This is a genomic window from Thalassococcus halodurans (genome assembly GCF_900108225.1).
Taxonomy (GTDB): domain Bacteria; phylum Pseudomonadota; class Alphaproteobacteria; order Rhodobacterales; family Rhodobacteraceae; genus Thalassococcus; species Thalassococcus halodurans.
On sequence record NZ_FNUZ01000003.1, the window covers coordinates 283100 to 398442 of the forward strand.

Here is a 115343-nt window from a genome sequence, read left to right on the forward strand (position 1 = left end):
CACATGATCGCGCCTTCGACAGCCGCGTCGATATCGGCGTCGTCAAACACGATGAACGGCGCGTTGCCGCCAAGCTCCATCGAACATTTCATGACCTGATCCGCGGCCTGTGCCAACAGGATGCGGCCAACGCCGGTCGATCCGGTAAAGGTCAGCTTGCGCACGATCGGGTTTTCGCAGAATTCCTTGCCCACCTCGGACGCGGAATTCGACGGCACAACGTTGAAGACGCCCGCTGGGATTCCTGCGCGTTCCGCCAGAACTGCCAGCGCCAAGGCCGAAAGTGGCGTTTCCGACGCAGGGCGCGCGACGAAGGCACAGCCAGCCGCCAGTGCAGGGCCCGCCTTGCGCGTGATCATCGCGTTGGGGAAATTCCACGGCGTGATGGATGCCGCAACGCCGATGGGCTGCTTCATCACCATGATCCGCTTATCGCGCTGATGGCCGGGAATGGTTTCGCCGTAAATCCGTTTCGCCTGTTCACCAAAGAATTCGACAAAGCTGGCGCCATAAGCAATCTCACCTTTGGATTCAGCCAGCGGCTTGCCCTGTTCGGCGGTCATGATCGTGGCAAGGTCATCCTGGTTCGCCATCATCAGGTCGAACCATTTGCGCATCACATTTGCACGCTCCTTACCCGTCCATTTCGCCCATTCCTTTTGCGCGATTTGCGCCTGCGCGATGGCATCTGCCACCTGCAGGCGCGACACATCCGCAACCTTGGCGATCACGTCGCCGCGCGCGGGGTTGTCGACGTCAAAGGTTCCGTCATCACCATCAACCCACTGGCCACCGATGTAGGCCTGAGTTTGTAGCAGGCTGGGGTCTTTCAGAAGCGAAGTTAGGTTTGTGGTCTCGTCAAGCATGAAGGTCTCCAGCATAGTAGGTCCGCAGGGCGCACCGATTTTTGATCACAGATAAAGCCGCCCGCCAAGGAGGAAAGCGATGGATTGGGACGACGCCTATTCAAATCACACACACATTCCCGATGCAGACAGCTATCCACCCCGTTGGGCGGCCAAAGCACAGGCATTGCGTGACATGCTGTCGATCGAAGGCCGCGCCGAACTGGGTATTTCGTATGGGGACACAACGCGACAGGCCTACGATCTGTTCCTGCCAGAAGCGGACACAAAGGAATTGGTGATCTTTGTCCACGGCGGGTACTGGCGGCGGTTCGGGCGCGAAGACTGGTCGCATCTGGCACAAGGCGCATTGGATCGCGGCTGCGCCGTGGCGATGCCGTCTTATGACCTGTGTCCGACGGTGCACGTCGCAGACATCACGCGCCAGATTTCCGTGGCCATTACAGCCATCGCCGACCGCATCCCCGCGATCCCTATCCGCCTGATGGGCCATTCTGCGGGCGGTCATCTTGTGTCGCGTATGCTGGCACCGGGCGTGTTGCCGGACGCTGTCATGGCGCGCATCCGAATTGTCATGCCAATCTCGCCGGTCAGCGATCTGCGCCCGCTTTTGCTGACGCAGATGAACGCAGACTTCCGGCTGAGTGAAACAGAAGCCCATGACGAAAGCCCGATCTTTCAAGCCAAACCAGATATCCCCGTGACCGTCTGGGTCGGCGCGGATGAACGCCCTGTTTTTCTGGATCAGGCGCGCTGGCTGGCCGAGGCATGGGGCGCGGCCCACATTATCGACAGTGGCAAACACCATTTTGATGTTGTTGACGGACTGGAACAGGCCGACAGCCCGATCACAGAGGCGCTGTTTTCGGACTGATCTGCGCAAAACCCTGCCCAATGCTGCGGCACAACCGCAATGACGGAACGCCACACGCATTGGGCGCTTTGCCTTTATGCGCCAATCCATTATGTGATCAGACAACGTCAGGTGGGATGCACAAATGTCTTATGTAAAGTGGATTGCGATTATCTTGTTCTGGGGCTTTGTGGCCCTGTTTCTGCTTTACACGCTACCGCAGAACGACATCGCGCGCGTCACCGACACCTATGAAAAGCGCATGGATCTGGGGAATAATTCGATGTTCTGGGCCCGTCCCGAGGCCGGGTCGTCCAGTTCAACCAGCCGCGATGTGTTCTTTATCCAGACGCGGCTCGCCAATGGCGATGTGATGGTCTACCGCAACGAAGACACCGGCTGGGGCTGGCCGCCGTATTTCAAGTTCGACAGTTCGAACCTGCAGGCCGAAGCGGTTGATTTCAAATCCACCGCCGCCGAACCGCAGTGGGTGGCGATCACCCACTATGGCGCACGGTTCGAATTTCTGACGATCTTCCCCAATGCCCTGTCGATCCGCCCTGTCGAAGGGCCCGATGTCCGCATCATCCCGTGGAAAGCGATCATCATTCTGATCATTCTGGCCGCGATTTTTTGGGCGCTTTACGTGCGCTGGCGTCGGTTCCGCCACAACCGCATCGATCCCGTGATTGACGAAATCGCAGACGGTATTGACGACGCGGGCCATTCGCTTGCTGAAAAACGCCGCAGTCTGAAGGACTGGTTCCGCGGGTCAAAGTAAGAAAGCCGCATTTTCTTCCTAATTTGCGCATTTTCCGTGGCTATACTGCGGAGAATGAGCAATCGGCACGAAATGACAGGCCCCAAAGCGTAACGGAACCCAGACCAGAGGATGCCCAATCCACTCGCCTACCTGATGTTGGCCGCATGGCCTTTCATCACCGTCGTGTTGTTCCGACGGTATGAGCCGTCGCGCGCCCTGATCATTTCGCTTTTGGGCGGTTATCTGTTCCTGCCAGAACCACCCGCCGCCTTTGACCTTCCGCTGTTTCCGCCTTTCACCAAACATTCTCTGCCTGCGATGACGGCGTTCTTTATCCTGCTGTTCAGTAAGGATCAGGAATTCCGCATTCTGCCAGAGAACCGCATCGCCAAAGGCCTGGTGCTGGTGTTCATCTTCTCGCCGATCTTAACCGTTCTGAACAATGGTGAATCGATCACTTGGGGGCTGACGTATATTCCCGCGCTCGGCATCAAAGACGCTATAGCACTGCCCATGCAACAGTTTCTGTTTCTGCTGCCGTTCCTTCTTGCGCGGCAGCTTCTGTCGACGCGCGACACGCAGCAAGAGCTTCTGACCGCGATTGTGATCGGCGGGCTGATCTATTCCGTTCTGATGCTGATCGAGGTGCGCCTGTCACCCCAGTTGAACAACTGGATTTACGGCTATTACCAGCACTTCTTTGGCCAATCGATCCGCTTTGGCGGGTTCCGCCCTGTTGTCTTCCTGTACCACGGTTTGTGGGTCGCTTTCTTTGCCATGACAGCCGCCGTGTCCGCCTTTGCCCTATGGCGCATGTCCGAGGGTACGAGCAGGTCAAAATATCTGTTCATCGGTCTTTATTTGTCCGCCGTCGTAGTGCTGGCGAAATCCTTTGGCGCGCTGCTGTTCCTGATGGCATTGGTCCCTTGCGTGGTTCTTCTAAGCCGGATGATGCAAATCAAACTTGCTATCGCTTTGGCGGCATTGGCCTTGGCCTATCCGAACCTGAAAGCTGTCGATCTGGTGCCGCAGGATGCGATCCTTGCCCAGTTCGACAAGATTGACGAAGACCGCGGCAATTCCCTGCGCTTCCGGTTCATGAACGAAGACGCACTGCTGGAACGCGCGATGGATAAGCCTGCCTTCGGTTGGGGCAGTTGGGGCCGCAACCAGATTTACGATCAGGTCACCGGCGAACTGGTGACAGTGTCTGACGGCCGCTGGATCATCGTGTTCGGGGTCTACGGCTGGATCGGGTTTCTAGCCGAGTTCGGCCTGCTGACCTTGCCCATCTTCCTGCTCTGGCAACAGGCGCGGCGACTGTCCGAAACGCAGATCACCCCTCTGATCGCACCTATGTCGCTGATCTTGGCGTTCAACGTGTTCGATATGTTGCCCAACGCTACCCTGACCCCGCTGACGTGGCTGATGGCCGGTGCGCTGACGGGCTATGCGGAACGGCTGCGCCACCGTAAAACCGAACAACGAAAACGTACCTATGAAATGAAGTGGCGACCGATCCTGTGACGTTCCCGAGTGACCGCAAACTGCGCGTACTGGCCATCGCCGAGGCCGCTAACCCCGAATGGGTCAGCGTGCCTTTGGTCGGTTGGTCCTTGGCCAGCGCGCTGCGGGAACACGCCGACGTGCACATCGTCACCCAGATCCGCAATCGCGATGCGTTTCTGCGGGCTGGCCTGAAAGAAGGCACCGATTTCACCGCCATCGATTCCGAGGCATTTGCCAAGCCCGCATGGAAGCTGGCCGAGAAACTGCGCATGGGCGAAGGCAAGGGCTGGACCATGGTGCAGGCGATCAATGCACTCAGCTATCCATGGTTCGAACGGCTGGTCTGGCGGGCGTTCGGTGACAGCATCAAAGCGGGCGATTGGGACATCGTGCACCGCATCACACCCCTGTCGCCCACCATCGCATCGCCCATCGCGGCCAAGGTTGCCAAGACAAACGTTCCCTTTGTGATCGGCCCCCTGAACGGTGGCGTCCCGTGGCCGAAAGGGTTCGAGGCAGAGCGCAGAGGCGAAAAGGAATGGCTCAGCTACGTGCGTTCGGCCTACAAACTGCTGCCGAACAGAACCGCCACTTTGAAACACGCCTCGGTCATCCTTGCGGGGTCACGCCACACGGCGTCAGAGGTGCCGGAACAGTTCCAAAACAAGACACTGTTCCTGCCGGAAAACGGGATCGACCCGTCGCGCTTTAACCTGACGGCCAGCCCCTCCACAGACACGCCATTGCGAGGTGTCTTTGTCGGACGATTGGTGCCGTACAAGGGCGCGAGCATGCTGCTGAATGCAGCGCGTGATCTGCTGATTTCCGGCAAAATGGTTCTGGATATCGTGGGCGACGGCCCGCAACGCGCGGAACTAGAGGCGCTCGCAGCCCCGATGGGCGACGCGGTGACGTTTCACGGCTGGAAGGCCCACCAAGAGGTGCAGGACATCATGGCCAAGGCCGATTGTCTGACCTTCCCGTCCATCCGCGAATTCGGCGGCGGCGTGGTGCTTGAGGCGATGGCCTTGGGCCTGCCGCCCATCGTCGTGGACTACGCCGGTCCGGGCGAGTTGGTCAGCGATGCGTGGGGATACAAAATCCCCTGCGGATCAAAGACCGAGATCGAACGCGATCTAGCCTCCCTGCTGACCGATCTTGTCGCCGATCCTGCGCCTTTGGCCACCAAAGGAAAGGCCGCCAAGGCACGTGTCGACAGCACCTTCACATGGGATCAAAAGGCCCGCCAGATCCTGCGGGCCTACGACTGGGCCTTGGACCCGACCGGCCCAACGCCCAGTTTGATCACCGGCTGATTACGCCGTGGCGTGATGATGGACGAGGGTAAAGCCTTCGTCCTCGCTCGGTTCTTGGAAATAGGCTGACATCGCCTCGTATTGTTCATCCGTCACCGAAAACGGATGATCGCCTTGTGCATTACGGGCGTTGAAACGCGCGCGGCGCGCATCTTCGGGCAAGTTCAGCACATGCAATTGGTTATCTGCCTGCGTCTGCTCCAACAGCCCCCGCATCCACGCGCGGTTGTCGACGCGGTTGGCGGGGAAATCCAGAACCACCGACAGGCCCGCGTTCAACAGATGCACAACATGCGGCCCCATCACCTGCCGCAGCTTTGCCGAACAGCGCAAATAGTCGGGGATGGTCTTCATCTGATCCCCGAACAGCGTCGAAAGCCAGTCATCTTCGGACAGCAAAACAGTATCGGGCTCAGAAGCCAATTCAGCCGCAAGGGTCGATTTGCCCGCAGCTATTTTTCCGCACAGCATGTGCAGAACAGGAGTTTTCAGTGACATAATACGTGCCTTTGAAAGCGCATCACGCGCGTTTGAAATTCAGAACAGAAATAACCCGACCCGACCGCTCAGGCCGGGACGATAATTCGGGCGCAGCGCACGCTCATATTCTGAAGCAAAGACATCATGTCCGGCAATCTGCCTGATTCCGCCGGAAAGTCGAGGCTGGAATTACCGACCCAAGCCCATCCGTTGCATTGCCGCACGCAGCGCATGACCGGGTAGAATGCCAAAACATTTGGCATAGCGCGGCACCATACGAGCGGGTTGCCCCAGTGTGCGCCACAGCCATTCCATCGCGATCTTGCGTACCCAAGCAGGTGCCCGTTCTTGCGCGCCGGAAAAGAAATCCAAACCTGCGCCGATAGATGCAAAGCCGATCTCGGGCGTCACGTCGCGCCCTTTGGCGGCGAACTCTTCCTGCTTGGGTGCACCAAGCGCGATGAAGCACAGGCGAACGCCAGCGCTTTGCAGCTCTTTAAGGATCGCCTCGGCATCCGCGCCTTTGGGATCAAACCCGAACGGCGGTGCGATGGTCGAGACGACCTTCAGCCCCTCGACTTGGCGCTCAAGATACTCTGCCGCGGCCTTCAACGTGTCATCCGTGCTGCCCACCAGTCCGACAGGCGCACCCACCTGCGCGGCAATCCGGCACAGCGGAATGATCGCGTCCGATCCCGGGATCAGTTCGACAGGTTTACCGGCAATCTTGGACAGCCACACAATCGGATTGCCATCGGCCACAACAATATCCTGCGCGGCATAAGCCGCTTGGAATGGCTTCGATGTCCGTAGCTTCACCAGATGATCAAGGTTCAACGTCGCCATAGCAAAGCCCTGACCCGACGACAACCGCGCACGCACCTGATCGTGCAGGTCTTTCACTGTCGGGGTGTTCACCCGAACCTGATATGTGCCGACCTTGAAATCCAAACCACGTCCCCTGCGTTGGGTGCCAATCGTTATCTTCGTTTCATGCAAACTTCAGAAGCCCGCGTCCAGCGCCTGCATCGCATCCGCGCATCACAACAGGTTTTTTCGCAACAAACCCTGATCTTTCACGGTGGAATTGATAGAATTACCAAACTTCGCCGAATTCAGGCCATTTTCTTCTGAGTACAAAGTTTTTTAGCGCGTTACGGACGAAACAAGGCATCCGCAGAATGATCGACAGGATTGGACAGACGATACGCCCCCTGTCTTGGGCAAAGGGGCGGGATGGATCGTGATGCGTGATCAGGATAAATCCGTCGCGATCATCGGATGTGGCTTTGTCGCCGATCTGTACATGCGGTCGCTACAAACCTTTCCCGATATCCGCGTAACCGGCGTCTGGGATCACGACGCCGCGCGTCTGGCTGCGTTCTGCGCCCATTGGGGCCTGTCCGCCGCGCCGGACCAAACAGCGCTTCTGGACATGCTACCGAAAGACGGCGTTGTGCTGAACCTAACGAACCCAGGCGCGCATTTCGAGGTGAACAGCGCCTGCCTGAATGCGGGCCATCATGTGTACTGCGAAAAGCCGCTGGCCATGACGGTGGCCGAGGCAAAAACGCTAACCGATCTGGCGGCGTCCAAGGGCCTGCAACTGGCCAGTGCCCCCTGTTCGGTACTGGGTGAAGCGGCGCAAACACTGGGCCAAGCTATTCGCAATGGCACGGCGGGCACCCCCCGCGCGATCTATGCGGAACTGGATGACGGTTTCGTCCCACAAGCCCCCTTCCGCAAATGGATGACCGAAAGCGGCGCGCCGTGGCCTTTTGAGGATGAATTCCGTGTCGGCTGTACGCTAGAGCACGCGGGCTATTACCTAAGCTGGTTTCTGGCATGGTTTGGCGGCGTCCGGTCTGTCACCGCCGCCTCGGCCGAGGTGATCCCCGACAAGGCGGGCACAGGACCCTTCGCGCCTGATCTGTCCGTCGCCACCCTGTTTTTCGAAAACGGCCCCGTGACACGGCTGACCTGTTCTATTGTGGCCCCCCATGACCACGGCCTGAAAGTGATCGGCGACAATGGCGTTCTGACCTGCAACGCCGCATGGGATAACAGTGCCAAAATCCGCTATGCCCGCCGCATGACCGTGCGCCGGAAACTGCTGGAACACCCGTTCCCGAAACGCCTGCGCATCGCGGGCGAAACCCACCCGAAAACGGGGCGCTGGGGCGCAGCCAGCATGAACTTTGCCCTTGGCCCTGCCGAAATGCTGGACGCCATCGCAGAAGACCGCCCGTCCCGTTTGTCGGGCAACTATGCGTTGCATCTGACCGAGGTGACGCTTGCCATACAGAACGCAGGCGATGACACGGGCGCGCAGAAAATGACCACCACTTGCCAGCCGATGGAGCCGATGCCTTGGGCGACGTAAACCGTATTCTTGTTACCGGCGGCGCAGGGTATCTTGGCCGCGCTATTGTGTCTGAAGCCCGCAAAAACGGTATCGCCGTCACGGCCATCGTGCGCAGCAAATATCCCCTGTCGTGGAAAAATGATGACGGCATCCGCATCGTGAACGCCGATCTGGCGGAATTCGACGTACAGGAAACCTTGGCCGCTGCTGCCTCGGATGCCGACGTGATCGTGCATGCCGCCGGTCACATGGGCAACGAAAAGGCCCCGCACGACCGCGACACGCTGCGCGCCACCGATCATTTGCTGAAGGCCCTGGAAAACGCCCCCGCACGGCGTTTTGTTCTGGTCAGTTCGATGTCGGTCTATGACTATCTGACGGTCAAACCCGGCGGCACCGTGACCGAGGCGACCAAGGTTGAATCCCCCGACAAGGCGCGTGATGTCTACACGGCGTCCAAGTTGCGGCAGGAACATCTGTGTCAGGTGTTTTGCGAACAGGACGGACGCGGGTTGTGGATGCTGCGGATCGGTCTGGTCTATTCCAAGGATCAGTTATCAACCGCCCACACCGGTCAAAAATTCGGGCCTGTAATGGTGCAGGTCGGTAAAAAGGGCGAGGTCCCCGTCGTCCATGTTCACATGGCAGCCAAAGCGATCATTGCAGCGGTTCTGACCGATCCGGACGGCACAAAGGCGCTGAATATCCTTGATGATGACCGCCCCAGCCGCCTGCGCGTTATTGATGCCATCGGTGACAAAGGCGGGCCACGATTTGCGGTGCAGGTGTCCTTCCCCACGGCTTTGGTTCTGGCCAAACTGGCGCGGCCCTTTGCGCGCTACGTACCGGGACTTTTGAAAGAACGCATTCTGCGGGCGCGGATGATGGAGCTGAAGTACCCTAACGACGCCATGCACAAGGCGCTGAACGTCTCAAGCGACACGACCTTTGAAGAGCTGATGCAGATCCCTGCCGAGGATGCCGCATGAGCCTGCGCAAGATCGCATATCTGACGGGCGAATACCCCCGCGCCTCTGACACCTTCATCCAGCGAGAGGTCGCGTCCCTGCGCGATCTGGGGCACGAGGTTCAGACATGTTCGATCCGGCGCACAGGCGTTGAACATCTGGTCGGCCCCGAACAGCGCAGCGACCAGGCCCAGACATTCCACGTTCTGGAAGCCGTGAAATCGACCCTATTCTTGCGCGCATTGGGTCAAAACCTGCGCCAGCCTGCACGGTTTCTGTCCGCGCTAAAGCTTGCATGGTCCACGGCGCCCAAGGGCATCAAGGGCCGCCTGTACCAGATGATCTATCTGGCCGAGGCGATGGTGCTGGCGACCAAGCTGCAGGACGCGGGCGTTACCCATCTGCACAACCATATCGCCAAGGCATCCTGCACCGTGGCGATGCTGGCATCGCATCTGTCGGGCATCCCCTACAGCTTTACGATCCACGGCCCCGACATCTTTTTCGAACCGCATCACTGGCGGATTGATGAAAAGGCGGCGCGCGCCAAGTTTGTGGCCTGCATTTCCAACTTTGCCCGCTCGCAACTGATGTGTTTCGCCAAACCCGCCGATTGGGACCGTTTCCATATCGTCCATTGCGGTATCCAGCCTAACCGCTACACCCCGACTGACGTCACCGAGCCGCACCTTCTGTTCGTCGGTCGTCTGGCCGGTGTCAAAGGCGTACCAATCCTGTTGCAGTCGGTCGCCGATCTGGCCGCAGATATCCCCGCCCTCCGACTAACCCTGATCGGCGATGGACCAGATCGGGCCGAATTAGAGACGAAAGCACGTGATCTGGGCATCGCCGACCGCTGCGATTTCGTTGGGTACAAATCCCAGTCCGAAGTGGCCGAGGCACTGACCAAAGCATCTGTTTTCGTCCTGCCCAGCTTTGCCGAAGGCGTGCCCGTTGTTTTGATGGAGGCGATGGCGGCAGGCGTCCCCGTGTTGACCACCCGCATCGCTGGCATCCCAGAGCTGGTCGAAGATGGCGTATCGGGAAAACTCGTCGCGCCTGGCGATACGGACGCGCTGACAGGGGCACTGAAAGACCTGCTTTCCCCCTCGACAGACCGTCATACCATGGGTCAGGCAGGCCGCGACAAGGTCACACAAGACTTCAACATCGCCACAGAGGCCGCAAAACTGTCGGCCCTGTTCCAAGGGGATCTGCATGAGCGTGGTTGACGCCATTCTGATCGGCCGCAACGAAGGGGCCCGCATCGAAGCGTCGCTTGCCAGCCTGAAGGGCCAAGCGCGGCGGATCATCTTTGTGGACAGTGGATCAACAGATGACAGCGTCGCCAAGGCGCGCGCCGCAGGTGTCGAGGTCGTGGAACTGGACAACTCCATCCCCCACTCTGCCGCTCGCGCCCGTAACGCCGGTTTTGCAGCGGCCATGGCCCATGACACGCCCCCCGATTACGTGCAGTTCATTGATGGCGATTGCCAGACGATCGCCGGCTGGGTCGCCAAGGGCGCTGCCTTTCTGGATGCCAATCCGGGTCATTATCTGGTCACAGGCTGGACCCGCGAAATCAACCGCGATGCGTCGGTCTATAACCAGATGTGCGATGTCGAATGGCTTCGTCCTGCTGGCCCCATTCAGGCATGCAGCGGCAATATGATGGTCCGCGCCAGCGCCTTTGATCAGATCGGCGGCTTCAACATGGCCGTGATCGCGGCAGAGGATGACGACCTTTGCGTGCGGCTGGCCAAAGCTGGCGGCAAGCTGGAACGCATCCCCGAAGACATGACGCGCCACGATGCGGCGACCTACAAGTTCAGCCAGTGGTGGCGACGTGCCGAACGGACCGGCCATGGTTTTGGTCAGGTGGGCCATCTGCACCCCGATTATTTCGTGCGCGAACGGCAACGGATGCTGATCTACGCGCTGGCCGTGCCGCTCGCGACCTTGGTTCTGCTGGCCTTGATTGGCTGGCCTGCCTTGCTGCTGTTGTTGATCTATCCGCTGAACTGGTGGCGCACGGCCAAGGGGCTGATGGCAGAAGGACTGCCTGCATCCGAGGCGCGCCGTCACGCGGTCTTGCTGACCATTTCCAAATTTCCGAACCTGCAGGGATACCTTCGTTTCCATCTTCGCAGGCTCACCGGCGCGGACATGCGCCTGATCGAGTACAAGTAAGGGGCCAGATATGTCCGATCCGATACGCGTAGGTTTGATTGGCGCAGGCTATATCGCCACATGGCATGCCGAGGCGCTGCGCGACACCCGTGGTGTTACAGTCGCCGCCGTTGCCGACACATCCCGCGCCGCCGCCGAGGGGTTGGCCGCAGCGTTCGGCGCGCAGGCGTTCGGGTCGGTGGACGAGCTGATCGAAAGCGGCACATGCGATGCTGTGCACATCCTGACGCCGCCGCATATCCACAAAGACATCGCCATCCAGTGCCTGAACGCAGGCCTGCACGTGACCGTTGAAAAGCCTGTCGCCACAAGCGCCGATGACACCCGCGCCATGACAAAAGCGGCGGAAAAATCCGGCGCGCGGTTTCACCCTGGCCATAACTTCCTTGGCCTGCCGTCCTATGAACGGCTGAAGGACATGGTTACCGATGGCACATTGGGCCGTGTATCATCAGCAGAACTGACATGGGCATTGCCCTTGGCACCCTTGCGGTCCGGTCCCTATAACCTCTGGCTGCTACGCGAACCGCGCAATCTGCTGTTGGAACTAGGCCCGCACCTGATGGCCTTTGCTGTCGATCTGTTCGGGCCTGTCACGGTTGAGCACACGATCCTGTCCAAACCCGTGGACCTGCCCGGCGACGACACACGCCCCCAGATGTTCCGCATTCTGGCAAGGGCGGGCGATGTTGATCTGAACATTACGGTCAGCATGGTAGAAAGCGTCGATGACCGATCTGTCACGCTGCGCGGATCATCCGGCCGTGCCCGTCTGGATTTCGCGGCCGATACGCTTGTCGTGGACCGTGAAAACACATCGGATCTGATCGTGAACCCGCTGCGCCGCCAGCTGGATATGTCGGCCCAGCATCTGCGCGAAGGGATGCGCAATCTGTTTGTGCAGACCAAATCCCTGAACAAACAAAGCGCCTATGGTCAGAGCTTTCGCGGCATGAACCGCGCGATCTATGGCAATCTGGACAAACCCGCCGACCCGCGTTTCAGCGCAGAGGCTGCCGTTCAGGTGATGCAGGCGCTGGATGATGCTTTGGCTTTGGTCCCCGCAGACCAACTGGCCGTCGCAGCCCCCGCCGTCAAAACGCGCGATCCCAAACCGACGGCGATGGTTATCGGCGGCACAGGGTTCATTGGTCGTGCGCTGACCCGCGCATTGGTGGCCCAAGGCCGCGACGTGCGCGTGCTGTCCCGTGGCAAAACCGGCCCCTTCCCCGATCTGCCGGATCAGGTGGAAACCGTCGGTGTATCCCTGAAAGACCGCGAAGGGCTGACCGATGCGATGCGGGGCATGGACGTGGTGTTCAACCTTGCCCGCGCCATGGGGACGTCTTGGGAAGACTGTCTGATCAACGATGTGGGTGTGGCCGAAACGATTGCCGAGGCGGCGATGGGCGCGGGTGTCAAACGGCTGGTCTACACCGGCACCATCGCCAGCTACGACATGTCAGACCCCAACGTGAAAATTACCGAGGATCTGGGCTTCCCCGATGATATGACCGACCGGAACCTGTATGCGCGGTCCAAGGCGGAATGCGAACGCCGCCTGATGGCCATGCACAAGGATCGCGGCCTGCCGCTGACCATCGCACGGCCCGGTATTGTGATCGGCCCCGGCGGCCCGCTGCAACACTGGGGCATCGGCCGCTGGCACGGGGCCGGTGCGGTGCGCATCTGGGGGCATGGCAACAACATCCTGCCGTTTGTTCTGAATGACGACGTAGCAGATGGCCTGATCCGCATGGCCGAAGACGACGCCGCACTGGGCGAAGACTTCAACCTTGTGGGTGAGCCGATGATGTCGGGTCGCGATTACTTTGCCGCGATCCATCAGGTCTATGGCGCCAAGCTCCGCGTTTCGGGATCAAATCTGAACCTGCTGTTCGCGGCAGATGCAGTGAAACACGTGCTGAAAAAACACGCGCTGCGCCGGACCGGCCTGACGCGCCCGTCGTTGGCCGATTGGAAAAGCCGCGCGCATTTTTCGCCGTTTGTGAATGACAAACCCAAAACCATGTTAGGTTGGGCACCAGAAGCGGATCGCAGCGCCTTTGTCGAAAAAGGGATCAAAGAGGCCAACCTGTTTGGCTTCTGATCCAGATTGTTAACAATTCTCCCGATTTCTCCGTATTTTTGACAGATTGTTCTGATGAAAGAGACGCTGTTGAGTGCAGTAAATAATCGGGTACGGGGTAAGGATTGATGACAATCCGGCCAATCATCAGCCAGAAAATGACGCCCCATTTGCGGGCGCTAAAGGTGTTGCCATGACCCAACGCCCCAAATTCACACGCAAAAAACGCGCAGGCGCTCAATCCCTCCCCGAGATCGAGCCAGCCGTTCCTGCGCCGCAAATCGATGATACAGAACGTAAGCAAGCCGAGATCAGGGCACGCCAGGCCGAAGAGGCCGCCGCTGCCGCCAAAGCACGCGCCGCTGAGGAAGAGGCCGAGCGTCAACGTCTTGCCGAACAACTGCGCCGCGTCGAAGAAGAACGAAAAGCCGAGGCTCGGCGTCAGGCCGAAGCTGAACAAGCTGCAGCCGCTCAATCAGCCCAGCCCGAACCCGAATACGTTCCCGACGCCCCTACGCTGAGCGATTGGGACAGTTTGGGAACCGTTTCGCTGGATGCCGCGACGCTGGATCGCCACCGTATCATCACGGGCACGCGCAAAGACGGCGCGCACACGACATTCGACGTGCTGCGCACCCGTTTGCTTCAGGCGCTGTCGGAAAAGGGCTGGAAGCGCGTTGCCATCACCTCGCCCACGCAAGGTTGTGGCAAAACATTCACAGCGGCCAATCTGGCGCTGAGCCTGTCGCGTCAGGAAAATTGCCGAACGCTGCTGTTGGATTTTGACATGCGCCGCCCGTCGCTGGCCAAAGTGCTGGGCGTTCAGAACCCCGGATCCATCGGCGAGATGCTTCGAGGTACCAAAGACCCGCAGGACCACATCAAACGGTTGGGCCCGAACACGCTACATGCGGGTCAGAACATTGCGTTCGGATTGAACGATTCCGCCGAATCCTACGCCTCGGAACTGCTGCTTGATCCCCGCACAGGGGCCGCACTGGACGATCTTGAAGAACGGCTGAATCCGGACGTCATCCTGTTTGATCTGCCGCCCGCCCTGTTTTCAGACGACGTTCTGGCGCTGCAACCGCATCTGGATGGCGTTTTGCTGGTTGTGGGTGGCGGTGTCACCACACAGGCCGAAATCCAAGAGGTCGAAAGCCGTCTGGGCGAAGCGACGCCCCTATTGGGCATCGTCCTGAACAAGGCCGAAGGCGTGCACAGCGCGAATTACGAATACTTCTGACGGATCAGTTGCCCGCCCGCATCGGGAGGATTCGACCCAGCAAGCCTTCCGGCCCGAACACATAGACAATCGCTGCGCCCAACCCGAGCAGTAGCGCAAAGATGCGTCCAACCCATTTCCACCGATTGTTCCGATCATCGCGTTTTGTGGTGATCACCGGAATGGACACCACGGGTTTGACACCCAGTGCGCGTTCAAGTTGGGCCGCAGTGCGGATCGCGGGGTTCAGCAGCTCCAGAACAAAGGCCACACCCAGCGCCAGCATGCCGGACCCCAGAATACCGGCGACCATGATTTTCAGCGCGCTGGTGGAAATGGGTGCCTCGGGTACCATGGCGGCTTCTAGCACATCCATACGTGCGGACTGCTGCTGAGCTTCCAGCATCTGTTCCATCTGCGCATCCGAACGGCGCTGTGTGACGATGGTGTACTGTTCCTGCAATTGGGCAAGATCACGTTCCAATGCATCCAGACGGCGCTCGACCTCGGGGGAACGGGCCATCGCCTCTTCGATCTCGGAAATACGGGTTTCGACAACGTTGCGCTGCTGGATCAACAGTGCGACCTGCTGCTCAACGACACCTTCGCGCTGACGGCCGGTACTGTTTTGCAGCGTCACAATTTCCTGATCAAGTTCCAGCTTGGTGTCTTCCAGCGTCGCCAGTTGATCGCGCAGGGCGGTTTGGGCGGTGGGCAGTGCATCCGTATTGGCGGATTTAAACGCCGAAATTTCGGCTGCGGCCTTGTCGATATCTGTGCTGAGACGATCCTGTTCCGCATCAAAGAAGCTGAGCGCATCACGGGCCTGCGCCAGTCCCTGTTCACGGGCCTGTTCAATCACGGATGTCATCAGATCGTTGGCAACGGCAGCGGCCTTTTCAGGATCACCCAGCTGCACCGTAATGCGAAGACCCGACGGCGGGATATCTGTCTGCCATGGCTGCGCACCTGCGCGGATTTGTTCCACCAGAACGGACTGACGCATTTCGAATACGCGTTCGATCATCGACAGGCTGGGATCCATGAACAGATCATAGCGATCCATGATCTCGATCAGGTTATCGCGGGCCATCATCTGCTGTTCGATCAACCGCACCTGACGGGCGGGATCGCGTTGTTGGCGGACAGGCATGCCGATGCGCACCGGCTCTTCGATCCGTGCATCCTGAATCTGGATGACAGAGATAGCCTGATACAGCTTAGGCTGGGATTTCGCGAACATGGCAGCCGCAAGGCAGCCCAGCACGAAAATGGGAATAATCACCCAAGTACGACGGCGAATTGCCGCGAGGAATTCCCCGAGGCTTTGAAACTGGTTCATCCACTATGCTCCCGCAAAGTCGCCCCCATTGCGTTCGGAAGTTGCGAATCCCTATCTGAAGAGATTTCGCCATCTTCACGCCACAATCTATCGGAACGGCCCCTTAAAAGCCACAATCCAAACGGGCGGAATCGGAAACAGTGCATTTCCAAAACCTTCGTTTTCTCAGGACTTTACGTGTAAAAATGACGCGCTCAGCGCGCACAATGACAGCCACATATCACCGACATTCCACTGCAAGACAGGCAGGCAATCCCCCTTCTTGAAGGGCGGAACGGGGCGCGCGAAACGCAGGCATTTGCCACCATCCGTCAGTTCAAGTGCTCCAAAGCCGAAAACGGTACGGCTAAGGTTATACTGCGCCTTGTAAGCCGCTTCTTTCAATGAAAACAAACGGGTAGCTGCAATTCCGTGATCATCGGAAATCTGGTCCAGCTCTTTCTTGGTCCCGATTTCGCGCCGTAGGCTGATGTCCAGACTGCCCGCATCTTCCAGGTCGATACCCAGCCCTGCGTAATCCTCGGAATCGCCGGTGATCGCGATGCAGGCAGTGCCGGTGTGGCTGATGCTACCAACGGTGCCCGCAGGCCAGACCGGCGCGCGGTCTTCGGCCATCGGGATGGACACACCGGGCAGCCCCATTTGCGCCAAGGCCATACGTGCGGCGACTCGGCCAGCGGCAAATTCGGCGCGGCGACCGGACACGGCACGCAGAACAGCGGCCTCTTCCACAGGGTGCAACGGCGGGTGAACCGCCCCCGGATCAGCAACAGAGACCGTCAATCGACCCGGAAAGTCGATCAAGGACAGGTGCTGTTCCAGATCACAGATGGACATAACTTATACCTTCCGGCGCGCGCGCATTTCACGACGTCGCGCCATTGCATCCCGGCGCGATTGCGCACGATCATTTTCCGCAGGCGCATCCTGTGTAGCGGGCTCTGGCGCAGTTGTTGGCGACAGTTCTGCCACCCGCGCCGCAAGCGCAGACAGGGTGGGCGCGCGGAAGATGTCCGTAATCGCAAGCTTGGGTACCTTCAACCCGTCACGGATCGCGCGATGCGCCTGAACCGCCAGCAGTGAATGCCCGCCAAGGTCAAAGAAACTGTCGCGGGGGTCGATCTGATCCACGCCCAAGATCTCGCTCCAGATCGCGGCGATCTGTGCGGTGATACGGACGGTGTCGCCTTGCCCTTTGGCGGCAACAGGCGCAGGACGCGAGGCCGGTTTCGCCGGTGCCTTCCGCTTCTGTTCTGGTGCAGGCAGCGCACCGCGATCGACCTTTTTGTTAGGCGTCAGCGGAAAGGCCGACAGGTTCACAAACCGGCTGGGCACCATGAAGCTGGGCAGATCCTCGGACAGCTTGGCATTCAGCACGTTTTCCGCCTGTTCAGAGCCTGTGTAGTACCCCACCAGACGCAGATCACCTGGCTGGTCTTCGCGCGCCATGACAACCGCCTGACGCACGCCTTTCACGGCCTCAAGCCGCGCTTCAATCTCACCCAGTTCGATCCGGAAGCCGCGCAGCTTCACTTGGTGATCCACACGGCCGATAAATTCGATCCGGCCATCGCCACGACGGCGCACCAGATCGCCAGTGCGATACATCCGTCCACCGTGGAACGGGTTTTCGACGAACCGCTCGGCTGTCAGTTCCGCATGGTTCCAATAGCCACGCGTGACACCCGTACCGCCGATCCACAATTCGCCCTCGGCGCCGATACCGACAGGGGTCTGCGCGTCGTCCAAAACGTAAAGCTGGGTGTTGGCGATGGGCAGACCGACGTTGACCACGGCCTCGGTCCCGCCTGCCGCTTGGGTAGACGACCAGATCGTTGTTTCGGTCGGGCCGTACATGTTGGTGACTGTCGCATCCGTCGCCTTGGCCAGATCGGCAACCAACGCACCGGGCAGCGCCTCGCCCCCGAGGAACAGATGCTTGACCCGCGACAGGGCAAAGCGCGCCTCGTCGTTCATAGCAATCATCCGCATCATCGACGGCGTGCATTGCAGATGCGTCACGTCATGGCGCACAATCTGCGCCGCGAGCGAGAAGTCGTCTGCCGCAGGCCCACTGACCGTTTTGCTTTGCGCCACCACCTTGGCCAAGGGCCGCAAGCCCGCCAGAACCGTATCGGTCGGAATGCCGTAATCGATCAGGCAGGCGACTTCGGTCACGCCGATCTTTTGCAGGTCACGCACACGGTCCATCGCATCGTCCACCGTGCCGAACAGGCCCGAGTCGTTGAAGTAGCGCTCAAAGGCGAAATCCAGAATGCCCTCCAGCTCGTCCTGTTCCAGCGACCCCAGATCAAGGTCGAACGCATTCTTCGCCCCTTCGGGCTTTTTGAACGCAGGGAAGGCCCAAGCGTATTGCTTGATCAGACCCGCAGCCGAACGCAGGTAATCCTTCATCGGCTCGCGCGCGATCTCCTGCGCCTCTTCCCGCGTGTCGGCAAGGAAGGTGTGCAGCATCAGGGTGACCTTGTGATCCTTGGGATCGTGGCCCGCGTCTTTCAGCGCCTGATGGTAGAGTTTGATCTTGTCCGCGACCTCATCCACGCTTTGGCCCAGCAGGTGGGTCAGAACGTTTGCACCGATGGTGCCCGCTTCGCGCCATGTCTCGGGGTTACCCGCCGTTGTCACCCAAACCGGCAGCTTGGCCGACACAGGGCGCGGCTGAGTGACGACCTCGTGCATCGTGCCGTCCTTGCGCTGGAACGGCACAGGTTCGCCCGCCCAAAGCTTGCGCAATGTGTCGATGGTCTCGAACATCGCAGGCTTGTTGTTCGGCGGCGTGTTTTCGGGGCGCAGTACAAAGTCATCCGGCTGCCAGCCACTGGCAATGGCCAGACCGGCGCGCCCATCGGTCAGGTTGTCGATCACCGCCCATTCTTCGGCAATTCGCGCGGGGTGATGCAACGGCGCGACACAGCTACCAGCACGCACGCCGATATTCTTGGTCACCGCCGCTACAGCCGCCCCTGTGACCGAAGGGTTCGGATAGGGCCCGCCGAAGGCATGGAAATGGCGTTCAGGCGTCCAGACCGCGCAGAAGCCATGTTCATCGCCAAACTTAGCCCCTTCCAGCAACAGGTCGTATTTGTGATGGGTCCGCCCGTCGTCGTTGCCCCAATAGTACAGCGAAAACTCCATCCCGCCGTCATTGCCCAGCGCACCGCCGGAAATCATCGCGCGGTCTTCGTCGGACGCGATCACAACGCGGAAACCTCGGGCGGTCGTGTAGAACAGTTCAAGCACCGAGATGTCGAAGCTGAGCGATGTAACGGCCAGCCACGTGCCGCCGTGATCGGGCACCACCGCATCCATCCCGCAATAGAAGTTCGCGACATTGCGATGTTCGATCATCACGCCTTTGGGCAGGCCGGTCGAACCCGAGGTGTAGATCAGATAGGCCAGATCATCCGGACCGCTGGTGTCACCCAGATTGGTGCCGTCCTGCTGGGCTGCACGCGGATCAGTGTCGATCGCCAGAACCTCGGCATCGTGATCGGGCAGTTGCGCCAGAAGATCGGACTGGGTCAGCACGACCTTGGCACCACTGTCAGACACGAAGTGGCGCAGGCGGTCGGCGGGATAGGTCGGGTCCATCGGTAGATAGGCACCACCAGCCTTCAGGATCGCCAAAGCACCCACCATCAGGTCAAACGACCGGCGGCAACACAGGCCGACAACGGTGTCCGCCTCGACGCCCATATCAACCAGCACACGCGCCAAACGGTTCGCCGCCGCGTTCAGATCAGCGTAGGTCAGGCTCTGATCCTCGAACACCAGCGCGATGGCATCGGGTGTTTTGGCGACCTGTGCTTCAAACAGGCGATGCATCGGTTGATCGGTGAAATCCGTGGTCGTGTCGTTCCAGCCGTTCAGAACCAGATCGCGTTCAATTTCGGTCAGGGCATCATTATCGGCCTGAAGACGTGCGCCAATGGCGTTGGCGTAAAGCTCGGGGATGCGGCCGCTGTCATAGTGAAGAACGGTCTTGTCGCCGGACATTTCGATGGTCAGGGGAATACCCGCGACCGCACCCGCGTTATCCGACACCGCAATATCCGGAAGCCCCATGTCGGCCAGCGCAGGGTCGCGCAGCATCAGGTCCAAGGCAAAGGTTTTGCGCTGTAACAGAGCCTGTTTTCGATCATTGAAGTCGTCAGAGATCTGAACCGGAACCCATGGCGACAACAGGCCCTGACTATCTGGAACGTCACTGTGCTGGAACGCCAACAAACCGCCGCCCAGTGTCGCCACCAATCGACCGACCGCAGCCATTGGATCGTTCACATCATTCAGGATCAGGGTCTGGGTACGGCCTGTATCGGGTAGCAGTCCGGGGACGCGGGCAAAGGGCGCTTTGGCCAGGGCGCGACGCCAAGTGGCATCGTTTTTAGCGATATCCGGCAGGTCAATGTCTTCGAAGGCGTCCAGCATATCGCCAGCCTTGGCGATGCTTTCGGGCTGGATGGTTGCACCATCCAGACAGCGCAGGCCACTGATCCGCAGCGCATCCGTTCCGCAGGCCACGGTCAGCGTATCGGAGCAGGCGGACAGAACCTGACCAGCGTCACCTCTGCCATCAACAACGGCGACCGAACCGACCGCGTAGAACGTGCCGCCCATGCGCAATTTCGGCACACAGAGCGGATTCCAATAGTCGCCGTGATCCAAAGCACGCACCAAACGTTCCAACTCGGCCGCAGGGCGCGACAGGTCCAACCAACCGTTCGACGCCGGACGATCCGCTAACGCGTGATAGCTGCGCAGGGCGAGGTTCTGCTTCACCCGACGCGGCGCGTCCGAGGACAGTTCCTCCATCACCTCGTCAAAGCTTTCCATTGCTGCGGCAAAGCAGCTGGTGTTCAGGCTAAGCGCCGTATCGCTGGCGGACACGGCCACGTTGCGGGCGACGATGATGTCGCCTTCGTCAATACCACCTTCGATAAAATGCCACGTGATCCCGTGCTGCTTTTCGCCCTCGATCAACGCCCAGACAGGGGCGTTCAGACCGGCATGGCGCGGCAGTGGCCCGTCGTGGAAATTGACAGCCCCGCGCTTGGGAAGCGCCAGAAGGTCGTCAGGAATGATATCAAGGTTCGCAACGCTCAGAAGCCAGTCAAACGGCTGCCCCGCCAATTGCTGCGCCGCATCACGTGTGAGGGGTTGCACCGGCAGGCCATTGTCGCGCGCCCAATCCGCGACCCCATCAGCGCGCGTAAAGACGGCCACCACGTTATGCCCCGCCGCCAGCAGCTTGGCCCCGCAATGCTGGGTCAGCGTATCGTTACCGATCAGAATACAGGAAAACATGGTCTAAGACCTCACTGAGTCATTGGGGATGGCCGGCACCTTGGACGGGGGCAGCGGCGCAGCGATGTGCCAAAGGGCATGCCGCAGCAAATCGGACAAGAAACGGGGCGGGTCGATCTGGGATTTGCCCGTCAACATGCGGCGCAGACGCCAGATTAGGCCGCCCATAATATGGGCCACCGTCGCACCGATGGCATAGGCGCGCCCATGATGTTTCACGAAGTAATACCAGCGGCTGTCCAGCCAGTAGTCGGGGATGCGTTTCCAGCTACCCATGCCAGTGGATTGCGACCCGATATGCATCACCTTGCTTTCGGCGACATGGTCCACGCCCCAGCCTGCACCCTGCACACGGGCGCACAAATCGGTTTCTTCGAAATACAGAAAGTACGTCTCGTCAAACAGGCCGACCTGTTGCAAAACCTTGTCACGCATCATCAGGGAACAACCTGCGATCCATTCAACTGGCCCTGTCTTTTCCAACCCGAAAATAGGCACTGTATAGGCGGAAAGCAGACGCGAAATTGGACCGGTCCGCGCCGCACCTTCGAATTCCGAAAAGATGGTCGGAAAGCGGAAAGCGGTCAGTTGCCGATCCATTTCCGACCCGTGAATTTCCGATCCAGCAAATCCCACCTCGGGGTGGTTTTCCAGATGCCGAACAAGCGCACAGATCGCGCCCTTTTCGGGGAAGGCATCGGAATTCAGGATATAGACGTAATCGGGCCGCGACCCGTCACTTAGCCCTGCTTTGATGCCGACGTTGTTGCCAAAGCCGAACCCGCCATTGTGACCGGACTGGATGACGCGCACAGGGCAGATGTCTTTCCAATCGGCCTCGGCGATCCATTGCTTCAACTGCTCTTCGGACCCGTCACCTGAATCGTTGTCGACGATCAGAATCTCGCCCTTCAGATCTTCCATCGCATAGGCAGCCGCCATCGCCGCGCCCAGCGTCATCTGCGCACTGCGCCAGTTCAGGATGATGGTCAGAACAGTCGGCGTCGTCATGGCTGATCACTCCGCCGCCTGCGAGGCAAAGGGCAACACGGTGCCATGGCCTGCATCAGACGCTTCGGCCAGTTTGATCACTCTGCGCATTTCGGCCCCCAGAACGCGCACGTTAGGCTCAAGCACCATCGAGTCGTGATCGCCCGGAACTTCGCAGACCTCGATCTGTGGCGTGTACTGCCCCCAGTCATTGTCATGGAACAGATAAGCCCGTTCATCATCGACAAACCGCCCGTTGGACACAGACCATTTGCCGCGCAGTGGCGGACGGAACAGGACCATACGGCCATCGCGCGGCTTCATCTGGTAAGTCGCGACAGCGGAAAGGAACGATGCCTCGATCTCGGCATCGTGGAATGCGCCGGTTTCTTCGGTCGCCTCGAACTCACGCCGTTTACGGAGTTCCCATGCGATGCGGTTTTTGGCCCAGATAAACGGATAAGCGACGCCCTTTTTGCGCAGCTCTGCGATCTGGATCAGCATCCGGTCTTTCCATTCCAGCGGACGGCGCTGGGGTAGCGGTGTATCCAGCAGAACGACCAGCGCAACCTCGTCGCCCATCGCCTCAAGCTGGTGAGCCATTTCATAGGCGGTGATCCCGCCACCCGAGAAGCCGCCAAGCAAATAGGGCCCTTCTGGCTGTACTTGCTTCAGCTCTGCAATGTAATCCCGCGCGGCTTCGGTGATCGTTTTATGTGGCTCTTCATCGCCATAAAGCCCGCGCGCCTGAAGGCCGTAGAAGCGGCGTTCATTGCCAAGCAGGTGCGCCAGATGGCGCAGGTTCAGGACGTTGCCGAACATGCCAGCGACAAGGAAGAATGGCGTCTTTGGACCGCCTTCGCCATCGTGCATCGCCACCAGATGGCGGAAGCGGCGTTCGGGATGTTTGGTTTTCGGCTTATCCGACGCATCGCCCGCCTGCCCCGTGTCACCCACACGTTCGGCAATCAGCGCGGCGCAGGCGCGGATGGTCGGTGCCTCGAACAGGATCGAGATGGGGAATTCGGTGCGATAAGCTTTCTTGACCATCGCGAACAGACGCACCGCGATCAGGGAATGCCCGCCAAGGTCAAAGAACCCGTCGTCGATGCCCACGTTCCGTACGCCCAGCAGTTCCTCCCAGAAACCGGCAAGGGTCCGTTCGATATCCGTTTCCGGCGCGGCATAGTCGCCTTCCAGTTCGGGGCGATCAAAGCTCTGACTCGGGCCGCTGGACTCGACATGATCAGCCTGACGGGTCAGCGCATCCAGATCCATTGACGACACAACGATCTGCGGATCACCCAGCGCCAGAACCCGCGCAAAGGCGCTGACGCCTTCTTCGGGGCGAATGCCTTGGGACAGGTTGTGGTTCAGGCGTTCCTCGGCAGGGGACAGCGGGTGATGGCCCTGCTTCATATCAGTCTCTATTTCGGCCTCAGACAGCTTTTGCGGCGCACCAAGGCGCGTGGTGCTGTCCAGCTTGCGGATGTTGAAATTCTCGATCTCGACCAGCACGGTTCCGTCGGGATCGGTCAGCGTGATGTTAAAGCTCGCGCTTTCCCCACCTGCGCGGTTTTCACCGGCGTTGCGCATCCAACTGACGATCTGCGACGACAACGGCCCATAGACGCGAACACGGCCATAGGACACGGGCACCCACAGATTCTGGGGCGCATAGCCTTCTATCAGCTCCATGGCCCAGCCCGTGGCGATATCCAGCAACGCGGGATGCAGCAGATAGCCCGCATCGTCCTGCGCCGCGATAGGCAGCGACAGATCAGCTATCGCCTCGTCCCTACCAAAGGCCTTGGTGTCCAGCACCTGCCAGCGCGGGCCGAAATCCAGATGTTCGCCCTGCCCTGTGCCCAGCTTGCCCCCGTCTGAGGCCTGCTGAACCGCACCACACTGGGCACGGATCGCTTTCAGGTCCAGCGGTTGAACCGGCGGTAGGGGACGCAAGGCAATCTGACCTTGCGCACACAGCGCATGGCCGGATTTTTTGCCAACCTTGGCGTTGCCCAATACCTCGAACCCATAGCCCGCATCGTCACGCTTCAGGCGCAGTTTCATCTGGCGCGGGTCGCCTTCGGTCACGGTCAATGGCCGCAGGAAAGTCAGGTCACGCAGTTCGAAACTCTGTCCTTCGCCCTGCGCGGCCATCGCGTGGGCGGCAAGTGTCAGGTAGCCCGTACCAGGCAACAGCGCGTCGCCCGCACGGGTGCGGTGTTCATCAATGAACCAGTCATCCAGCGAATATTCCGCGGTGAAAATCCTGTTTCCGTCCTGATCGAATGTCGCCTTGTCCAGCATCGGCTGGGCAACATCCTCGACCGGCACCTCAACATCGGCGCCCAAGCGCGCAGCGACCGCATCGGCGGCCATACCGACCTCGGACCAGATGCCCCAGTTCAGCGCCTGAACCCGCGTCTGGCCCCCTCCGCGGGACTGGGCAAAGGCGTTCAGGTATTCGTTTGCGGCAACATAATCGACCTGACCTACGGGTGCTGTGACCGTCGACGAAGACGAGAACAGCACCATCCAGTCGCACGCCCCGTCAGGAAAGACCTGACCCAGCACGTCGGTGCCGTGCAGCTTGGCGGTGAAGACGTCTTCGATACTAGAGGATGTCTTGGTCACCAGCGGCGCATCCGCAATGACACCAGCGCCATGGATCACGCCTGTGATGCGCCCGAATTGTTTTTCGGCGGCGTCTTTGGCGCGTTGCATCGCGGCCTGATTACAAACGTCCGCCTCGGCCACCATGACGGTCGCGCCCAGACCCTCTAATTCCTCGACCGCACGGATGCGCTGTGCCACGCGGTCTTGCGGGGCGTGGCGGCGCAGGTATTGCGCCCATGTCTGACGGTCCGGCAGGCCTTCACGTGCGACCAGAACCAGATTGGCCCCCTTGGTCGCCAGATCACGCGCAAGGCTAAGACCGATACCGCCGAAGCCACCCGTAATCAGCACTGTTTCGGCAGTAATAGAGCCTGTTTTTGGCAGTTTGCGCGGTAGCATTGCCCGTTCAAAGCGCTTCGCCCCCCGCAACGCGGCGATGCGGTTAGACGGTGCAATCAGCAACTCTTCCAGCACACGTTCGACCAGCGCGCCTTTGGCGGTCTCAACCCGCGTGGCCTCGCCACCCGATTTCCAGAATGGCACATCTTCGGCAACCGGCAGCACGACATCAAAGGTGCTGACAGTCACGCCCTGCAATTCACGTGGAATCACGCGCGCGGGGCCTGCGATGGTGGCCTTCTTGGGATAAGTCAGCGCCTCGTCCCGTACCTTGGCAGCACCGTTGGTGATGACCGTCATATGCATCGCACGCGGCAGGTTTTCATCTGAGATCGCCTGTGCGAGGAACAGCAGCGAATAGAAGCCGTGCTCCTGTTGACGATGCGTGAAACTGGACCCCGGGCGGTGCCCTTCGTCCTGTGTCAGCAGCCAGAAATGCGCGATGCGGTTCGGCACGACACCGTTGGCCAGCAGGTCTTTGATCAGCAGATCATAGCCTTCGCGACCCCGTTCGGGCGCAAGCGAGTAACGATCATCAGATACCCGCGCAAACAGGTCGCCTACGCGCACCTCGACCACCGTGTGACCAGCCCTGCGCAACGATGCCGCCGCTTTTGATGCAATGCCACCGTCATCCATGAACATCAGCCATGTCTGCGGTTCGGACCGGTTCAGATCGGTGGTGACATCGACCTCAACCTCGGCCGCGCGCGGACGCCAGACAGGGGCCCAGCCCCAATCCTGAATATCCTCGATCCGAGACAGGAATTCCGGCGCAGTGGTGGCCTGCGCCTGACCGGGTTCGATGAAATACTGGCTGCGCTGGAAGGCATATGTCGGCAGCGGTACACGCTGACGCGGCACATCGGCCCAGACCTGTTCCCAGTCAACATCAACGCTCAGCGCCCAGAAACGTCCAAGCACCTCAAAAAAGAAACGGTCATCGGCGATATCATCATCAGGATGGCGGAGCGACGACAGGATTTGCTGCGCAGGCATCGCGCCATGCATCCGCGACAGCGATGACAGCGCGCGGCCCGGTCCAACCTCGATCAGTACGCGGTTTTGTTCCTCGGCCAGCGTGGCGACGCAATCAGCGAAATGGACGGTATTGCGCAGGTGTTCGACCCAATAATCAGGCGAGGTCGCCTGTTCATCCGTCATCCAGTCGCCCGTGCGATTAGACGTCAGCGGGATTTGCGGCGGGTGCAGCTCAATGCTTTGCAGATAGGCGCGGAAATCGTCCAGAATAGGCTCTAACATGCGGCTATGTGCGGCAATGTCGATAGCAATGCGCTGGTATTCAACACCATCAGTGGTAAGGCGTTTTTCCAGCGTGTCCAAGGCATGCTGCGGGCCAGAGGCGACGGACAGATCAGGCGCGTTGACGGCCCCCAGATCAAGGTCATCACCCAGATAAGCCCCCAGTTGCGCGGCAGGCAGATTGACTGACAACATGCCCCCAGCGGGCACCGTATCGAACAGTTTGCCACGCAGATGGACAAGGCCGATGCAGTCCTCGAACGACATGACACCAGCCACACAGGCGGCGGTGTTTTCGCCCATCGAATGACCTGCCAGCGCGGCAGGATGCACACCCCAGCTTTCCCAAAGCTTGGCCAGCGCGACCTCGACGATCAAGATCAGGGGAAGCTGTACAGACGGTGTTAGCAGCTTTTCATTCGCGGCCTCTTCGCCACCGTTTTCAGGCAGCCAGACAGCGCGGGGGTCTTCGTCGGTCAGCGTGTCCAACTTGGCAAGACCGCGATCCATCCATTCGGCGAAAACAGGCTCTGTTTCGTACAAATCCCGCGCCATACCCGCGTATTGCGCCCCGCCACCGGGGAACATGAACGCGACGTCAGGATTGGACAGTGCGGTGTGGCTGTGCACACGGCGGGGGTTGTCCTGTTCTAGCAGATCGGCGGCCTCGGCATGGCTGGTCGCCACAACGACACGGCGGCGATCAAAGGCGCGACGGCCCTCTTTCAAGGTAAAGGCAATGTCAGCGAGCGGCTGGTCCGGTTGCGCCCGCAGGTGCGCCGCCAGACGTTGGGTGTTTTCATCCAGCGCGGCCTTGTTCCGCCCCGAGATCGTCAGGATCTGGAACGGGAACACGCTGTCCTCAGACACGGCGCGCGCGGGGGCCTCTTGCAACACCGCATGCGCATTGGTGCCGCCGACGCCCAGCGAATTCACACCCGCCCGACGCGGGTGATCTGCTTCGCGCCATTCGGTCAGCGTGTCATTCACGCGGAAGGGCGAGGTTTCGAAATCGATCGAGGGGTTCGGTGCCTCGTACCCCAAGGACGGCGGCATCTGTTTGTTGTACAGCGCCAAGGCCGTCTTGATCAGACTGGCCGATCCGGCAGCCGTGTCCAGATGACCGATGTTGGTTTTCACCGACCCGATCCGGCAGAAGCCCGCCTGATCGGTGGTTTCACGGAACGCCTGTGTCAGGGCCGCGACCTCAATCGGGTCGCCCAGATAGGTGCCGGTGCCGTGGCATTCGACGTAATCGATGGTGTCCGCCGGCGCATCCGCAATTGCCAACGCCTCGGAAATCGCGGCGGCCTGTCCGTCGACCGATGGCGCCAGATAGCCTGCCTTGGCCGCGCCATCGTTGTTCACCGCCGTGCCGCGAATGACCGCCCAGATATGGTCGCCGTCTGCAATCGCATCATCCAAGCGGCGCAGCACCACCACACCAGTGCCCGAGCCAAAGACAGTGCCCTGCGCGCGGTGATCAAAGGCGTGGCATTGCCCGTCCGGCGACAGGATTTCGTTTTCTTTGTAGAGATAGCCACGGTTCTGGGGCAGCTCGATCGTGACACCGCCCGCAATCGCCATATCGCATTCGCCATTCAACAACGCCTGCGATGCATAATGCGTGGCAACCAAAGACGTGGAACACGCCGTCTGGATGTTGATCGACGGGCCTTTTAGATCCAGTACATGGCTAAGGCGCGTTGTCAGGAAATCTTTGTCGTTCCCTGTGTGCCGCAACAGGAACATGCCCGTGTTTTCCACCAGATCGGGGTTCGAACACAGATTGAAGTACAGATAGCTGCCCATACCGCAGCCCGCAAAGACGCCGACCTGACCGGGGAAGTTTTCGGGTACGTGACCAGCGTTTTCCAACGCCTCCCACGCGGTTTCCAGAAAACGGCGGTGCTGGGGATCAAGGATCGCGGCCTCTTTCGGCGAAAACCCGAAGAACTCCGCATCGAAACGGTCAAACCCGTCCAGAGGTGCTGCAAACGGAACATAGTTGCGATGACGTAGGCGGCCTTTGTCTTCCCCTGCCTCAAGCAGTTCCTGTTCGGTTAACTTCCGGATAGAGGACACGCCATTGCGCAGATTGCGCCAGTAGGCTGCAATCGACTCGGCCCCTGGCAAATGAGAGGCCATACCAACAATGGCAATATCGCTGCCGCTTCTACTCTGCGGCTGATCTTCAAACGTCATACTCACAATGTCCTGCGGCACTCTCGTCGTAACCTATGTGGCAAATTTGGACGAAATGCGGCGACAAGGGGATATATCGTTCATATCCCGTACAATATCGGATGATTTTCGCCCATTATATCGCATTTCCCTAATATTAATTCGGGTCTTACCCGGATTCTTAGGGGGAAAACGCGGCGTGATTCCGCTATTTGGCCATCAATTCAGCGACCGGCGCCCAATTGACCCATAGTGCCAGCGCGGAAATCAGAACAGACAGCACACCGAAGACCGCATCATGCAGCGGGTCCCACGCGCCTGTATGCCGCGACAGCCAGACCACCACGGGATAGATCATGGCATAGGCCACACCCTGTCCGATGATCGCGCCGAACAACCCGCCAAGCTCTAGCCCGACCAACACCGCGCCAAACATGAAAACCGCGCGCGCCAGATACAGGATGAAGAACCGTTTGCTGTCGCCCGCGGCCAAAGCCGCCTGATCGTAGGTTAGCGATATGATCTGCGGCAGTTGCATCAGCGCCAGCACCACCACAACGGCGCCCGCCGCCGCATAGCGGGGATCATACAGCAGGTCGACGGCCCAGACGCCCAACAGCGATGCCACCGCGACCATTGCGACCAACGCCCCCGTCACCACGAACCGCATCTTGCGCAGTTTGGCAAAGTTCGCAGGACTATCTTTGGGCGGGGCTTCCCGATAGATCGGGATAAGCACTTTTCCTACCATCACATTGCCCAGCATCATCGGCACTGTCGCTAGGAAAAAGCCGATGTTGTAAACGCCAAAGTCATCCAACGGCAGCCATTTCCCGATCAGTATTTTGTCGGCTTGGAAAAAGAAAAATCCGCAGACGGTGGACAGGAAAATCCATTTGCCAAAGTTCACCAGCTCATGCCGCGCGGCCTTTTCCCAGCGGATTGTGTTGACCAGTCCGGGAAGGAACCCGAACGCCAGACCCAGCATCACCAATTGGCTAAGCAACCCGCTTATCACCAGCGCCCAGACCGATTTCAGCCACCACGCCAAAGCGATGGCAAAGACCACGCCGATAATTTGAACAGCGACCTCGATCGCGGCGACACGGCCCAACAACAGGTGCCGGTTGGCTGTGTCCAGCCGTGTCGGCTTGAACCCGATGATCAACAGGCCCAACCCCGCAACCGGCATGATCTGGGCCAGCATTGGTTCATCGTAGAACCACGCCAAAGGAAAGCCGATGGCACAGGCCACAAGCCAGAGCGCGACACCGCGAAAAACCTGTATCGTCCACGCAGTGTTCAGAAAATCAGGGTCATCACCCCGTTTGCTTTGCAGGATAGCAGGTGTCACGCCGACGTCGGAAAAGTTCGCCAAACCTTGGATAAAGACCGTGACCAGCGCCATCATCCCGAAGGCCTCTGGGAACAGAAGGCGGGTCAGAACAAGGTTCGACAGAAGCCGGATCACCTGACTGCTGACAAAGCTGCCCGTCGTCCAGAACGACGACCGCATTGCCCGTGCGCCCAGCGAAGCTCCGCCAAATTTCTTGAAAACGCCCGCCATTATCGCCCGCGGCTCCATCCACTGTCGCCTTTGGGTCCAAACTTCACGGCCAAGGCGACGCCTGTGTATGTCGCAAAGCCGATTGGATCGGCCAGTGCCAGTTTCAACTTTTCACCAATGCTGGTGGCAGGCGTGTCTTCGTTTTTGATCAGTTCGGGATAAAGCGCACGCACCTCTTCCACGCCACGGTCCTGCCGCGCGCGCACTTTGATCAGGTTGCGCAGGCCCGAGACGACAGGCCAGTCGTAGCTGCCAGATGTGCTGACGCGTTCATCGGCTGCAAAATGCAAACGCACAAACGTGTCGTCAGAAATGATATTCGGGAACGCCCCCCAACGCGCACGGCCAGCCGTGTTCACCGCAAACAGCCCACACCCCGGAACGCCCTGCGCCATGAACGGCACCTTGCGCCAGATCCGCGCATAGGCGCGGCTGGCGAAATTATCCGGTGCGACGATATTCAAGCGCCCGCTGGCGTATGTCGGTTCATCCACCGCCAGCAACCCGGCCAGTTCGGATAGTACCGTTTTCGATAGCGTCACATCCGCATCCAGATAGACCCGCGCCCCAAACCGCGCAGCCGCATCACCGGCATTCAGCGCGTTAGGCTTGCCGCCTTCTGGAAGGTCTAGAACCGTCAGCCCCCAGCCGTTCTCTGCAAACTGGTCACCAAAGGCTTGCGCGACACGTGCAGTATCATCCGTGCACCCATTCGCCACGACGACAACCTGAAAAGACGGAACAGGATCAGAGGCCAGAACAGAGGCCAAACAGCGCCCGATGACGGCAGCTTCATTATGCGCGGGGATAATAACGCTTATCCCCTTAACATCACTTTCGCCCATTCAATGGTCGCCTTCGATACGCCAAACAGCGGAACACTCACTCACACGGCGAAATCTGCGGGATTTCAGCCACACCTCAAAAGATGCCTTCGCACCCAACTATGGCCAAAGAATGAAAACTATTAAACAGTCATTCCAAGTTCTGCCAACGTTGCCAATTTTTCGATAGGTTGAGTGTGCCCCGTCCCCTTCGGATCGGATATCTCGTGCCCCAGTTCCCGGGGCAGACACATATCTTTTTCTGGCGCGAAGTCATCGCGCTGGAAGCGATGGGCCATTCCGTATCGCTATTGTCGACACGCCACCCGCCGCAGGGCCTGATCGCGCATGACTGGTCCCAAGACGCCATCGCACGCACGACCTATCTGGGGCACATCGATCCGATCCATGCTGTGAATGCTTTGGCCCGTCTGTTGCCCAAGGGCCTGATGGGCTGGATCGCATCGGAAGGTCCGCGGTTTGGCAAAGATGTTCTGATTGTTCTGGCCGCCGCGAGTAAATTGCTGGCCGAGGCCAAGGCGCAGAAGCTGGATCACATCCACGTCCATTCCTGTGGGCGGGCCGCGATCATCGCCGCGCTGTGCCATAAGATGGGCGGGCCTACCTATTCGCTTACGCTGCACGGCCCGCTGCAGGACTATGGATCGGGTCAGCGTTTTAAATGGTCAAACGCGGCCTTTGGCACGATCATCACCCAAAAGCTGATGGATGAGGCGATTGAGGAACTAGGCGATGCCCTGCCCGAGCGCATCGAAATCCGCCCGATGGGTGTCGACACGTCTGTGATGAAACGCAAAACGCCTTATAAGCCTGTGGAACACGGCCAACCCATGCGCCTGTTTTCCTGTGGCCGTCTGAACGTCGTCAAAGGCCATCAGGATCTGATGTCGTCGGTTCGGCAACTGCTGGATATGGGTGTGGACGTCCGGCTTGAAATCGCGGGCGAAGATGATGCAGGCGGCACGGGCTATCGGGCCGAGCTTGAGGCGCATCTGAAACAGCTGCGTTTGCAGGATCACGTCAAACTTCTGGGCGCGATTGATGCGGGCCTCGTGCGGCAGAAACTGCTTGAGGCGCACGCCTTTGTTCTTGCCAGCTGGCACGAACCCCTTGGCGTTGCCTATATGGAGGCGATGGCCTGCGGTGTACCCACATTCGGCACCGATGCGGGCGGCGTGTCCGAACTGATCGACGACGGTAAGAACGGCATTCTGGTGCCGCCCAAGAACCCCAGCGTTCTGGCGCGCGTGCTGCGCGATTTCGCAGGCAACCCCGAACTGGCCATGCGGCTTAGCACGGCAGGACGTGCGCATGTGGTTGAGAACTTCAGCTCGGAACTGGGTGCGCAGACGATCGTGCGCATGATTGATCCGGACAGCGTGACGGATACATCAGCCGAAGAAGAAACGACTCCGGAAACAGCCGAAGCTTAATTGACCGGCACCACCGTTTCGGGATCATCAGCGAAAACCAGTTCCTCGATCATCGTCAGGCGCGATACCTGATAGCCGCGCGAAACAGTCACGACTCCACCGTCTTTTTCGATGCTGTAGTCGGCCTTTTTGCCCGGAAACACAGCGCGGTCCTGACCGGCACCGCCATGCAGCTTGTCCGACCCACCGAAGGAAAACAGAACGTCATCGCCCGGTCCGCCCAACAGAGTGTCTTCCTCGGCGGTGCCGTCCATCACGTCATTGCCGGTGCTTCCTGCACGCAGCACCCCGTCTTCGAAGGCCGCCGGATCGCGGTCTTCCCAATCCACGGGCCCACCGGCGTTGTGCGCCATCAACACATCCCAACGTGGGTTGGCATCGTCCAGATGCCGCAAGCCACCCCAACTGCCCCATTTGGACGGCGCAGCGACGTCAACAAAAGCGTTGAACATACGACCGCCCGCTGCGTTCCAGCCATCAATAAGTTGCATGTACAGCCGCGCCATCTGGAGGCTGTAGTTGAACTGTTCGAAAAAGGTGGTCAGCGCTTCGTCATCAACGCGGTCCATCTGCGCCGCGACGTGGCTACCGCCTTCGTACATGATCAGGTCCAATCCAGCGGCTTCGGCGGCGCGGGCGTGGTGGGGGAAAATTTCCTCAACCAAAGTCCGTACCGACCCGTTCGACAAAAGCGCCGCAACCGGATCGAAGGCATCCTTGTATTGCTCGACCTTCATAAACTCGCGCAGCGCGACACGGCGTAGCCCTTGGGCACGCCCACGTTCTTCGGCCTTATCCGCGGCGTCCTTCAGGATCGCGCGCATTTCGCGGCCTTGTTCATCCCCGCCGATTTCATGGCCGAAATACCCGGTCACCGCATAGGCATCGAAACTGTCACGCGGCAGATGACCCAGTTCAAGGAACCCCAAGGGTGACATCAGGGCGGATTCCTCAAGCCCCGGCCAACCGGTGTGTGTGGCAAAGACGCGAACAAGGCGATCTTCGGTTTCATCCCCGAACACATCGGTCCAGATATCCATTACTTGCGCCGCGCGCATGCCATAGAACTGCATCCAGCCATCACTGCTTTTGCCCCAACGCGCCTCAGCCTGCGCGGCGGCATAGTTGGTCTGGGAAAAGATAAAGTTCCACATCTCGTTCGAATATTCGACATGGGCCTTCAGGCGCGGATCCAGCGTATCCCGCACTTCTTCGGCAAATGCGCGGACGTAATCGTCATCCGCCAGATGGGGCATGTTGAACCATGGATCGGCGCCGATCTGGTTGGCCAGTTCCACCATCACAGGGATCGGCACGCCCCAAGCGGTATAACTGTAGTCCGTCACACGCGGGCGGTCGTCCCACGACACCACGGGCGAGTCATTGGTGAACATCCAGTCCATGAAACGGATCGACCGCACGGTGCTGATCCGCGCCAGCCAGTCGGGATTGAACAGCGCGCCAGCCTCATGCAGCAGCAGGTGGTTTTCATGCACGACCGAGATATTGCGGATCGGATCGTCGGGGTCGGTGGCGGCAATGGCGATGCCGACGAACCCTTCGCCCGGTTCAAAGAAGAAACGGATTTCACCGTCCTCGTACACCGCACGTCGGGCGCGGCCTGTGACCTTGATGTCGCCCTTACCTTCGTAGCGCAGAACATAGCTGCCGCGCAGATGAAGCGCGTCTTCTGGCTGGTCGGTCAGGATCAAAGCCTCAAGTGCCTTGGCATTGTCCGGCAGGCGAAGCGGCCAGCCGTTTTCATCCAGAAAGCCCCCTGCGCGCAGCTCATCAATGTTGATCGCGCCCCATTGGCTGGCTGTATGCCCGACCCACTGGCGGGCGGTTTTCATCACATCAATAAAGGGGTGCTGCGTGGACCAATCAGCGATGCCGTTCAGCCCGATGCCCATGGCAGGCTCTCCAATCGGACGCGCACCTCGCGGGGGCAGTACGTAATCGGCGGCAGGCTGGATATTGTCCAACGCGGCCTTTTTGACCTCAAGATACGGCTGGACCAGTGACCAAATCTGTTCTGCAACGGCCGGATAGGCACCCGCCACAACGGGGTTCACCTTATCCAAGCCCTCAACCGTTTGTGGCAAAGGGCGCTGGTACAGGGTCGCATATGTCACCATCGCGGCCAGCAAATAGGTGTCGGGCGTGCCATGCGGCGCATCGTCGGAATAGAAAGCCGTCGCCGGCAGATCGGACAACGGCGCGGTTGACATGACTTCGGACAAAATCGGCGCGATGGGCAGGCGGCGGATGTCGGCATCGGGGCGTTCTGACTTCAGGTCGGCGATATAGTCGACATACCAGTCCTGATAGGCCCCGCGATTGAAGTCGTGGTACTTTTGCAGGAACCGTTCATTGGGTGGAAAGCGCCGAATGACGCCGTCCATATCGGCCCAGCCTTCGTAAATGTAATAGGTGATATCGGGCGCGCGTTCCGCGACCCAATCCACCACAGACAACGTCGCGCCAAGGGGCGAGGTGTTGTTGGGGTTATAGCCATCAAACGCCTTGGTGTGGCTTTGATACTGGATAAAGTTCGTCGGCGTGATCAGCACCACATCATATTCATCAGGGTTCCCTGACCCGACGCGCTGAACCGTGGGAAACGACCATTCGGGATTGGGTGGCAACTGCGACGGAAATTCCGGCAGAAAGCCCCAGTGCCCTTCGACCGCAACGGTCGAACCATCGGCCTTGGCCAAAGCATCCAGCCAGACCGGAACGTTCGTCAGTTCGCCACCATCAGGATGATTCACAAGGGAATTGCCGAATGCGTAGAGGTTCAGATGACGTGCCTCTTGTGCGGCGGTCATTGTCGCCAGACAGCATGTCAGCAAGCTAAGGCCAGCGGCCAACGCCCTAAGCATAGGTGGTTTCCTCGGTTAAACTGTCACTTATCACAGCGCACCATAGGCCCCCGCCCCAAGGCGCAGCAATGGTGTAGACAGAAAACTCACCGTCTTTTTAGCGGAAACCGGCCAGTGCCCTTTTTGAGCGCATCACGGGGATGGCAGCAACAGGGCATCTGATTTCACCATCATTCCGCCCCCACTTCATCCAACACGGCACGCACCTGCGCCTCGACTGTGGTTCTGTCCCAGTCGCGCGGGTCCACCATGTCGGAATGGATTTCGACGACGCGGACATCCGACGCCTTCAGCGCCTCGCGGGCAAAGTATGATCCGTATCCCGAAAAGCGGTCGTGTTCCGGCACCAGCATCACAGCCACATCGATCCGCCAGCGACGCGCCTCTTTCACCAGCCATTCGTTGACCCACGGCGGTTGGTGAAGCTGTTCGTTCATCGCCGACACCCGCGCCGCCAGCGCGCGCAACGTATCGCCGTGATCCGCGCGGATGTAGCCATCGGCGGCAAAGGGCAGGTACATCGACCACGCGAAAACGGCGCCATGGCTTTCCTCGAACGCGCGGTAGAAAGACGTGTCGAACCAAAGACCCGCGCCGATCCACATCATCCGGATGCGTTCATCAGGACAGACGACATTCCCCGCACCAATCCGATCTTCGACCTCGGCCTTGAATGCGCGAACGTGGTCCAGCGCCCAATCCGATCCGCGATGCCATTGCGGGATCATGACGTTGGGCATCTGTTCCGCGATTCCCACTGGGCATTTGTCAGAACGTGCGATCAGGTCGGCCACGTCATCCAGCAGGCGTTCCTGTTCGTCGATCCGCGCCATGTAGGTGGCAAAACCTTCAGGATCAAAGTCACGGCCAGTCAGCCGTTCCAGTGACGCGATCAACGGCTTCATTTCGGCCACCATCAGATCAAGCCGCGCGCTGCCGTAAAGCCCTTCCCAATCGCTGCGGGCCTGAACCCACCAGTCCGGCGCGGGGTCTGGCGTAGCCGGAGCCGAAAGAAGATGAAGTTCGGCCCCCGAAAGCTCAGCCCATCTTTGGAAAATGCGCGGGTGTTCATCGGAACTGGACCGCGCGCACAGAATGGATGGCGCAGGCAGACCGCCCCATGGCTGGGCTTCAAAATCGCCGACCAACTGCGCGATCAGCGGAAGGCTGGAGTATCGAGGCAGGTGAGGATGAAACCCCATGTCTTCCATCTGGTCGAAGTAATGGGGGGCAAGCTGTTTGGCCGAAATGACCGCCGACCACCATTGGTTGGTGACCATCGGAACATCCATAAAATGGAACAACTCGTGCGGTGTATCCGCGTTGACAAAGGCATAGGGCTTGCCCTCTGTGATCTGGCCCCGAAGCCCCTTCAGCCAATCGCGTTGATAGGCGGTCGCCGTTTGTGCTCCGGTCATGCCAGGGCCTCCGAAATCAGGGCGCTGGCGGCAGTGCACCATGCTGAATCTGGCCGGAACGGGCGAAACCCGAGGTTTACAAAACGCGCACCGCGGTCTTCGGTCGCGCGCTTTAATGCAGGTACCTCCCACCCGAATGCGTCATCGTTTTCGTCAACGCTGACGACTACCAGATCTGCATCTTCCGTCGCCTTTTGAAGCGCGCGGGTAAACCGATCAGGCGGGGCCGCGCGCATGGACAACGCGTCACCGGCTAGATCGGTCAGCATTCTTTCTGCGTTATGGATGAAGGGCGCGCTGCGACCGTAGTCCTGTACGTCCGCGATAATCTGACCATGCGCCTCGCAAACCGCGTGAAGCACAGGCGTATCGCAAGCGGTGCCTGTCAGTGCGATTTTCGGGCCTTGGGCTGCGTGAAGCGAAAGATCGGCAAGCAAGGCATTATGGACTTCCGCCGTTAACCAACGCCCCGCGTTCCGGGCGACGAATGCCTGTTGCCCGCCGGATGGCAGTTTGCCCACGATTTTATGCCGGGCAGCCTCTGAAATGATGGCGGCGTTCAAGGCGTTGGAATCGCACCGTGCGCCCAGCGATTGCTCCAACTCCTTTACCAAGCGGACCTGTTCTGCCTGATTGAAAACTTCGGATGCGGTGCTTTTGGTGTGAAGCATGTTCCAAAGATGAAGGCTCGGCCCCTTTGTCGTCAGTTGTCCCTGCCGACGCAATTCGGACGCGTATTGATAGGCCGCAAGACCGGCAACGTCGTCACGGACAAAGATCAGAGCGGCGAAGCTGTCAAAGGCACCCGCAGCAAATCGATGCAGAAAGCGCGCTGCGAACGGATCCAGAAAGGGTTCGGTCACTTTTGAAACAACAGATTCAATCGGTCCGTCCACCGCATCTGCCAGTGGCGGCGCTTTCACGTCGACAACCACGCCGCCCATTGCAGTGATCAAAGGCACTGGCACGCCTTCACCGAACACGCCAACCAACGGCTTGCCATTCGCAACAACGCCATCGGCGCGCTCTTCAAAGGCCTTCAATAAACTGGCGTATGACGACAACGTCCCCTCCCCGGTCGATGCCTGTTCAATTTAGTTCATTTTGGAAACCTTTTATTTAATCTGTCAATAGCCATGTTTGACAAAATTACGCCCTCCCCCTAGCGATGATCTATCCGGTCAGCTTGGAATGCACATGGAACGCCACAACGACACGCCTTCGGACACGACACTTGGACACCTCTCTGAGGACATCTCATTTGTGACGCGCATCCTGCGGACCAAAATTCTGGAAGCGAACGAATCCTTCTTTGCCAAGCACAACGTGCTAGGGGGCGAGGTCGCAGTTCTGAACCTGATCGACCTAAACCCCGGATTGACCCAGAAAGAACTGGCCCACATGGTCGTTCTGCGCAAATCCGCGCTGACAAAGCTGGTAAATGAACTGGAACAGGCCGGTGTGATCGAGCGACGCAAGGAAGGGTCCGACAAGCGGCTGAATGCGCTTTATCTGACCGATGAGGGACAGACGCGACTGGCGAATATCAAGCCGGATATTGCCAAGTTGCAGGAAGAACTACTTGGCCCCCTATCCCCCGGCGAACGTGCGATGTTGTTCGAACTTTTGTGGCGGGTCATCCAACCGCAGGAAAAGTAAAACAGGCGGCATCACGTCCCTGACGCTTGACAGGCCTCCTAAATTTGTTTCTTTTTGAAACTAATTTGTAGTCACCTTAGTCAGGAGAACCCCATGGCTCAGCCCCTAGAAGGCATCCGCATTGCGGATTTCAGCCACGTCATTGCGGGCCCCTTGGCGACGCAATTCCTGAACCTTCTGGGTGCCGAGGTGATCAAGGTCGAACCGCCCGCTGGCGACCCAATGCGCTATTATACCCGCGATGCCGACAGACGCGGCATGGCCGAACCCTTTGTCGGGGCAAATGCGGGCAAACGATCGGTGGTGCTGGACCTGAAAACCGACGAAGGCCGCCGCGCTGCACAGGATATCGTGGCGTCTTGCGACGTGTTTGTCGAAAACTTCCGGCCCGGCGTTGCCGAACGTCTGGGACTTGGATCAGAAAGTCTGACGCAAAAGCACCCCTCGCTGATCTATTGTTCGATCTCGGGGTTTGGGCAGGACGGCCCGATGCGCGACTTTCCCGCGATTGATCAGGTGATCCAGAGTGTGTCGGGCCTTATGCTGCTGTCCGGCCATGAAGGGGAACCGGCCGAGCGTATTGGATTTCCCATCGTCGATACCTATTCCGCGCTTCTGTCCGCGTTTGCGATCCTGTCCGCCGTGCTTCAGCGTGAACGCGACCCAAAGCGCAAGGGGCAGGTGATTGACGTGTCCATGCTGGACGCAACCATGGTGATGATGAGCGCGGTTGTGGGCCCGATGATGCTATCCGGCCAGACACCCACGCGGGCAGGCAACCGCGGGTTTTCTGGCGCACCGACAGCTGACACGTTCCCAACAGCCGACGGAGAGATTACAATCGGTGCGGTACAGCAGGTGCAGGTCGAACGTCTTTTCCGTACGCTGGATTGCATGGACCTGTTGGCGGACGAACGCTTTGCAACACCAGACGCCCGACTCGAGAACGACATGGCGTTGCGAGAGCTTCTACTGGCCCGCTTCGCGACACGAACAGCCATTGAATGGGAAACCGACTTGGCCGCGGCGGGCGTGCCAGCAGGCAAGGTAAGGCCGCTCAAAGAGGCGATGGACATGCCACAAGTCGAATCGCGCGACCTGTTTTTGGATCTGCCAGACGGATCCAAAATCCTGAACGCGGGCTTTCGTTTTGAACACGATGGCCCGTCGTTGAATACCAATGCCCCTGACCTTGGTGCAGATACTGACAGCGTTCTTGCAGAACTGCGCCAAACTGCGCGCTGACCAAACCATCTTTCAGTTCAGAAAATAAAAAAGGGCCGCGAAAGCGACCCTGTTTTAATGGTCGGAGTGAGAGGATTCGAACCTCCGACCCCCTGCTCCCGAAGCAGGTGCGCTACCAGGCTGCGCTACACTCCGACTGTGGCGGGCGGGATAGCCGAGCCGCAGGCGTTTGGCAAGGCCTGTTTACGGCCTTCTTTGCCATCCCAGCAAACGGCGCAAAACACCGATCCGCAACTGCGTGCCCGTTTCGAACCGCGACCGGCTGCGCAGAACAGGTGTATTCTCGGATGCGTTCTGCTGACCTTCGCGAAGAACGATGTAAATGCCGCTGGCGATGATGACACCGGCGCCCAGAAGCGTGACCAAATCCGGGGTTTCGTTGAACAGAAGGGTGCCAAAGAAAATCGCCCAAAGAATCTGGGAATACTGCATCGGGGCCACGATCACGGCCTCGCCTGCGCGGTAGGCCAGAATGATCACAATAGACGCCGTGAACCCCAAAAGCGCCATGCCCAGAAGCAGCGCAAGATGTTCGACCGGCATCGGCACATAGACGAACGGCATTGCCGCGCCCATGATCACGAAGTTCGCCAGCATCGGGTACAGCACCAGAACCTCGGCCCGTTCGGCGCTGCCTACTTTGCGCACGATGATCGAGGCCAGAGCACTACCAACAGACGCCACCATCGCCGCAAGATGCCCAAGGGACAGTTCGGTCGTCCCGGGCCGCAGCACGATCAGAACACCACCCAGACCGACGATAACCGCCATCCAACGGCGCAAGCGTACCTTTTCACCCAATATCGGGATCGACAGGATCGTGATCAGCAAGGGCGAAGCAAACAGAATGGCGTAGGTTTGCGCCAAGGGAAGCACCGTAAAGGCGTAAAAAGCCGACAGGCCAGTGACGACCACGGCGGCAGTGCGTGTCAACGTCCACCACGGATGCGCGGCGCGCAACGTGCCCGGCTGTGGATCACGGATCAACATGACGGTGGCCAGCGGAAAGCTGAACAGAACCGAAAAGAACACGATCTGGAATGGGGTGTAATTGACGCCCAGCTCTTTCACGATCACGTCGTGCGTGGCGTATAGCGCAAAAGAGAGCAGCGCTAGCAGCGCGCCTTTGGCGTTCTGTCCCATGGTCTTGATCCGGTTATGTTAACGCTAACCCGATCATGCTTTTCAGGGAAAGAAAGGAATGGCAAGCGTTCGGCCCGCCATTCCTGTGAAATTTCGCGTTTGCGTTTACAGCGACGCGTCCAGTGCGGCGACGATCGCGTCACCCATGGCGGATGTGGAAACCGGATCACGGCCCTCTTCGCCCAGCAGGTCCGCTGTGCGGTAACCGTCGGCCAGAACCGCTTCGATTGCTTTTTCCAGACGTGTGGCTTCGTCGCCTTGGTCAAAGCTGTAGCGCAGTGCCATCGCAAAGCTGAGGATACATGCGATCGGGTTTGCTTTGCCCTGACCTGCAATGTCCGGTGCGGAACCGTGTACCGGTTCGTACATCGCTTTCGGGCGACCGTTGGCCATCGGTGCACCCAAGGAGGCGGACGGCAACATACCCAGCGAACCTGTAAGCATCGCCGCCAGATCGGACAGCAGATCGCCGAACAGGTTGTCTGTAACGATCACGTCGAACTGTTTGGGCCAGCGTGTCAGCTGCATCGCACCTGCGTCTGCGTACATGTGGCTCAGTTCGACCTCGGGGTAGTCTGCGCCAACACGTGTGACAACTTCGCGCCACAGGATGCCGGATTCCATCACGTTCGCTTTTTCCATCGAGCACAGTTTCTTGTCGCGCTTCATGGCCAGTTCGAACGACGCGCGTGCAACGCGTTCGATTTCGGATTCTGTGTAACGCTGGGTGTTGATGCCCACGCGTTCGTTGCCTTCTTCGAAGATACCACGCGGTTCGCCAAAATAGACGCCCGACGTCAGTTCGCGAACGATCATGATGTCGAGGCCGGACACAACTTCGGTCTTCAGGGACGAGAAATCTGCCAGCGCGTCAAAGCACTGCGCGGGGCGCAGGTTGGCGAACAGGTCCATTTCCTTACGCAGGCGCAGCAGGCCGCGCTCGGGCTTCACGCTGAAGTCCAGAACGTCGTACTTGGGGCCGCCAACGGCGCCCAGCAGAACGGCGTCAACCTCTTGGGCTTTTGCCATTGTGTCGTCGTGCAGCGGTGTGCCGTGGGCGTCATATGCCGCGCCACCAACCAGATCTTCGCTTACGTCAAAAACCAGATCGCGCTTGGCACCGAACCAGTCGATGATCTTGCGAACTTCGGCCATGACCTCGGGGCCGATACCGTCACCAGGAAGAATAAGAAGCGAAGGGTTGCTCATTGCGTGAATCCTTTGTTCATTGTCGCGTTTCGCCTAATGGTTGGACGCGGAAGGGTCAAGAAATCACGGCGGTCAATTCTTCTGCCAGTATGTCCCAAACCCTGCGAATACGCGGGGTGTTTCGCAGCGATTCATGCACGGCCAGCCATAACGGTAGGGTTGGTAAGGGAATTTCCGGAAAGAGCCGCGTCACACCCGGCGTTTTGTCGGCAATCGTTGTTTGTGCAAACCCGATCCCGCACCCCGCGCGGATCAGTTCCCAATAGACAGGATGATGATCGCAGCGCGTGGCAAACCAATCGCGTTGCGCGGCGATTCCCATGTTCCGCATGCCGCGCACAATCAGATCCGACCGGTCATAGCCGACCAAATCCATCTTCCACATGCCATCAAGAGATGCCGGCTGCCCCGTGCGCTGCAGGTAACTGTCAGAAGCATAAACACCCAATTCCAGATCGCCCAGATGACGGGTCACGATGTCCAGTTGGCGGGGCTGGTGCATCCTGACGGCGATGTCCGCCTCTCGGTACAATAGGTTTTCGGTGCGGTCGGTCGCCACAACATCAACGCTGATTTCGGGTTCTTCATGGCGGATGCGGGCGATGATGGCGGGCAGATGATGATAGGCTGTAAACTCGCTGGCCGTGATCCGGACAGGGCCCGATACGCTATCCGACCTGCCAATCGCTGCACGGCCCAGCGCGTGAAACCCGTCTGACATGGCCTGCGCATGGGGCAACAGGGCCTGACCTGCTTCGGACAGTTCAAGGCCGCGGGGGCGGCGTTCAAACAGGGTCAGGTTCAGCGTGTCTTCGATCTGTCTGATTTGCCGCCCGATGGTGGGCTGGCTTGACCCAATCTCGCGCGCGGCGGCGGACAAAGACCCGGTTTCGGCCACAGCCAGAAAGCTGCGAACCAGCGCCCAGTCCAGATTAGAAATCGAATAATCCATTCACATATGAATAAACGATATGCGAAATCTCTCAATTCCCAAATTATTTTGAACAGCGCATGGTCCAGTCATTCGTTTCAAGCAGGAGCATTTCGATGGTTGGCAGCGCATTGATTTTGGGGGCGACAGGGCGATTTGGCCGCAATGTTGCCGAAGCATTCTGGAACGCAGGCTGGACGGTACGCCTGTTTGATCGCACATCCGAAGACCTGAACACTGCAGCAGCAGGCGTGGACGTGATCGTAAACGGCTGGAACCCTGCCTACCCCGATTGGGAAAAGCAGGCGATGGGCCTGACACATCAGGTGATCGCGGCGGCAAGGCTGCATAATGCGACGGTGATTTTTCCGGGCAATGTCTATGTGTACGGCGCCGATGCACCACAGATCTTTGCCCCCGAAACCCCGCACAGGGCAACAAACCCGCTGGGCCGCATCCGGATCGATATGGAAGCCGCCTATCGTGCCGCCGATGTCCAGACAATCATTCTGCGGGCGGGCGATTTTCTGGACACAGCGGCGTCTGGCAACTGGTTCGATAAGGTCATGGCCCCGTCGCTGACCAAAGGAAAGCTGACCTACCCCGGCAACCCCGACATCCCGCACGCCTGGGCGTATCTGCCTGACTTCGCCATCGCGATCGAAAAGCTGGCAAGGATGCGCAGCTGGTTGCCCCGTTTCACCGACCTAAGCTTTGAAGGCTACACGTTGACGGGCAATCAAATGGCCACGTTGCTAAGCGAGGGACTTTCCCGCTCTGTCGAGATCAAACAGATGGCATGGTGGCCGGTGAAGATGGCTGCGCCCGTTTTTCCGTTGGCCCGCCACCTGTGCGAAATGCGCTACCTCTGGGACAAGCCCCACCAGTTGGATGGAAGCGCTCTGGCATCCTTCCTTCCCGACTTGCGGCACACCGACCCTGTCGAGGCATTTCGCACGGCGGCCTTGGCGGCCAAGCCGGACCTTATGGAACGGCCACATCCACCCAAACCAAGCCATGGTGGCCTGTCTCGGGTCTGATCGTTTCGGTCCCTGCCGCCTGCACCTGCAACGATATGGATGGCACAGCATAAGACACCCGCATCTGACCCAAACCCAGATGCGACCAGTCGACTGTGGGCACACCCTGCAATGGGTCGGAAAGATCGGGGCGTGCCAAAAGATCGTGGATGGCCGATCTGATGCCCTCACCTTTTGAAGGATCAAGGTTCGCATCGCCCAAAATCACAAAGCGATCCGGCGCAGGCCCATAAGTACCCGCCAACACCTGCGACCAGATCGCGATCTCGTCATGATTACGCCGCCCGTTTCTGTCGTCGGGCCCGTCAAACACCGGCGTTGTTGCGTGGAAGGCCATAACAGAAACCTCGGCATCCGGCAGCATCACAGGCACAATCCAATGCCCATCCGACGACAGGCGCTGAATTTCATAGGCCGGATCGTCCGTAACAATCAGCGCACCGCCCATGTCTTTCCATAGAAGCTGCGACAGATCGGTAGCTTCCCCGAATGGAAACCGCGACAGCACCGCCATACCGCCCTGCCCTGAAAAACGGCCCCATCCTTGGGCATCGCGCCCACGGCCAAGGCGGCCGTCGCGGTCCACATCGACGCCTGTGGGGCGGCCTGCGTTGGATTGCAGGGAAAAAAGATGCGGATATTCCAAGCCCTCTTCTGCGGTCCACACGCGCAGTTCATGTAGCGCCGCAAAACCGTGGTCAAAATCGAAATCGGTCAGCAAAAGAACATCAGGCGCGACGCGCACAATCGTTTCGACCATGGATGCCAGATCATCATCACGGCGGTTCAGATCACGCAACAACACCCCGGGCCCGTCCCGCGTGAAAGGTGCGGCCCACGTGGCAAAGCGGTAGGTTTCAGAGGCAAAAACAGACGTGCCCAGCCAAACGATCAGGCTGCTTGCAAGACATCCGATTGCGCATAAGCGCGGCGGCGCTTTTCTTCGATCAGCTCGGCGACGCGCATCAAAGCAACGCCGCGCATGATTAAGGAAGCTGGCAAGAACGCCCATGCTGTCATCATCCAAACCAAGGTCTGCGGATCAGAAAGCGGCATCGGTTCCAGAACCTGCGCTGTCGCCTCGAAGATCGCCGGAATTAGGAATGGCAGAAGGAAGCCTAACGCGAAGTTAAGATTTGAATCGCGCTTGAGGCGGTAGAGCACATCACCCCCTGTAGTCGGGTCAAACAGCGGAAGGTTGATCCAGACATTGAACGCCCCGTTGCGCAGCGGCCAACGCATGATGCGGATAAAGACGATGAAGAAGGCAATCGAGGCCAGGCTGATCACATAGGCCATGCCAGCGGTGGCTTTTACGACCTCGAACAGCGGCAAAGGCGCGCCTTCCGGTACAGCCAGCAAGGCAAGGCGCACGGGCGAGAACGGGAAATCCATCGCTTCGCCGATCGAACTACCAACGTAGTAAAAGCTGCCTGACATCGCGGTCGGCATCTGGAATTCACGGGTGATCTGCGTCAGGGCGTAGACCATGCAGAACATCGTCAGGAACCGGATACGGTTGAACGGTGCCGCGCTACGGAATTCGACAAAGCTGGGCATCGTGCTGAAGTATTCGAGGAACGTCAGAACGCCGCCGACAAGCGCAAGCAATGCGACCAGCTGGCTGGTATCGGATGAGACGTTAGGCAGCATGAAAGACGGCAGAGCCAACAGCCCTGCGACCAACAATGCACGTACGCCCGCACTGATCGCGCGATTAAACACGTTTCTCTGCCCCTTTGGCCGGGCGTCCATGGTCTTTTGCCATGTCCTTTTCCGACCGCTGATGCCGATTATTCACGGCTTGCCTCGTTATTAACGATAATAAAGCCAGCCGCAGCGAAAGTTCTCAAGTCGAAGATCGGTAATAGTCTGGAAATAGGGCCAAATTGGGTCAGGCTATGGCGCGAATGCATCAGGTACGACTCAAAGTGAATGCTCCTCTAAGGAGAAAAACAACATATAGTATGCGCCATTTAGTGGACCGCAACGAAAGTTGTTAACCCATCTCAATTAACGAATATTAAGACAAAAAAAGGCCGCAGAGTCCCCCCTGCGGCCTTTCCAATACAATCAATAAGAGAATCAGACCCAGGGACGCGCCTGAGAAGCCTTTTCCTCGTAGCTGTCGATCGAGCTGACCTTTTCCAGCGACAGACCGATGTCATCCAGACCGTTCAGCAGGCAATGCTTCTTGAACGGGTCAACCTCGAACGAGAAGCTTTCGCCGTCGGACGTGGTAACCGTCTGCTCTTCCAGATCGACAACCATACGCGCGTTCGACCCCTTTTCGGCGTCTTTCATCAACGTATCGACGGCCTCTTGGGGCAGGACGATCGGCAGGATGCCGTTCTTGAAGCAGTTGTTGAAGAAGATGTCGGCGAAGGATGTCGAAATGACAGCCTTGATGCCGAAATCCTTCAGCGCCCAAGGGGCGTGTTCGCGGGACGACCCACAACCGAAGTTATCGCCGGCTACCAGAATTTCTGTTTCTCGGTACTGCGGCTTGTTCAGGACGAAATCTTCGATCTCGTTGCCCTGACGGTCATAGCGCATTTCGTCGAACAGGTTCACACCAAGGCCGGAACGCTTGATGGTCTTCAGGAACTGCTTGGGGATGATCATATCGGTGTCGATATTAACCAGCGGCAACGGCGCCGCGATCCCGGTGAGTTTTTCGAATTTATCCATTGGGTAATGTCCTCACATCATCTCGCGTACGTCGGTCAGCTTGCCGGTGATGGCAGCAGCGGCGGCCATGGCAGGCGATACAAGGTGCGTCCGGCCCTTATAGCCTTGACGACCTTCAAAGTTACGGTTCGACGTGGACGCGCAACGTTCGTTTTCGGCCAACTGGTCGGGGTTCATGGCAAGGCACATGGAACAACCCGCCAGACGCCATTCGAAACCGGCCTCTTTGAAGATGTCTGCCAGACCTTCTTCTTCGGCTTGTGCACGAACCAGACCCGAGCCCGGAACGACCATGGCACGCATGCCGTCCTTGACCTTTTTGCCTTTCAGAACTGCCGCAGCTGCGCGCAGATCTTCGATACGGCCGTTGGTGCAGGACCCGATGAACACGGTGTCGACTTCGATGTCGGACAGTTTCTGACCCGGTGTCAGACCCATGTAGTCCAGCGAACGACGAACCGCGTCGACCTTACCGCCTTTGAAGTCTTCCGGTGCCGGAACCAGCGCGCTGATCGGCAGCGCGTCTTCGGGCGATGTGCCCCAAGTGACTGTCGGCTCGATGGATTCGCCTTCGATGGTCAGAACCTTGTCGAAGTGCGCATCGTCATCCGAATACAGCGTCTTCCACCAGTTCAGCGCAGCTTCCCACTGGGCACCTTTCGGCGCGTGCGGGCGGCCTTTGACGTATTCGAACGTGGTTTCGTCCGGCGCGATCAGACCCGCGCGGGCACCACCTTCGATGGCCATGTTACAGATGGTCATGCGGCCTTCCATCGACAGATCACGGATCGCTTCACCGCAATATTCGATGACGTAGCCTGTACCACCGGCTGTACCTGTTTCCGCGATGATGCGCAGAACGATGTCCTTGGCGGTCACACCGGGCAGCAGTTTGCCGGTGATTTCGACCTTCATGTTCTTGGACTTCTTCTGGATCAGCGTCTGTGTCGCCAGAACGTGTTCAACTTCGGATGTACCGATGCCGTGCGCCAGCGCGCCGAACGCACCGTGTGTCGCTGTGTGGCTGTCGCCGCAAACAACGGTCATGCCCGGCAGGGTCCAACCCTGTTCGGGGCCGACGATGTGCACGATGCCCTGACGAACGTCCGTCACCGGATAGTAATGAATGCCGAATTCCTTGGCGTTCTTATCCAGCGCAGCCACCTGAATGCGGCTGTCTTCTGTCATGTTGTCGGGGTTTTCACGGCCCGCTGTTGTCGGAACGTTGTGATCCGGAACCGCGATTGTCTTTTCAGGCGCGCGCACCTTGCGGCCTGCCATGCGCAGACCTTCGAACGCCTGCGGGCTGGTCACTTCGTGGACAAGGTGACGGTCGATATACAGAAGGCATGTGCCGTCGGTATCTTCATGGACGACGTGCGCGTCCCAGATTTTATCATAGAGCGTTTTGGGGGACATGGGTCCTCTCCCGTATCAGATATGTAGCAAGGGTCTTGGCTAGGCGCTGTGCGCCGAAAGCAGGTCATCTGCTGACCTGCGGGCATGCTCATAGGCGGGCCAGCACCGTAAAGGTGGCACCGAAGAAACGTTCGCGCAGGCGGGCGCGGTCTCCGATATCGAAAACTATGATCATGAGGGGCAAATACACCTTGCCCCTGAGTCTCGCAACCTGAGTCTGCGAATGGCCCTGTAAATCAATTGTGCTTGCCTTATCGCCAACCCGTGCAAGATTAGAAGGAACAACCAAGGACAGTGGAATGGAACCAGAAACGACCGCCCCGATTGAGAACCTGACACAGGTCGCCACTTCGGCTATCGACCGGTTCGAAGCGCTGGCCAACATGCTGATCCGTCCTTGGAACGCATATCAGATCGCGATTGTGATCGGGGTTTTCGTGGTGGCCCACCTTCTGGCGGCGATGATCCGGCCCAGTTTCCACAATTGGCTTCGGTCGCGGGACAACTGGCCAAAGTGGCGGTTGCGCATTGGTCTGGTGCTGCATCGCCGGATACGGATGATCCTGTTTGTCGCGCTGATCTGGATCACCGTCGCGGTGATGCGCGAAATCACATGGCCTTCGCGGTCCTATCTGCTAGCCATCGTGGCAAACCTTGCGACTGCGTGGCTGCTGATCGCCTTTGCCACGCGGTTGATCAACAACGGCTTCGTGCGCGGTCTGGTGCGCTATGGCGCATGGGCCTGGGTCACGCTGTCGATCCTGAACCTGACAGATGAAACCCGCAGCATTCTGGACAGTCTTGCCATCAACGTGGGCGAAACGCGGTTTTCTGTCTGGCTGATTGTTCAGGCCATCGCGATCCTGACCATTCTGATCGCCGCGGCAAGGTTCATCGCCCACACCAGCACCGCACGCATCAGGGCAAACAACGAAATCTCGCGGTCCATGCAGGAACTGGCGGTCAAATTCCTGCAACTGGTTCTTTACGGATCGGCCTTTTTCATGGGGCTCAAGATCGTCGGCGTCGACCTGACCGGTCTGGCCGTTCTGTCCGGTGCTATCGGCGTCGGACTCGGCTTTGGCCTGCAAAAGGTGGTGTCGAACCTTGTGTCGGGTGTCATCATCCTGCTGGATAAGTCGGTCAAACCCGGTGACGTGATTTCGCTGGGCGATACGTTCGGTTGGATCAATTCGCTTGGCGCGCGTTATGTGTCGATCAACACCCGCGACGGTAAAGAATACCTGATCCCGAACGAAGACCTGATCACAGGTCAGGTGGTGAACTGGTCCCACTCGAACGACTACGTCCGGATCGACCTGTTTTTTGGCACCGCTTATGGCGACGACCCCCATAAGGTACGCGAAATCGCGATAAATGCCGCCGCCAACACGGACCGCGTTCTGAACTGGAAAAAGCCCGTCTGCCACATCGTGGGTTTTGGTGACAGCAGCGTGGACTATATCCTGCGGTTCTGGATCAAAGACCCCGTTGAAGGCCTGACCAATATTCGCGGCAACGTCTATCTGGCGCTATGGGATGCGTTTCAGGAAAACGGCATTTCCATCCCCTTCCCACAGCGCGAAGTGCGTATGCTGGAAGGGTCCCAATTGGACACCCGCACATTGGATTAACTTCTGACGGAACGTTTCGACTGACATCCCCCCTTGCACAGCCCATAGTCAGATCAATTCTTGAGGGAGGGATTCCATGTCTGACGATATCGTCATCCTGTCCGGCGCACGGACAGCTATCGGCACTTTTGGCGGCAGTCTTGCCAACACCACGCCTATCGACACAGCAACCGTTGCATCCAAAGCCGCGATGGAACGCGCGGGCGTCGATCCGGCACAGATCGGCACCGTCGTCTTTGGCCACGTCATCAACACAGAACCGCGCGACATGTACCTGAGCCGCGTTGCGGCAATTCAGGCGGGCATCCCCGACACGACACCTGCGATGAACGTGAACCGCCTTTGCGGATCGGGCGCGCAATCCATCGTGTCTGCGGTTCAGTCGCTGATGCTGGGTGATGCCGATTTCGCACTGTCCGGCGGGGCCGAGGCGATGTCACGCTCGCCCTACATCCTGCCCGACGCCCGCTGGGGCGCGAAAATGGGCGATGTTCGCGCATTGGACATGATGCTGGGCGCATTGAACTGCCCCTTCGGCACGGGCCACATGGGTGTGACCGCCGAAAACGTATCCGGCGAACACGACATCAGCCGCGAAGCACAAGACGCCTTTGCGATGGAAAGCCAGACACGCGCCGCCAAGGCGATTGAGGCTGGTTACTTCAAAGACCAGATCGTTCCGGTCGAAGTAAAGGTCAAACGCGACATGGTCCCCTTCGACACCGATGAACACCCCAAGCAAACATCGCTTGAAAAGCTTGCTGCTCTGCGGGCCGTATTCAAAAAGGACGGCACCGTCACTGCGGGCAACGCATCCGGCATCAACGATGGTGCCGCAGCGCTGGTTCTGGCGCGTGCCGGTGCAGCAGAATCCGCTGGCCTGAAACCACGCGCCCGTGTGATCGGCTACGCCCACGCAGGCGTCCGCCCCGAGGTCATGGGCATCGGCCCCGTTCCTGCCGTTGAAAATCTGTTCGCACGGACCGGCCTATCGGCAGGCGATTTCGACGTGATTGAATCGAACGAAGCCTTTGCCGCGCAGGCGCTGGCCGTGAACAAAGGTCTTGGCCTTGATCCAGCCAAGGTAAACCCGAATGGCGGTGCGATTGCGCTGGGTCACCCTGTGGGTGCGACTGGGTCGATCATCACGGTCAAAGCGCTGTACGAACTGGAACGTATCGGCGGCAAACGCGCGCTGATCACCATGTGCATCGGCGGCGGTCAGGGCATCGCGCTGGCGATCGAACGTATCTGATCTGAAAATCTTTGGGGTCGCGGGCATCTGCGACCCCTTCAAGGTCTTGTTCACCAAGCACTGGTATGCGACTCTGGCTGAAAGAGCAGATGTAGTCACGAACAGGCCCCATGCCCCGCGATCTTACCGGTCACGACGCGTTATTGCGCGAAATCTTCGGATTCGACACGTTTCGACCCGGTCAGGGCGAGATTGTCGAAGCTGTGACCGCTGGCCAGAACGTTCTGGCAATCATGCCCACGGGTGGCGGCAAATCCCTGTGCTACCAGCTTCCTGCCTTGATGCGCTCCGGTCTGACCGTCGTGATTTCCCCACTGATCGCCCTGATGCGCGATCAGGTCCGCGCCCTGCGCGAAGCGGGCGTTGCCGCCGGTGCGCTGACATCCGGCAATACGGATGAGGAAAACAACGCCGTCTGGGATCAGTTGCACGACGGGTCGCTGAAGCTGTTGTACCTCGCACCCGAACGTCTGGCATCGGGTGGATCGCAACGCATGTTGGCCGAGGCGGGCGTGACCCTGATCGCCGTGGATGAGGCACACTGCGTCAGCCAATGGGGCCATGACTTCCGCCCCGACTATCTGCGCATCGGCGAATTGCGCCGCGCTTTGGGTGTGCCGCTGGCCGCCTTCACCGCGACCGCCGATCAGGAAACCCAAGCCGAGATTGTCGAGCGTCTGTTCGGTGGCGAACAACCGCAGACCTTTCTGCGCGGCTTTGACCGCCCGAACATCCACCTTGCGTTTCAGCCCAAGGACGGCCCCCGCCGTCAGATCCTTGATTTCGCAGGCGCGCGGCGCGGCCAGTCGGGCATCGTTTACTGCGGCACCCGCGCCAAGACAGAAACGCTGTCCAAAGCGCTGAACGATGATGGCCACACCGCCTGTTTCTACCACGGCGGGATGGAGCCCACCGACCGACGCCGCGTTGAAGAACGCTTTGCCACCGAGGACGGGCTGGTTGTGGTGGCGACTGTGGCCTTCGGGATGGGTGTCGACAAACCCGATATCCGCTGGGTCGCCCATGCGGATCTGCCCAAAAGCATCGAGGCCTATTATCAGGAAATCGGTCGCGCGGGCCGCGATGGCGCCCCGTCCGAGACGCTGACGCTCTACGGCCCCGACGACATCCGCCTGCGCCGCGCCCAGATTGACGAAGGCCTTGCCCCACCAGAACGCCGTGCAGCCGATCATGGTCGCCTGAACGCGCTTTTGGGTCTGGCCGAGGCCATCTCTTGCCGTCGCGTCCGACTACTGCGCTATTTCGGGGAAGAGGCCGAACCCTGTGGTGCCTGCGATCTGTGCGACACCCCGCCGGAAACCTTCGACGGCACCGAAGCCGTTCGTAAGGCACTATCCGCCGCACTGCGCACCAACGAAAGCTTTGGCAGCGGCCATCTGATCGACATTCTGACAGGCAACATGACCGACAAGGTCAAGGAACGCGGCCATGATGCGCTGCCGACTTTTGCCGTTGGCAAAGACCTGAGCCGGACACAATGGCAGGCCGTGTTCCGTCAGATGATGGGCCACGACTTGATGCGCCCTGATGCGGAACGGCACGGCGCATTGGTGATGACCGACGACGCACTGCCCCTGCTGCGCGGCGAAACGACGATAACGCTCCGCCGTGATATCATCGACCGCGCCCGCAACCGCCGCCCTGCTGTAAAGACTTTGGTCAGCGACGAAGACGCGCCGCTGTTGTCCGCGCTAAAAGCCAAGCGTCGCGCATTGGCCGAGGCTGCCCGCGCACCCGCATACGTTATTTTCCCCGACCGCACGCTGATCGAAATGGCCGAAAACCGCCCCCAAACCATGGACGACATGGCGCGGATTTCCGGTGTCGGCGCGAAGAAACTGGAACGCTACGGCGCGGCCTTTCTTGAGGTCATCGCGGGCGAGGCCGAAAAGCTGCACCCGCAACGGCGCAAGCTGGCCGGACGCGCCGCAGGTAGCCTTTATGATCAACTGCTGGCCACTCAGGCAGATCTGTCGCGCGGCGAATGTGGCACGCTGAAACCGCTGTCCTGTTCTGCCTCGCAACTGGCCAAAATCGCCGACCGCCGTCCGACCGAAGAATACGGGCTGGCGCAGGTTCTGGATGACAAACGCATGGAGCGGTTCGGCGACGCGTTCCTTGACATCCTCCGCGCGGGCTAAACGGTTTTCCTTCGGACGCAGGCGGGCTACATCTGCACCGGAACAAATGGAACGGAGTTTAAGATGCTGGTTGTGATTTCGCCTGCAAAGCGACTGGATTGGGCCGAACGTCAGGTAGACATGACCGAACCCGCCTTTGGCGAAGACGCGATGCGACTGGCGAAAACCATGCGCAATCTGACGCTGGGCGATCTGAAAGGTCTGATGGATCTGTCTGATGATCTGGCCAAGCTGAACCGCGACCGTTTCAAATCCTACGCCGCCGAACCGGACGCCGACGCCGTCCGCCCCGCCGCGCTGGCCTTTGCGGGCGACACCTATCAGGGACTCGAGGCTGCGTCTTTGGACGACGACGAAATGGCTTGGGCGCAGGAACACCTGCGTATTCTGTCCGGCCTATACGGCGTGCTGCGGCCCTTGGATGCGATCCAGCAATATCGTCTGGAAATGGGATCGCGTCTGAAAACCCGTCGCGGCAAATCGCTTTATGACTACTGGGGTGACGATCTCGCAAAGGCGCTGAACGCGCAGGCGGAAGAGATCGGCGCGGATGTCTTGGTGAACTGCGCCAGTCAGGAATATTTCGGTGCGGTGCCGGTCAAAACGCTGAAGATGAAAGTCGTCACGCCGCAATTTTTCGAAGACAAAAACGGCACGCCCAAAATCGTCAGTTTCTACGCCAAAAAGGCACGCGGTGCGATGGCGCGCTACATCATCCAGAACCGGATCACGTCGCCCGAAAGCCTGCTGGACTTCGACACTGGCGGCTATGTCTATTCGCCCGAGCTTTCGACCGAGGACAAACCCGCGTTCTTGCGTTCGCCCGAGTGATCCTGCGCCCATTTGTCGATCATGCCCGCGATGCTGTCCTTGCGCACCGGTTTGGTGATGTGATCATCCAGACCCGCTGACATGATCGCCTCGCGGTCGCCCACTAGCGCGTGGGCCGTCACCGCGATGATTGGTGTGCGCGACCCATCGCCTTCGAGTTCGCGGATCTTCTGCGTCGCTTCCTTGCCGTCCATGCGGGGCATCGAGATATCCATAAAGATCAGGTCCGGTCGCTGCTCTTGGTAAGCGGCGACGGCCTCTTCCCCGTTGTTGGCCACGCGCAATGTGATCGGCATCGCCTTTACCATTTTCGAGAAGACCAGTTGATTTGTTTTGTTGTCCTCGGCCAGCAGAACATCCAGTGTTTTGCTGGGTGCTTCTTCGGCTGGATCAGGCGTGTCCTGAACCTGCTCTGCGCTCGCTAAGGCTTCTGGTTCTGGCGTTTGTTCGATGGGCTGATCGGCTTCAGGCTCTGGCTCTGACCTTTCGCGCAATGGAATTGTGACCGGACCCTGTTCGATCCTTTTTAACGCTTCAAGGACATCACCGCGCGGGGCAGGCACCGGCAGTAGGGCATGGAACAGAGCTGCCCCGTCCTGACTGATCTGATCCGCGTTCTCGGAAAAGGCGATGATCGGATGTGCGAAGCCTTGCGCCCTGATCCGCTTGGCCATCTGCACGGACGATGCGCTGTCCTGCCCGTCGCTCAGAAACAGCACATCCGCATCCACAGTGTTCAGATCCAAAGCATTGATAGTCGCGTAGGACTGGCTTTCAACGCCCCAAATCTGAAGCCGCCGCGACAGGATGCTGCGGGTGTGTGAATTGGAATCAACAATCACCGCGCGGCCGACATCCAGTTCGACCAACCCGACCGTATTCTCGGCCTCAGCTGCGGTTGGCAAAGACACGCGGAAGCCGAAACACGATCCCTTCCCTTCGACACTGTCGACCCAGATATTGCCTTCCATCAACTCGACCAGACGCTTGGTAATAGCCAGCCCCAGTCCGGTACCTTCGAACTGGCGATTGCGTTCCTCTTCCACCTGATTGAATTCGCCAAAGATGTGGTCGATTTTGTCCTTCGGAATGCCGATGCCTGTGTCTTCAACGGTGACGTGAAGCGCGGTTTGTGGCCCAGCCTCGATCCCCACGACGCGGATCGTGACGCTGCCTTCCAGCGTGAACTTGACCGCGTTGCCGATCAGGTTGGTCAGCACCTGACGCAAGCGCGGGCCGTCGCCGACAAAACAGGTGGGCAGGAACAGATCATAATCGACCCGCAGCGCGAAACCCTTATCCTTGGCCGATGGCTGAAGCAGCATGATCACTTCGTTCAGAAGACGTTCGAAATCGAACTCTTCCGGGCGCAGTTCCAGCTTGTCCGCCTCGATCTTGGAGTAATCCAGAACGTCATTGATGATCGCCAACAACGCCTCGCCCGAGTTGCGAATGGTTTCGGTATAAAGCCGCTGTTCCGACGTTAGCCCTGTGTCCATCAACAGCTCGGTCATGCCAACAACGCCGTTCATCGGCGTGCGGATTTCATGGCTCATATTCGCAAGGAACGACGATTTGGCCCTGTTGGCGGCCTCGGCCCGTTCCATCGCGGATTCCAGATCTTTCTGGGTCTCTTTCAGCGCGGTGATATCAACACGCAGCCCCACGCGCCCGCCGTCCGATGTCTGCTTTTCAAACACACGCACCCAGCGACCGCCTTCAAGCCGCTGTTCAAGCACGTTTTCAGGTTTCTGATGGTGCGCCAGTCGTTCGGCAAGCCACGCCTCTTCCCGCCCTATCGCCTCGGGGTATTGGTTGTGATCCAACCCGTAACGGATGATATCTTCGAACTGGGCGCCGGGAACCATCGACTCGGCGCTTCTGTGATAGAATTTACGATAGCGATCGTTGCACATAACCAACCGGTCTTCTGCATCGTACAACACGAACCCGTCGGGCAGTTCAGAAACCGCGGCCCACATGCGCATCAGGTCGGTCATATCGACCACCAGACACACGACCGCGCCATCAGCCGTGCGCTGGTTTTGCAGTTTCAGAAACCGTCCGTTCCACATTTTCAAGGTCTGCGGTTCAAACGGATCGGACATCCACAGATCACCGATGCGACTGATCCATTCATGCGGCGTTTCCTGCCCCAGATCGACCAACCCCTCGGTCGCCATAAGCGTGATCAACGTCCGGTAGCCGACACCGGTGCGCACCATTTCCAGATCGTCGAAAATGTTGCGGAACGCATGGTTCGCGACCTCAAGCCGCCCGTCTTCGCCAAACATGGCAAAGCCGTCGCGCATCGCCTCAAGCGCTTTCCAAAGCTGGCTTTCGACGACCTGCATTTTTTCGACCGCATGGCCGAGACGGTTCAGAACGTCTTTCTTTTCATCCTCGATCGCCGCCACCTTGCGGCGGGTCGCACCAATTTCCAGTGTCAGGTCACGCGAATGCTGACCCAACCGCCGGTTGGCAGCCATAAGTTCGGCCTCTTTCTGTTCCAGCCGCCGTTCCGCAGCCAGACGGGCGCGGCGTTCTTTCGCGAGCAGTTCGTCCAAAGTCGGGTCATCCTTAACTGACCGTACGATCCTGCGCCGCTGGCAATGAACATCCCTTTAATCCGAAAAAACAAAAACCGCGCCGGAACACCCGGCGCGGCAAAAAAGCCCGTAAGATTTTAGGCAATCACATGTCAGTAGCCGTAAAACGCGCCAGCGTTGTTCGCCAGAATGATCCGCAGCGCATAAAGCGCCAGCAGCGCAACCAGCGGCGCCAGATCAAGCCCGCCTGTCTGCGGCATGAACTGACGGATGCGCGAATAGACCGGTTCCAGCAGACGGTTCAGACCGTACCAGATTTGCGCAACGATCGGCTGGCGCAGGTTCAGCACCTGAAAATTGATCAGCCAGCTCATGACCACATGGGCGATGATGAAAAACCAAGCGACGTCCAGCAGAAGCATCAAAATCTGGAAAAGGGATTGCATGTGGTGCCTGTCCTTATTGCAAGTGCGTGTTTGCGCGTCCTTTTAGGTAAGGGGCCTGTGTCAAAAGGACAAGTGCCGCTAGGTCGGGCCTTGACCCTCTGGGCGATCAACGACACGGCTGGGCCGAAGGAGTTTCCATATGTATCCGTTCATTCGACTGGCCAAAGATATCTTCGTCAACGCGCGGGCAACGCCGCTTGATATGGGTGAAACCCATGTGTCGCATCACATCTGCTGGCCATGGGATCTGGATCTGTGGTGGGAACTGAACAACGGGCGCACCCTGACGATTTACGATCTGGGCCGCATCCCGCTTGCGATGCGCGGGGGACTGACAAAGGCGCTGCGCGACAACAAATGGGGGCTGACGGTTGCGGGGTCGTCTGTGCGCTATCGCCGCCGTGTACGGATGTTCGCCAAGATTGAAATGAAGTCGCGTCTGGCCTGCTGGGACGACAAATTTCTGTACGTCGAACAAAGTATGTGGTTGTCGAACGGCGAATGTTCCAGCCATGCGCTGTTCCGCACGGCTGTCACCGATAAAAACGGTATTGTGTCGCCCGAACGCGTGCTGACGGCGATGGGGCTGAACGTGGCATCCCCCGAGATGCCCGACTGGATCAAGGCATGGTCGGACGCCGAGGCAAAGCGCCCTTGGCCCCCGATGCAGGACTGACACAGACAGCGCCCTGTTAGGCTTCCCTTACGGCGCTTTCAAAGGCAGTGCTTGCTAAACCCATGACCTCTCTGTTCTATCGACGAAACGTCGTACCGAACGGGAGGTCGGACCTATGGCCGAGATTTCAGCGAAAAAGCGTATTTGGGGCTGGATGTGGTTCGACTGGGCGCAACAGCCCTATGCGACCCTTGGCCTGACCTTTATCTTCGGCCCTTACTTTGCCGCCGTCGCGGTGGGCTACTTTATTGCCCAAGGCACGGGCGACGATGCCGCACGCGTTCAGGCGCAAGAGCTGTGGACAGGCGCGCAAGCCGTCGCCGGTTTGGTCATCGCCTTTTCGGCCCCCTTCATCGGCGCTTGGGCTGGTGCAACCGGCCGCCGAAAACCGTGGTTCTATGCCTTTATCGCCGTCGCAGTGATCTGCTCGGCCATGCTGTGGAACCTACAGGCAGACGGCACTGGATTGATGATGGCGCTGCTGTTGTTCTGGGTGGGCTTTGTCGCCTCGGAATCCGCCTTTGCGCTTTATAACTCGATCCTGCCATCACTCGGCCAGACCGAAGAGGCCGGCCGCATCAGTGGCGGCGCAACAGCGTTTGGCTATTGGGGTGGTGTTCTGTCGCTGTTCATCATGCTGCTGCTGTTTGCGGAAAACGAGGTGACCGGCAAAACCCTGATCGGGATTGAACCGATCCTCGGGTTGGACCCTGAAACGCGCGAAGGCACCCGTGCCGTTGGCCCGTTCATCGCGATCTGGTTTGTGATCTTTGTGATCCCGTTTTTCCTGTGGACCAAAGACACCCCAACACAGAACCGCGGTGGTGTCGGTGTCGCGCTTAGCCGCCTTTGGGCCAGCATCCGCGCGGCGTTCCGCAAGCGCTCTTATGGCAGCTTCCTTCTGGGTTCGATGTTCTACCGTGACGCCCTGACGATGCTCTATAGCGCGGGCGGCGTATACGCGAACCTTGTGCTGAACTGGACCGTGATCCAGATCGGCGTATTCGGCATCATCGCGGCGATCGCGGCTGCAATCCTTAGCTGGGTGGGTGGCATCGCCGATGCGCGGCTTGGCCCCAAGCCTGTCATCATCTTCTCCATCTGGGTTCTGATCGGCGTTTGTCTTGTCGTCGTCGGCATGTCGCGCGAAAGCCTGTTCGGCATCCCGCTGGCCGAAGGGTCGCTTGTACCGGACATCGTATTCTACTTCTGCGGCGCTGCCATCGGCGGCGCTGGTGGCGCGATGTATTCGGCTTCTCGGTCTATGATGGTGCGCCACTGCACGCCCGAAAACGCGACAGAGGCGTTTGGCCTATTTGCCCTGACCGGCCGCGCCACCGCGTTTCTGGCCCCTGCTCTGGTCGCGGTGTTCACATCTTGGACGCAGAGCAATCAGTTGGGCTATATTCCGGTGATCATCCTTTTCGCGCTGGGGCTTTTTCTGCTACGTTGGGTACATCCCAACGGAGAACGAGCAGAATGATCCGTACCGCATTTTTGATTACCGCATTGGTCGGCTTGACGGCCTGCGGCGGCAGCCAGCCGTCGCGCAACCTAGAAGCCGCAAAGTCCGCGCCCCGCGCGACCGCAATCTCATCCGTCATTTCGTCGAAAAGCGCCAAACAGCTGTTCGGGGCGGAACGCATCGCATCAAACCAGCGATCCGAACCTTTTGGCGGCTATGCCAAGGGCTGTGCCGCTGGCAACGTGATGCTGCCGGAAACAGGCCCCACATGGCAGGCGATGCGCCTGTCCCGCAACCGCAACTGGGGCCAACCCGAGGCCATCGACTTTATCAAAGACCTGAGCGCCAAGGCCGCAAAACAGCCGGGCTGGAGCGGGCTATATATCGGTGACATCAGCCAGCCTCGTGGCGGCCCGATGCTGACGGGTCACGCCAGTCACCAGATCGGTTTGGACGCCGACATCTGGCTACGCCCCGCTGACCGGCTGAACCTGTCTACGACCGAACGCGAAAATATCTCGTCCATCTCGATGCGACGCGCGAACGGGGCCTTCACCAATGATCAATGGACCCGCGCGCATCACAACATCCTGAAAGCCGCCGCAAGCGACCCGCGTGTCGCGCGGATCTTCATCTTCCCCGGTGCCAAAGTGCAGATGTGCAAAGATGAAAAGGGCGACCGGAGCTGGCTGCGCAAAATCCGTCCGTGGTACGGCCACCACTATCATTTCCACGTTCGTCTGGCCTGCCCCAAGGACGCGCGCGGCTGTGTGGATCAGGCACCGCCGCCTGCGGGCGATGGATGCGCGGACGCGCAGGAATGGGTCAACAACATCCTGAACCCACCGCCGCCGGATCCGAACGCGCCCAAGCCCAAGCCCAAACGTGAAATCACACTCGGGGATTTGCCTGCACAATGCGCAAGCGTACTCTCGGCGCGATAAGCGCGGTTGTACTTGGCCTTTTTTCGCTGAACTCGGACGCGGGCGAACCAGCCCGCGCCGTTTTTGTCGGGGCCAAAGTATGGACCGCTGACGGCCCGGATCACACAGACTTTGGCGGCTTTTCCGCGCTTGAACTGGATGACACCGGAACAGGCTTTGTTGCGCTGACCGACAAGGGAAACATCACCAAAGGCCGGTTTGTCCGTGATCCCGCAGGGCGCGTGATCCGCGTTGAACGTGCGGTCCTGTCAAAATTGTCCGGACCAGATGGCCCCTTGGGCGAACGTCAGACAGACTCTGAAGGGCTCGCCCTTGTGGAGGGTGGCGATTTTTACGTCTCGTTTGAAAGCGCGAACCGGATTTTGAAATACCGAGCCGACGGGCATGTCACCGCCGTACGCTCGGCACCGGATTTTGCAGGTCTTCAAAGCAACTCGGGCCTTGAGGCCCTGGCCGTCGATAGCAAAGGGCGCCTTTACACGCTGCCGGAACGGTCCGGCAAACTGACACGCCCCTTTCCTGTCTGGCGCTATGACGGGAAAAACTGGCAGGTCGCGTTTGAAATGTCCCGAAGCGGAAGTTTCCTTCCTGTCGGGGCAGATTTTGGCCCCGATGGATGGCTGTATGTTCTGGAACGTGGCTTTAACGGCTTCGGCTTTCAAAGCCGCATCCGGCGGTTTCCACCAAATCAATCCGGCGTCGCGGATGGCGCGACCCTTTTGGTGACGTCAATCGGCGTTCACGACAATCTGGAAGGCATCTCGGTCTGGCAGGACAATGACGGCGCGATCCGCATCACGATGATTGCCGACGACAACTTCAAATCCTTCCAGCGCACGGAGATCGTCGATTATCGTTTGACGCAATAGCTTGTGTCGCGGCAGCCTAGATTGTATCGGCCCCTGTTCCGCAATCACAAAGGCATAGCCTGACATGACCCGCACATACCTTCCCGGCGTAATCGCCATGGCAGCAATCGTTGTTGCCTCGAACGTCCTTGTCCAGTTCCTGATCCTTGATGGCCTTCTGACTTGGGGCGCTTTCACCTATCCCTTCGCGTTTCTTGTCACCGACCTGATGAACCGCCTGTACGGCGTCGCCGCCGCCCGCCGCGTGGTGTTCGCAGGCTTTATCGTGGGCGTGGTCTGTTCGCTGATCGGTAGCCAGATCATGTTGCAGGGTGACGGCTATACATACGCTGCCGTTCCGCTGCGTATCGCGGTCGGGTCCGGCATCGCGTTTCTGATTGCCCAACTGACCGATGTGGCCGTGTTCGACCGCATTCGAGCCGGAAGCTGGTGGCGCGCGCCGCTTGTGTCCAGTGTGATTGGTTCCGCTTTGGACACAGCCCTTTTCTTTTCCATCGCCTTTTCGCAGTCGATTTCGGCCTTCGGAGAGGCCGCCGACGCCGATATCAACTGGGCTTGGGACAGCGTTCCATTGCTGCTTTCGGGCCCTGAAGCACCACTATGGGTGACTTTGGCGCTTGCGGACTGGTTGGTGAAAATGGCCATCGCCCTGATCGCCCTGATCCCCTTCCGTTTGATCGTTTCTTGGGCAAAGGGAACATCAACTCAAAGCTGAACGTAAAAAAGTATTTTGTGGTTTGGACAATCCATGCCAACATCATCTTGCGTTTATCAACAGCTGAAAGGAGGTGATCCAGTGGTTAGAGATACATTGGAGCGAGGTGTCGGAACAGTTCGGAGGACGCTGACTTAGGGGCAGCCCCCTAGGATAGAAAATCCCGAATTGGTGTGTGCCTAACCGGCCCCACCTCCTGAGTTCTCGAAGGGCTGTTCGCAAAGCGGGCAGCCCTTTTCGATTTCCTGCACTATGTAAACGTCATGCTTCGGATCAACGACGCCATATCGATCGAAGACTGGGAACTGACTGAACAGTTCGTCCGGTCATCCGGCCCCGGTGGCCAGAACGTCAACAAGGTGTCGACGGCCGTAGAACTGCGCTTTGAGGCCGCCCGTTCGCCGAACCTGCCCGAACCCGTCAAAAACCGCCTGCGCCGGATTGCGGGGCGTCGCTGGACCAAGGAAGGCGCGCTGATCCTTCAGGTCGAAGACACGCGGTCCCAAGCGCGCAACCGCGAAATCGCGCGCGAACGGCTGCGCGAACTGATCCTGAAAGCGCTGGAAAAGCCCAAACGCCGGATCGCGACCAAACCCACATACGGCTCCAAGCAACGCCGCCTGAAGGCCAAGAAGGAACGAGGAGAGGTCAAAGCCATGCGCGGCAAGGTCGATCCGGATTGATGGGCAGCTTTACTGATTGGGATCAGCAGGTGCACCTCTGACCTTGATTACCACCAAGCATCAGAATTACACGGCCCAACCCTGCAAAAGAAAACATCCGCAGCGTTGATCCCGCTGCGGATGTTTAGAAACTCGTTAACCCAAAGACGGTTTATGCGGCGCGGACCAACCCTGCGTAGGCAGGCGCGAAGGCTGCGATCTGGGACAGAGCGTATTCCGCCGTTGCCTTGATCCGGGCGGGATCAGGGTGATTATCGGCAACCTTCAGCATGCGGTGCCACAGGCAGGCCTGAACGGTTTGTGCGGTCAGTTGCATGAAATCATGGGCCAACGGGCTGGCATCGGACTGCGACAGGATCACGTCCCGCGCTTCACGCCATGACCCGACGACCGGGGCCAACGCCGCAGTTTCCGCCAGTTCCTGCTCAAGGAACGCATCAAACGCCTTGCCCGCAGCCGCAGGCAACAGGCGTGTTGCCAGAACGCGGGCGTGAATGCCGTTGGCGCCTTCGTAAATCGCGCAGATGCGGGCATCGCGCCACGTCTGTTCGGCGTGATATTCCTGCAGGTAGCCATAGCCGCCCAGCACCTGCATCGCGGTGGATGCGGCATGGGTCGCGGCTTCGGTACAAGCGACTTTGGCAACAGGCGTCAGGAAGTCCACCAGATCGGGGTTTTCACCACTTTCCAGAGCAACAAACGCCATATGCGCCAGCGCGCGCCCGCCCAAACCGGCGGCATCAATTTCGCGCAGCATGCGGGTAACATCGGCGTGGTCGGTCAGCATGGCGGGGCTGCCATCCGCCTGACGGCCTTGCTTGCGTGTCTCGGCATAAGTCCGGGCGATGTCATAAGCGCGGGACGAATGCGCAACGCCCTGCAGCGCCACGTCAAGACGGGCGTGGTTCATCATAGTAAACATCGCCTTCAGGCCATTGCCCAAACCGCCGATCAGCTCGGCCTCGGCCCCGTCAAACGCCAGTTGGCAGGTCGGCGAGGCATGTAGCCCCATCTTTTCTTCGATCCGCGTGACAGTGACGTCGTTGCGTGTGCCGTCAGTTTTTTCAGAGGTCACAAGGAACAACGACAGGCCCTTGATGCCTTCGGGTGATGTGCGCGCCAGAACCAGATGCAGGATCTTGTCCGACATGTCCTGATCACCGCCCGAAATGAAGATCTTTTCGCCGGTGATCTTCCAGACGTCACCATCCTGTTCGGCGCGGCACCGCACAGCAGACAGGTCAGACCCCGCCGCCGGTTCCGTCAGCGCCATGGTCACCAGATACGTCCCATCCGCCAACAACGGCATGTGACGCGCCTTCTGCTCATCCGTACCGAAATTGATCAGCGTTCGGATCGCGCCAGGCACCAGACCGGTCACCATCTGCAAGGAATGGTTCGCGCCCGAATAAATCTCGGACGTGATGGCAAGCGTCAGTGCATCCATGCCCTGCCCGCCAAATTCCTCGGGCGCGGTTAGCGACGGCCAACCGGCCTCAACAAACGCGCGGTAGCACTCGATATAGCCATCCGGCATCCGCACCCGACCGTTTTCAAGGCGCGCGCCCTGCTGGTCACCAATCAGGTTCAACGGCGCGATCTCGCCCTCTGCGAAGGCGGCGAAATGGCTGGCGACCTCGCCACTCAGTTCGGCGTCGTAGTCATCCAGCTTCCCCGCATCCGCAACGTGGTTCAGGGTGAACAGGATGTCGTCCAAAGGGGCGCGGAACTCGGTCATTCGATCAGCCCCAGCAGACGCGCTGCGTTGTTCTTGATGATGTCTTCGCGCAGTTCGTCCTTGATGGCGATGCTTTCGAAATCCTTCAGCCAGCGCTCGGGCGTGATCATCGGCCAGTCAGAGCCGAACAGAACCTTTTTGCGCAGGATCGAGTTGCAGTAGCGCACAAGGATTTCGGGGAAATACTTGGGCGACCAACCGGACAGGTCGATGTAGACGTTGGGCTTGTGCTGGGCGACGGCCAGCGCCTCTTCCTGCCATGGGAAAGACGGGTGCGCGGCGACGATCTTCATGTCGGGGAAATCGACGGCGACATCATCCAGATACATCGGGTTGGAGAACTTCAGACGCATCCCGTTGCCGCCGGGCATGCCCGAACCGACACCCGTTTGGCCGGTGTGGAACAGGGCAACACAGCCCTCTTCCTGAATGACTTCGTACAGCGGATAGGCAAAGCGTTCGTTAGGGTAGAAGCCCTGGAACGTCGGGTGGAATTTGAAGCCCTTGATGCCGTATTCACGGATGATCCGACGCGCTTCGCGGACAGCCATCTTGCCTTTGTGCGGGTCGATAGATGCGAAGGGGATCAGGATGTCGTCGTTCTGTTTGACCAGTTCAGCGACTTCGTCATTCGAATAGCGGCGGTAGCCGGTTTCGCGTTCCGCATCGACGGGGAAGATCACAGCCGCGATATTCTGTTCACGGAAATGCGCAGCCGTTTCTGGGATCGTCGGCGGATGGCTCCATGGCGCGCGGAAATACTTGGCCATTGTAGACTGCAGATCATCATAACCGTCGTCCGAATGGCACCCGCAGGGTTCTTCGGCATGGGTGTGAATGTCGATCGCACGGACCTTGTTTACATCAATCATAATCGGCTCCTGATCCTGATGGCCTAGCGGCCGGATTCAAATGTTCTGAATTGGCGCAGAATGCGGTCAAGCTGCGCGCGGTCTTCGGCCGACAATTGGCCAAAAAGCTTTTCTTCATGGGCCTGACAGGCTTTCACAGCCTGATCCGCAAGGGCGAGACCTTCGCTTGTCGCGTTCAGGCAATAGGCACGGCGGTCATCCAGATCACGTGTGCGGGTGATCAGACCACGGCGTTCCAGCTCTTCTACGATGGCCACGAAATTCGGGCGTTCGATGCCCAGCGTGTCTGCCAGCGTCGACTGCCGCTGATCCGGCGTTTCAGCGATCAGTAGCAAGGTCGAATAGGTCGCCAGACGCAAATCCAGCGACTTGAGAACGTGCATCAGATCTGCCTGCACGACCTGCCATGCACAGCGCAGGTGATAGCCCGTGAACCCGTGCAAAACATTTGCACGGGTATTAAGCGCCACCTTACAATCGTGTTCGTCAGACGCTGACATAGGCTTACCGGAACGTTGGCGTACGCTTTTCAAGGAAGGCAGCAAGGCCTTCTCGCGCGTCGGGGCTTGTTTGGGTCAGGGCGGCGCACAGGCTTTCTGTGAACAGACCGTCGGCTTTGGACATGTCTTCGATCCGCGCGAGCGCCTGGATCATCACATAGTTCGACAGCGGCGCGTTCTTGGCGATCTTGCGGGCCAGTTCCAGCGCCAGTTCAAGCGCCTTGCCTTCTTCGACCACGTAGTGGGTCAGACCCAGCGCCTTGCCTTCTTCCGCGCCGTATTTGCGGCCTGTCAGCATCATTTCGATCATGCGGTCCGCACCAAGAATGCGACCGACACGAACGCTGGCACCACCACCAACAAAGATACCGCGACGGCCTTCGGGCAATTGGAAGATGGTCGAAGGTTCGGCGATACGCACATGCGTCGATGTCGCCAGTTCCAGACCCCCACCAATCACCGCACCGAACATTGCGGACACGACCGGCAGACCGCCGAACTGGATACGGTCCATGACCGCGTGCCAGCCACGGGAATGGCGCACGATGCCTTCGGCGTCGCGCTGCTTGGCTTCGGCCAGATCCAGACCCGAACAATAATGGCCCGCGGTGCCTGTCAGGACAGCAACCTTCACGCCTTCCGGCACGTTGCTGAAGAACGCATCGATTTCTTCCAGAAGCGCGTCGGACATGGCGTTGCGCTTGTCCGGGCGATTCATGGTCAGAATGGCGATTTCACCATCGATATCAATTTTTACAAGAGGTTCGGTCATAAGTGCCTCGGATCAGCGTTGGGGAAGACGAACAGCAGCGTCCAGACGAATGGTCGAACCGTTCAGATAAGCGTTTTCAACAATGTGGGTCGCCAGTTGGGCATATTCCGCCGGCATGCCCAGACGGTGCGGGAACGGAATGTTCGCCGTGATCGCAGCTGTGGTTTCTTCGGGCAGGCCTTCCATCATCGGGGTTTCAAAGAGGCCGGGCGCGATTGCCATCACACGGATACCGCTGCGGGCGAATTCGCGAGCGGCGGGCAGACACATCGCTGCGATCGCACCCTTGGAGGCCGAGTATGCAGACTGGCCGATCTGGCCGTCTTGGTACGCAACCGAAGCCGTGTTGATCACAACACCGCGCTGACCGTCTTCTTCCGGCTCCAGATCCATCATGGCGCGCGTTGCAAAGCTCATGACGTTGTAGGTGCCCATCAGGTTCACGCGGATGGTGCGTTCAAACATGTCGATAGACAGTCTGTTTTCACGGCCCACAATACGCGCAGCAAGACCGATGCCCGCACAGTTCACTGCCACACGGGCCGGACCGCCCAGCCAATCGGTTGCCGCATTCACCGCTGCTTCGACCGCATCGGCAGAGCCCACGTCGGCCTGCACAGCGAAACCGCCGATTTCGTCTGCAACCGCCTTTGCCGCGTCCAGATTATAGTCCAGCACGACAACCTTTGCGCCTTCGGCTGCAAATTTGCGCGCAGTTGCCGCGCCAAGGCCGCTTGCGCCGCCGCTGACCAATGCTGTGTTTCCAGTAAGCTTCATCTTTGGCCCTCCGAAATTTGATTATGCGTTATATCCATGTTCGCCAAAGGAAGCCCCGCAGACGGGGCTTCCGAAACAGGTGTTATGGTATCAGGAACAGTGTGATCGACGGGAACAGCACCAGAATGATGACCCGCACAATGTCAGACGTCACAAAGTACATGACGGCCTTGTAGGTCTCCATCATCGGGGTTTCCCGATCCATAGAGTTGATGATGAACAGGTTCATCCCCACCGGTGGCGTGATCAATCCGACCTCGACCACGATCAGCACAAGGATACCGAACCAGATCGCCATGTGTTCCGTGCTCATACCGAAATCCAGCGCCGAGATGACGGGGAAGAAGATCGGAATGGTCAGCAGGATCATCGACAGAGAATCCATCAGGCAACCGAACACCAGATAGAAGATCAGGATGATCGTCAGGATCGTCCATGGGCTATAACCCAATCCGCCCACCCACGAAGACAGTTCCTGCGGTACCTGACTAAGCGCGAGGAACGAGTTGTAGAAACCCGCACCGAACACGATGAAGAAGATCATCGCAGTCGCCGTTGCCGTGGCAATGATCGACTCCATGAAAATCTTCCATGTCAGGTTGCCCGAAAGAAGTGCAGCAAGACCCGTACCAGCGGCACCAACAGCCGCGCCTTCGGTCGGCGTGAACCAACCCAGATAGATACCACCCACAACCAGCAGGAACACGGTCATCACAGGCCAGACTTTGATCAGCGCTGCAAAGCGTTCTGCATAGGGAATAGGTTCCCGCGTGCCAGCACTACCGGGGTTCAGACGCACGTAGATCGAGATCGTGATGATATAGCCGATCGCCGCCAGAATGCCCGGAATGAACGCCGCCAAGAACAGCTTGGCAATGTTCTGTTCGGTCAGGATCGCATAGATCACAAGGATCACAGACGGCGGGATCAGGATGCCCAGTGTACCACCAGCCGCCAATGTCGCGGTCGAGAAACCGCCCGAGTATCCGTAGCGCTTGAGTTCAGGCAGCGCCACGCGGCTCATGGTGGCGGCGGTTGCCAGCGACGATCCGCAGATCGCACCGAAACCCGCACAGGCGCCAACAGCCGCCATCGCCACGCCACCCTTACGGTGACCCAGCCACGATTCCGCGGCTTTGAACAGCGATGTGGACATGCCCGAAAGGGTCGCAAACTGGCCCATCAGCAAGAACATCGGAATGATGGTCAGCGAGTAACTCGAAAACGTTGTGTAGGTTTCTGTCTTCAGCTTGGCCAGGAACATGTTCGGCGTGCCGATAACCATCCACAGGCCACCGATGCCGCACATCAGCATCGCCAAACCAATCGGCGCACGCAGGAAAATAAGCAGCAGAAGGACGGGGAACGACATGTACCCCAATTCAAGATTGGTCAATGGACTGCCCCCTCAGAGTTAGGCAACGGGGTATGGCCTGTGACAAAGCCGATGATACGCGCATACGAACAGTAGACGCCGACAAGCGAAGCGATGATTGCGGGCACAAGGCTGGCCGCATAGCTTTGCCAGATCGGGAACTGCAGCAAGAACGTCGTCTCGCCGTATTTCATCTTGTCCTGCATACCTTCGAACAGACGCCATGTGATCAGAATGACGATAGCGGTCAGGGCGATTTCCCAAACGATCATCAGCACTTCGTTCACGCGCTTGGACAGCATGGACGTAAAGATATCGACCGTCGCATGCGCTCCGTACAGTTGGCAGATCGGCAGAAAGCTGAAGATCGCAAAGGCGACGCCTGCTTCAACCAGCTCAAAATCGCCTGTGATTGGCGCGACGCCGGTCGCCAGAAGCATGTCACCAAACGCAGGGGCATAGGCCTCGAGAAAGTCAGAATGTCCAAAGGTGTTCAGACCCCGACCGATGACGCTGATACATGTCAGCACGACCAGCACCGTCAGGATCAAGCCACCAAGAATTGCGGTAAAGCGGGCGATTTTCTCAACCAGCGTCAGCATAGACACCGCCCATCGGCACACAGCTCGATTGTAATGATACGTTTTTTCACGAAGGCCTCCCTACCCCACCTGGAAAAAAGTGCCGCAGCTTTTGCCACGGCACATATCATGAGAAAATAGTTATATGATACAATCATTCCTGTCCAGCGCAAAGGCGCAGGCCAGTAGATCTTAGAACCTGTCTAGCAGACGCTCCAGATATTCCCGTTCAATTTCAGGACGTTCCGTGTCGCCAGTCCGGCGACGGATTTCATCCAGAAGCTCTTGGGCACGGCGGTAGACATCCTCACCTTGCAGCAAGGATTCCTCTGTTCCGATCTCGCCGTTCGATCCGGAATCACGCCCCAACGGATCGCGCTGGTTACCAGGTTCTGTGCCTTGGGCCGTTCCCTGTTCGCCGGGTTGGCCCTGCTGGCCCTGCTCTTGTGCCATGGCTTCGCCAAGGTTGCGCATCCCTTCGCGCAATGCCTCCATCGCGTCGGATTGCTGATCGATCGCTTCGGCTAGATCGTTTTCGCGCAGCGCGTCTTCTGCGCCTTCCATCGACCGCTCGGCACGTTCCAGCGCATCGCGCGCGGCCTCGCCTGCCTCGGTGCCTTCACCGGGCAGGTTGCGCTGCTGGCGGCCTAATTCGTTGCGAAGGGCGCGTTGGCGTTCGGCAAGGGTTTCTTCCATGGACTGCTGGCCGCCTTGGCCTTCCTGCCCCTCTTCATCGCCTTCGCCTTGGCCCTGGCCTTGTTGATCCTGACCACGCCCGTCGTTTTGCTGCCCTGATTGGCCCTGACCCTGCTGTTGGCCCTGCTGACCTTGCTGGCCTTGGTTCTGCTGACCCGGATTGAACTGTTCCTGAAGATCGCGGAACGCCTGATCCGACAGGTCCTGCTGTTCGCGCAGGGTTTCCGCCAGATCGTCCATCGCCTGTTCACCGGGCGACTGCTGGCCTTGGCCTTGACCTTCGGTGACCTGCATGTTTTCCATCATCTGGCGCAGTTCTTCCAAGGCCTGCTGGGCTTCGGCCATGCGGCCCTCTTCCATCAGTTCCTGAATGCGGTCCATCATCGCCTGAAGATCGTTCTGGGACATTTCCATGCCCTCTTGGTTCTGGCTTTGTTGGCTATCGGGATTTTGTTCACGCTCTTGCTGATTGCGGCGGGCAAGCTGGCGCATGTAGTCATCCGTCGCTTCGCGCAGTTCCTGCATCAGTTCCGCGATTTCCTGTTCGCTGGCGCCGTTCTTCATGGCCTCAGCCAGACGATCCTGCGCGCGTTCAAGCCGTTCGCGGGCATCCTCAAGATCGCCCTCTTCAAGAATAAGCGCGAGGTTCCACATGTCTTCGGCCAGTTCCGTGACCATTTCATCGCTTAGCGACGCGGTGCGGTAGCCTTCGACACGGTCCAGAATGGTTTTCAGAATGTCGAACTGAGCGTCGTCGCGGAAAACGTCCTTGGGGTCATTCGATACGGCCCGCAAAATCTGCGCGATCATCTTGGCATTGTCGCGGTTCCACAGCAGCGCCTGACGTTGTTCGATGATGGCCCCAGCCAAGGGATCAAAAAACCGACGACCGGGAAGTTTCAGAACCTCTGGTTCGGCAAAACTGACCTGACGCGCGGCGTCTTCGACGCGCAGCGACACGGTGACGGGCAAATTGGCCCAAGGATGTTTAGAATAGTTTTCGATCAGCGTTTCAGTGAACTCGGCCCGCGTTCCGGCGATTGGCATCGGCAACGGGATTTCCAGCGCCTCTTGCGGTTCGGGACCAATCCGCAGGCCATAGCGACGATCAACATCACCCAACGCCAGCTCGATCCGCGCGACTCCGGCCACAACACCGTAATCGTCAGCTGCGGTGAACGGCAGGGATGCCTCGCCCTCATAGGTCGCCTCGAAGTCACCTGCACGCGCCACCGTCGGCTTGGCGTCGCCTTGCATGACCACGTCCCAGATGCGTCCGTTATCCCCGCCCACAGCCACCTGACCGGATTGCTTTACGGTCAAATCAAACGCGGTTGCAGGATTTTCGGAATCATCCGGCAAGGGATTGCCGCTAACCGTTTCGTTCAACCCCAACGCACCGGGTTCGCCGTAGAACCGCATGGTCAGCTTGGACCCATAAGGCGCGGCCAGCATCGGGCCGTCGATATCGTTCAGGTAAACTGTCGGCAGGCCCGTGTAGGATGGCGGCTCCATCCAGCCTTCCCATGTGGGGCCGGTGGCCTGACTGATGCCTGTGCCGCCAAGGGCTGTGACCGACTGAACCCGCAAAACGGACCCGAACAGAAGTGCGGTCAACAGAACCAGCAGGGCGAAATAGCGAAGGGCGAAGGGGTCGGACTTGGACACACGAAGATCGGGTTCAACCGCCCGCGCCTCGGCCAGTTTTTTGCGCATACGTTCCTGATGCGCACGCCACAAAGCGGAAGACGCCGCATCCTGAGACCCGATAGCCTGATCATCCAGAACTGCCTGAATGGGCGATCCCGCCATCGTCGCATCCAAACGCAACAGCGCGCCCGCTTCGCTTGGCCAGCGAAAGGCCCTGATGCCCCGTTCCAACGACCACAGCGCGACAAAGGCAGCCAAACCAAGAAAACCGGCAGCCAGCCAGAACGGCACCAGATCGTGCACACCCAGCATCAGCAAACCGAGCGTCAGGATCAGCACAGACCACAGCGGCCAGAAACCACGGACGACCCGTTCGCAGACCATGCCCGCACGGGTCAGCAAAAGCGGCACCCGAATGGACGCTAGAATGTCTTTCTGCTCTGACTTCGGATCGGTCATGATCTCTCCCTTATGGGGCGTGACCGACGACGAAAGCCGTTACAGCCACTCGGGAATGGTATCGCGCGAAATTATTTCGTCAAAGGTTGGTCTTTGACGAATGACAGCATGTTGATCGTCTTTCACCAAAACCTCGGGCACAAGGGGGCGTGTGTTGTATTCGCTGGACATCACGGCGCCATATGCACCGGCCGAGCGGAAAGCCACCAAGTCACCTGCCTTAAGTTTGGGCATTTCACGGCCCTTGGCAAAGGTATCCCCCGATTCGCAGACGGGGCCGACGATGTCATAGGTCACGCGTTCATGGCCCGGTTCGGGTTCAATCACGGGGATGATGTCGTGGTGCGCCTCGTACATGGCGGGGCGGATCAGGTCGTTCATCGCCGCATCAAGGATCAGGAAATTCCGGCCTTCACCCTCTTTCACATAGATCACACGGCTGAGCAGGATGCCTGCGTTGCCCGCGATCAGACGACCGGGCTCAATCTCGACCTCGCAGCCCAGATGACCCACGGTTTTCTGGATCAGCGCACCGTAATCGGTGGGCAGCGGGGGGGCCTCGTTCGACTGGGTGTAAGGGATGCCCAGACCGCCCCCCAGATCGAGACGGCGGATATCGTGGCCATCGGCGCGCAGGGCCTCGGTCAGTTCGGCGACCTTGTTGTACGCGGCCTCGAACGGGGCCAGTTCGGTCAGCTGAGAACCGATGTGCACGTCGATGCCCACAACCTCGATCCCCGGCAGTGCGGCTGCATCGGCATAGGCCTGACGCGCCTTGGCAATCGGAATGCCGAATTTGTTTTCGGACTTGCCCGTGGCGATTTTCGCGTGGGTTTTCGCATCAACATCGGGGTTCACACGGATGGTGACGGGCGCTGTGACGCCCAGCGATGTGGCGACCTTGGAAATCGCCTCAAGCTCGGGTTCGCTTTCGACGTTGAACTGGCGAATGCCACCTTCCAGCGCCTGACGGATTTCGAACTCGGTCTTGCCGACACCCGAAAAGACGATCTTGTCACCGGCGACACCTGCGGCCTTGGCGCGGGCGTATTCACCACCCGACACCACGTCCATGCCAGCACCCAATTCGGCCAGTGTTTTCAGAATCGCCTGATTGGATGCCGCCTTCATCGCGTAGCAAACCATGTGCGGACCCCATGACAGGGCCTCGTCAAACAGCGTGAAGTGACGCGTCAGGGTCGCTGTGGAATAGACATAGGCCGGTGTGCCGACGGTTGCGGCAATCTCGGTCAGAGGCACGTCTTCGGCAAACAACTGGCCGTCGCGGTAAAGAAAATGATCCATGGCGCATCCTTTGGTGTTGATGCGTGATTAGACCGGATTTTACGCGGAAACCAGACCCGTCTCAGGCCAATGTCTCAGGCCAACGCCTCAGGTAACAGGACGCGAACGCAGGAACAGATAGAGCGGCAGGCCACAGCTGACGCCGATGCAATAGATCGCGGGGATCGCCAAAAGCGCGATCCAGTTCCGCCGCACGGCAACCTCGGCAATGATCCAGATGGTCAGCGTGATCGCCGCAATCGTCAGATCCCAGACAAGGCCGGTGGTTGATGCATTGACGTACCACGCATCAATCAGCGCACCTAATCCGCCGCCGTTCGTCATCATGTAGGTGACGAAATAGTACATCGGATGGATGGCGCCCCAAATGGCCAGCGCCAGCCAGATATAACGCAGCGCGTTCATCAGAGCCCGACACCGACAGTGACGGGCCCTTTGCTGACAGACACACCGACGTTCGTTTTGACGCCGCCCGTACCGACAGAAACATTTGCGTTGTAATTAGGCCGGATCGGATCGCCATCCGCGCCGCAAGACGCGAGCGTCAAAAGTGCCAAGAACAACGCAATCTGTTTCATCCCAATACCTCTTTCCAGCGCGCGACTTGCGCCCGAACCTGAACCGGTGCTGTGCCGCCATAGCTGGTGCGGCTGGACACCGAGTTGTGCACGCCCAACACGTCGAACACGGCCTGAGTGATGCCCGCGTGGACCGACTGCATGTCAGCCAGCGTCAGATCGGGCAGGTCACAATCCTTGCCCTCGGCCATCGCCACAAGCGCACCTGTCACGTGGTGTGCGTCTCGGAATGGTAGATCAAGTTCGCGTACCAGCCAATCGGCAAGGTCGGTCGCGGTCGAAAATCCGCTTGCTGCGGCGGCTTCAAGCGACGGACGGTTCGCTGTCATGTCGCGCACCATGCCTTCCATCGCAGCCAGCGCCAGCATCCAGTTGTCGGCTGCGTCAAAGACCTGCTCTTTGTCTTCCTGCATGTCCTTGGAATAGGCCAGCGGCAGACCCTTCATCACCATCATCAGGGCGACGTTGGCGCCAAAGATGCGCCCGATCTTGGCGCGGATCAGTTCCGCCGCATCGGGGTTTTTCTTTTGCGGCATGATCGACGAACCGGTCGAGAACCGGTCGGACAGCGTGACAAAGCGGAACTGGGCCGAGGACCAGATCACCAGCTCTTCCGCAAAGCGCGAGAGGTGCATGGCGCTGATCGACGCGACCGACAGGAATTCCAGCGCAAAGTCGCGTGCCGATACCGCATCAAGCGAGTTTGCCATCGGACGATCAAAGCCCAGCGCCTCGGCTGTCATGTGACGGTCGATCGGGAAAGACGTGCCTGCCAGCGCCGCAGCACCCAAGGGCGATTCGTTCATCCGCTTGCGCGCGTCACGCACGCGGCTCAGATCACGGCCAAACATTTCGACGTAGGCCATCATGTGGTGGCCCCATGTCACCGGCTGCGCGGTTTGCAGGTGGGTGAAGCCGGGCATAACCCAATCCGCACCAGCCTCTGCCTGACCCAGAAGCGCTTGCATCAGTGCCTCAAGGCCCTTTTCAGCGGCGTCCAACTGGTCGCGCACCCACAGGCGGAAATCGGTGGCCACCTGATCGTTCCGGCTGCGGCCTGTGTGCAAACGGCCTGCTGCGGGGCCGACGATTTCCTTCAGGCGCGCTTCGACGTTCATGTGAATGTCTTCCAGCGCAGTGGAAAATTCGAAGGTTCCGCCTTCAATCTCTGACAAGACTGTGAGCAACCCTTCCCGCATCGCCTCTGCATCGCTACTCTTAACGATGCCTGTCGCTGCCAGCATGGCGGCATGGGCCCTTGAACCGGCGATATCTTGTTCCGCCATTCGCTTGTCGAATCCGATCGAGGCATTAATTGCCTCCATGATCGCGTCCGGTCCAGCGGCAAAGCGGCCGCCCCACATCTGGTTCGAGGTCTTGTCCGTCATATCGTGCAGCCCTTTAGGAGGGAAAATGAAACAGGTTCTTATCGCGCTCCTCTATACTGCGGGTGTGTGGCTTGCAAATCCGGCGTTGGCAGATGTGTCCGCAGCCGCCGCTTTGCGGGACGGCGATATGAAGAAACTGAACTTTCATTCAGAGCCTAAAGACGCCGGATCGGCTACATTTACGGACTTTGAAGGCACTGCCGAACTGGCCCTCTCGGACTACGAAGGCAAATGGGTTCTGGTGAATTTCTGGGCCACATGGTGCGCCCCGTGCCGCAAGGAAATGCCGCATCTGGCCGAATTGCAGGACGAACTGGGCGGCGATGATTTCGAAGTGGTCACCATTGCCACTGGTCGCAATCCGCCCGCTGGCATGAAAAAATTCTTTGCGGAAATCGGTGTGGATAACCTTCCTATGCACCGCGATCCCAAGTCCGCCTTGGCGCGTGAAATGGGCGTTCTGGGCCTGCCGATCACTGTCATTCTGAACCCAGAAGGTCAGGAAATCGCGCGCCTGCAGGGCGATGCGGACTGGGCGTCGGACAATGCCAAGGCGATTCTGACCACGCTGATCGGCACGGACGGCGCCTCCTGACGCTACGATATCTTTGACAAGATCGCAGGCAATGCACGACCCTTCCCGTTAGGGAGAGGATCAAATCATGCCTATCACGGTTCTGGCCGCGTTGGTTGCGTTCGGCATTGCGGGGATCGCAGTGCTGACGGTTCTCTTCGGCTTCAACAAACGCCGCAGTTTTATCGACGCCGACGACGCAGGCCGCGCGTGGCTGCGCGAATTTCCTGATCTTGAACCCCGCGATATCACCCTGTCCCAAGATGGCTGCCACGCGTTGGTCCAGACAGACCAAGGCGCTGGGATCGTGTGGTCTATGGGCGCGGACAGTGCTGCGCGGCTTTTGACCGGCGCACGCGTAAAACAGTCGACCGAGGGTCTGGACATTCGCCTGCGGGATTACACCGCCCCGCGTATCCGTGCCGCACTTACACCGGATCAACAAACCATCTGGCTTAACCGGATCAAGGACACCCCATGACCGACATGCTGACCTACCCCGACGTTGTCCAACTGGCCGTGCCGTTCTTTATCGCGGCGATCCTGATCGAACTGTTGTGGATCGTGATCAAGAAACGCGGTGGTCGCTATGAAACGCGGGACGCTGTGACGTCGCTGATCATGGGCGCGGGCAACGTTGTGTCGGGGATTCTGCTAGGCTTTATTGCGTGGGGCTTTTTCATGGTCCTGTGGGGCATCACGCCCCTTGATCTGGGCACAAGCTGGTGGGTGGTGGCGCTGTGCTTTGTGCTGGATGACCTGCGCTATTACTGGGTGCACCGATTTGGTCATCGCATCCGCTGGGTTTGGGCCAGCCATGTGAACCATCACTCCAGCCAGCACTATAACCTGACAACGGCGCTACGGCAGACGTGGACGGGCACATTTACGTTCATGATGATCATCCGTGCTCCCCTGATCCTGCTGGGCTTTCATCCTGCGATGGTTCTGTTCTGCGGTGGTCTGAACCTGATCTACCAGTTCTGGATTCATACCGAAGCCATCGGTCGTATGCCCCGCTGGTTCGAGGCTGTGATGAACACCCCATCGCACCACCGCGTCCATCACGGACGCAACCCGCGCTATCTGGATGCGAACTACGCAGGTGTGTTCATCATCTGGGATAAGATGTTCGGCACCTTTGTGCCCGAGGATGACAAGGAGAAGGTCGATTTTGGATTGGTGCACAACCTTGGCACGTTCAATCCGCTGCGCGTGGCCTTTCACGAATGGATCGGCATTTTCAAAGATGTGACCCAGCCGGGGATCAGTTGGAAGGACCGCTTTTCTTATGCTTTTGCCCCACCAGGCTGGAGCCATGATGGATCGCGGCAAACATCCGAGATGATCAAGGAACGCCATAATCGGGCCAATAAATCCGCGTCAGGCAGCTGACAAATAACCGCGAATTTACCTCTATTTCGTCGCACCGTTACAACTTTCGGGATAGTAAAAGCTTGTAACGGGAACGTGAGCTCCCCATATATTTATTGTATACTACTGCATACTTTTGGAGAGCTATGTTCGAATATCTATTGTCTGACCAATATCTGCCGTTCTCGATTGCGCTTGGGATTCTCTTTGGCCTTCTCGCGCTGGAACTGTTTTTCGCCTTGATTGGCGGCACCATTTTGGGGCTTGGCGCAGATGGTCTGGACGCACCGGATATCGACGGCCCCGATGTTGATCTGCCGGACCTTGCAGAGCTGGATATCGATCTGACCCCTGCCGATCTGGCCGAGGCCGATCTGGAACTGACCAGCTTTGACGAACTGGAGTCCGTCCCTCAGACCCCGTCAGGCAGTATCACGTCTTGGCTGGGAATGGGCAAAACACCTGCCATGATCTGGCTGGCCAGCGTGCTGGTGGGCTTCGGCCTGACCGGTCTGGCCCTGCAATCGCTGATCGAAGCCGTGTTCGGCGGCCCTGCCCCGGCGTTTTTGGTGGGCATTCCCGCAGCCGTTGCAGGCATCGCTTTTGCCCGCAGCTTCGGATCGCTGTTTGCGCGGTTACTGCCTAAGACTGAAACGCAATCGCTGTCCGAACGCCATCTTGGCCGCCGGATGGGCACCGTGACCCAAGGCGTCGCAGCCCGCGGTCGCCCTGCCGAGGTCCGCGTGTCGGACCGCTACGGCAACACCCATTACCTACGCGCAGAACCCCTGCGTGACACCGACGAAATAAAGCAAGGAACCGAGGTTCTGGTGCTGCGCCATCGATACGAGGGCGGTTACCGGATCGTCGCGGTTTCCGAATAACATTTAACAATTGGAGGAATTTATGGACCCATTAAACTTTATCATCATGATCGCCACGGTCATCGCATTCCTTGTGTTGATCGGCCTTGTCTTGGGGCGTCTTTACCGCCGCTCGACCCGCGAAGTCAGCCTTGTGAAAACCGGTGCTGGCGGCAAGCGGATCATCATGGACGGCGGCACAATCGTCATTCCGCTGCTGCACGAAATCAGCCCCGTAAACATGAAAACCCTGCGTCTTGAGGTTCAGCGGAACGGCGAAGCCGCGCTGATCACCAAAGACCGGATGCGCGTCGACGTGGGCGTCGAATTCTACGTCTCGGTCAGCCCGACCGAAGAAGGCATCGCGCGCGCCGCCCAGACGCTGGGTGACCGCACCTTCTATGTGGATCAGCTGCGCGAAATGATCGAAGGTAAACTGATCGACGGTCTGCGTGCTGTTGCGGCCCAGATGTCGATGGACGAGCTGCATGAAAACCGCTCGATCTTTGTTCAGGAAGTGCAGAACGCTGTATCCGAGGATTTGTTGAAAAACGGTCTATCGCTTGAATCCGTCTCGCTGACCGCGCTGGACCAAACACCCTTCGAGGCTCTGGACGAAAACAACGCCTTTAACGCCGTTGGTATGCGCAAACTGGCCGAGGTGATTGCCCTGTCCAAAAAGGAACGCGCGACCATTGACGCCGAAGCCGACGTTGCCGTGCGCCGCGCCGCGATGGAGGCCGAGCGCCAGAAACTGATCATCGAACAGGACGAAGAACAGGCACGCATCGAACAGTCGCAAAAGGTGGAAACGCTGCGCGCCGCGCAAGAGGCCGAAATTGCCGCACGCCGCGAAGATTCCCGTCGCGAAACCGAACGGTCGCGGATTGCCCTGATCGAAGCCCAGCGGGAAGCCGAGCGGGAAGCAACGCGCATTCGTCTGGCCGCGCAGGCCGAAAAGGACGCCGCACAGGACCGCGCCGATGCCCGCCGCGAAGAGGCGCAGGCTGATGCCGACGCGATCACAATCCGCGCGGAAGCCAAGAAGAAGGACATGCTGGCCGAAGCGGAAGGTACCCGCGCGATCACCGAAGCCGAAAACGCACTGTCCGCACAGATCGTGGCGATGAAGGTCGATCTGGCCCGTCTGCAAGCCATGCCGGGTATTCTAGCCGAGGTCGTGAAGCCGGTCGAAAAGATCGACACGATCAAAATCCATCAGGTCACAGGCATGGGCGGCGGCAACTTTGGCGCGCCGATGTCCGCTGGTGGCGAAAAGCCTGTCGTCAATCAGGCGCTGGATTCCATCATGGGAATGGCCGTTCAGATGCCCGCGCTGAAAAAGCTGGGTGATGAACTGGGCATGAGCATGGAAGACGGTCTGGCCGGTATGGTGAACGGCGCGTTGGGCGGCGACACCCCGAAAAAGCCGGTGGTGGAAGAAGCCCCAGAGCCGACTGCCGCTGAATAAGCCAGCTAAGGCGCGCCCCTGACCTTCGGGGGCGCGTTATTTACAGTAAGAACCGCTGCGGTACTTGGCCGTATCAAAATGGAAATGGTCCTGATGGAACCGGTCCGAATTCGGGCCCAACACAGTGCCAAACGGACCGCAGGCCGATTTGTGCATCTTCTTCAGGATCGGCCCCTGATGCTGGGTCCGCCACCCCCCGAGCACCGTGATCAATGACCCGTCGTTCAAACGGAAGGCCGAAATGTCGATTGCGTTGCCTTTGCCATGCTCGGAAATCTTTGCGCCAGGCTGGTTGTTGCGCGTCCGGCAGGCGTAGTGGGCTGCAACGCGAATTTCCTTAACACCACCGCCTGCTTTGCCAACCGCGGGCTTCATGCCCTTGTTGACCCATTTCTTCAGCGCCTTTGCCGTGCGACAGTTCATCAGCGCTTGTTGGCTCAGACCGACACCACTGATCGAGCGGACTTTGACGGCATCCTGAATACCGCAGGCCTTAAACCGGCCCGGCACAAACCCCACGAATTCACCCTGAATATCGACGTCCCCACAAACCGCGCCTTTCTTGCGCGCCTGCTTTTTCGCCATGGCCTTCTTCACCAAGGATTTCGTGCGCTGATTGGGGCGCAATGCACGGGCCACAGCCTGTTCCGTAACCTCGGGCGCCATCACTGCAGGTGCGGTCACGGCTGTGATTGCGGTCAGGACCGGCGTGTTGGACGGGCGCATTTCAGGACGCAGAACGTAGGCTTTTTGGGGGGCTTCACCCAACATGCGTGAAACAGGGCGCAGGGAACGATCCGGAGCAGCGAAAGCCGCGTTTGCTACCAGAAGACCAACAATCACCCCACCCAGAAATTTCATGCCTACTTTTCCAATTTGCTCCGGCCAAAATCGGGGGCGTCTGTATCCTGCCCCGCTTCGATAATGCCACGCCGGATCGATCGTGTCCGGGTGAAATAATCGTGCAACATGTCACCATCGCCGGTCCGGATGGCGCGTTGAAGGGCGAACAGCTCTTCTGTGAAGCGACCAAGGATTTCCAGCGTGGCTTCCTTGTTGTTCAGAAACACATCGCGCCACATCGTCGGGTCCGAGGCTGCGATACGTGTGAAATCGCGGAAACCAGCGGCAGAGTATTTGATGACCTCACTATCGGTCACGCGGCGCAGATCGTCTGCCACACCCACCATCGTGTAGGCAATCAGGTGCGGTGTGTGGCTGGTCACAGCCAGTACCAGATCGTGGTGATCGGCGTCCATTTCTTCGACATTGGCGCCCAGACCTTCCCAATAGACGCGTAGTTGCGCGACGCTTTCGGCCGTGCTGCTTTCGTGCGGCACCAACAGGCACCAACGGTTGTCGAACAGCGTCGCAAAGCCAGACTCAGGCCCCGAATGTTCGGTCCCTGCCAGCGGGTGCGCCGGAACGAAATGCACGCCTTCGGGCAAATGCGGGGCAACGGCGTCAATCACAGTGCGCTTGACCGACCCCACATCGGTGACGGTCGCGCCCGGTTTCAGATGCGGTCCGATTTCAGCCGCAACAGCGCCCATTGCGCCGACGGGAACGGCCAGAACGATCAGGTCAGCATCCTTAACCGCGTCGATCAAGTTGTCGCAAACTTCGTCACACAGTCCGATCCGGCGGGCCGTATCGCGGGTGTCTTGCGACCGCGCATAGCCCGTTACGTGACCAGCCAGCCCACCGCGTTTGGTCGCCCAGAACATGGACGACGCGATCAGGCCCAGACCGATCAGGGCAACGCGGTTATAAATCACACTCATCGTTCGCCTGCCTTGAACAGACCGACGGTATGCGCCACGCGGCGGCATGATGCTTCGTCGCCCACGGTGATCCGCAACGCGGCCGGTAGGTTATAGCCCGCCACACGACGCACAATGATGCCGTTCTTTTGCAGGAACAGATCGCATGCCTCGGCCTCTTCCTGATCGGCGAAACGCGCCAGAATGAAGTTCGCGGTGGATGTGTCCGAGGGAACGCCGTGCTCCATCAGCGCCTCGGCCAACCACGTGCGCATGCGGGTGTTTTCTGCACGGCACTTTTCGACATAAGCCGCGTCTTTCACTGCCGCCTCGGCGGCGGCCAAAGCAACGTTGGACAGGTTGAACGGGCCGCGAATGCGGTTCAGGACATCGATGATGTCCTTGGGCGCATAGCCCCAACCCACGCGAACACCACCCAGCCCGTAAAGCTTAGAGAACGTGCGCGTCATCACGACGTTGTCGCGCGCTTCAACCAGCTTTGCGCCGCCATCGTAGCCTTCGACGTATTCGGCATAGGCGCCATCGAGAACCAGAATGGCCTGCGGCGGGATGCCTTCTGCCAGACGTTCGATCTCGGCCATGCCGATCATCGTGCCGGTGGGGTTGTTCGGGTTGGCGATGAACACCAGTTTGGTTTTCTTGGTGCAGCCCGCAAGGATCGCGTCCACATCGGTGACTCGCTCGGTTTCCTTTACCTCGACTGGCGTCGCACCTGCGGCCTTGGCGCTGATCTTGTACATCGCGAACCCGTGTTCGGTGTGCACAACTTCGTCGCCCGGACCGGCATAGGCCTGACACAGGAAATGAATGATTTCGTCCGAGCCGACGCCACAGATGATGTTGTCAGCATTCAGTCCATGCACTTCGGCAATGGCGGTGCGCAGGGGGGTATGATCAGTCGACGGATAGCGATGCATTTCGTGCACTGCACGACGGACTGCCTCTTGCGCAGCTTCGCTGGGGCCAAACGGGTTCTCGTTCGAACTCAGTTTGACGATATTGGACACGCCATCGACCTTGGACTTGCCGCCTTCATAAAGCGCAATGTCCATAATGCCGGGTTGCGGAACAATCTTGGCCATTCTTCTGATCTCCTTGCAGGACGGCTATATCCGTCCGAACCGCCATAGAAAAGCGCCAAGACAACGCAGGTCACAAAGACTTTGGGCTTGGTGACGAAATAGCCATCCCCCTAGTCAAAAACGACCAGATCACTCCCTTAATCACCCAAGAGTTGTCCCCGAAAAGGCCCAGCGCAGTCTTATTGCTGCCCAAAACCACCAGCATCTTTGTGGACAGTCATAATGGTACAGATGCGTTTCATCGCGGGGCAGAGACAATGGACAGCGCGTATTCCTTTTTCGAGGCAGTGGTCGGCGGCATGTCGGCACGTATCTGGCCGTTGTACCTTCCTGGAATGATCCTCTTGGCGTACTGGGCTTACCGCACGCAGAAGCAAGGTGGCGGGTTCTGGCGTTGGTTGTTCCCCAAGGAAATTTATCTGCACAAATCGCACTGGGTTGATATCCAACTGTTCATCGTCGGTCGCTTGCTCAGCCTGCTGGGGGCTTTCCAGATTGTCGGCATTGCGACCGTTTTTGCGGCGACGATCATTGGCGTGCTGGGCGGCACAATGGCACAGACCGACAGCATGTCACCGGTGCTGGTAACCTTCCTGCTCGTTCTCGCCAGCGACTTTGCCGTGTACTGGGTTCACCGCGTTCATCACGAACAGCGCGTTCTATGGCCGTTCCATTCGGTGCACCACAGCGCCGAGGTGATGACGCCGATCACGGTCTATCGCAAACACCCGATCTACGACCTGATTTCCAGCAGCGTCAAAGGCGCACTTCTGGGGATCGCGCAGGGCGTGTTGCTGTCCTTTTTCGTCAGCGAAATCAGCCTGACGTTGATCCTTGGCGCGAATGCCTTCTACTTCATCTTCAATTCGATCACAGCAAACCTGCGTCACAGCCACGTCTGGATCAGCTTTGGACGTGTGGCCGAGCATATCTTCATCTCGCCCGCGCAACACCAGATCCACCATTCGTCCGAGCTGAAGCACTACAACAAGAACTATGGCGAGGTCTTCGCCATCTGGGACTGGATGTTCGGTACGCTCTACATCCCCGAAGAACAGGAAATCCTGGAGTTTGGCATCGGTGACGAACACGGCCACAAGATTGACCAACCGCACCCCTCCTTGGTTGCGGCCCTGATCGAGCCGCTGAAGGAATCCTACAACGAACTGCGCGGTATTCGTAAAACCGCCGAACAGGTGACACCGGCAGAATGACACGCGGATTTTCCATATACCTTGATGCGCTGCGCTTCGGTGCAGCCTTCATCGTTCTCTTGTCCCACTGGGCCTATCCGCGCTTCACGGACGGCGTTTACCTGTGGATCAGGGAGTTGAACCTTGGATCAGACGCCGTGGTGGTGTTCTTTGTACTGTCCGGTTTGGTCGTGGCTTATGCCGCCGATCAACGGGACAAGACCGCTGGACGCTTTGCGTTCGCACGCATCACGCGCCTATTGTCTGTCGCATTCCCTGCACTGATGCTTTGTTACGGTCTGGATCGGATCGGTGCCACGCTTTGGCCGGATGCATATGCGGGCTGGTGGTACAACCCCATCGGCCTTGGTCAGACGCTTTGGGAAGGGCTTAGCTTTACCAGTCAGTGGGGCAATGACCTGACGCGCATCGGCACGAACGGACCTTACTGGTCGCTGTCGTATGAGGCCGCATTCTATGTTCTGTTCGGAATCGCACTCTGGACCAAAGGCGCAACACGCGTTGTGGCGCTGACGGCAGGTGCGCTTCTGATTGGCCCACGCATTCTGATCCTGATGCCCGCATGGCTGATGGGCGTTGCGGCGTGGCATATGATCAAGTCCGGTACTTTGCCGACACGCAAACAATCCACTGCAGCAATCTGCTTACCGCCCATCGCCTACGGGATCGCGCTAACGCTCCAAGTGCCTGATCAATTGACGGCCCTATCGGCGCAAGTTCTGGGTTTAGAACACACAGGCTCCTTCGGATTTTCCGACGAATTTCTATGGAACGCCGTATTGGGCGTGTTGATCACCGTTCACCTGTTGGGCGTGTCAGCAGTTGCGCGTGACGACGTGCGGAACCTGCCGTTCATCCGCTGGTTGGCCGGCGGTAGCTTTTCGCTTTATCTTGTCCACTATCCGCTGCTGCAGTTCCTGTCCCCCGCGATGGGAGACTTCGGTCGCACAGCGCTTGGATACATGGTCCTGCTACTGACCACGTTTATCGCCTGCTACCTGTTTGCAGAAGTTTTCGAACGCACGCTGAAAATGCAGCGCGCGGGTCTGAAAATGGCCGTCGCTTGGGTCAGACAGCCGCGCGTGGCGTGATCAGACGATCACCTTTTGCGCGGTCTGTTCACCGACGCCGAACACACGTTTGTAGCGTTCGATCTCGTCCTTGGGGCCCATCGCCTTGTTAGGGTTATCCGACAGCTTGACCGTCGGGTTTCCGTTGGCCGCGACCGCTTTACACACCAGAGAAAATGGTGCGAGCCGGTCGTCGGGCGTCAGCCCACGGAAATCGTTGGTCAGCAACGTGCCCCAACCGAACGACGTACGCACGCGCCCGCGGAACTGTTTGCTCAACTCGATGATCTTTTCTTCGTCCAGACCATCCGAGAAAATCACCAGCTTTTGGCGCGGGTCTTCGCCGCGCGACTTCCACCAATTTATGGCGGCCTCGGCACCCTCGGCCGGATCGCCGGAATCGATGCGGATGCCTGTCCAGCCCGCCAACCAATCAGGCGCCTTATCCAGAAACCCTTTGCTGCCGTACGTGTCGGGCAGGATGATCCGCAGGTTGCCGTCGTGCTCTTCATGCCAGTCGGCCAGAACATCATAGGGTGCTTGCGCCAGCGCGGCGTCATCTTCGGCCAGCGCGGAATAGACCATGGGCAATTCGTGTGCGTTGGTGCCGATCGCCTCAAGATCGCGGTTCTTGGCGATCAGGCAGTTGGATGTACCGACAAAACCATCACCCAACCCCTCGGTCATCGCCTGCACACACCAATCCTGCCAAAGGAAGGAATGGCGGCGGCGCGTGCCGAAATCAGCGATGCGCAGGCCATCAACCTGACGCAGACGTTCGACCTTTTCCCAAAGCTTTGTCATTGCGCGGGCGTACAACACCTGAAGCTCGAAACGACCCATTTCGTTCAAAACAGCACGGCCTCGCATTTCCATCAACACCGCCAGCGCCGGAATTTCCCACAGCATGACCTCGGGCCAGTTGCCTTCGAACGTCAGTTCATACTGATCGCCGACACGTTCCAAGTGATACGCAGGTAAACGCAGGTTTTCGAACCAGTCCATGAAATCGGGGCGGAACATCTGGCGCTTTCCGTAAAACGTGTTGCCGCGCATCCACGTGCTTTCGCCGCGCGTCAGGCTAAGCGTGCGAATGTGATCCAGCTGTTCGCGCAACTCGCCTTCGTCGATCAACTTGGCCAATGGCACATGCGACGACCGGTTGATCAGGCTGAAAGTAACCTGCGTGTCAGGTTTGTTGCGAAACACCGACTGGCACATCAGAAGTTTGTAGAAATCCGTGTCGATCAGCGACCGCACAATCGGGTCGATCTTCCACTTATGGTTCCAGACGCGGGTGGCGATATCGACCAACTGACTTCTCCTATAGACCGGCCTGTCCGCTTAGGCGGCGGGGCCATCCTGAATGGATATACCGGCCTTGGCCCAACTATCCAGAGCGGCCTCTAAAGAACCGCCCATATCAATCGCACGACACAGATCACGGCGGACGGTCACATCAAACCCCAGACGCGCCGCATCAAGGGCCGAGAAGTTGACGCAGAAATCTGTGGCAAGGCCAACCAGCGTCAGCGCCGTGATGCCACGGGTGCGCAGGTAACCTTCAAGCCCCGTGGGCGTCGTCTGGTCATTTTCGAAAAAGGCCGAGTAGCTGTCGATCCCTTTGCGAAAGCCTTTTCGGATGATCAGATCGGCGCGGTCTGCGTTCAGATCGGGATGAAACGCGGCCCCGTCTGATCCCTGCACACAGTGATCGGGCCAAACCACCTGCGTGCCATAAGGCATTTCCGTGGTTTCAAACGGCGCTTTGCCTTCATGCTGGGAGGCAAACGACGAATGATCGGCGGGATGCCAGTCTTGGGTCAGGATCACGGCATCGAACTGCGCCATCAGATCATTCACGGATGCGACGATCTGATCGCCTTCTGGCACGGCCAGCGCACCGCCGGGGCAGAAATCATTCTGGATGTCGATGACCAGCAATGCGTGCATATCACTTGCTCCTGTAGCGTTGGGAACAGTCATAAACCGTAGATTTCCCGATTGCCACGGGGTGTTGTGCGGGATAATCCACGCCCTTTCTGAAAAGGGGTGCCGCGATGACCACGCTGGGATTGGACTTTGGAACTTCGAACACCGCAGCAGGTGTGTTTGACGGCAACCGCCCTGTGTCGATCCCGCTGGAACCCGGCAAAGACACGATCCCGACCGCTGTGTTCGTCGATTTCGCAGATCGCCAGTATATCTACGGTTCCGCCGCCGCGACGGCGATGCAAGAAGGTCTGGAAGGTCGCTTCATGCGCGCGTTGAAGTCTATCCTCGGCACGCCCATTGCGCAAGAACCGCGTATGTTCCTGAACGAACGCCTGACACTGATCGAAATCATCGCCCGCTTTCTGGCCGAGGTGAAATCGCGCTCTGAAAAGGCCACAGGCCAAAAGTTTGAAACCGCACTGTCGGGCCGTCCGGTCAAATTCCATTCCCAATCACCCGAAAAGGATGCGCAGGCGGAACTGGATTTGCGGAAGGCCTACGAATTTGCGGGTTTTAAAGACGTATCTTTCCTTCCCGAACCCGAAGCTGCTGCTTTGGCGGTCGAAGGGGACGGCACAATGCTGATCGTCGATATTGGCGGCGGTACGTCTGACTTTACGCTCTGCACGCGCAAGGGCGACCAGACGGACGTGATTACCAGCCGTGGCTTGCGTTTGGGCGGAACCGATTTCGACCGCACGCTCAGCCTTGCCCACGCGATGCCTCTGTTCGGCATGGGCGCGGATATCAACGCCGAAATCGGATCGCGTAAACACCCCGCGCCGCGTGCGTTGTTCCATGATCTGGCAAGCTGGGAAAAGATTGCGTTCGTTTACGACCCCGCCTTGCTGCGCGATGTGCAGAAATGGATCCGTCTGGCGGATCATCCGGTTCTGTTCGAACGGCTGGCGACCATCCTTGACCTGCATCTGGGACACGATGTGGCTTATGCGGTTGAGGCCGGTAAGATTGCCGCGAATGAACGGGGCGAAGCGCAGATTGAATTGGGCGTGGTTGAACGCGGGCTGACCTCAGCGCTGCGCGACCAGATTCTATCGCAGGAATTTGCGGCTTACGCCGATATGATCGGGGAAGAGGCGCTGCTGACAGTGCAGGATGCTGGCCTGACGCCGGACAGAGTGGATCAGGTCGTGTTCGTGGGCGGCAGTAGTTTGCTGTCCGTCGTCAAACAGGGTCTGGCCAGCCGATTTACCGACAGTCGCCTTGTCTACTCCGAGGTCTTCACAGCCGTCGTTCACGGGCTGGCGATTGCGGCGAAATAGCCCGCCCTCTTGCCCAAAAAGGCCGACAGGCGTATCGGAACGGCATGTTTACAGTCGCAGCCCTATACCACTTCACCCGATTCGCCTCGCCTGCCAGCCTGCAAGAGCCGCTGAAGCAGCTTTGCACCGAGCAGAAAATCACGGGCACCCTTTTGCTTGCGAACGAAGGGATCAACGGCACCATCGCAGGCCCCAAAGCGGGCATTGAAGCGGTGCTTGCGCACATCCGCGCGCTGCCGGGTTGCGATGATCTTGAGGTCAAATTCTCGACCGCCAGCGAACGGCCTTTCGCGCGCATGAAAGTGCGTCTGAAGAAAGAGATCGTGACCATGGGCCAGCCCGACGTAGACCCCAAGGCACGCGTCGGCAACTACGTCGATCCGCAGGACTGGAACGAACTGATCCTAAGCCCTGACGTGGCGGTAATTGATACGCGCAATGACTATGAGGTCGCCATCGGCACCTTTGAGGGCGCGGTCGATCCCGAAACGGCAAGCTTCCGCGAATTTCCGGCATGGTGGGAAGCGAACAAAGACCGCTTCCACAACAAGAAAATCGCGATGTTCTGCACCGGCGGTATCCGCTGCGAAAAGTCGACGAACTACCTGCTGGGTCAGGGCGTGCCCGAGGTGTATCACCTGAAAGGCGGCATCCTGAAATACCTTGAGGAAGTGCCGGAAGAAAACAGCACGTGGAACGGCGAATGTTTCGTTTTTGACGGGCGTGTCTCTGTGGGTCACGGCCTGAAAGAAGGCCCGCACGAGCTGTGCCATGCGTGCCGCCGCCCGATCCTGCCCGAAGACAGAAACCGCGCTGAATTCGAAGAAGGCGTGTCCTGTCATCAGTGTATTTCCGAGACCTCGGATGAAGACAAGGAACGCTTCCGCGAACGGCAGAAACAGATCGCTTTGGCAAAGGCCCGTGGCGAACGGCACATGCATGCGGATGTGACCGACGAAAGTTAGGTGGATCCCGCGTCGAAACATGAATTTTCGGCGTGATGCATAATTAAATTTGACATTCGAATTAATACCGCCGACTATCCCCCCAATGGGAGGATAGTAAGGATGCAGGTATGGTCCTGTGCCGCGCGTTTGCGTGGCCACTAGGGGTTCCGCCACCAAAGGCGACACCCTGATAGGCCATCAACCGACATCACCGAACATCCCCAACCAGAGTCTAATTCAGCGGAAAACGCAGGCTTCAGCCTGCGCGCCGCGTCGCAAAGTTAAAGGAACCGCCATGAGCACCGGATTTTTCGAAGGCCTGTCCAAAGTCACCTACAAAGGCGCTGATGGCGACGGTGATCTAAGCTTCCGTCACTACAATCCCGACGAAGTTGTGATGGGCAAACGCATGGAAGATCACCTGCGCTTTGCCGTCGCCTATTGGCACAGCTTTGCATGGGAAGGCGGCGACCCGTTCGGCGGTCAGACCTTTGAACGCCCGTGGCACCCCCAAGACGACATGGGCCGCGCCAAGATGAAGGCCGATGTCGCGTTCGAGATGTTCGAAATCCTCGGCCAGCCCTACTATTGCTGGCACGACGCCGACATCCGCCCCGAACAGGGCAGCTACGCTGAAAACCTGTCGACCCTGAACGAAATCACCGACTACATGGGTGAAAAACAGGAAGCCACAGGCACCAAGCTGCTGTGGGGCACGGCCAACATGTTCAGCCACCGCCGCTGGATGTCTGGCGCATCCACAAACCCCGATCCGGATGTCTTTGCCTATGCGGCAGCCACGGTGAAAGGCTGCATGGACGCGACGCACAAACTGAGCGGGGAAAACTATGTGCTGTGGGGCGGTCGTGAAGGCTATGAAACACTGTTGAACACCGACCTGAATCAGGAATTGGACCACATGGGTCGCTTCCTGAACATGGTGGTCGATTACAAACACAAGATCGGTTTCAAAGGCACCATTCTGGTTGAACCCAAACCGCAGGAACCGTCCAAGCACCAGTATGACTATGACGCGGCAACCTGCATCGGATTCCTGCGCAAATACGGGCTGGAAAACGAGGTAAAGCTGAACCTTGAACAGGGTCACGCCATCCTTGCCGGTCATTCGTTCGAACATGAACTGGCAGTTGCGGGTGCCGAGGGCATGCTGGGATCAATCGACATGAACCGGAACGACTATCAGTCCGGCTGGGACACCGACCAATTCCCGAACAACGTGCCCGAAGTGGCGCTGGCCTATTATCAGGTTCTGAAGGCAGGCGGCTTCACCACAGGCGGCACGAACTTTGACGCCAAACTGCGCCGTCAGTCGCTGGATCCCGTCGATCTGATCGCCGGTCATGTTGGTGGCATGGATGTCTGTGCGCGCGGCCTGAAAGCGGCTGCGGCCATGCTTGAAGACGGCGGTATGGAAGATGCGCTGAAGGATCGCTACGCGGGTTGGGAAACACCTGAGGCACAGGCGATGCTGAACAGCGATCTGGAAACCATTTCGAACCGCGTTCTGTCCGACAACCTGAATCCCGAACCGCGTTCGGGCCGTCAGGAACGTCTGGAAAACTACATCAACAAGTTCGTCTGATGACCAGCGCCGTCTCTGAAATCCGCAGCCACACCCTGTCTGATGGCGATGTGTCCGTAACCATCCTGTCGATGGGCGCGGCCACGCAAGACTGGCGTGTGCCTGACGGCACGGGGCGGCGTGTTCCCGTTGTTCTCGGCTATTCCGACCCTGCCGCTTATGCCACGCAAGGCGGGTTTCTGGGTGTGATCGTCGGGCGGGTTGCCAACCGCATCGCCGGATCAAGCTTTACCTTGGACGGCGTCACACATCATGTGACGCCGAACGAAGGGCCGAACCAGCTGCATGGTGGCCCCAAAGGGTGGTGGGCCAAGAACTGGACACTGGAAGCCGACGGCGATCGGGCTGTGCAGTTGACGCTGTCCTCGCCCGACGGTGACATGGGGTTTCCAGGCTCTGTTCAGGCCCAAATCACCATTTCTTTGGATGGTCATCGCCTGACTTACGACATGTCCGCCACCTGCGAACGGCCGACGCCGATCAATCTGGCGAACCATAACTACTACAACCTGATGGGCAACGGGCCGATCTGGGACCACCAGATGAAAGTGAACGCGGATCGCTTTACGCCTACGGGCGGCGATCTGCTGCCAACCGGTGACATCGCCCCTGTTGAAGGCACGAAATACGACTACAGGCAGATGCGGCGCATTGCCGATGCCGATCCTGCACGCAGTGTCAGCGACATCAACTTTGCCCTGAATGGCGAAAGGGACGAAGCAGTCTCTGTTCTTGCCCAAAACGGCCTTCAGTTGCGCATGTGGACCGATCAGCCGGGGCTGCAGTTTTATACCGGTCAAGGCATCACCGCCGGTGCAAAACCACTAGACGGTCAAACACACGCGCCGTGCCATGGCATCGCACTTGAACCGCAGGGTTTTCCGGACGCGGTCAACCAACCCAATTTTCCATCAGTGATTTGCACGCCAGAAAAACCGTATAAACAAGTCACCACAGCCGAGATCGCGCCGAGGATGAAATGACACGTTGGACCGCTGCCCTGTTCGCATTGGCAACACCGCTTGCCGCTGGCCCTTTGCCATCGGCTGATGCAGTTTTTCCGGAACAGGACCAGCGATTGGTCAAACTTGGCTGGCACCTGTTTTACGACCCGATCCTAAGCGGCAACAAAGAGGTTGCCTGCGCGACCTGCCATCACCCGAAGCATGGCACCAGTGATGGCCTGTCTTTGGGTTTGGGCGATGGCGGACGCGGTTTGGGCCCCGACCGTGTAGCCAGCGTTAAAAACCCGCCTGAACAACGCATTCCCCGCAATGCGCCGGCCCTGTTCAACCTTGGCGCGGAAGAATTCGGCGTGATGTTCCACGACGGGCGACTGGAACGAAACCCTGATCACCCCGACGGCATCCGCACACCGCTTGGCGCTGAAATGGTGCACGGGTTCAGCGGCGTACTGTCCGCGCAATCCATGTTTCCTGTGTTGTCGGGCCACGAGATGGCCGGGCACTATTCGGAAAGCGACGTGTCACAGGCCGTAAGGCAGGGTTTTCTGACCGGTGAAGGCGGGGCATGGCAGATTATTTCGGACCGCGTGGCCGCGATCCCCGCCTACCGCGACGGATTTGCCGAGGTTTTGGGAAAAGACCAACGGATCGGGTTTACCCACATTTCTGACGCGCTGGCCGCGTTTATGGCTTGGGAATGGCGTGCGGATAACAGCCCGTTTGATCAGTACCTGAAAGGCGAAGCTGAGCTGGGTGACGCTGCCATGCGGGGCATGGAATTGTTCTACGGCGATGCCGGTTGCGGCACATGTCATTCGGGCCAGTTCCAGACTGATCACGATTTCCACGCAATCGCCATGCCCCAGATCGGGCCGGGCAAAGCCGCGCCTTACGAACGCCATGCGCGTGATGAAGGCCGGATGCGCGTCACAGGCCGCGTGGACGATGCCTACGCATTCCGCACGCCGTCGCTGCGCAACATCACAGAAACCGGGCCATATGGCCACACAGGGGCCTATTCATCGCTAGAGGCCACTGTGCGCCACCACCTGAACCCTGTCGGATCGTTGATGTCCTACGACAGAACACAGGCCGTTCTGCCGACACTAGAACGCGTAAATGACTGGCGTGTAATGGATGACACAGACGAGGTTCTGGCCATTGCCGAGGCAAACGAATTGCACTCTCTGACGCTGTCCGATGGTCAGGTTGCAGATATTCTGGCCTTTCTGGAGACTTTGACCGACGAGGCATCCATCGCGGGCAAACTGGGCGTTCCGGACAGCGTTCCAAGCGGCCTTGCGGTACCGAACTAGGCTCTATTCCGGCCTAATCCGAAGCAGCTTGCCGTTCCGCACGACTTTGATGTTCTGATTGGTCGCAGCGTAGGCCCAATCGCTGGCGACGCCGTCCGGCCAGATCACGCGAAGCTTCACGCCCTGCGATTTACCCAGGCCGAAATGCTCGGGCACAAGGCTGCCGCCTGCATGGCCGCCACCAACGGTGATTTCCCGCGCGATCACTCGGGTGCCTGTATCAAGCTCGATCCACGCGCCAACCGCGTCGCGGTTGGTGCCAGACTGTTGCAGGTCAACAGTCAGGTAAGCCCCCGTTCCAGCGGTCACGTTTTGCCAAACCTCAACCGGCGCGCGGCGATTTACGACGGCCAGATCCAGCAGACCGTCCATGTTCAGATCAACCAGCGCAGCACCGCGTCCGCGATGCGTCGACGCAATGCCAGCGGTGTCGCCGGCTTCTGTCCAATTGCGCTGGCCTTCAGCGATCAGCAGAGAATTCGGATCCAACATCGCGTTTCCGGGCATCTGTTCGACGTTGCCCTTGGCAATAAAGATGTCGTCCAGCCCGTCGTTTTGGACGTCACCAAACGCCGTGTGCCATCCGGTCGAGGGGCGGCCATCTTCGCCCGTGTAGGGCCGCTGCGCCGTCGTGCCCCAACCATAGGGCGCATCAACCCAAGACGGCGATCCAGCGCGTTCCATCACCTGAAGCCGCTGGTCGCCCATCGACGACAACATGACATCCGGCAACCCATCACCCGTCACATCGCGGCTGGCAATGCCCATGCCCCACAGCTCGTATTCGTGCCAGCCATCCTCTTCGGTCAACAGGCGGGGCGTTTCATCCAGACGCCAAAGCTGTTCTGATCCACCGCGGACATAGTAGTGCCGATCATTGCTGACACGCAGGTCCGCTTGACCACTACGCGACCAATCCGAAAACAACATCGACAGCGCACAAAAGCCTGGCGAAAGTGTCACTGATTCAGCGTAACTTGCGCCTTTGGGCCGATAGAGGGTGTTGTCATCACAGGCCTCGAACGGACCGTTTGGATCGTCACGATCCACGTAGTTTCCAAAGGCCAAAGTCGGCAGTGTCTGGCCGTTTCCCCATGTGGCGGAAAACGCCGTTGTCCAGCGGTCGTCTGATATAAACCCAAGGTCTACAAAGTCGGAAAACGCGCAGTCGGGACCACCCTTCATCAAGCGGTTCTTTCCCGTGCCGATCAGCACAAGGTCGGTGACACCGTCGCTATCCACATCGATGGGATACGCCCCGCTAAGACCGGTCAACGCGATGGATGCGGGCGTATCCAGTTCGAAAGAGATAACTTCGCTGCTTGAGGTGTTCCGGAACAAACCTGCCGGTGCCTCACCCCCTGCTGCGAACAGCTCGGGCAGGCCGTCGCCGCTGCAATCAAAAACGGCAAGACCGCCGCCAACAAAGTGATCCCACCCGCCGACATACTGATGTTCGGGAATAGCGACAGGTTCGAATTTCGGTCCGGCAATGGCGGGCGAGGCGGCCAGCAGAAGAACGTAAAGCTTAGCCTGCATTTTCGCCGATCTCGCGCAGGGACCGTTCGGCAACCTGATCAATTGCATAGGCTGCCGCCCCTTTTGCCCACATCAAATCGCCCCACTTATGGGTGACGATTTCCGGCGGTGGCAAGTCGACGTGAACGACCTGACGGCGCACGTCTTCGAAAACAGACTCTTCGAACAGATGGTCGAACTGCATCCGTTCGCCTGCAAGAATGATCAACTGCGGATCAAACACGTTCACAAGGTTCGCAAGCCCCATGGCAAACATACGGCCCGCGCGGTTCACGATCTTCAGTGCAGCTTCGTCGCCATCTTTGGCCGCCTGTAAAACCGTTGCGACGCGCCTGTCATTTTCTTCGATATGAGGCGCTGAAATCGCCGCCTCACGCTCGATCGCGTAGTCGGCGACATAGGCCTCAAGGCAACCGCGCTGACCGCAGCGGCACATCGCGCCATCCAGCTGCACCTTTGTATGACCGAATTCAGCGCCGCACCCGCGGTCGCCTCGGTACAGCTGACCGTTCAGAACGATGCCCATACCAACACCGGATTCAATGGTCACAACGATGAAATCGGTATGCTCTGTTCCGCGGCCGAAATACTGCTCGGCCACAGCGACAAGGTTGGCATCGTTGTCAATAAAAACAGGGACTTCGATCTTTTCCGAGATGATGTCCTGAAGCGGGATATTGCGTTCGGTCAACGACGGCGACCAATGCACAAATCCGCGCGATGCATCAATAAAACCGGCAAGCCCGATCCCGACCCCGGACAGCCGCGAATAGGGCATCGCGTATTTGTCCAACGCCGCCTTTAGGGCGGTGCGCAATTCCCCTGCCATATCCGCCGAAGACAGCACTGACGCGCTAAGTGGCGTCTCATATTCGCCGATCAATTCGCCTGCAAAATCCATAAGCGCAATCGACAGCGTATCGTGGGCAACTTTGACCCCTGCAACCAGATGCGCCTGACCTCGAATCGCCAGATCGACCCTTGGCCGACCCCGCTTTGTTCCACGGTCGGATGCAGGGGCTGCGATCTCTTCGATCAGACCGTCGCGCAGCATTTCGGCAGTGACGGTTGTAACCGTCGCCTGAGAGATTCCCGTCGCCTGAGCCACGTCGATACGGGCGATTCGTCCGGCTGAACGAATCGCGTCTAATATGGCTTTTCTGCTTAGGCCACGCTGGTCCTGGATCATTTTTTGTCTCTCTCCCGACGAGAAGACGTAATTTATTTTTTCCACTAAATCAATTTTCATGACGCCAGCGGAATCGAGTGATTTTCGCCTGTCGAAAGATTTAATTTGATTTTCAAATTTAAACGCGGCATCATTCAGGAACACGCACCTCAAACCGCAAAAAGGAATCGGGGTGTTGTTACTGTTGGGAGGAAATTATGAAAAAGTTTATCGCCGCTGCAGCGGCTACGTTCACTATGGCGGCATCCACAATGGCGATGGCAGAAAGCCACGGCGTCACTGTTGGTGTGAGCTGGTCGAACTTCCAGGAAGAACGCTGGAAAACCGACGAAGCCGCGATCAAGGCAGCTCTGGAAGCCGCTGGCGCATCCTACATTTCGGCTGACGCGCAGGCATCTGCTGCCAAACAGCTGACAGACATCGAAGCCTTGATCACACAAGGCGCAGACGCGCTGATCATCCTTGCGATGGACAAGGACGCGATCGGCCCGGCAATTGACCAGGCAGACGCAGAAGGCATTCCGGTTGTTGGTTATGACCGTCTGATCGAAGACGACCGCACCTTCTACCTGACCTTCGACAACAAAGGCGTTGGCCGCATCATCGCGGAAACAGTTACAGCGGCTCAGCCCGAAGGTAACTTCGCAATCATCAAAGGCGACAAGGGTGACCCGAACGCGCTGTTCCTGCTGGAAGGCATGATGGAAGTCATCGGTGACGACGTTGAGTCCGGCAAAATCAAGATCGTTGGCGAAGCATTCACCGACGGTTGGAAGCCTGACAACGCTCAGAAAAACATGGAACAGATCCTGACAGCCAACAACAACAACGTTGACGCCGTTCTGGCCGAAAACGACGGTATGGCTGGTGGCGTTATCGCCGCTCTGGAAGCACAGGGCCTGAACGTTCCGGTTGGTGGTCAGGACGGCGACCATGCTGCTCTGAACCGCGTTGCACGCGGCACCCAGACTGTATCCGTCTGGAAAGACTCGCGTCAGCTGGGCGCAGCTGCTGCTGATATTGCCGTTGCTCTGGCAGGCGGCACAGCGATGTCCGACATCGAAGGTGCTGTAAAATGGTCCGGCGGCGAGAAGGGCGTTGAAATGAACGCGATCTTCCTGGCACCGACACCGGTTACAAAAGACAACATCAACGTGGTTATCGATGCTGGCCACATTGCAAAAGACAAGGTCTGCGCAGGCGCCATGGACGGCGTAGCTGGCTGCTGATCTGATTTCGCGACCCGGCGGATGCGTCTGCCGGGTCGCCCCCTAATCCTTCTCCCGAAAATCACTGCTCCCTCCACGTGCCTTGTGCGCGTATGATCAGGGTATGAAAGAGGACGTGATGAGCGATTCCACAACCACACCGACATCCACCGATACGAGGCAACCGGCCAAAAGCGCCGTGTCCCGTTTCCTTCAAGCAACTGAACTGGACACACGCCTGATCGGTATGATCGGTGCATTGGCCCTGATCTGGATCGGATTTCACCTATACGGCCAACTTGTGAATGGCTTCGGTGCCTTCCTGACGCCGCGCAACCTGTGGAACCTGTCGGTTCAGACCGCATCTGTAGGCATCATGGCCTGCGGTATGGTTTTGGTCATCATCACGCGCCACATCGACCTGTCGGTTGGTTCGCTGTTGGGTTTCTGTGCGGTGACAATGGGCGTCACGCAGGTTTGGATTCTTCCCGGCCTTCTTGGCATCGGTCATCCGCTGATCTGGATTATCGCGGTCATCGTTGGCCTGATCACCGGCACGCTGGTTGGCGCATTGCACGGTTGGCTGGTGGCCTACCGCAACATCCCCGCGTTCATCGTGACATTGGGCGGCCTTCTGGTCTGGCGCGGTGCTGCCTTCCTGATCGCCCGCGGTGAAACGATTTCCCCTGTTGATGAGACATTCAAGCTTTTGGGCGGTGGCCCTTTTGGTGCGATTGGCGCGACAGGCAGCTGGATTGTTGGTCTGATTGGCTGTGCCGCTGCAATTGCGATGGTTTTCTTCGGTCGCCGTCAACGCCTGCGCTTTGGCTTTGCCCTGCGCCCTGTCTGGGCCGACGTGTTCATTGCGGGCCTCAGCTGCTCGGCCATTATCGGTGCAGTTCTGCTGGTAAACTCTTACCCATGGCCCAAAGGCATCGTGAAGCGCTATGCCGCTGAAAACAACATCACCATCCCTGAAGGTGGCCTGTTCATCAGCCACGGCTTTGCGATCCCCGTTCTGATCCTGATCGCCGTCGCGATCGTTATGACCATCGTCATGAGCCGCACACGCTTTGGCCGCTATGTCTATGCCATCGGCGGCAACCCCGAAGCCGCCGCTCTGGCAGGTATCAACACCAAGCTGATGACCGTGAAAATCTTTGCCTTGATGGGCTTCTTGGCCGGTCTGTCTGCTGCCGTGGCATCCGCCCGACTGGGGTCGGCCACAAACGCTCTGGGTACGCTGGACGAACTCTATGTCATCGCGGCGGCTGTTATTGGCGGCACGTCACTGGCAGGGGGTGTCGGCACGATCTATGGCGCGGTTCTGGGGGCCTTGGTCATGCAGTCGCTGCAAACCGGCATGGTTCTGATCGGCTTTGACGCTGCTATCCAGCAAATCGTTGTGGGTTCGGTCCTCGTTCTCGCTGTGTACCTTGATAACCTGTACCGCCGCGCGGCCAAGTGAGGAGCCAGACAATGACAAACTCTCAGACACCCTTGGTCGACATGCGCAACATCCGGATCTCGTTCGGCGGGGTTCATGCGGTCGATGACGTCAGCGTTGATCTGTATCCGGGCGAAGTTGTGGGCCTGTTGGGCCACAACGGTGCCGGCAAATCCACGCTGATCAAAATCCTGTCCGGCGCGTACCAGATGGACTCGGGCGAAATTTACGTGGACGGCAAGCAGGCGGTTATCCGTAATCCCCGCGATGCCCGCGCCCACAACATCGAGACGATCTATCAGACCCTTGCGCTGGCGGATAACCTTGATGCGGCGTCCAACCTGTTCTTGGGTCGTGAACTTACCACGCCGCTGGGGATGGTGGATGACGACGCGATGGAGGCCGAGACGCGCAAGATCATGGCGCGCCTGAACCCGAACTTTAAAAAGTTCAAGGATCCGGTATCGGCCCTGTCCGGTGGTCAGCGCCAGTCCGTCGCAATTGCCCGCGCGGTCTATTTCAACGCGCGCATCCTGATCATGGACGAACCGACTGCGGCCCTTGGCCCCCATGAAACACAGATGGTGTCGGAACTGATCCAGCAGCTGAAAGCCGAAGGCATCGGCATCTTCCTGATCAGCCACGACATCCACGACGTCATGGAACTGTGTGATCGTGCGTCGGTCATGAAGAACGGCAAACTTGTCGGCACGGTCGACGTCAAAGACGTCACAGACGACGACCTGCTGAGCATGATCATTCTGGGCAAACGGCCCGGAGAGGACACTCCGGCAGTCTGACAAAAGAAAACGGGCCCAAGCGGGCCCGTTTTTCATTTGGTGTGCAAATCGACGATGTAATCGACTTCGCTTTTTGACCCGAGGATCGTTGCGACCCGTTGATGGGGCTCGCTCGGCAACAAATCCAGGATACGCTCTGTACCCGTGCTGCCCGCGCCGCCAGCGGCCTCGATCACCATGGCCATGGGCGCCACTTCATAAAGCAACCGCAAACGTCCGCCTTTGGCGCGGTTCGCATCATCCAGCGGATACAGAAACACGCCGCCGCGCATCAGGATGCGGTGCACTTCGGCCACCATCGACGCCACCCAACGCATATTAAAATCCTTTCCGCGGGGGCCCTCTTTGCCCTGCAGACATTCATCAACATACTGCTGGATAGGCGCATCCCAGAACCGCTGGCGCGATGCGTTGATCGCAAATTCCGGCGTGTCCTGTTTGATCGTCAGGGACGGGTGCGTGAGGCGGAAGATGCCGCTGCCCTGATGCAGAGTAAAGGACTGCACCCCGTGCCCATGCGCCAGAACCAGCATCGTCGCCGGACCATAAAGCGCATAGCCCGCCACGATCTGGTCGCTGCCCTTTTTCAGAACGTTACGATCGCCGTCTTTGGTCACGCGCATGATCGAAAAGATCGTGCCGACAGACAGGTTGGTATCAAGGTTCGACGACCCGTCCAGCGGATCAAAGAACAGCAAGTAGTCGCCTTCTTCCGGCTCTTTCAGCCAGACGACTTCCTCGATCTCTTCGGACACCAGTGCCGCCAGACGGGGCGAGTTCGCGCAGGTTTCGACAAAGATATCGTTGGCGATGATATCCAGCGGCTTCTGATCTTCGCCCTGAACGTTGGTCGAATCCGTCAGCCCGAGGTTGCCTTTCAGCGGGCCATTCCGGACTTCATAAGCGGTGGACCGGCAGGCGCTGGCGATATCTTCCAGCAGGAAAATCAGATCGGGGTCGTGCCCTTTATCCGTCAAATGTCTGCGGAGTGTGATGTTCGTCATGCGCGCCCTCGTACCGGTTTTACGTGTCGTGACAGGGCAAAAGGCCAAGCCACACCGCTAGAAGTAACTGCGCACCAAACTGCCAGCAAGCAAAGACCACCCATCCGCCACCACGAAGAAGGCCAGCTTGAACGGAAGTGATACAATCGCGGGCGGCACCATCATCATGCCCATCGACATCAAAATCGCCGCGACTACGAGGTCGATGATCAGAAATGGCAGGAAAACCAGAAAGCCTACCTGAAAGGCGCGGGCGATTTCCGAAAGCATAAAACTGGGTACCAGAACAGAATATGCCGCATCATCGCCTACCGTCGCGCCGACGGTGTCTGGCCGGAGATCGGCGATCGCCGCGAACGTGTCAGGGTCGACACGGCCTGCCATGAAGATGCGAAACGGCTGCAAGCCTGCCTCAATCGCCTCGGACGTAGCCAGCGTATTGTTCATAAGTGGCTCTATTCCTGCAGAATAAGCCTCTTGAAAGACGGGCTCCATCACGAAGTACGTCAGGAAAAGCGCCAGACTGACGATCAACATGTTGGGTGGCGATTGTTGCAGGCCGAGCCCCTGTCGCAAGATCGCCAGAACGGTCACGATGAACGGAAAGCACGTCACCATGATCGCCAGCCCGGGCGCCAGACTGAGCAGGGTGATGACCAGAATTAGCTGAAGGCTGGTGGCCGTCAGCGATCCTTCTTCCCCAAGGTTCAGCGATAGTTCCTGAGCGCTGGCGACATGCGGGAGCAACACGATCACCATCGTGAGCCAGACATACCGCAACGCCAAACCGGCTTTGACCATATCAGGTGGCATCCTTGAGTTCGGCGATATCCACCAACCTTACCGAAAGCTGAGCACGGCCATCCTCTTCGCTGACTTCCAGCACGCCCTGCCCGATCAACCGGTCGCCGACGTAGAGATCGACAGGATCATCCACCTGCTTGTCCAACATCAGCACCGATCCGACACCGAACTGGGTCAGATCCCGCACGGTCGGGCGGGCGCGGCCGACCGAAACCGTGATTTCAATCGGTACGCTCGACAAGGATTGCAGTTCGGGGCGGAACATTCCGTTTTGTGTCGTCTTATCCATTCATTACAGCCCGTCGGTTTTCGCGTGAAAAGCTGACGATCGCCGCGCGGATGCCATCAACAATCTCGGAAAGATCGATGTGCTCCTCGACAGCGCCCAGCCGGATATCTGCCTGCCCTTCTTTCAGCGACCCGTCTTCAGCCACCGTCACCGGAAATCCGAAATCATGCGCCACAAGCGGTTCGACCACAGCAAGCTGTGACGGCGACACCGCGATTTCGGCACTCATCGGCGCAATGCGGCGTCCCTGTCGCGTCAAAACATCCGAGACCTGCATACCAAGGCTTTCATGCAGAATGACCGGCAGAAGGGTTTTTGAAATCTGCTCGAACAGGGGTTCAAGCGACCGCAGTACGTGCGTGTAGGCCTCGTGGTAAGTGAAGGACAAATCCTTCAGGTTCTGGGCAAACTCGGCCGAGATCGCATCGATGCTATTGTCTTGCGACTGAAGCGCATCCTCCCACCCTGCCTTATAGCCCTGTTCGTAGGCAGACAGCTCAAAGGCCTGAATGTCCGCGCCCTTCAACTGGCTGGGCATTTGCCCTTTGGCTCCGTTGCCGTCAGCGAATTCCTCAAGAAAATCCACGAGCTTCATCGTCTTTGCTCCTCTGGCTCATCCAGCCACGATCTGAGTATTTCGACCGCTTCTTCGCGCCTTTCATCCACCAAGCCGCGCAAACGCTGCGCGGGGTCAACAGGGGGCGCGACAGTCGCGATAGCGCCGTCGGTCCCGTTGAACGCACGGACTGAATCAATCTCGCCATCCAAAGCGGGCTGCATCGGACGAAGGGGGGATTCAGCAGGTTCAAGCGCAATCCGATCCGGCAATGCGGGTGCCGTGTTTGTCAGAATCGGACGCAAAACAAAGGCACCAACAGCAACGATGATCAGGCCCAGAACACCAATCCGCGCGATCTTCATGATTTCTGGTGAAAACCGTTCAAAGAACCCCGGAACCGCCGCGACAGAACCCAAGCCTTCGGTCTGCTTAAAGGGCATGGAATGCACAGTGATCACGTCACCGCGCGCTTCGTCAAAACCCACGGCGGAAGAGACGAGCTCTCGAAGCGCGGCCTGATCTTCTGCTGGCATTGGAACAAAGGCCTGCTGCCCGTCGGCGTTCTGCTCGAACGTGCCATTGACCAGAACTGCGACGGTCACCCGCCTGACGGCATCCGGCGTTCTGGTGACCTCGCGCGTGGTTTCGGACACCTCATAGTTCACACGCTCGCGCGTTTCGCTTTCCTGATTGGAAGAGCCCGCCCCGCTGCCGCCCGCGCCATCCGGCAGGTTCGAGGCAACTGTAACACCCGCCCCGCCTTCATCCTGACTTTGACCTGTCCGCTCTTCGGTCTCGGAACTGATGACGAACCGACTGTCCGGATCAAAGCGCCGCTCGAACACGGATTCGCTTTCCTGAACTGCATTTACACTGACCTCGACAACAGCATTGCCTGCCCCAACGCGCGCCTCAACCAGACGCAAAACCCTTTCGCGGAGCGATTTGACCATCGTTTCATGCACGTTCGCCGCGCTGGATGTACCGTCGCCGATCAAACCACCTTCTGCATCGACGACCGACACGTCATCGGGAAGCAACCCCTGAACGGCAGAAGCAACCAGATGACGGATTGCGCGGGCTTCCTTTCCCGAGATCGGTCCATTGGTTCCGGTCACCGAAACGGACGCCGACGGCTTTGATTCGCGCTGAAACGGCTTGGACGACCCGACCGCGATGTGTACGCGGGCCTTGGAAATATGTGCCCCAGCGACCAGCGTTCTGGCCAGTTCGCCCTCTTTTGCGCGCCAATACGCGGCGTCGAACATCTGCGATGTCGTGCCAAAACCCGTTAGGGAATCAAGCAGTTCATAGCCACTATCCCCGACGCTGGGCAGGCCTTCGCTGGCCAATGACAGCCTAAGGCTGTCACGTTCCGTCATCGGCACATAGATCGATGTTCCTTCGACTTCATAGATAATGTTCCGGCTTTCCAGCGCCGAAATAACGTCGCCAGCCGAACGTTCATCCAGACCAGAGTACAAAAGCGAAAGCGACGGTGCAGTCGCAACGCGGGTCATGCCCAGTACGGCGACAAACATCGCCACGGTTGCGCCCACCACAACCAAGCGCCGTCCCGCGCTGAGCGATTTCCAGATTGCCAGTAGTTGCTGCAACCCCGTCTCCTTCGCCAAGTCAATTTCTTCGACAAAGGTGAAAATGGTCCACGCGACTTAACAATCGGTTAGCCCATTCCGCCTAATTTGAATTTCAGGGCAGAAAGGAATGAAAAATGACTGACACCTCCGAACCCAATAAAGCCGCCGGAAAAAAGCGTGGCGGGATGGCCGGTCTGATCGTGGGCATCGTGCTGGCAATTGTTGGCGGCGCGGGCGGTTTTTTTGCGGTCAGCAAAGGCTTGCTGCCAATCGGCGCGGCCACGACCGAACACGTCGAACGCGAACCTGATCCGGTCGGCGAAGACCGCGCCTTTTACGAAAAGCAGCCGCGTCCGCCCGGGCCCGAAGAGGTCGAATTTGTGCGATTGCCACCAATCGCCGTCTCTATCAGCGGCGGCAATAACAGGCTTCTGCGCTTCTCGGCCGCGATCGAGGTCTATAAGCCCCACGTGCAGCACGTCGTCGATTTGGAGCCAAGGGTTCTGGACGCCTTTAATTCGTATCTGCGCGCGTTGGAGCCTTCGGACATCGATAGTCCGGGATCGCTTCACAACATCCGCACCCATTTGGCGCATCGGCTGTATCTGGTGTTGGGGCCTGATGTGGTTCGCGACCTGATGATCATGGAATTTGTACTGACCTGAGGTGGATTTGATGGCACTGATTTCCGACATTTTGTTGATTCTGGCGGCGGCGACCGCTGGTATCTATTGCTTTGTTTTGTCCCGCCGCCTGTCGCGGTTCAGCGACTTGGACAAAGGCGTTGGCGGGGCGATTGCGGTACTCTCTGCTCAGGTCGATGACATGACGCGCAACCTGCAGGCCGCACAGAATTCTGCGGGCGATTCGTCAAAGAAGTTGCTTGAGGTGACTGAAAGGGCCGAAGATGCGTCCCGTCGGTTAGAACTGATGGTTGCGTCGCTGCACGACATTCCCCAACAGCAGGCTCCGGCCCAATCCCCTGCGCCAGCACCACAGTCGCCAAGGGCCCCCGTAAGCACACCTGACGCGGCACCGGCAGCACCCGCAGCGCCTCAAGTGGCCGCTGTCACCCCCGCACCGGTGACGGAGGCGGCGGTCGCGGAAGCGGTCGAACCGGAAGAGCAAGCCCCCGAACCCCCGTCTGATCCGGTGTTCACCCCCAGAATTCGCTTTGGGGTCGCGTGATGAAAAATCTGTTCAAAGGGAAAGGGCGAAGATCGAAACGCAAAGCGCCCAAAAGCACATTGGCGGTGATTGCGTCCCTGTTTTTCATGTCGATCATCGTACGCCTGACAGATGGCGCGGAGGGTTGGATTGCGGCGGCGCAAGCCTCTGCATCCGCCTCCGAGGAGACGAGCTCGGATGAATCCTCAGGCTATGACCGCGAGGCGATCAAACACGTTCTGGATGCGCTTCGCGAGCGCGAGAAAAACATCGCAGCACAAGAGCAGGACATCGAGAAACGACTGGCGTTTCTTCATGATACCGAAGCACGCATCGATGAAAAGGTTGTCCAGTTGAGGGAAGCCGAGGCGATGCTGCGGTCCCGAATGGCGCAGTCGAACACCGCCGCCGAAGAGGATCTGACCCAACTGACGACCGTCTACGCCAAGATGAAACCCAAAGATGCGGCGCTGCTGTTCGAGCAGATGGAACCAAAATTCGCAGCCGGTTTCCTTGGCCGCATGAAACCCGACGCGGCAGCCTCGATTATGGCCGGGCTAAGCCCGCAGGCCGCCTATACGATCAGTGTGGTTCTGGCCGGACGCAACGCAAACGCCATCACTCAGGAGAAGAACTAGGAAACGCTATTTCAGAAGCTGGCTAAGCTTCATCGCAACGGTCATGTCGCCTGCCACTTTCAACTTTCCCGTGGCGAAAGCCATCATCGGGTTCAGCTTGCCCTTGATCAGCTTTTCAAGATTAGCCAGCGACAGGCTGATGGTACAATCGGCGGGGATATCCTGAAGCATCGCCTGATCGCCGGACAGGACCAGTTGGCCGTCTGAACCACAGTCGAACTTGATGCTGTCGGACAGTGGTTTGCGTTCAAGACCTTTGCGCAACAGCCCTGCGATTTCATCCAGCCCCATAACGTTCCTCCAAAAACGATGCGGGGTCCGGCTATCTGGCCGAACCCCTGCAAACAAGTGAAACGTAACGGAAAGCTTTAGCCTTTCAGACGACGCTCCCGCGCGCCCAAGAGCTTCAGGCGCAGCGCGTTCAGCTGGATAAAGCCGGCCGCGTCCTTCTGATCGTAGGCACCTGCGTCGTCTTCGAAGGTAACGTGCGCCTCGGAGTACAGCGAGTGGTCGGACCAGCGACCAACTGTGCGTGCCAGACCTTTGTACAGTTTCAGGCGAACCGTACCGGTTACGTGTTCCTGCGACTTGTCGATCAGCGCCTGCAGCATCTCGCGCTCGGGCGAATACCAGAAGCCGTTGTAGATCAGCTCGGCATATTTCGGCATCAGCTCATCTTTCAGGTGGGCTGCGCCGCGATCCAGTGTGATCTGTTCGATACCGCGGTGTGCCTCAAGCAGGATGGTGCCGCCCGGCGTTTCGTAGATGCCGCGGGACTTCATGCCAACAAAACGGCCTTCGACCAGATCAAGACGGCCGATGCCGTGCTTACGGCCATATTCGTTCAGCTCGGTCAGGATGGTCGCGGGCGACATTGCCTGACCGTTGATCGCAACCGCGTCGCCCTTTTCAAATGTGACTTCGATGAATTCCGGTGTGTCCGGCGCATCTTCGGGGTTCACGGTACGCTGGTAGACGTAATCCGGTGCGTTTTCAGCCGGATCTTCCAGCACCTTACCTTCGGACGATGTGTGCAGCAGGTTCGCATCCACCGAAAATGGTGCTTCGCCGCGCTTGTCCTTGGCGATCGGAATCTGATTTTCCTCGGCGAAGGCCAGCAGTTTGGTTCGCGAAGACAGGTCCCACTCACGCCACGGCGCAATCACCTTGATTTCGGGGTTTAACGCATAGGCTGCCAATTCGAAACGTACCTGATCGTTGCCCTTACCGGTCGCGCCGTGCGCCACCGCATCGGCTCCGGTTTCTTCGGCGATCTCGACCAGACGCTTGGAAATCAGCGGGCGTGCGATGGATGTGCCCAGCAGATACAGGCCTTCGTAAACCGCATTCGCGCGGAACATCGGGAAGACGAAATCACGCACGAATTCCTCACGCACGTCTTCAATGTAGATATTTTCCGGCTTGATCCCCAGCATCTCGGCTTTGGCGCGTGCCGGTTCAAGTTCTTCCCCTTGGCCAAGATCGGCGGTGAAGGTCACAACCTCGCAACCGTATTCCGTCTGGAGCCACTTCAGAATGATCGACGTATCAAGACCACCGGAATAGGCGAGAACAACTTTTTTAGGCGCGGACATCATCAAATCCTCTGTCTGGGTTGGCGGCGCGATTATAGGGTTTTGGCGTCAGGGGCAAGGTTTGCAGCTATCAGAACCGCCGAACCAGTGATAAGCCTTATGAAAGTTTGACCAACTGGGGGAAAATGATGAAGGCTTGGCAGCTTTTCGTGCATTCGGTGCGCCTGATCGTGAACAATTTCGAATCTGCCCTGCGGATATCGGGCGTGCTCTATCTGGTCCAAGCTATCACCCAGATTTACCTGTTCCAGAACATGGACACCGAAGTTCTGCCCGATGGGACTGAAATGCCTGTTATGGCCTTGGAAGACAGCTTTGCCTTCCTGCTGCTAAGCATCTTTTCCGTTGTCGCCAGTCTGTGGATCGCCGTGGCCTGGCACCGGTTTGTGCTGAATGAGGAATACCCGTCGGGCTGGATGCCCAAATGGCATGGGGCGAACATGTTGGGCTATCTCGGGCGTTCGATTCTGATCGGTCTGCTGATCACGGTCGGATGTTTGGTGATTTCGCTGCCCTTGGGCCTGATGGCCGCGCTGCTTCCTTTCCTTCTGCCCGCCATGCCGGTTGTGATCATCCTGTTCGGGGTCTGGGTGTTTTTCCGTCTGTCCCCCGTTCTGCCCGCAGCGGCGCTTGGGCAGACTGTGTCACTAAGGGCGGCTTGGTCCGAAACCGCCCCGTTTGCGAAGGTGATTTTGCAGCTTTCAACGATCGTGGTTGCCGCGTTTCTTCTGATCATGACGCCTTCCCTGCTTGCGGCTGGTACAGAGTCCGTCATTGGGCTGGTGTATGATCTCGCCATTGGCTGGCTTGTCACGATGGTCGGTATTTCCACGCTGACCACGGTGTACGGGCACGTGGTCGAAGGTCGCGGTGTCGAGTGACGGCTTGCCAGAACGGCGCTCTTGCGCCACTCAGATGCCATGAGTGATTTCAAAGACCTTGCCAAAGCCGCCACACGCGAAATGCGTCAGGTGTTTCCCGAAACGCCGTTGCTACGCAATGCGCATCTGTCCGACATGTATGGCGCAGATATCTGGTTGAAGCGCGAAGACCTGTCGCCTGTACGGTCTTACAAACTGCGCGGCGCGTTCAACGCCATGCGCAAGCGCCCGGATGCGGAATTGTTCGTTTGCGCAAGTGCGGGCAATCACGCGCAGGGCGTGGCCTATATGTGCCGCCATTTTGGCAAGTCGGGCGTCATCTTTATGCCCGTGACGACGCCTGCCCAGAAAATCCAGAAAACGCGGATGTTCGGCGGCGATGCTATCGAAATCCGTCTGGTCGGCGACTACTTCGACGACACGCTGCGGTCGGCGCAGGAATACTGCAAAGAGGCCGGCGGCCATTTCCTGTCGCCTTTCGACGACACCGATGTCATCGAAGGTCAGGCCTCGGTCGCGGTCGAAATCGAACAGACACTAGGCAAGGCACCCGAGCATATCGTCGTTCCTGTTGGTGGTGGCGGCCTGTCTTCGGGCATGCTCAGCTACTTCGGAACGGACAGCCAGTGGACATTTGTAGAACCACTTGGCGGCGCCTGCCTGAACGCGGCACTGCGTGCGGGCAAGCCGGTTCCCTTGGAAAAGGTAAACACCTTCGCGGATGGCGCGGCGGTCGCCCAGATCGGCCAGAACACTTTCAACGTTCTGAAAGATGTCGGGCTGGCCTCGTCCCTGACGATCCCCGAGGATCGTTTGTGCACCACCATTCTGGATATGCTGAACGTCGAAGGCATCGTTCTGGAACCTGCCGGCGCATTGTCTATCGACGCGCTCAAGGATCTGGGGCAGGCCATTCGCGGCAAAACCGTTGTGTGTATCGCATCCGGCGGCAACTTTGATTTCGAACGTCTGCCCGAGGTGAAAGAACGCGCCCAGCGCTATTCCGGCATCAAGAAATACTTCATCCTGCGCCTGCCCCAACGTCCCGGCGCATTGAAGGATTTTCTGGGCATTCTTGGCCCCGACGACGACATCGCGCGGTTCGAGTACCTCAAGAAATCCGCGCGCAACTTTGGTTCGGTCCTCATCGGGATCGAAACATCGCACGCGTCGAATTTTGACATCCTCTTTGCCCGCCTGAACGAAAACGGATTCACGTTTCAGGATATCACCGAGGATGAAACACTGGCCCAGTTCCTGATCTGATGCAGGTCGCGGGGCGCATTTGCATCGTCACTGGCGCCGGAAGCGGCATTGGACGCGCGATCGCCCATGCCCTTCGGGAAAAAGGCGCCGAGGTCGTCGTTTCGGACATCAACGAAGCAGCATCCAATCAGGTCGCAGCAGAGGTCGACGGCCTGTCTATTCCCTGCGATGTCACCGATCCAAAGGCGATTTCAGGACTTTTCGAAAAGGCCCGCGACTGGAAAGGTCGCGTTGATCTGGTCTGCTCAAACGCGGGTTTCGCAAAGGGTGAACCCGAGGGCCCAACATCGGCCAGCGACGACCACTGGCAGCAAAGCTTTGATGTCCACGTGATGGCGCATCTGCGGCTGTCCCGTTTGGCGCTGCCTGAGATGCTGGAACGCGGCGAAGGCTGCCTTGTAAATGTCGCCTCTGCAGCCGGTTTGCTAAGCCAGATTGGCGATGCCGCTTATTCAGCGACGAAATATGCCGCTGTTAGTCTGGCGCAATCCTTGGCCATCGAACACGGGTCGCAAGGGATTCACGTGTCTGTCGTCTGCCCCCAATATGTGGCGACGCCCCTGCTGGGCTACGATAACGCTGCTGACGGCGATCAGAGCGGGCGCATCCTTAGCCCCCGAAATGTTGCAGATTGCCTGATCGAAGGCTTGCAGAACGACCGATTTCTGATCCTGCCACATCCGGAAGTCCACGATTACGCCCTGAAACGTGCGACCGACATGGAACGCTGGATCAAGGGCATGCAAAAGCTGAAGGCAAAGGTGGACGCCAGCGGCAGCAGCGACCTGAAAGACTTCCACAAACTTCTTTGAAGCCAGCATTCAGGCACCGGCCAGCAACTGGGCCCGAGATTGCTCAAAAACGTTTCTTACCGATTGCGCCATACCATCAAACCCGCCGCCGTCCTCGATTGATGCGGCCAGCTCTGCCAAATCGCGGAACCCGACGTTTGATGCGCATCCCTTTAAGAAATGCATCTGGTTTTTCACCGCATCATCGGTTCCGGAGACATCCTGCAAACCGGTGATGGCGCCCTCTACTTCTTCCAGAAAAACGCCGACCAATTCGTCGAAATCTTCTTCGCCGAAGTCTTCTTTCAATGCTGCTACGCGGTCCCAATCAATCATATCGCATCCTCTCTCGTGCACCATGAAAGCCGACCGTGAACAAAAACTGAAAGATACAAGTTTAGTTATGAAAATTTGAAGGTTCAGGTGCTGTTAAGGATGCCATCCGCATAAGCTGAGGCATGCTTATGGATCAGGCCACCCACGTTTCTCAGGTCACGCCACCTGACATCGCAATGGACCCGTCGCGGGCATTGCGCCACGTATTGGTTGTGGATGACAGCCGCGCCCAGGTTATGATGCTGTCACGCTTGTTGGGTCGCTGGGGTCTGAACGTATCCGTGGCAACATCCGCAAAGGACGCGCTGGATATCGCAAAAGAAAATCCGCCGGACCTGATCCTGTCCGACTGGGTGATGCCCGAAATGGACGGGCTGGAATTTTGCCGTGCCTTTCGGGAAAACAGCGCATCGCAGTTCGGCTATTTCATCCTTCTGTCCTCAAAAAGTGACAAGGGCGAAATCGCCGAAGGGCTGGATGCGGGGGCGGATGATTTTCTGACGAAACCTGTCCATGCCAATGAATTGCGCGCGCGCATCAATGCCGCCTCGCGGATCGTCTATATGCAGCGCGAACTGACCCGCAAAAACGGTATGGTCAGCGACACGCTCGCTGAACTTCGCAAAGCATATGATGCAATCGACCGCGACCTGAAACAGGCACGCAGAATTCAGGATTCGCTTGTCCCCGAACGCACAAGGCGGGTGGGGAATGTGCAGATCAGCATGCTGCTGCATCCATGCGGCCACGTCGGGGGCGATCTGGTCGGCATGTTCGATACAGGCGCGGGTGTCGGATTGTACGGTATTGATGTCTCGGGCCACGGGATTTGTTCGGCCATGGTTGCCGCCCGTGTTGCGGGGTACCTGAGCGATCAGTTCAAAGAACAAAACATCGCAGTGAACCGGCATGGCGCCTCCTTCACCCTGAAGGAACCGGCCGAGGTGGCAGAGGCACTGAATTCCCGTTTGGTGTCGGACGCAGGCGTCGAAGAATATCTGACAATGGCGTTTTGCACGGTCGATCCCGAAGGGCGCTATCTTAAAATGGTTCAGGCCGGCCATCCGCCACCTTTGCTATTGCGCAAAGGGCAGGCGCCTGAATTCATCGGCAAGGGCGGGCTGCCCATCGGGTTGATCAACGACGCAAGCCAGCATCAGTTGGAATGTTCCCTGAACGCAGGCGATCGGCTTTTGATTTATTCCGACGGTTTTGTTGAGGCCGAAATGCCCGACGGGTCGCTGTTGGACGATCGTGGATTGCTTGGCCTAATCGCGGAAACTCACGGGTCCGGCCCTGCGTATCTCGATGCGCTGTACGACAACTTGCTTAAAATCGTGGGGGACGTGCGCGATGATGACATCTCTGCCGTCTTGCTAGAGGTGCTTTAACCCCGACGAAGCAGGTTGACCAACATCGCCCGGTCCCCGGGATTGCCCAAGGACTGCACCGCATCATAGGGGTCGACCCAATGCGCGGTGTGTCCGGGTTCGGTCGGGGGGCCGACCTGCAGTGTCGGACGGGCAAGGTACACGACGCACATCTTTTCCGCCCACAAATCGTACTCGGGCATGTAGGTAAATCGCCGGAACGCGCCGAGCCGCAACGGATCGGCCATCTTCCAACCCGTTTCCTCCAACACCTCGCGGTGAAGGGCCACGATCGGTGGCTCTCCCGGATCGATTCCACCCCCCGGTAACTGGAATTCAGGCTCTGGATCGAGCTGATGCGTGATCAAAAGCTGGCCATTCCGTTCAAGAATCGCGTAAACGCCGCGCCTGAATGTATAGCGCTGACCGTTTCTAGGAACTTCCCCGTAGCGACGCGTCACGTGACCCCCTTTGGTTCTTTGGCTTCAACCGGTGCTTGGACCCAGCGAACTGATACCTATATGATGGCGAGATGCCAGCGAATGGCAAACAAGGAAACCTCATGACGTCTGCTACAAAACTCGACTGGGACGATACAGTCCTGCCCTTCCAACTTGACGGCGCCGACATCCGCGGCCGCGTTGCGCGTCTGGACGGCGTATTGGACGCAGTGCTGAAACAGCACAACTACCCGCCAGCGGTCGAGGCGTTGGTGGCCGAAATGGCTTTGCTGACCGCTCTGATCGGCCAGACGATCAAGCTGCGTTGGAAACTGTCCCTGCAAATCCAGACCAAAGGTCCGGTCCGGATGATTGCAACGGACTTCTACGCGCCTGAGAAAGAGGGCGAACCCGCGCGCATTCGCGCCTACGCAAGCTTTGACGCAGATCGCATCACCGACGAAGACCCGATGAAACAGGTTGGCGAAGGCTATTTTGCAATCCTGATGGATCAGGGCAAAGGCACGACGCCGTATCAGGGGATCACACCGCTGGTCACAACATCGCTTGCCGCTGCAGCCGAGGCGTATTTTGCACAGTCCGAACAGCTGCCAACACGGTTTAGCCTGCGCTTTGGCCGGTCGACCGAAGCGGGCGGTGCCGAACACTGGCGCGCTGGCGGCATCATGCTGCAACACATGCCCAAGGCATCGCCTTTCTCGCAGTTTGCGGGTTCAGAGGAAGGCGGAAGTGGCGAAGGCGGTCTTTTGTCGGCAAACGATCTGGTGTCGGATGACGATGAAGAAAACTGGAACCGCGTGAACATCCATCTGGACACGGTCGAAGAGCTTGAGCTGATCGGCCCGTCTGTTCCGCCGACCAACCTGTTGCTGCGCCTGTTCCACGAAGAAACGCCGCGCATCTTTGATCCGCTTCCGGTGGCGTTCGGCTGCACCTGTTCGGAAGACCGCGTGCGCCAATCGCTGTCGATCTATTCGGCAAAAGACATCGAAAAGATGACAACGCCGGAAAACACCGTCACCGCAGACTGTCAGTTCTGTGGCGCGCATTACGTGTTGGACCCAAAGACAGTCGGTTTTGAGGCGGAGGCGAATGACGCCGACTAACCAAACATCCGGCGACATTCTGGATCGTGTCAGACATGCCCTGTCGAAACCGGCGGGCATGTCGACCGACTATGATCTGAACCCAGACGTTGTCTTGCCCGAGAACCGTGTTTTGCGGCCTGCGGGCGTGTTGGTGCCGTTGATTGAACATCACGGTGAAATGCGGCTTGTCCTGACCAAGCGCAGCTCGCGCCTGAAACATCATCCCGGCCAGATCGCCTTTCCCGGCGGGAAGGTTGACGAAGGGGACGCCGACGTTGTGGCAACCGCACTGCGCGAAGCACGGGAAGAGATCGGGCTGCCGTCCGACAAAGTCGACATCATCGGAAGGCTGCCGTCGCATGAAACCGTAACCAGCTTTGAAATGACGCCTGTGATCGGCCTGATCACCGAACCTTTCGATCCGATCCCGGAACCGGGCGAGGTAGACGAAGTGTTCACGGTTCCTTTTGAACACGTTCTGTCTGCAACCAGATTTGCGGTGCAGTACCGCCGCTGGCGTGGGCAACGACGGTATTATTACACGGTCCCTTACGGCCCCTATTACATCTGGGGCGCAACTGCGCGTATCTTACGCTCACTTGCAGACCGGATGAGCCCATGAACACAATCACCGCCGATTGGCTGACAGACCCCGCCGCCCAGAGCGTTTTTGCGATGTTCGATGCGGCTGGTCATCAGGCCTTTGCCGTGGGGGGCTGTGTGCGCAACAGCCTTTTGGGCGTTGCGGTTGACGACGTCGACATCTCGACAGACGCGACGCCGGATCAAACCATCGCTTTGGCTGAACGCGCGGGTATCAAGGCGGTTCCGACAGGTATCGATCATGGGACGGTAACTTTGGTGGTGGATCGCGCCACGTTTGAGGTCACGACGTTCCGCGCTGATGTTGAAACCGACGGGCGCCATGCGATCGTTCGGTTTTCCAAGGATGTCGCCGATGATGCAGTGCGTCGTGATTTCACGGTAAACGCGCTTTATTGCGATGCGCAGGGCAAAGTCATTGATCCGCTCGGCGGCCTTCCTGATCTGAAAGCACGCCGTATCCGGTTTATCCAAGACCCCGACAAACGCATCCGCGAAGATTACCTGCGCATCCTGCGGTTCTTCCGGTTCTCGGCCTTTTACGCTGATCCCGACGCAGGCTTCGAGGCAAACACACTTGCCGCTATTGCCGCAAATCTTGACGGGTTAGAGACGCTTTCCCGTGAACGGGTAGGCACAGAAATGAAAAAGCTTCTGTGTGCAGCGGACCCATCCCAAGCTGTCGCCGTGATGGAGCAAACTGGCGTTCTGATGCGGGTGTGCCCGGGTTCCAGCGCCAAGGCTCTGCCCCCGCTGGTTCATCTGGAACAGGGATTGGGCATTGTGCCGGACGCCATCCGGCGTTTGGTGTCTTTGGGCATTTCCGATGCGGCAGATTTGCGCCTGTCCAAAGCGGAACAACGGCGCATTACCACGCTACAGGAAATCGTCGCGCGGCCCGACAGCGCACGGGACCTTGGCTATTGGTATGGTGAGGACATGGCGGTGGATGGTTGCCTGCTGCGCGCCGCGATGCTGGAACAGGCGCTATCGCCCGATGTGATTGCGGAAATCCGAACAGGGGCGGAACAAAAATTCCCGATTTCAGCAAAAGACTTGCAACCTGACTATTCCGGCCCAAGTTTAGGACAACGCCTTAGGTCGCTTGAACGAACTTGGGTCAAATCCAAATTCCAGCTGACCCGCCAAGAATTATTGGACCATCCCGAGATTGAGTAGCGTCGCGTAGTAATCCGGCTTGGCCGAGTAGGAAGCACGACTGATGTTTTTATCCGATTGGATCCCCCACAACGCGCCCGCCGACGGGTCGCCGCCGAACAAACTATTCAAGTTCATTCTGTGGGCGGTCAAAGGCGCATGGCCCGCGCTGTGGGCAGCCGGGATCCTGTCTGTTGTTGCGGGCGTGGCCGAAGTATTTGCGGCCATCCTGCTTGGCATGGTAATCGACAAGGCGCTTGCTCTGGAACCCAGCCAGATTTTTTCAGACGGTATGGGATTGCTGCTGGGTGCGTTTGTCTTTTTCGCCCTGTTCCGCCCCATCCTGTTCGGCATGACGGCCTATTCCCAGACGATCATTGTCCAGCCGAATGTACTGAACCTGATCCTGTCTCGCCTGCACCGTTACACTCTGGGGCAGGCAGTTACGTTTTTTGACAACGATTTCGCCGGTCGCATCGCGCAGAAAGAGATGCAAACCGCCCGTGCGCTGAATGATGTCGTGACCGAGATTATCCATACCGTCCTGTTTGCGCTGGCGTCGGTCGTGGGTGCGGTTTTGATGCTGGGCACCGTCGATATCCGTATTGCTGGTGGTCTGGTTGTCTGGATGGTTGCATATGTGTTCTTACTGCGGTTCTTCATGCCGCGCATTCGGACGCGATCACAGGCGCGGGCTTCGGCGCGTGCGATGGTGACGGGCCAGATCGTGGACACGGTCACCAACATCAAAACGGTCAAGCTGTTCGCCCATGACGACCACGAAGACCGCGCGGCGCTGGATGCGATGGGGTCGTATCGAAGCAAGTTCATCGCCTTTGGCCGCGTTTCGGCCAGCT

At 58.7% G+C, this 115343-nt stretch carries 100 protein-coding genes and 1 tRNA gene (2 of these 101 running past the window's edge); 50 read left to right on the plus strand and 51 right to left on the minus strand.

Going from position 1 to position 115343, the window contains the following annotated elements:
* Positions 1-866, minus strand: partial view of an NAD-dependent succinate-semialdehyde dehydrogenase gene (locus tag C4S59_RS11305; protein ID WP_103910844.1) — the 5' portion only. It extends 610 nt beyond the left edge of the window; 866 of the gene's 1476 nt are visible here — the first part of the coding sequence; it begins with the start codon at positions 864-866; the stop codon falls past the left edge of the window.
* A 79-nt stretch (positions 867-945) separates the two neighbouring features.
* Between C4S59_RS11305 and C4S59_RS11310 the strand changes: the two genes are divergently transcribed.
* From C4S59_RS11310 to C4S59_RS11325, 4 genes are all read left to right on the plus strand, one after another.
* The gene (locus C4S59_RS11310; RefSeq protein WP_103910611.1) at positions 946-1740 is read left to right on the plus strand and encodes an alpha/beta hydrolase; all 795 of its coding nucleotides are present in this window, start codon (positions 946-948) and stop codon (positions 1738-1740) included.
* Positions 1741-1864: 124 nt separating this feature from the next.
* Complete coding sequence (locus tag C4S59_RS11315) at positions 1865-2500, plus strand: DUF1523 family protein (protein WP_103910612.1); 636 nt, start codon at positions 1865-1867, stop codon at positions 2498-2500.
* Positions 2501-2611: 111 nt separating this feature from the next.
* A complete protein-coding gene (locus C4S59_RS11320; RefSeq protein WP_103910613.1) occupies positions 2612-4009 on the plus strand; it encodes a hypothetical protein in 1398 nt (465 codons plus the stop codon).
* On the plus strand, positions 3991-5307 hold the full coding sequence (locus tag C4S59_RS11325; RefSeq protein WP_234994745.1) for a glycosyltransferase family 4 protein: 1317 nt from the start codon (positions 3991-3993) through the stop codon (positions 5305-5307). The genes C4S59_RS11320 and C4S59_RS11325 overlap by 19 nt, the downstream gene beginning before the upstream one ends.
* On the opposite strand, the gene C4S59_RS11330 is transcribed toward C4S59_RS11325, so the two are convergent.
* Positions 5308-5805 carry an AAA family ATPase gene (locus tag C4S59_RS11330; protein ID WP_103910614.1) on the minus strand — a complete coding sequence of 166 codons (498 nt, stop codon included), beginning with the start codon at positions 5803-5805 and terminating at the stop codon, positions 5308-5310. It lies immediately after the preceding gene.
* 171 nt (positions 5806-5976) lie between these two features.
* On the minus strand, positions 5977-6738 hold the full coding sequence (locus C4S59_RS11335; protein ID WP_103910615.1) for a WecB/TagA/CpsF family glycosyltransferase: 762 nt from the start codon (positions 6736-6738) through the stop codon (positions 5977-5979).
* 295 nt (positions 6739-7033) lie between these two features.
* On the opposite strand from C4S59_RS11335, the gene C4S59_RS11340 reads away from it, so the two are divergent.
* The 6 genes from C4S59_RS11340 to C4S59_RS11365 all read left to right on the plus strand — a co-directional run bounded on the left by C4S59_RS11340 (position 7034) and on the right by C4S59_RS11365 (position 14645).
* Positions 7034-8170 carry a Gfo/Idh/MocA family protein gene (locus C4S59_RS11340; RefSeq protein WP_103910846.1) on the plus strand — a complete coding sequence of 379 codons (1137 nt, stop codon included), beginning with the start codon at positions 7034-7036 and terminating at the stop codon, positions 8168-8170.
* Positions 8158-9141 carry an NAD-dependent epimerase/dehydratase family protein gene (locus tag C4S59_RS11345; RefSeq protein ID WP_160006840.1) on the plus strand — a complete coding sequence of 328 codons (984 nt, stop codon included), beginning with the start codon at positions 8158-8160 and terminating at the stop codon, positions 9139-9141. Before C4S59_RS11340 ends, C4S59_RS11345 begins: the two co-directional genes overlap by 13 nt.
* Positions 9138-10352, plus strand: a complete 1215-nt coding sequence (locus C4S59_RS11350; RefSeq protein ID WP_103910617.1) for a glycosyltransferase — start codon at positions 9138-9140, stop codon at positions 10350-10352. Before C4S59_RS11345 ends, C4S59_RS11350 begins: the two co-directional genes overlap by 4 nt.
* Positions 10339-11310 (plus strand): glycosyltransferase, encoded by a 972-nt coding sequence (locus C4S59_RS11355; RefSeq protein WP_103910618.1) that lies wholly within the window; start codon positions 10339-10341, stop codon positions 11308-11310. Before C4S59_RS11350 ends, C4S59_RS11355 begins: the two co-directional genes overlap by 14 nt.
* 10 nt (positions 11311-11320) lie before the next feature.
* A complete protein-coding gene (locus tag C4S59_RS11360) occupies positions 11321-13420 on the plus strand; it encodes an NAD-dependent epimerase/dehydratase family protein (protein ID WP_103910619.1) in 2100 nt (699 codons plus the stop codon).
* A gap of 172 nt (positions 13421-13592) precedes the next feature.
* Positions 13593-14645: a CpsD/CapB family tyrosine-protein kinase gene (locus C4S59_RS11365; RefSeq protein WP_103910620.1), complete on the plus strand. Its 1053-nt coding sequence runs from the start codon at positions 13593-13595 to the stop codon at positions 14643-14645.
* A gap of 4 nt (positions 14646-14649) precedes the next feature.
* Here C4S59_RS11365 and C4S59_RS11370 read toward each other — a convergent pair whose 3' ends face one another.
* The 7 genes from C4S59_RS11370 to C4S59_RS11400 all read right to left on the minus strand — a co-directional run bounded on the left by C4S59_RS11370 (position 14650) and on the right by C4S59_RS11400 (position 31161).
* Entirely contained in the window at positions 14650-15966 is a 1317-nt protein-coding gene (locus C4S59_RS11370) for a GumC family protein (RefSeq protein ID WP_103910621.1), read from the minus strand.
* Between the two features lie 165 nt (positions 15967-16131).
* Positions 16132-16803: a 4'-phosphopantetheinyl transferase family protein gene (locus tag C4S59_RS11375; RefSeq protein ID WP_103910622.1), complete on the minus strand. Its 672-nt coding sequence runs from the start codon at positions 16801-16803 to the stop codon at positions 16132-16134.
* A 3-nt stretch (positions 16804-16806) separates the two neighbouring features.
* Complete coding sequence (locus C4S59_RS11380; RefSeq protein ID WP_103910623.1) at positions 16807-21291, minus strand: MupA/Atu3671 family FMN-dependent luciferase-like monooxygenase; 4485 nt, start codon at positions 21289-21291, stop codon at positions 16807-16809.
* Positions 21292-21294: 3 nt separating this feature from the next.
* A complete protein-coding gene (locus C4S59_RS11385) occupies positions 21295-22302 on the minus strand; it encodes a glycosyltransferase (protein WP_103910624.1) in 1008 nt (335 codons plus the stop codon).
* 6 nt (positions 22303-22308) lie between these two features.
* Entirely contained in the window at positions 22309-28770 is a 6462-nt protein-coding gene (locus C4S59_RS11390) for a type I polyketide synthase (RefSeq protein ID WP_103910625.1), read from the minus strand.
* A 187-nt stretch (positions 28771-28957) separates the two neighbouring features.
* A complete protein-coding gene (locus C4S59_RS11395) occupies positions 28958-30316 on the minus strand; it encodes an oligosaccharide flippase family protein (protein WP_103910626.1) in 1359 nt (452 codons plus the stop codon).
* Positions 30316-31161, minus strand: coding sequence for a glycosyltransferase family 2 protein (locus C4S59_RS11400; protein ID WP_103910627.1), 846 nt, complete (start codon positions 31159-31161; stop codon positions 30316-30318). Before C4S59_RS11400 ends, C4S59_RS11395 begins: the two co-directional genes overlap by 1 nt.
* A 176-nt stretch (positions 31162-31337) precedes the next feature.
* Between C4S59_RS11400 and epsE the strand changes: the two genes are divergently transcribed.
* Positions 31338-32594, plus strand: coding sequence for an exopolysaccharide biosynthesis GT4 family glycosyltransferase EpsE (gene epsE, locus C4S59_RS11405; protein WP_103910628.1), 1257 nt, complete (start codon positions 31338-31340; stop codon positions 32592-32594).
* Here epsE and C4S59_RS11410 read toward each other — a convergent pair.
* The 3 genes from C4S59_RS11410 to C4S59_RS11420 all read right to left on the minus strand — a co-directional run bounded on the left by C4S59_RS11410 (position 32591) and on the right by C4S59_RS11420 (position 37961).
* Positions 32591-35479, minus strand: a complete 2889-nt coding sequence (locus C4S59_RS11410; RefSeq protein WP_103910629.1) for a calcium-binding protein — start codon at positions 35477-35479, stop codon at positions 32591-32593. The two genes, epsE and C4S59_RS11410, sit on opposite strands and share 4 nt — an antisense overlap.
* A gap of 170 nt (positions 35480-35649) precedes the next feature.
* The gene (locus tag C4S59_RS11415; protein ID WP_103910630.1) at positions 35650-36897 is read right to left on the minus strand and encodes a 2-hydroxyacyl-CoA dehydratase family protein; all 1248 of its coding nucleotides are present in this window, start codon (positions 36895-36897) and stop codon (positions 35650-35652) included.
* The gene (locus C4S59_RS11420; protein WP_146064530.1) at positions 36894-37961 is read right to left on the minus strand and encodes a 2-hydroxyacyl-CoA dehydratase family protein; all 1068 of its coding nucleotides are present in this window, start codon (positions 37959-37961) and stop codon (positions 36894-36896) included. The genes C4S59_RS11415 and C4S59_RS11420 overlap by 4 nt, the downstream gene beginning before the upstream one ends.
* Positions 37962-38094: 133 nt before the next feature.
* Between C4S59_RS11420 and C4S59_RS11425 the strand changes: the two genes are divergently transcribed.
* The gene (locus C4S59_RS11425) at positions 38095-38556 is read left to right on the plus strand and encodes a MarR family winged helix-turn-helix transcriptional regulator (protein ID WP_160006843.1); all 462 of its coding nucleotides are present in this window, start codon (positions 38095-38097) and stop codon (positions 38554-38556) included.
* Between the two features lie 93 nt (positions 38557-38649).
* Entirely contained in the window at positions 38650-39801 is a 1152-nt protein-coding gene (locus C4S59_RS11430) for a CaiB/BaiF CoA transferase family protein (protein ID WP_103910633.1), read from the plus strand.
* Between the two features lie 58 nt (positions 39802-39859).
* Here the strand turns inward: C4S59_RS11430 and C4S59_RS11435 are convergent.
* The 4 genes from C4S59_RS11435 to C4S59_RS11450 all read right to left on the minus strand — a co-directional run bounded on the left by C4S59_RS11435 (position 39860) and on the right by C4S59_RS11450 (position 43105).
* A tRNA-Pro gene (locus C4S59_RS11435) sits at positions 39860-39936 on the minus strand.
* 48 nt (positions 39937-39984) lie between these two features.
* Positions 39985-40944, minus strand: a complete 960-nt coding sequence (locus C4S59_RS11440) for a DMT family transporter (protein WP_103910634.1) — start codon at positions 40942-40944, stop codon at positions 39985-39987.
* 105 nt (positions 40945-41049) lie between these two features.
* The gene (gene leuB / locus C4S59_RS11445) at positions 41050-42153 is read right to left on the minus strand and encodes a 3-isopropylmalate dehydrogenase (RefSeq protein ID WP_103910635.1); all 1104 of its coding nucleotides are present in this window, start codon (positions 42151-42153) and stop codon (positions 41050-41052) included.
* Between the two features lie 55 nt (positions 42154-42208).
* A complete protein-coding gene (locus tag C4S59_RS11450; RefSeq protein WP_103910636.1) occupies positions 42209-43105 on the minus strand; it encodes a LysR family transcriptional regulator in 897 nt (298 codons plus the stop codon).
* 95 nt (positions 43106-43200) lie between these two features.
* Here C4S59_RS11450 and C4S59_RS11455 point away from each other — a divergent pair, with 95 nt between their 5' ends.
* A complete protein-coding gene (locus C4S59_RS11455; protein ID WP_103910637.1) occupies positions 43201-44124 on the plus strand; it encodes a Rossmann-fold NAD(P)-binding domain-containing protein in 924 nt (307 codons plus the stop codon).
* Here the strand turns inward: C4S59_RS11455 and C4S59_RS11460 are convergent.
* The 4 genes from C4S59_RS11460 to leuC all read right to left on the minus strand — a co-directional run bounded on the left by C4S59_RS11460 (position 44069) and on the right by leuC (position 48234).
* Positions 44069-44929, minus strand: coding sequence for an endonuclease/exonuclease/phosphatase family protein (locus C4S59_RS11460; RefSeq protein ID WP_234994746.1), 861 nt, complete (start codon positions 44927-44929; stop codon positions 44069-44071). The genes C4S59_RS11455 and C4S59_RS11460 overlap by 56 nt on opposite strands.
* An 86-nt stretch (positions 44930-45015) precedes the next feature.
* Positions 45016-45849: a hypothetical protein gene (locus C4S59_RS11465; RefSeq protein WP_234994747.1), complete on the minus strand. Its 834-nt coding sequence runs from the start codon at positions 45847-45849 to the stop codon at positions 45016-45018.
* 360 nt (positions 45850-46209) lie between these two features.
* Positions 46210-46815, minus strand: coding sequence for a 3-isopropylmalate dehydratase small subunit (gene leuD, locus C4S59_RS11470; protein WP_103910639.1), 606 nt, complete (start codon positions 46813-46815; stop codon positions 46210-46212).
* 12 nt (positions 46816-46827) lie between these two features.
* Positions 46828-48234: a 3-isopropylmalate dehydratase large subunit gene (leuC, locus tag C4S59_RS11475; protein ID WP_103910640.1), complete on the minus strand. Its 1407-nt coding sequence runs from the start codon at positions 48232-48234 to the stop codon at positions 46828-46830.
* 299 nt (positions 48235-48533) lie between these two features.
* Here leuC and C4S59_RS11480 point away from each other — a divergent pair, with 299 nt between their 5' ends.
* The 4 genes from C4S59_RS11480 to yaaA all read left to right on the plus strand — a co-directional run bounded on the left by C4S59_RS11480 (position 48534) and on the right by yaaA (position 54116).
* Positions 48534-49868 (plus strand): mechanosensitive ion channel family protein, encoded by a 1335-nt coding sequence (locus tag C4S59_RS11480; protein ID WP_103910641.1) that lies wholly within the window; start codon positions 48534-48536, stop codon positions 49866-49868.
* 76 nt (positions 49869-49944) lie between these two features.
* Positions 49945-51123 (plus strand): acetyl-CoA C-acyltransferase family protein, encoded by a 1179-nt coding sequence (locus C4S59_RS11485; RefSeq protein WP_103910642.1) that lies wholly within the window; start codon positions 49945-49947, stop codon positions 51121-51123.
* A 110-nt stretch (positions 51124-51233) separates the two neighbouring features.
* Positions 51234-53285, plus strand: a complete 2052-nt coding sequence (gene recQ / locus C4S59_RS11490; RefSeq protein WP_103910643.1) for a DNA helicase RecQ — start codon at positions 51234-51236, stop codon at positions 53283-53285.
* Positions 53286-53348: 63 nt separating this feature from the next.
* Complete coding sequence (gene yaaA / locus C4S59_RS11495; RefSeq protein ID WP_103910644.1) at positions 53349-54116, plus strand: peroxide stress protein YaaA; 768 nt, start codon at positions 53349-53351, stop codon at positions 54114-54116.
* On the opposite strand, the gene C4S59_RS11500 is transcribed toward yaaA, so the two are convergent.
* Together C4S59_RS11500 and C4S59_RS11505 are read right to left on the minus strand one after the other, a co-directional pair.
* Positions 54059-56683 carry a PAS-domain containing protein gene (locus C4S59_RS11500; RefSeq protein ID WP_234994748.1) on the minus strand — a complete coding sequence of 875 codons (2625 nt, stop codon included), beginning with the start codon at positions 56681-56683 and terminating at the stop codon, positions 54059-54061. The genes yaaA and C4S59_RS11500 overlap by 58 nt on opposite strands.
* A 134-nt stretch (positions 56684-56817) precedes the next feature.
* The gene (locus C4S59_RS11505; protein WP_103910645.1) at positions 56818-57111 is read right to left on the minus strand and encodes a YggT family protein; all 294 of its coding nucleotides are present in this window, start codon (positions 57109-57111) and stop codon (positions 56818-56820) included.
* A 139-nt stretch (positions 57112-57250) separates the two neighbouring features.
* Here C4S59_RS11505 and C4S59_RS11510 point away from each other — a divergent pair, with 139 nt between their 5' ends.
* The 6 genes from C4S59_RS11510 (at position 57251) to arfB (ending at position 62463) form a co-directional block, all read left to right on the plus strand.
* A complete protein-coding gene (locus tag C4S59_RS11510; protein WP_103910646.1) occupies positions 57251-57787 on the plus strand; it encodes an acyl-CoA thioesterase in 537 nt (178 codons plus the stop codon).
* 115 nt (positions 57788-57902) lie between these two features.
* Complete coding sequence (locus C4S59_RS11515) at positions 57903-59270, plus strand: MFS transporter (RefSeq protein ID WP_103910647.1); 1368 nt, start codon at positions 57903-57905, stop codon at positions 59268-59270.
* On the plus strand, positions 59267-60196 hold the full coding sequence (gene mepA / locus C4S59_RS11520) for a penicillin-insensitive murein endopeptidase (protein ID WP_103910648.1): 930 nt from the start codon (positions 59267-59269) through the stop codon (positions 60194-60196). The genes C4S59_RS11515 and mepA overlap by 4 nt, the downstream gene beginning before the upstream one ends.
* Complete coding sequence (locus C4S59_RS11525; protein WP_103910649.1) at positions 60169-61065, plus strand: esterase-like activity of phytase family protein; 897 nt, start codon at positions 60169-60171, stop codon at positions 61063-61065. Before mepA ends, C4S59_RS11525 begins: the two co-directional genes overlap by 28 nt.
* 64 nt (positions 61066-61129) lie before the next feature.
* Positions 61130-61780 (plus strand): queuosine precursor transporter, encoded by a 651-nt coding sequence (locus C4S59_RS11530; RefSeq protein ID WP_103910650.1) that lies wholly within the window; start codon positions 61130-61132, stop codon positions 61778-61780.
* Between the two features lie 263 nt (positions 61781-62043).
* Positions 62044-62463 carry an alternative ribosome rescue aminoacyl-tRNA hydrolase ArfB gene (gene arfB, locus C4S59_RS11535; RefSeq protein WP_103910651.1) on the plus strand — a complete coding sequence of 140 codons (420 nt, stop codon included), beginning with the start codon at positions 62044-62046 and terminating at the stop codon, positions 62461-62463.
* A gap of 151 nt (positions 62464-62614) precedes the next feature.
* Here the strand turns inward: arfB and C4S59_RS11540 are convergent, their stop codons facing one another.
* The 12 genes from C4S59_RS11540 to argH all read right to left on the minus strand — a co-directional run bounded on the left by C4S59_RS11540 (position 62615) and on the right by argH (position 75154).
* Positions 62615-64201 carry an acyl-CoA dehydrogenase family protein gene (locus tag C4S59_RS11540; RefSeq protein ID WP_103910652.1) on the minus strand — a complete coding sequence of 529 codons (1587 nt, stop codon included), beginning with the start codon at positions 64199-64201 and terminating at the stop codon, positions 62615-62617.
* Entirely contained in the window at positions 64198-65073 is an 876-nt protein-coding gene (locus C4S59_RS11545; RefSeq protein WP_103910653.1) for an amidohydrolase family protein, read from the minus strand. The genes C4S59_RS11540 and C4S59_RS11545 overlap by 4 nt, the downstream gene beginning before the upstream one ends.
* Positions 65074-65096: 23 nt before the next feature.
* Positions 65097-65573 (minus strand): MarR family winged helix-turn-helix transcriptional regulator, encoded by a 477-nt coding sequence (locus C4S59_RS11550; RefSeq protein ID WP_103910654.1) that lies wholly within the window; start codon positions 65571-65573, stop codon positions 65097-65099.
* 4 nt (positions 65574-65577) lie between these two features.
* Positions 65578-66345, minus strand: coding sequence for a crotonase/enoyl-CoA hydratase family protein (locus C4S59_RS11555; RefSeq protein WP_103910655.1), 768 nt, complete (start codon positions 66343-66345; stop codon positions 65578-65580).
* A 12-nt stretch (positions 66346-66357) separates the two neighbouring features.
* Positions 66358-67122: an SDR family NAD(P)-dependent oxidoreductase gene (locus C4S59_RS11560; protein WP_103910656.1), complete on the minus strand. Its 765-nt coding sequence runs from the start codon at positions 67120-67122 to the stop codon at positions 66358-66360.
* 82 nt (positions 67123-67204) lie between these two features.
* Positions 67205-68518: a TRAP transporter large permease gene (locus C4S59_RS11565; protein ID WP_103910657.1), complete on the minus strand. Its 1314-nt coding sequence runs from the start codon at positions 68516-68518 to the stop codon at positions 67205-67207.
* Positions 68515-69099: a TRAP transporter small permease gene (locus C4S59_RS11570; RefSeq protein WP_103910658.1), complete on the minus strand. Its 585-nt coding sequence runs from the start codon at positions 69097-69099 to the stop codon at positions 68515-68517. Before C4S59_RS11570 ends, C4S59_RS11565 begins: the two co-directional genes overlap by 4 nt.
* A 171-nt stretch (positions 69100-69270) precedes the next feature.
* On the minus strand, positions 69271-71883 hold the full coding sequence (locus tag C4S59_RS11575; protein ID WP_103910659.1) for a TIGR02302 family protein: 2613 nt from the start codon (positions 71881-71883) through the stop codon (positions 69271-69273).
* A gap of 39 nt (positions 71884-71922) precedes the next feature.
* On the minus strand, positions 71923-73188 hold the full coding sequence (lysA, locus tag C4S59_RS11580; protein ID WP_103910660.1) for a diaminopimelate decarboxylase: 1266 nt from the start codon (positions 73186-73188) through the stop codon (positions 71923-71925).
* An 87-nt stretch (positions 73189-73275) separates the two neighbouring features.
* Positions 73276-73593 (minus strand): DUF2834 domain-containing protein, encoded by a 318-nt coding sequence (locus tag C4S59_RS11585; RefSeq protein ID WP_103910661.1) that lies wholly within the window; start codon positions 73591-73593, stop codon positions 73276-73278.
* Complete coding sequence (locus C4S59_RS19680; protein ID WP_200813212.1) at positions 73593-73766, minus strand: hypothetical protein; 174 nt, start codon at positions 73764-73766, stop codon at positions 73593-73595. Before C4S59_RS19680 ends, C4S59_RS11585 begins: the two co-directional genes overlap by 1 nt.
* Positions 73763-75154: an argininosuccinate lyase gene (argH, locus tag C4S59_RS11590; RefSeq protein WP_103910662.1), complete on the minus strand. Its 1392-nt coding sequence runs from the start codon at positions 75152-75154 to the stop codon at positions 73763-73765. The genes C4S59_RS19680 and argH overlap by 4 nt, the downstream gene beginning before the upstream one ends.
* Before the next feature lie 25 nt (positions 75155-75179).
* On the opposite strand from argH, the gene C4S59_RS11595 reads away from it, so the two are divergent.
* The 5 genes from C4S59_RS11595 to C4S59_RS11615 all read left to right on the plus strand — a co-directional run bounded on the left by C4S59_RS11595 (position 75180) and on the right by C4S59_RS11615 (position 79436).
* Positions 75180-75749 carry a TlpA family protein disulfide reductase gene (locus C4S59_RS11595; RefSeq protein ID WP_103910663.1) on the plus strand — a complete coding sequence of 190 codons (570 nt, stop codon included), beginning with the start codon at positions 75180-75182 and terminating at the stop codon, positions 75747-75749.
* A gap of 67 nt (positions 75750-75816) precedes the next feature.
* The gene (locus tag C4S59_RS11600; protein ID WP_103910664.1) at positions 75817-76209 is read left to right on the plus strand and encodes a hypothetical protein; all 393 of its coding nucleotides are present in this window, start codon (positions 75817-75819) and stop codon (positions 76207-76209) included.
* Positions 76206-77123, plus strand: coding sequence for a sterol desaturase family protein (locus C4S59_RS11605; RefSeq protein ID WP_103910665.1), 918 nt, complete (start codon positions 76206-76208; stop codon positions 77121-77123). The genes C4S59_RS11600 and C4S59_RS11605 overlap by 4 nt, the downstream gene beginning before the upstream one ends.
* A gap of 125 nt (positions 77124-77248) precedes the next feature.
* Positions 77249-77986 carry an OB-fold-containig protein gene (locus C4S59_RS11610; protein WP_103910666.1) on the plus strand — a complete coding sequence of 246 codons (738 nt, stop codon included), beginning with the start codon at positions 77249-77251 and terminating at the stop codon, positions 77984-77986.
* A 22-nt stretch (positions 77987-78008) separates the two neighbouring features.
* A complete protein-coding gene (locus tag C4S59_RS11615) occupies positions 78009-79436 on the plus strand; it encodes a flotillin family protein (RefSeq protein WP_200813213.1) in 1428 nt (475 codons plus the stop codon).
* Between the two features lie 36 nt (positions 79437-79472).
* Here C4S59_RS11615 and C4S59_RS11620 read toward each other — a convergent pair whose 3' ends face one another.
* From C4S59_RS11620 to hisC, 3 genes are read right to left on the minus strand one after another with little or no spacing between them, the layout of a single operon-like run.
* Positions 79473-80297: an extensin-like domain-containing protein gene (locus tag C4S59_RS11620; protein WP_103910667.1), complete on the minus strand. Its 825-nt coding sequence runs from the start codon at positions 80295-80297 to the stop codon at positions 79473-79475.
* Between the two features lie 2 nt (positions 80298-80299).
* The gene (locus C4S59_RS11625; protein ID WP_103910668.1) at positions 80300-81220 is read right to left on the minus strand and encodes a prephenate/arogenate dehydrogenase family protein; all 921 of its coding nucleotides are present in this window, start codon (positions 81218-81220) and stop codon (positions 80300-80302) included.
* Positions 81217-82302, minus strand: coding sequence for a histidinol-phosphate transaminase (hisC, locus tag C4S59_RS11630; protein ID WP_103910669.1), 1086 nt, complete (start codon positions 82300-82302; stop codon positions 81217-81219). Before hisC ends, C4S59_RS11625 begins: the two co-directional genes overlap by 4 nt.
* 257 nt (positions 82303-82559) lie before the next feature.
* Here hisC and C4S59_RS11635 point away from each other — a divergent pair, with 257 nt between their 5' ends.
* Both C4S59_RS11635 and C4S59_RS11640 read left to right on the plus strand, forming a co-directional pair.
* A complete protein-coding gene (locus C4S59_RS11635; protein ID WP_146064532.1) occupies positions 82560-83516 on the plus strand; it encodes a sterol desaturase family protein in 957 nt (318 codons plus the stop codon).
* Positions 83513-84607 (plus strand): acyltransferase family protein, encoded by a 1095-nt coding sequence (locus C4S59_RS11640; protein ID WP_103910671.1) that lies wholly within the window; start codon positions 83513-83515, stop codon positions 84605-84607. The genes C4S59_RS11635 and C4S59_RS11640 overlap by 4 nt, the downstream gene beginning before the upstream one ends.
* Here the strand turns inward: C4S59_RS11640 and pncB are convergent, their stop codons facing one another.
* Both pncB and pncA read right to left on the minus strand, forming a co-directional pair.
* Positions 84608-85900: a nicotinate phosphoribosyltransferase gene (pncB, locus tag C4S59_RS11645; RefSeq protein ID WP_103910672.1), complete on the minus strand. Its 1293-nt coding sequence runs from the start codon at positions 85898-85900 to the stop codon at positions 84608-84610. It abuts the gene before it with no gap.
* A 30-nt stretch (positions 85901-85930) separates the two neighbouring features.
* Positions 85931-86539 (minus strand): bifunctional nicotinamidase/pyrazinamidase, encoded by a 609-nt coding sequence (pncA, locus tag C4S59_RS11650; RefSeq protein WP_103910673.1) that lies wholly within the window; start codon positions 86537-86539, stop codon positions 85931-85933.
* Between the two features lie 107 nt (positions 86540-86646).
* On the opposite strand from pncA, the gene C4S59_RS11655 reads away from it, so the two are divergent.
* The 5 genes from C4S59_RS11655 to C4S59_RS11675 all read left to right on the plus strand — a co-directional run bounded on the left by C4S59_RS11655 (position 86647) and on the right by C4S59_RS11675 (position 92695).
* Positions 86647-87864: an Hsp70 family protein gene (locus tag C4S59_RS11655; RefSeq protein ID WP_103910674.1), complete on the plus strand. Its 1218-nt coding sequence runs from the start codon at positions 86647-86649 to the stop codon at positions 87862-87864.
* Positions 87865-87908: 44 nt separating this feature from the next.
* A complete protein-coding gene (trhO, locus tag C4S59_RS11660; protein ID WP_103910675.1) occupies positions 87909-88829 on the plus strand; it encodes an oxygen-dependent tRNA uridine(34) hydroxylase TrhO in 921 nt (306 codons plus the stop codon).
* Positions 88830-89106: 277 nt separating this feature from the next.
* Positions 89107-90414, plus strand: a complete 1308-nt coding sequence (xylA, locus tag C4S59_RS11665) for a xylose isomerase (protein ID WP_103910676.1) — start codon at positions 89107-89109, stop codon at positions 90412-90414.
* Positions 90414-91397, plus strand: coding sequence for an aldose epimerase family protein (locus C4S59_RS11670; RefSeq protein WP_103910677.1), 984 nt, complete (start codon positions 90414-90416; stop codon positions 91395-91397). Before xylA ends, C4S59_RS11670 begins: the two co-directional genes overlap by 1 nt.
* The gene (locus C4S59_RS11675; protein ID WP_103910678.1) at positions 91394-92695 is read left to right on the plus strand and encodes a cytochrome-c peroxidase; all 1302 of its coding nucleotides are present in this window, start codon (positions 91394-91396) and stop codon (positions 92693-92695) included. The genes C4S59_RS11670 and C4S59_RS11675 overlap by 4 nt, the downstream gene beginning before the upstream one ends.
* Positions 92696-92698: 3 nt before the next feature.
* Here the strand turns inward: C4S59_RS11675 and C4S59_RS11680 are convergent, their stop codons facing one another.
* Both C4S59_RS11680 and C4S59_RS11685 read right to left on the minus strand, forming a co-directional pair.
* On the minus strand, positions 92699-94234 hold the full coding sequence (locus tag C4S59_RS11680) for a CRTAC1 family protein (protein WP_103910679.1): 1536 nt from the start codon (positions 94232-94234) through the stop codon (positions 92699-92701).
* Complete coding sequence (locus C4S59_RS11685; RefSeq protein ID WP_103910680.1) at positions 94224-95423, minus strand: ROK family transcriptional regulator; 1200 nt, start codon at positions 95421-95423, stop codon at positions 94224-94226. The genes C4S59_RS11680 and C4S59_RS11685 overlap by 11 nt, the downstream gene beginning before the upstream one ends.
* Before the next feature lie 197 nt (positions 95424-95620).
* On the opposite strand from C4S59_RS11685, the gene C4S59_RS11690 reads away from it, so the two are divergent.
* The 3 genes from C4S59_RS11690 to C4S59_RS11700 all read left to right on the plus strand — a co-directional run bounded on the left by C4S59_RS11690 (position 95621) and on the right by C4S59_RS11700 (position 98878).
* Entirely contained in the window at positions 95621-96652 is a 1032-nt protein-coding gene (locus C4S59_RS11690) for a substrate-binding domain-containing protein (protein ID WP_103910681.1), read from the plus strand.
* 118 nt (positions 96653-96770) lie between these two features.
* Complete coding sequence (locus C4S59_RS11695) at positions 96771-98099, plus strand: sugar ABC transporter permease (protein WP_103910682.1); 1329 nt, start codon at positions 96771-96773, stop codon at positions 98097-98099.
* Between the two features lie 11 nt (positions 98100-98110).
* Entirely contained in the window at positions 98111-98878 is a 768-nt protein-coding gene (locus tag C4S59_RS11700) for an ATP-binding cassette domain-containing protein (RefSeq protein WP_103910683.1), read from the plus strand.
* Positions 98879-98910: 32 nt separating this feature from the next.
* Here C4S59_RS11700 and C4S59_RS11705 read toward each other — a convergent pair whose 3' ends face one another.
* From C4S59_RS11705 to fliF, 5 genes are read right to left on the minus strand one after another with little or no spacing between them, the layout of a single operon-like run.
* Positions 98911-99882: a class 1 fructose-bisphosphatase gene (locus C4S59_RS11705; protein ID WP_103910684.1), complete on the minus strand. Its 972-nt coding sequence runs from the start codon at positions 99880-99882 to the stop codon at positions 98911-98913.
* Positions 99883-99939: 57 nt separating this feature from the next.
* A complete protein-coding gene (gene fliP / locus C4S59_RS11710) occupies positions 99940-100641 on the minus strand; it encodes a flagellar type III secretion system pore protein FliP (protein WP_234994761.1) in 702 nt (233 codons plus the stop codon).
* Between the two features lie 43 nt (positions 100642-100684).
* On the minus strand, positions 100685-100975 hold the full coding sequence (locus C4S59_RS11715) for a FliM/FliN family flagellar motor switch protein (RefSeq protein ID WP_103910686.1): 291 nt from the start codon (positions 100973-100975) through the stop codon (positions 100685-100687).
* Positions 100968-101570 (minus strand): ABC transporter ATP-binding protein, encoded by a 603-nt coding sequence (locus tag C4S59_RS11720; protein ID WP_103910687.1) that lies wholly within the window; start codon positions 101568-101570, stop codon positions 100968-100970. The genes C4S59_RS11715 and C4S59_RS11720 overlap by 8 nt, the downstream gene beginning before the upstream one ends.
* Positions 101567-103150 (minus strand): flagellar basal-body MS-ring/collar protein FliF, encoded by a 1584-nt coding sequence (gene fliF / locus C4S59_RS11725; protein ID WP_103910688.1) that lies wholly within the window; start codon positions 103148-103150, stop codon positions 101567-101569. Before fliF ends, C4S59_RS11720 begins: the two co-directional genes overlap by 4 nt.
* A 116-nt stretch (positions 103151-103266) precedes the next feature.
* Here fliF and C4S59_RS11730 point away from each other — a divergent pair, with 116 nt between their 5' ends.
* From C4S59_RS11730 to C4S59_RS11740, 3 genes are read left to right on the plus strand one after another with little or no spacing between them, the layout of a single operon-like run.
* The gene (locus C4S59_RS11730; RefSeq protein ID WP_103910689.1) at positions 103267-103797 is read left to right on the plus strand and encodes a flagellar basal body-associated FliL family protein; all 531 of its coding nucleotides are present in this window, start codon (positions 103267-103269) and stop codon (positions 103795-103797) included.
* A gap of 10 nt (positions 103798-103807) precedes the next feature.
* On the plus strand, positions 103808-104320 hold the full coding sequence (locus C4S59_RS19890) for a hypothetical protein (RefSeq protein WP_200813214.1): 513 nt from the start codon (positions 103808-103810) through the stop codon (positions 104318-104320).
* On the plus strand, positions 104320-104937 hold the full coding sequence (locus tag C4S59_RS11740; RefSeq protein ID WP_103910690.1) for a MotE family protein: 618 nt from the start codon (positions 104320-104322) through the stop codon (positions 104935-104937). Before C4S59_RS19890 ends, C4S59_RS11740 begins: the two co-directional genes overlap by 1 nt.
* 6 nt (positions 104938-104943) lie before the next feature.
* On the opposite strand, the gene C4S59_RS11745 is transcribed toward C4S59_RS11740, so the two are convergent.
* Positions 104944-105228, minus strand: coding sequence for an SCP2 sterol-binding domain-containing protein (locus C4S59_RS11745; RefSeq protein WP_103910691.1), 285 nt, complete (start codon positions 105226-105228; stop codon positions 104944-104946).
* A 77-nt stretch (positions 105229-105305) separates the two neighbouring features.
* Positions 105306-106532 carry an argininosuccinate synthase gene (locus C4S59_RS11750; RefSeq protein ID WP_103910692.1) on the minus strand — a complete coding sequence of 409 codons (1227 nt, stop codon included), beginning with the start codon at positions 106530-106532 and terminating at the stop codon, positions 105306-105308.
* Positions 106533-106660: 128 nt separating this feature from the next.
* On the opposite strand from C4S59_RS11750, the gene C4S59_RS11755 reads away from it, so the two are divergent.
* The 3 genes from C4S59_RS11755 to C4S59_RS11765 are packed head-to-tail and all read left to right on the plus strand — an operon-like array spanning position 106661 to position 109491.
* Positions 106661-107413: a hypothetical protein gene (locus C4S59_RS11755; protein WP_146064533.1), complete on the plus strand. Its 753-nt coding sequence runs from the start codon at positions 106661-106663 to the stop codon at positions 107411-107413.
* A gap of 39 nt (positions 107414-107452) precedes the next feature.
* Positions 107453-108679: a threonine ammonia-lyase IlvA gene (gene ilvA / locus C4S59_RS11760; protein WP_103910694.1), complete on the plus strand. Its 1227-nt coding sequence runs from the start codon at positions 107453-107455 to the stop codon at positions 108677-108679.
* The gene (locus C4S59_RS11765; RefSeq protein ID WP_103910695.1) at positions 108679-109491 is read left to right on the plus strand and encodes an SDR family NAD(P)-dependent oxidoreductase; all 813 of its coding nucleotides are present in this window, start codon (positions 108679-108681) and stop codon (positions 109489-109491) included. Before ilvA ends, C4S59_RS11765 begins: the two co-directional genes overlap by 1 nt.
* Positions 109492-109500: 9 nt before the next feature.
* On the opposite strand, the gene C4S59_RS11770 is transcribed toward C4S59_RS11765, so the two are convergent.
* On the minus strand, positions 109501-109806 hold the full coding sequence (locus tag C4S59_RS11770) for an Hpt domain-containing protein (RefSeq protein ID WP_160006846.1): 306 nt from the start codon (positions 109804-109806) through the stop codon (positions 109501-109503).
* A 122-nt stretch (positions 109807-109928) separates the two neighbouring features.
* Here C4S59_RS11770 and C4S59_RS11775 point away from each other — a divergent pair, with 122 nt between their 5' ends.
* On the plus strand, positions 109929-111197 hold the full coding sequence (locus tag C4S59_RS11775; RefSeq protein ID WP_103910697.1) for a PP2C family protein-serine/threonine phosphatase: 1269 nt from the start codon (positions 109929-109931) through the stop codon (positions 111195-111197).
* On the opposite strand, the gene C4S59_RS11780 is transcribed toward C4S59_RS11775, so the two are convergent.
* On the minus strand, positions 111194-111637 hold the full coding sequence (locus tag C4S59_RS11780; RefSeq protein WP_103910698.1) for an NUDIX domain-containing protein: 444 nt from the start codon (positions 111635-111637) through the stop codon (positions 111194-111196). The two genes, C4S59_RS11775 and C4S59_RS11780, sit on opposite strands and share 4 nt — an antisense overlap.
* Positions 111638-111738: 101 nt before the next feature.
* On the opposite strand from C4S59_RS11780, the gene hslO reads away from it, so the two are divergent.
* The 4 genes in view from hslO to C4S59_RS11800 are tightly spaced (at most 43 nt apart) and all read left to right on the plus strand, a layout consistent with a single transcriptional unit that may run on beyond the window.
* Positions 111739-112743 (plus strand): Hsp33 family molecular chaperone HslO, encoded by a 1005-nt coding sequence (gene hslO, locus C4S59_RS11785; RefSeq protein ID WP_103910699.1) that lies wholly within the window; start codon positions 111739-111741, stop codon positions 112741-112743.
* Positions 112730-113347 carry a CoA pyrophosphatase gene (locus C4S59_RS11790; protein WP_103910700.1) on the plus strand — a complete coding sequence of 206 codons (618 nt, stop codon included), beginning with the start codon at positions 112730-112732 and terminating at the stop codon, positions 113345-113347. Before hslO ends, C4S59_RS11790 begins: the two co-directional genes overlap by 14 nt.
* Positions 113344-114507, plus strand: coding sequence for a CCA tRNA nucleotidyltransferase (locus tag C4S59_RS11795; protein ID WP_103910701.1), 1164 nt, complete (start codon positions 113344-113346; stop codon positions 114505-114507). The genes C4S59_RS11790 and C4S59_RS11795 overlap by 4 nt, the downstream gene beginning before the upstream one ends.
* Before the next feature lie 43 nt (positions 114508-114550).
* Positions 114551-115343, plus strand: the beginning of a protein-coding gene (locus C4S59_RS11800) for an ABC transporter ATP-binding protein (protein ID WP_103910702.1). 1040 nt of this gene lie beyond the right edge of the window; only the first 793 of its 1833 coding nucleotides appear in the window; it begins with the start codon at positions 114551-114553; the stop codon falls past the right edge of the window.

Bases quoted from the DNA above. Each gene is read 5' to 3' on its own strand.
- C4S59_RS11315 (WP_103910612.1), top strand. From the start codon at position 1,865: ATGTCTTATGTAAAGTGGATTGCGATTATCTTGTTCTGGGGCTTTGTG.
- C4S59_RS11670 (WP_103910677.1), top strand. From the start codon at position 90,414: ATGACCAGCGCCGTCTCTGAAATCCGCAGCCACACCCTGTCTGATGGC.
- C4S59_RS11750 (WP_103910692.1), bottom strand. From the start codon at position 106,532: ATGTCCGCGCCTAAAAAAGTTGTTCTCGCCTATTCCGGTGGTCTTGAT.
- C4S59_RS11555 (WP_103910655.1), bottom strand. From the start codon at position 66,345: ATGACCGAACCTCTTGTAAAAATTGATATCGATGGTGAAATCGCCATT.
- C4S59_RS11370 (WP_103910621.1), bottom strand. From the start codon at position 15,966: ATGAACCAGTTTCAAAGCCTCGGGGAATTCCTCGCGGCAATTCGCCGT.
- C4S59_RS11390 (WP_103910625.1), bottom strand. From the start codon at position 28,770: ATGACGTTTGAAGATCAGCCGCAGAGTAGAAGCGGCAGCGATATTGCC.
- leuB (WP_103910635.1), bottom strand. From the start codon at position 42,153: ATGAGCAACCCTTCGCTTCTTATTCTTCCTGGTGACGGTATCGGCCCC.
- C4S59_RS11550 (WP_103910654.1), bottom strand. From the start codon at position 65,573: ATGTCAGCGTCTGACGAACACGATTGTAAGGTGGCGCTTAATACCCGT.
- C4S59_RS11690 (WP_103910681.1), top strand. From the start codon at position 95,621: ATGAAAAAGTTTATCGCCGCTGCAGCGGCTACGTTCACTATGGCGGCA.
- C4S59_RS11595 (WP_103910663.1), top strand. From the start codon at position 75,180: ATGAAACAGGTTCTTATCGCGCTCCTCTATACTGCGGGTGTGTGGCTT.
- C4S59_RS11700 (WP_103910683.1), top strand. From the start codon at position 98,111: ATGACAAACTCTCAGACACCCTTGGTCGACATGCGCAACATCCGGATC.
- C4S59_RS11540 (WP_103910652.1), bottom strand. From the start codon at position 64,201: ATGACCGAGTTCCGCGCCCCTTTGGACGACATCCTGTTCACCCTGAAC.
- xylA (WP_103910676.1), top strand. From the start codon at position 89,107: ATGAGCACCGGATTTTTCGAAGGCCTGTCCAAAGTCACCTACAAAGGC.
- C4S59_RS11350 (WP_103910617.1), top strand. From the start codon at position 9,138: ATGAGCCTGCGCAAGATCGCATATCTGACGGGCGAATACCCCCGCGCC.
- C4S59_RS11680 (WP_103910679.1), bottom strand. From the start codon at position 94,234: ATGCAGGCTAAGCTTTACGTTCTTCTGCTGGCCGCCTCGCCCGCCATT.
- C4S59_RS11450 (WP_103910636.1), bottom strand. From the start codon at position 43,105: ATGGATTATTCGATTTCTAATCTGGACTGGGCGCTGGTTCGCAGCTTT.
- C4S59_RS11745 (WP_103910691.1), bottom strand. From the start codon at position 105,228: ATGGGGCTGGATGAAATCGCAGGGCTGTTGCGCAAAGGTCTTGAACGC.
- C4S59_RS11705 (WP_103910684.1), bottom strand. From the start codon at position 99,882: ATGACGAACATCACACTCCGCAGACATTTGACGGATAAAGGGCACGAC.
- C4S59_RS19680 (WP_200813212.1), bottom strand. From the start codon at position 73,766: ATGAAACAGATTGCGTTGTTCTTGGCACTTTTGACGCTCGCGTCTTGC.
- C4S59_RS11625 (WP_103910668.1), bottom strand. From the start codon at position 81,220: ATGAGTGTGATTTATAACCGCGTTGCCCTGATCGGTCTGGGCCTGATC.
- C4S59_RS11615 (WP_200813213.1), top strand. From the start codon at position 78,009: ATGGACCCATTAAACTTTATCATCATGATCGCCACGGTCATCGCATTC.
- C4S59_RS11560 (WP_103910656.1), bottom strand. From the start codon at position 67,122: ATGAAGCTTACTGGAAACACAGCATTGGTCAGCGGCGGCGCAAGCGGC.
- C4S59_RS11425 (WP_160006843.1), top strand. From the start codon at position 38,095: ATGGAACGCCACAACGACACGCCTTCGGACACGACACTTGGACACCTC.
- C4S59_RS11605 (WP_103910665.1), top strand. From the start codon at position 76,206: ATGACCGACATGCTGACCTACCCCGACGTTGTCCAACTGGCCGTGCCG.
- C4S59_RS11340 (WP_103910846.1), top strand. From the start codon at position 7,034: ATGCGTGATCAGGATAAATCCGTCGCGATCATCGGATGTGGCTTTGTC.
- C4S59_RS11380 (WP_103910623.1), bottom strand. From the start codon at position 21,291: ATGTTTTCCTGTATTCTGATCGGTAACGATACGCTGACCCAGCATTGC.
- C4S59_RS11775 (WP_103910697.1), top strand. From the start codon at position 109,929: ATGCTTATGGATCAGGCCACCCACGTTTCTCAGGTCACGCCACCTGAC.
- C4S59_RS11505 (WP_103910645.1), bottom strand. From the start codon at position 57,111: ATGCAATCCCTTTTCCAGATTTTGATGCTTCTGCTGGACGTCGCTTGG.
- C4S59_RS11620 (WP_103910667.1), bottom strand. From the start codon at position 80,297: ATGAAATTTCTGGGTGGGGTGATTGTTGGTCTTCTGGTAGCAAACGCG.
- C4S59_RS11770 (WP_160006846.1), bottom strand. From the start codon at position 109,806: ATGATTGATTGGGACCGCGTAGCAGCATTGAAAGAAGACTTCGGCGAA.
- C4S59_RS11795 (WP_103910701.1), top strand. From the start codon at position 113,344: ATGAACACAATCACCGCCGATTGGCTGACAGACCCCGCCGCCCAGAGC.
- C4S59_RS11310 (WP_103910611.1), top strand. From the start codon at position 946: ATGGATTGGGACGACGCCTATTCAAATCACACACACATTCCCGATGCA.
- recQ (WP_103910643.1), top strand. From the start codon at position 51,234: ATGCCCCGCGATCTTACCGGTCACGACGCGTTATTGCGCGAAATCTTC.
- C4S59_RS11385 (WP_103910624.1), bottom strand. From the start codon at position 22,302: ATGACGACGCCGACTGTTCTGACCATCATCCTGAACTGGCGCAGTGCG.
- C4S59_RS11320 (WP_103910613.1), top strand. From the start codon at position 2,612: ATGCCCAATCCACTCGCCTACCTGATGTTGGCCGCATGGCCTTTCATC.
- C4S59_RS11655 (WP_103910674.1), top strand. From the start codon at position 86,647: ATGACCACGCTGGGATTGGACTTTGGAACTTCGAACACCGCAGCAGGT.
- C4S59_RS11720 (WP_103910687.1), bottom strand. From the start codon at position 101,570: ATGAAGCTCGTGGATTTTCTTGAGGAATTCGCTGACGGCAACGGAGCC.
- lysA (WP_103910660.1), bottom strand. From the start codon at position 73,188: ATGGATCATTTTCTTTACCGCGACGGCCAGTTGTTTGCCGAAGACGTG.
- C4S59_RS11455 (WP_103910637.1), top strand. From the start codon at position 43,201: ATGGTTGGCAGCGCATTGATTTTGGGGGCGACAGGGCGATTTGGCCGC.
- pncA (WP_103910673.1), bottom strand. From the start codon at position 86,539: ATGCACGCATTGCTGGTCATCGACATCCAGAATGATTTCTGCCCCGGC.
- C4S59_RS19890 (WP_200813214.1), top strand. From the start codon at position 103,808: ATGGCACTGATTTCCGACATTTTGTTGATTCTGGCGGCGGCGACCGCT.
- C4S59_RS11740 (WP_103910690.1), top strand. From the start codon at position 104,320: ATGAAAAATCTGTTCAAAGGGAAAGGGCGAAGATCGAAACGCAAAGCG.
- C4S59_RS11365 (WP_103910620.1), top strand. From the start codon at position 13,593: ATGACCCAACGCCCCAAATTCACACGCAAAAAACGCGCAGGCGCTCAA.
- C4S59_RS11410 (WP_103910629.1), bottom strand. From the start codon at position 35,479: ATGCTTAGGGCGTTGGCCGCTGGCCTTAGCTTGCTGACATGCTGTCTG.
- C4S59_RS11510 (WP_103910646.1), top strand. From the start codon at position 57,251: ATGTATCCGTTCATTCGACTGGCCAAAGATATCTTCGTCAACGCGCGG.
- C4S59_RS11600 (WP_103910664.1), top strand. From the start codon at position 75,817: ATGCCTATCACGGTTCTGGCCGCGTTGGTTGCGTTCGGCATTGCGGGG.
- C4S59_RS11485 (WP_103910642.1), top strand. From the start codon at position 49,945: ATGTCTGACGATATCGTCATCCTGTCCGGCGCACGGACAGCTATCGGC.
- C4S59_RS11675 (WP_103910678.1), top strand. From the start codon at position 91,394: ATGACACGTTGGACCGCTGCCCTGTTCGCATTGGCAACACCGCTTGCC.
- arfB (WP_103910651.1), top strand. From the start codon at position 62,044: ATGCTTCGGATCAACGACGCCATATCGATCGAAGACTGGGAACTGACT.
- C4S59_RS11635 (WP_146064532.1), top strand. From the start codon at position 82,560: ATGGACAGCGCGTATTCCTTTTTCGAGGCAGTGGTCGGCGGCATGTCG.
- argH (WP_103910662.1), bottom strand. From the start codon at position 75,154: ATGACGGACAAGACCTCGAACCAGATGTGGGGCGGCCGCTTTGCCGCT.
- C4S59_RS11715 (WP_103910686.1), bottom strand. From the start codon at position 100,975: ATGGATAAGACGACACAAAACGGAATGTTCCGCCCCGAACTGCAATCC.
- C4S59_RS11430 (WP_103910633.1), top strand. From the start codon at position 38,650: ATGGCTCAGCCCCTAGAAGGCATCCGCATTGCGGATTTCAGCCACGTC.
- C4S59_RS11515 (WP_103910647.1), top strand. From the start codon at position 57,903: ATGGCCGAGATTTCAGCGAAAAAGCGTATTTGGGGCTGGATGTGGTTC.
- C4S59_RS11755 (WP_146064533.1), top strand. From the start codon at position 106,661: ATGAAGGCTTGGCAGCTTTTCGTGCATTCGGTGCGCCTGATCGTGAAC.
- C4S59_RS11530 (WP_103910650.1), top strand. From the start codon at position 61,130: ATGACCCGCACATACCTTCCCGGCGTAATCGCCATGGCAGCAATCGTT.
- C4S59_RS11360 (WP_103910619.1), top strand. From the start codon at position 11,321: ATGTCCGATCCGATACGCGTAGGTTTGATTGGCGCAGGCTATATCGCC.
- C4S59_RS11695 (WP_103910682.1), top strand. From the start codon at position 96,771: ATGAGCGATTCCACAACCACACCGACATCCACCGATACGAGGCAACCG.
- C4S59_RS11440 (WP_103910634.1), bottom strand. From the start codon at position 40,944: ATGGGACAGAACGCCAAAGGCGCGCTGCTAGCGCTGCTCTCTTTTGCG.
- C4S59_RS11790 (WP_103910700.1), top strand. From the start codon at position 112,730: ATGACGCCGACTAACCAAACATCCGGCGACATTCTGGATCGTGTCAGA.
- yaaA (WP_103910644.1), top strand. From the start codon at position 53,349: ATGCTGGTTGTGATTTCGCCTGCAAAGCGACTGGATTGGGCCGAACGT.
- C4S59_RS11765 (WP_103910695.1), top strand. From the start codon at position 108,679: ATGCAGGTCGCGGGGCGCATTTGCATCGTCACTGGCGCCGGAAGCGGC.
- C4S59_RS11400 (WP_103910627.1), bottom strand. From the start codon at position 31,161: ATGGGCGAAAGTGATGTTAAGGGGATAAGCGTTATTATCCCCGCGCAT.
- hisC (WP_103910669.1), bottom strand. From the start codon at position 82,302: ATGGCCAAGATTGTTCCGCAACCCGGCATTATGGACATTGCGCTTTAT.
- C4S59_RS11575 (WP_103910659.1), bottom strand. From the start codon at position 71,883: ATGACCGATCCGAAGTCAGAGCAGAAAGACATTCTAGCGTCCATTCGG.
- mepA (WP_103910648.1), top strand. From the start codon at position 59,267: ATGATCCGTACCGCATTTTTGATTACCGCATTGGTCGGCTTGACGGCC.
- C4S59_RS11640 (WP_103910671.1), top strand. From the start codon at position 83,513: ATGACACGCGGATTTTCCATATACCTTGATGCGCTGCGCTTCGGTGCA.
- C4S59_RS11610 (WP_103910666.1), top strand. From the start codon at position 77,249: ATGTTCGAATATCTATTGTCTGACCAATATCTGCCGTTCTCGATTGCG.
- C4S59_RS11480 (WP_103910641.1), top strand. From the start codon at position 48,534: ATGGAACCAGAAACGACCGCCCCGATTGAGAACCTGACACAGGTCGCC.
- hslO (WP_103910699.1), top strand. From the start codon at position 111,739: ATGACGTCTGCTACAAAACTCGACTGGGACGATACAGTCCTGCCCTTC.
- trhO (WP_103910675.1), top strand. From the start codon at position 87,909: ATGTTTACAGTCGCAGCCCTATACCACTTCACCCGATTCGCCTCGCCT.
- C4S59_RS11570 (WP_103910658.1), bottom strand. From the start codon at position 69,099: ATGCTGACGCTGGTTGAGAAAATCGCCCGCTTTACCGCAATTCTTGGT.
- C4S59_RS11545 (WP_103910653.1), bottom strand. From the start codon at position 65,073: ATGATTGATGTAAACAAGGTCCGTGCGATCGACATTCACACCCATGCC.
- C4S59_RS11525 (WP_103910649.1), top strand. From the start codon at position 60,169: ATGCGCAAGCGTACTCTCGGCGCGATAAGCGCGGTTGTACTTGGCCTT.
- C4S59_RS11730 (WP_103910689.1), top strand. From the start codon at position 103,267: ATGACTGACACCTCCGAACCCAATAAAGCCGCCGGAAAAAAGCGTGGC.
- C4S59_RS11585 (WP_103910661.1), bottom strand. From the start codon at position 73,593: ATGAACGCGCTGCGTTATATCTGGCTGGCGCTGGCCATTTGGGGCGCC.
- C4S59_RS11685 (WP_103910680.1), bottom strand. From the start codon at position 95,423: ATGATCCAGGACCAGCGTGGCCTAAGCAGAAAAGCCATATTAGACGCG.
- C4S59_RS11330 (WP_103910614.1), bottom strand. From the start codon at position 5,805: ATGTCACTGAAAACTCCTGTTCTGCACATGCTGTGCGGAAAAATAGCT.
- leuC (WP_103910640.1), bottom strand. From the start codon at position 48,234: ATGTCCCCCAAAACGCTCTATGATAAAATCTGGGACGCGCACGTCGTC.
- C4S59_RS11415 (WP_103910630.1), bottom strand. From the start codon at position 36,897: ATGACCGGAGCACAAACGGCGACCGCCTATCAACGCGATTGGCTGAAG.
- ilvA (WP_103910694.1), top strand. From the start codon at position 107,453: ATGAGTGATTTCAAAGACCTTGCCAAAGCCGCCACACGCGAAATGCGT.
- fliP (WP_234994761.1), bottom strand. From the start codon at position 100,641: ATGGTGATCGTGTTGCTCCCGCATGTCGCCAGCGCTCAGGAACTATCG.
- C4S59_RS11375 (WP_103910622.1), bottom strand. From the start codon at position 16,803: ATGTCCATCTGTGATCTGGAACAGCACCTGTCCTTGATCGACTTTCCG.
- C4S59_RS11395 (WP_103910626.1), bottom strand. From the start codon at position 30,316: ATGGCGGGCGTTTTCAAGAAATTTGGCGGAGCTTCGCTGGGCGCACGG.
- leuD (WP_103910639.1), bottom strand. From the start codon at position 46,815: ATGGATAAATTCGAAAAACTCACCGGGATCGCGGCGCCGTTGCCGCTG.
- C4S59_RS11355 (WP_103910618.1), top strand. From the start codon at position 10,339: ATGAGCGTGGTTGACGCCATTCTGATCGGCCGCAACGAAGGGGCCCGC.